At 65.6% G+C, this 109687-nt stretch carries 118 protein-coding genes, 2 tRNA genes and 2 other RNA genes (2 of these 122 running past the window's edge); 57 read left to right on the top strand and 65 right to left on the bottom strand.

Translation table 11 applies throughout. The features are described from left to right. Positions 1 to 1186, top strand: partial view of an FAD-binding oxidoreductase gene (locus tag ACNI3R_RS05480; protein WP_426180621.1) — the 3' portion only. Its footprint begins 272 nt before the window's first position; the window shows 1186 of its 1458 coding nt (coding positions 273-1458); its start codon lies beyond the left edge, outside the window; the stop codon is at positions 1184 to 1186. Positions 1187 to 1259: 73 nt separating this feature from the next. Continuing rightward, positions 1260 to 2036, top strand: a complete 777-nt coding sequence (locus tag ACNI3R_RS05475) for a SapC family protein (protein WP_426180619.1) — start codon at positions 1260 to 1262, stop codon at positions 2034 to 2036. A 218-nt stretch (positions 2037 to 2254) separates the two neighbouring features. On the opposite strand, the gene ACNI3R_RS05470 is transcribed toward ACNI3R_RS05475, so the two are convergent. Further along, on the bottom strand, positions 2255 to 3115 hold the full coding sequence (locus tag ACNI3R_RS05470) for an N-formylglutamate amidohydrolase (protein ID WP_426180618.1): 861 nt from the start codon (positions 3113 to 3115) through the stop codon (positions 2255 to 2257). Positions 3116 to 3273: 158 nt separating this feature from the next. On the opposite strand from ACNI3R_RS05470, the gene cpdR reads away from it, so the two are divergent. The 3 genes from cpdR (at position 3274) to ACNI3R_RS05455 (ending at position 4495) form a co-directional block, all read left to right on the top strand. Continuing rightward, positions 3274 to 3648, top strand: a complete 375-nt coding sequence (gene cpdR, locus ACNI3R_RS05465; protein ID WP_426180616.1) for a cell cycle two-component system response regulator CpdR — start codon at positions 3274 to 3276, stop codon at positions 3646 to 3648. A gap of 59 nt (positions 3649 to 3707) precedes the next feature. Beyond that, positions 3708 to 3782: transfer RNA gene (locus ACNI3R_RS05460), tRNA-Val, on the top strand. 155 nt (positions 3783 to 3937) lie between these two features. After that, a complete protein-coding gene (locus ACNI3R_RS05455; RefSeq protein WP_426180614.1) occupies positions 3938 to 4495 on the top strand; it encodes a fasciclin domain-containing protein in 558 nt (185 codons plus the stop codon). Between the two features lie 46 nt (positions 4496 to 4541). Here ACNI3R_RS05455 and tgt read toward each other — a convergent pair whose 3' ends face one another. Continuing rightward, the gene (gene tgt / locus ACNI3R_RS05450) at positions 4542 to 5675 is read right to left on the bottom strand and encodes a tRNA guanosine(34) transglycosylase Tgt (protein WP_426180613.1); all 1134 of its coding nucleotides are present in this window, start codon (positions 5673 to 5675) and stop codon (positions 4542 to 4544) included. Between the two features lie 75 nt (positions 5676 to 5750). Here tgt and ACNI3R_RS05445 point away from each other — a divergent pair, with 75 nt between their 5' ends. From ACNI3R_RS05445 to ACNI3R_RS05425, 5 genes are all read left to right on the top strand, one after another. Then, positions 5751 to 6506, top strand: coding sequence for a TSUP family transporter (locus ACNI3R_RS05445; protein WP_426180611.1), 756 nt, complete (start codon positions 5751 to 5753; stop codon positions 6504 to 6506). 126 nt (positions 6507 to 6632) lie between these two features. Further along, complete coding sequence (locus ACNI3R_RS05440) at positions 6633 to 6809, top strand: hypothetical protein (protein ID WP_426180610.1); 177 nt, start codon at positions 6633 to 6635, stop codon at positions 6807 to 6809. Between the two features lie 44 nt (positions 6810 to 6853). Continuing rightward, the gene (locus ACNI3R_RS05435) at positions 6854 to 7255 is read left to right on the top strand and encodes a DUF488 domain-containing protein (protein WP_426180608.1); all 402 of its coding nucleotides are present in this window, start codon (positions 6854 to 6856) and stop codon (positions 7253 to 7255) included. Positions 7256 to 7322: 67 nt separating this feature from the next. Beyond that, on the top strand, positions 7323 to 7709 hold the full coding sequence (locus ACNI3R_RS05430; RefSeq protein WP_426180607.1) for a limonene-1,2-epoxide hydrolase family protein: 387 nt from the start codon (positions 7323 to 7325) through the stop codon (positions 7707 to 7709). 189 nt (positions 7710 to 7898) lie between these two features. After that, the gene (locus ACNI3R_RS05425) at positions 7899 to 8504 is read left to right on the top strand and encodes a DUF4142 domain-containing protein (protein WP_426180605.1); all 606 of its coding nucleotides are present in this window, start codon (positions 7899 to 7901) and stop codon (positions 8502 to 8504) included. A 34-nt stretch (positions 8505 to 8538) separates the two neighbouring features. Here the strand turns inward: ACNI3R_RS05425 and ACNI3R_RS05420 are convergent, their stop codons facing one another. Then, positions 8539 to 9534 (bottom strand): NAD(P)H-quinone oxidoreductase, encoded by a 996-nt coding sequence (locus tag ACNI3R_RS05420; protein WP_426180604.1) that lies wholly within the window; start codon positions 9532 to 9534, stop codon positions 8539 to 8541. A gap of 83 nt (positions 9535 to 9617) precedes the next feature. Here ACNI3R_RS05420 and ACNI3R_RS05415 point away from each other — a divergent pair, with 83 nt between their 5' ends. The 5 genes from ACNI3R_RS05415 to ACNI3R_RS05395 all read left to right on the top strand — a co-directional run bounded on the left by ACNI3R_RS05415 (position 9618) and on the right by ACNI3R_RS05395 (position 17172). Continuing rightward, positions 9618 to 9815, top strand: a complete 198-nt coding sequence (locus ACNI3R_RS05415; protein ID WP_426180602.1) for a DUF1192 domain-containing protein — start codon at positions 9618 to 9620, stop codon at positions 9813 to 9815. Positions 9816 to 9943: 128 nt separating this feature from the next. Continuing rightward, positions 9944 to 12259, top strand: a complete 2316-nt coding sequence (clpA, locus tag ACNI3R_RS05410; protein ID WP_426180600.1) for an ATP-dependent Clp protease ATP-binding subunit ClpA — start codon at positions 9944 to 9946, stop codon at positions 12257 to 12259. Between the two features lie 164 nt (positions 12260 to 12423). Next, entirely contained in the window at positions 12424 to 13893 is a 1470-nt protein-coding gene (gene sthA, locus ACNI3R_RS05405; RefSeq protein ID WP_426180598.1) for a Si-specific NAD(P)(+) transhydrogenase, read from the top strand. Between the two features lie 100 nt (positions 13894 to 13993). Next, positions 13994 to 14680 (top strand): ABC transporter ATP-binding protein, encoded by a 687-nt coding sequence (locus tag ACNI3R_RS05400; RefSeq protein ID WP_426180596.1) that lies wholly within the window; start codon positions 13994 to 13996, stop codon positions 14678 to 14680. Continuing rightward, entirely contained in the window at positions 14677 to 17172 is a 2496-nt protein-coding gene (locus ACNI3R_RS05395) for an ABC transporter permease (RefSeq protein ID WP_426180594.1), read from the top strand. Before ACNI3R_RS05400 ends, ACNI3R_RS05395 begins: the two co-directional genes overlap by 4 nt. A 17-nt stretch (positions 17173 to 17189) precedes the next feature. On the opposite strand, the gene ACNI3R_RS05390 is transcribed toward ACNI3R_RS05395, so the two are convergent. Both ACNI3R_RS05390 and ACNI3R_RS05385 read right to left on the bottom strand, forming a co-directional pair. Next, positions 17190 to 17765: a nucleotidyltransferase family protein gene (locus ACNI3R_RS05390; RefSeq protein ID WP_426180592.1), complete on the bottom strand. Its 576-nt coding sequence runs from the start codon at positions 17763 to 17765 to the stop codon at positions 17190 to 17192. Then, positions 17762 to 18703 (bottom strand): XdhC family protein, encoded by a 942-nt coding sequence (locus ACNI3R_RS05385; protein WP_426180590.1) that lies wholly within the window; start codon positions 18701 to 18703, stop codon positions 17762 to 17764. Before ACNI3R_RS05385 ends, ACNI3R_RS05390 begins: the two co-directional genes overlap by 4 nt. Positions 18704 to 18793: 90 nt before the next feature. On the opposite strand from ACNI3R_RS05385, the gene ACNI3R_RS05380 reads away from it, so the two are divergent. After that, positions 18794 to 19780, top strand: a complete 987-nt coding sequence (locus ACNI3R_RS05380; protein WP_426180588.1) for an adenosine kinase — start codon at positions 18794 to 18796, stop codon at positions 19778 to 19780. An 84-nt stretch (positions 19781 to 19864) separates the two neighbouring features. Here the strand turns inward: ACNI3R_RS05380 and ACNI3R_RS05375 are convergent, their stop codons facing one another. From ACNI3R_RS05375 to ACNI3R_RS05360, 4 genes are all read right to left on the bottom strand, one after another. After that, positions 19865 to 20293, bottom strand: a complete 429-nt coding sequence (locus ACNI3R_RS05375) for an ExbD/TolR family protein (RefSeq protein WP_296624491.1) — start codon at positions 20291 to 20293, stop codon at positions 19865 to 19867. 24 nt (positions 20294 to 20317) lie between these two features. After that, positions 20318 to 20800 (bottom strand): ExbD/TolR family protein, encoded by a 483-nt coding sequence (locus ACNI3R_RS05370; protein WP_296624492.1) that lies wholly within the window; start codon positions 20798 to 20800, stop codon positions 20318 to 20320. Between the two features lie 122 nt (positions 20801 to 20922). After that, positions 20923 to 21648, bottom strand: coding sequence for a MotA/TolQ/ExbB proton channel family protein (locus ACNI3R_RS05365; protein WP_426180586.1), 726 nt, complete (start codon positions 21646 to 21648; stop codon positions 20923 to 20925). 82 nt (positions 21649 to 21730) lie between these two features. Then, positions 21731 to 22378: an energy transducer TonB gene (locus ACNI3R_RS05360; protein ID WP_426181454.1), complete on the bottom strand. Its 648-nt coding sequence runs from the start codon at positions 22376 to 22378 to the stop codon at positions 21731 to 21733. A 250-nt stretch (positions 22379 to 22628) separates the two neighbouring features. On the opposite strand from ACNI3R_RS05360, the gene ACNI3R_RS05355 reads away from it, so the two are divergent. Then, positions 22629 to 23516 carry a hypothetical protein gene (locus tag ACNI3R_RS05355; RefSeq protein ID WP_426180584.1) on the top strand — a complete coding sequence of 296 codons (888 nt, stop codon included), beginning with the start codon at positions 22629 to 22631 and terminating at the stop codon, positions 23514 to 23516. A gap of 7 nt (positions 23517 to 23523) precedes the next feature. On the opposite strand, the gene ACNI3R_RS05350 is transcribed toward ACNI3R_RS05355, so the two are convergent. The 3 genes from ACNI3R_RS05350 to ACNI3R_RS05340 all read right to left on the bottom strand — a co-directional run bounded on the left by ACNI3R_RS05350 (position 23524) and on the right by ACNI3R_RS05340 (position 25417). Continuing rightward, positions 23524 to 23922 (bottom strand): dihydroneopterin aldolase, encoded by a 399-nt coding sequence (locus tag ACNI3R_RS05350; protein ID WP_426180583.1) that lies wholly within the window; start codon positions 23920 to 23922, stop codon positions 23524 to 23526. After that, on the bottom strand, positions 23922 to 24692 hold the full coding sequence (locus tag ACNI3R_RS05345) for an SDR family oxidoreductase (RefSeq protein WP_426180581.1): 771 nt from the start codon (positions 24690 to 24692) through the stop codon (positions 23922 to 23924). Before ACNI3R_RS05345 ends, ACNI3R_RS05350 begins: the two co-directional genes overlap by 1 nt. Positions 24693 to 24781: 89 nt before the next feature. After that, positions 24782 to 25417 carry a glutathione S-transferase family protein gene (locus ACNI3R_RS05340; RefSeq protein WP_426180580.1) on the bottom strand — a complete coding sequence of 212 codons (636 nt, stop codon included), beginning with the start codon at positions 25415 to 25417 and terminating at the stop codon, positions 24782 to 24784. 83 nt (positions 25418 to 25500) lie between these two features. Between ACNI3R_RS05340 and ACNI3R_RS05335 the strand changes: the two genes are divergently transcribed. The 4 genes from ACNI3R_RS05335 to ACNI3R_RS05320 are packed head-to-tail and all read left to right on the top strand — an operon-like array spanning position 25501 to position 28483. Continuing rightward, the gene (locus tag ACNI3R_RS05335) at positions 25501 to 26046 is read left to right on the top strand and encodes a GNAT family N-acetyltransferase (RefSeq protein ID WP_426180578.1); all 546 of its coding nucleotides are present in this window, start codon (positions 25501 to 25503) and stop codon (positions 26044 to 26046) included. A 60-nt stretch (positions 26047 to 26106) separates the two neighbouring features. After that, entirely contained in the window at positions 26107 to 26673 is a 567-nt protein-coding gene (locus tag ACNI3R_RS05330; protein WP_426180576.1) for a DUF1285 domain-containing protein, read from the top strand. Further along, positions 26670 to 27281 carry a CoA pyrophosphatase gene (locus ACNI3R_RS05325; protein WP_426180575.1) on the top strand — a complete coding sequence of 204 codons (612 nt, stop codon included), beginning with the start codon at positions 26670 to 26672 and terminating at the stop codon, positions 27279 to 27281. Before ACNI3R_RS05330 ends, ACNI3R_RS05325 begins: the two co-directional genes overlap by 4 nt. Next, positions 27278 to 28483, top strand: a complete 1206-nt coding sequence (locus ACNI3R_RS05320) for a CCA tRNA nucleotidyltransferase (RefSeq protein WP_426180574.1) — start codon at positions 27278 to 27280, stop codon at positions 28481 to 28483. The genes ACNI3R_RS05325 and ACNI3R_RS05320 overlap by 4 nt, the downstream gene beginning before the upstream one ends. Here ACNI3R_RS05320 and ACNI3R_RS05315 read toward each other — a convergent pair. Both ACNI3R_RS05315 and parC read right to left on the bottom strand, forming a co-directional pair. After that, on the bottom strand, positions 28459 to 30243 hold the full coding sequence (locus tag ACNI3R_RS05315) for a putative bifunctional diguanylate cyclase/phosphodiesterase (protein ID WP_426180573.1): 1785 nt from the start codon (positions 30241 to 30243) through the stop codon (positions 28459 to 28461). The two genes, ACNI3R_RS05320 and ACNI3R_RS05315, sit on opposite strands and share 25 nt — an antisense overlap. 66 nt (positions 30244 to 30309) lie before the next feature. Beyond that, the gene (parC, locus tag ACNI3R_RS05310) at positions 30310 to 32562 is read right to left on the bottom strand and encodes a DNA topoisomerase IV subunit A (RefSeq protein WP_426180571.1); all 2253 of its coding nucleotides are present in this window, start codon (positions 32560 to 32562) and stop codon (positions 30310 to 30312) included. Between the two features lie 186 nt (positions 32563 to 32748). On the opposite strand from parC, the gene ACNI3R_RS05305 reads away from it, so the two are divergent. Both ACNI3R_RS05305 and ACNI3R_RS05300 read left to right on the top strand, forming a co-directional pair. After that, positions 32749 to 34677 (top strand): M61 family metallopeptidase, encoded by a 1929-nt coding sequence (locus tag ACNI3R_RS05305; protein ID WP_426180569.1) that lies wholly within the window; start codon positions 32749 to 32751, stop codon positions 34675 to 34677. A 119-nt stretch (positions 34678 to 34796) separates the two neighbouring features. After that, on the top strand, positions 34797 to 35051 hold the full coding sequence (locus tag ACNI3R_RS05300) for a hypothetical protein (protein ID WP_426180567.1): 255 nt from the start codon (positions 34797 to 34799) through the stop codon (positions 35049 to 35051). A 51-nt stretch (positions 35052 to 35102) separates the two neighbouring features. Here ACNI3R_RS05300 and ACNI3R_RS05295 read toward each other — a convergent pair whose 3' ends face one another. The 3 genes from ACNI3R_RS05295 to purC form a co-directional block, all read right to left on the bottom strand. Then, positions 35103 to 35912 carry a ferredoxin--NADP reductase gene (locus ACNI3R_RS05295; protein ID WP_426180565.1) on the bottom strand — a complete coding sequence of 270 codons (810 nt, stop codon included), beginning with the start codon at positions 35910 to 35912 and terminating at the stop codon, positions 35103 to 35105. 216 nt (positions 35913 to 36128) lie between these two features. Next, positions 36129 to 36800: an RBBP9/YdeN family alpha/beta hydrolase gene (locus tag ACNI3R_RS05290; protein WP_426180564.1), complete on the bottom strand. Its 672-nt coding sequence runs from the start codon at positions 36798 to 36800 to the stop codon at positions 36129 to 36131. 143 nt (positions 36801 to 36943) lie between these two features. Next, a complete protein-coding gene (gene purC, locus ACNI3R_RS05285) occupies positions 36944 to 37720 on the bottom strand; it encodes a phosphoribosylaminoimidazolesuccinocarboxamide synthase (RefSeq protein WP_426180563.1) in 777 nt (258 codons plus the stop codon). 202 nt (positions 37721 to 37922) lie between these two features. On the opposite strand from purC, the gene ACNI3R_RS05280 reads away from it, so the two are divergent. The 7 genes from ACNI3R_RS05280 to argC all read left to right on the top strand — a co-directional run bounded on the left by ACNI3R_RS05280 (position 37923) and on the right by argC (position 44407). Beyond that, entirely contained in the window at positions 37923 to 39869 is a 1947-nt protein-coding gene (locus tag ACNI3R_RS05280) for a potassium transporter Kup (RefSeq protein ID WP_426180562.1), read from the top strand. A gap of 49 nt (positions 39870 to 39918) precedes the next feature. Next, positions 39919 to 40338, top strand: a complete 420-nt coding sequence (locus tag ACNI3R_RS05275) for a PaaI family thioesterase (RefSeq protein ID WP_426180561.1) — start codon at positions 39919 to 39921, stop codon at positions 40336 to 40338. Then, positions 40338 to 40721, top strand: coding sequence for a PaaI family thioesterase (locus ACNI3R_RS05270; protein WP_426180559.1), 384 nt, complete (start codon positions 40338 to 40340; stop codon positions 40719 to 40721). The genes ACNI3R_RS05275 and ACNI3R_RS05270 overlap by 1 nt, the downstream gene beginning before the upstream one ends. 8 nt (positions 40722 to 40729) lie before the next feature. Then, a complete protein-coding gene (locus tag ACNI3R_RS05265; protein WP_426180558.1) occupies positions 40730 to 42118 on the top strand; it encodes a leucyl aminopeptidase family protein in 1389 nt (462 codons plus the stop codon). Between the two features lie 132 nt (positions 42119 to 42250). After that, positions 42251 to 42580: a MarR family winged helix-turn-helix transcriptional regulator gene (locus ACNI3R_RS05260; RefSeq protein WP_296624721.1), complete on the top strand. Its 330-nt coding sequence runs from the start codon at positions 42251 to 42253 to the stop codon at positions 42578 to 42580. Further along, a complete protein-coding gene (locus ACNI3R_RS05255; RefSeq protein ID WP_426180556.1) occupies positions 42537 to 43469 on the top strand; it encodes a C40 family peptidase in 933 nt (310 codons plus the stop codon). Before ACNI3R_RS05260 ends, ACNI3R_RS05255 begins: the two co-directional genes overlap by 44 nt. Then, positions 43466 to 44407 (top strand): N-acetyl-gamma-glutamyl-phosphate reductase, encoded by a 942-nt coding sequence (gene argC / locus ACNI3R_RS05250; RefSeq protein WP_426180554.1) that lies wholly within the window; start codon positions 43466 to 43468, stop codon positions 44405 to 44407. The genes ACNI3R_RS05255 and argC overlap by 4 nt, the downstream gene beginning before the upstream one ends. Before the next feature lie 119 nt (positions 44408 to 44526). On the opposite strand, the gene ACNI3R_RS05245 is transcribed toward argC, so the two are convergent. The 7 genes from ACNI3R_RS05245 to ACNI3R_RS05215 all read right to left on the bottom strand — a co-directional run bounded on the left by ACNI3R_RS05245 (position 44527) and on the right by ACNI3R_RS05215 (position 51225). Then, complete coding sequence (locus ACNI3R_RS05245; protein ID WP_426180552.1) at positions 44527 to 45717, bottom strand: calcium-binding protein; 1191 nt, start codon at positions 45715 to 45717, stop codon at positions 44527 to 44529. 188 nt (positions 45718 to 45905) lie between these two features. Beyond that, positions 45906 to 46901 carry an endolytic transglycosylase MltG gene (gene mltG, locus ACNI3R_RS05240; RefSeq protein WP_426180551.1) on the bottom strand — a complete coding sequence of 332 codons (996 nt, stop codon included), beginning with the start codon at positions 46899 to 46901 and terminating at the stop codon, positions 45906 to 45908. A gap of 7 nt (positions 46902 to 46908) precedes the next feature. Then, positions 46909 to 48174 carry a beta-ketoacyl-ACP synthase II gene (gene fabF, locus ACNI3R_RS05235; RefSeq protein WP_426180549.1) on the bottom strand — a complete coding sequence of 422 codons (1266 nt, stop codon included), beginning with the start codon at positions 48172 to 48174 and terminating at the stop codon, positions 46909 to 46911. Between the two features lie 135 nt (positions 48175 to 48309). Then, the gene (locus ACNI3R_RS05230; RefSeq protein WP_296624717.1) at positions 48310 to 48546 is read right to left on the bottom strand and encodes an acyl carrier protein; all 237 of its coding nucleotides are present in this window, start codon (positions 48544 to 48546) and stop codon (positions 48310 to 48312) included. Between the two features lie 113 nt (positions 48547 to 48659). Beyond that, complete coding sequence (gene fabG, locus ACNI3R_RS05225) at positions 48660 to 49400, bottom strand: 3-oxoacyl-[acyl-carrier-protein] reductase (RefSeq protein WP_426180547.1); 741 nt, start codon at positions 49398 to 49400, stop codon at positions 48660 to 48662. Positions 49401 to 49523: 123 nt separating this feature from the next. After that, entirely contained in the window at positions 49524 to 50459 is a 936-nt protein-coding gene (gene fabD, locus ACNI3R_RS05220; RefSeq protein WP_426180545.1) for an ACP S-malonyltransferase, read from the bottom strand. 73 nt (positions 50460 to 50532) lie between these two features. After that, positions 50533 to 51225 carry a hypothetical protein gene (locus ACNI3R_RS05215; RefSeq protein WP_426180544.1) on the bottom strand — a complete coding sequence of 231 codons (693 nt, stop codon included), beginning with the start codon at positions 51223 to 51225 and terminating at the stop codon, positions 50533 to 50535. 214 nt (positions 51226 to 51439) lie between these two features. Here ACNI3R_RS05215 and rpsF point away from each other — a divergent pair, with 214 nt between their 5' ends. From rpsF to rplI, 3 genes are read left to right on the top strand one after another with little or no spacing between them, the layout of a single operon-like run. After that, a complete protein-coding gene (rpsF, locus tag ACNI3R_RS05210) occupies positions 51440 to 51847 on the top strand; it encodes a 30S ribosomal protein S6 (protein ID WP_296624713.1) in 408 nt (135 codons plus the stop codon). Positions 51848 to 51862: 15 nt separating this feature from the next. Next, entirely contained in the window at positions 51863 to 52087 is a 225-nt protein-coding gene (gene rpsR / locus ACNI3R_RS05205) for a 30S ribosomal protein S18 (RefSeq protein ID WP_165321330.1), read from the top strand. A gap of 15 nt (positions 52088 to 52102) precedes the next feature. Then, positions 52103 to 52705: a 50S ribosomal protein L9 gene (rplI, locus tag ACNI3R_RS05200; protein WP_426180542.1), complete on the top strand. Its 603-nt coding sequence runs from the start codon at positions 52103 to 52105 to the stop codon at positions 52703 to 52705. A gap of 90 nt (positions 52706 to 52795) precedes the next feature. On the opposite strand, the gene ACNI3R_RS05195 is transcribed toward rplI, so the two are convergent. Both ACNI3R_RS05195 and ACNI3R_RS05190 read right to left on the bottom strand, forming a co-directional pair. Beyond that, entirely contained in the window at positions 52796 to 53074 is a 279-nt protein-coding gene (locus tag ACNI3R_RS05195; RefSeq protein WP_426180540.1) for a hypothetical protein, read from the bottom strand. Between the two features lie 153 nt (positions 53075 to 53227). Then, complete coding sequence (locus tag ACNI3R_RS05190; protein ID WP_426180538.1) at positions 53228 to 53668, bottom strand: globin domain-containing protein; 441 nt, start codon at positions 53666 to 53668, stop codon at positions 53228 to 53230. 95 nt (positions 53669 to 53763) lie between these two features. Between ACNI3R_RS05190 and ACNI3R_RS05185 the strand changes: the two genes are divergently transcribed. Then, positions 53764 to 54207 carry an Rrf2 family transcriptional regulator gene (locus ACNI3R_RS05185; protein ID WP_426180536.1) on the top strand — a complete coding sequence of 148 codons (444 nt, stop codon included), beginning with the start codon at positions 53764 to 53766 and terminating at the stop codon, positions 54205 to 54207. 15 nt (positions 54208 to 54222) lie between these two features. Here ACNI3R_RS05185 and thiD read toward each other — a convergent pair whose 3' ends face one another. The 5 genes from thiD to ACNI3R_RS05160 all read right to left on the bottom strand — a co-directional run bounded on the left by thiD (position 54223) and on the right by ACNI3R_RS05160 (position 60989). Beyond that, entirely contained in the window at positions 54223 to 55026 is an 804-nt protein-coding gene (gene thiD / locus ACNI3R_RS05180; protein WP_426180534.1) for a bifunctional hydroxymethylpyrimidine kinase/phosphomethylpyrimidine kinase, read from the bottom strand. A gap of 5 nt (positions 55027 to 55031) precedes the next feature. After that, the gene (glmM, locus tag ACNI3R_RS05175) at positions 55032 to 56369 is read right to left on the bottom strand and encodes a phosphoglucosamine mutase (RefSeq protein ID WP_426180532.1); all 1338 of its coding nucleotides are present in this window, start codon (positions 56367 to 56369) and stop codon (positions 55032 to 55034) included. A gap of 123 nt (positions 56370 to 56492) precedes the next feature. Further along, entirely contained in the window at positions 56493 to 57806 is a 1314-nt protein-coding gene (locus ACNI3R_RS05170; RefSeq protein WP_426180531.1) for an amidohydrolase family protein, read from the bottom strand. Then, positions 57803 to 59188 (bottom strand): amidohydrolase, encoded by a 1386-nt coding sequence (locus ACNI3R_RS05165; RefSeq protein WP_426181452.1) that lies wholly within the window; start codon positions 59186 to 59188, stop codon positions 57803 to 57805. Before ACNI3R_RS05165 ends, ACNI3R_RS05170 begins: the two co-directional genes overlap by 4 nt. 19 nt (positions 59189 to 59207) lie before the next feature. Beyond that, the gene (locus tag ACNI3R_RS05160; RefSeq protein WP_426180529.1) at positions 59208 to 60989 is read right to left on the bottom strand and encodes a peptide MFS transporter; all 1782 of its coding nucleotides are present in this window, start codon (positions 60987 to 60989) and stop codon (positions 59208 to 59210) included. Between the two features lie 272 nt (positions 60990 to 61261). Here ACNI3R_RS05160 and ACNI3R_RS05155 point away from each other — a divergent pair, with 272 nt between their 5' ends. The 3 genes from ACNI3R_RS05155 to ACNI3R_RS05145 are packed head-to-tail and all read left to right on the top strand — an operon-like array spanning position 61262 to position 63223. Further along, complete coding sequence (locus ACNI3R_RS05155) at positions 61262 to 61843, top strand: nitroreductase family protein (protein WP_426180527.1); 582 nt, start codon at positions 61262 to 61264, stop codon at positions 61841 to 61843. 42 nt (positions 61844 to 61885) lie between these two features. Continuing rightward, entirely contained in the window at positions 61886 to 62233 is a 348-nt protein-coding gene (locus tag ACNI3R_RS05150) for a GntR family transcriptional regulator (RefSeq protein ID WP_426180525.1), read from the top strand. Positions 62234 to 62284: 51 nt separating this feature from the next. Then, on the top strand, positions 62285 to 63223 hold the full coding sequence (locus tag ACNI3R_RS05145; RefSeq protein WP_426180523.1) for an L-threonylcarbamoyladenylate synthase: 939 nt from the start codon (positions 62285 to 62287) through the stop codon (positions 63221 to 63223). Positions 63224 to 63232: 9 nt separating this feature from the next. Here ACNI3R_RS05145 and msrA read toward each other — a convergent pair whose 3' ends face one another. After that, positions 63233 to 63778, bottom strand: a complete 546-nt coding sequence (gene msrA, locus ACNI3R_RS05140; protein WP_426180521.1) for a peptide-methionine (S)-S-oxide reductase MsrA — start codon at positions 63776 to 63778, stop codon at positions 63233 to 63235. A gap of 132 nt (positions 63779 to 63910) precedes the next feature. Between msrA and ACNI3R_RS05135 the strand changes: the two genes are divergently transcribed. Beyond that, a complete protein-coding gene (locus tag ACNI3R_RS05135; RefSeq protein WP_426180519.1) occupies positions 63911 to 64150 on the top strand; it encodes a hypothetical protein in 240 nt (79 codons plus the stop codon). On the opposite strand, the gene ACNI3R_RS05130 is transcribed toward ACNI3R_RS05135, so the two are convergent. The 12 genes from ACNI3R_RS05130 to ACNI3R_RS05075 form a co-directional block, all read right to left on the bottom strand. Further along, complete coding sequence (locus tag ACNI3R_RS05130) at positions 64110 to 65774, bottom strand: M20/M25/M40 family metallo-hydrolase (protein WP_426180517.1); 1665 nt, start codon at positions 65772 to 65774, stop codon at positions 64110 to 64112. The two genes, ACNI3R_RS05135 and ACNI3R_RS05130, sit on opposite strands and share 41 nt — an antisense overlap. A 42-nt stretch (positions 65775 to 65816) precedes the next feature. Beyond that, positions 65817 to 66188: RNase P RNA component class A (gene rnpB / locus ACNI3R_RS05125), an RNA gene on the bottom strand. A gap of 61 nt (positions 66189 to 66249) precedes the next feature. Further along, the gene (locus tag ACNI3R_RS05120) at positions 66250 to 66483 is read right to left on the bottom strand and encodes a hypothetical protein (RefSeq protein WP_426180516.1); all 234 of its coding nucleotides are present in this window, start codon (positions 66481 to 66483) and stop codon (positions 66250 to 66252) included. A 67-nt stretch (positions 66484 to 66550) separates the two neighbouring features. Beyond that, on the bottom strand, positions 66551 to 67240 hold the full coding sequence (locus ACNI3R_RS05115; protein ID WP_426180515.1) for an N-acetylmuramoyl-L-alanine amidase: 690 nt from the start codon (positions 67238 to 67240) through the stop codon (positions 66551 to 66553). A gap of 59 nt (positions 67241 to 67299) precedes the next feature. Further along, the gene (locus ACNI3R_RS05110; protein ID WP_426180513.1) at positions 67300 to 68151 is read right to left on the bottom strand and encodes a CheR family methyltransferase; all 852 of its coding nucleotides are present in this window, start codon (positions 68149 to 68151) and stop codon (positions 67300 to 67302) included. Next, the gene (gene cheB, locus ACNI3R_RS05105) at positions 68142 to 69284 is read right to left on the bottom strand and encodes a chemotaxis-specific protein-glutamate methyltransferase CheB (protein ID WP_426180511.1); all 1143 of its coding nucleotides are present in this window, start codon (positions 69282 to 69284) and stop codon (positions 68142 to 68144) included. The genes ACNI3R_RS05110 and cheB overlap by 10 nt, the downstream gene beginning before the upstream one ends. Before the next feature lie 3 nt (positions 69285 to 69287). Beyond that, entirely contained in the window at positions 69288 to 69656 is a 369-nt protein-coding gene (locus ACNI3R_RS05100) for a response regulator (RefSeq protein WP_426180509.1), read from the bottom strand. A 74-nt stretch (positions 69657 to 69730) separates the two neighbouring features. Further along, positions 69731 to 70162 (bottom strand): chemotaxis protein CheW, encoded by a 432-nt coding sequence (locus ACNI3R_RS05095; protein WP_426180508.1) that lies wholly within the window; start codon positions 70160 to 70162, stop codon positions 69731 to 69733. Positions 70163 to 70164: 2 nt separating this feature from the next. After that, entirely contained in the window at positions 70165 to 72594 is a 2430-nt protein-coding gene (locus ACNI3R_RS05090; protein WP_426180507.1) for a chemotaxis protein CheA, read from the bottom strand. A 77-nt stretch (positions 72595 to 72671) separates the two neighbouring features. Beyond that, positions 72672 to 73100 (bottom strand): ferritin family protein, encoded by a 429-nt coding sequence (locus ACNI3R_RS05085; RefSeq protein WP_426180506.1) that lies wholly within the window; start codon positions 73098 to 73100, stop codon positions 72672 to 72674. A 208-nt stretch (positions 73101 to 73308) separates the two neighbouring features. Further along, a complete protein-coding gene (locus ACNI3R_RS05080) occupies positions 73309 to 73935 on the bottom strand; it encodes a histidine phosphotransferase family protein (RefSeq protein ID WP_426180505.1) in 627 nt (208 codons plus the stop codon). 74 nt (positions 73936 to 74009) lie between these two features. Then, positions 74010 to 74399 carry a M67 family metallopeptidase gene (locus ACNI3R_RS05075; RefSeq protein ID WP_426181449.1) on the bottom strand — a complete coding sequence of 130 codons (390 nt, stop codon included), beginning with the start codon at positions 74397 to 74399 and terminating at the stop codon, positions 74010 to 74012. Between the two features lie 17 nt (positions 74400 to 74416). Here ACNI3R_RS05075 and ACNI3R_RS05070 point away from each other — a divergent pair, with 17 nt between their 5' ends. Next, the gene (locus ACNI3R_RS05070; RefSeq protein ID WP_426180504.1) at positions 74417 to 75373 is read left to right on the top strand and encodes an RluA family pseudouridine synthase; all 957 of its coding nucleotides are present in this window, start codon (positions 74417 to 74419) and stop codon (positions 75371 to 75373) included. 99 nt (positions 75374 to 75472) lie between these two features. Continuing rightward, on the top strand, positions 75473 to 76378 hold the full coding sequence (gene rpoH / locus ACNI3R_RS05065) for an RNA polymerase sigma factor RpoH (protein WP_426180502.1): 906 nt from the start codon (positions 75473 to 75475) through the stop codon (positions 76376 to 76378). Between the two features lie 48 nt (positions 76379 to 76426). Here rpoH and ACNI3R_RS05060 read toward each other — a convergent pair whose 3' ends face one another. Beyond that, positions 76427 to 77221 carry a transporter gene (locus ACNI3R_RS05060; protein ID WP_426180501.1) on the bottom strand — a complete coding sequence of 265 codons (795 nt, stop codon included), beginning with the start codon at positions 77219 to 77221 and terminating at the stop codon, positions 76427 to 76429. Between the two features lie 129 nt (positions 77222 to 77350). Here ACNI3R_RS05060 and ACNI3R_RS05055 point away from each other — a divergent pair, with 129 nt between their 5' ends. After that, positions 77351 to 78784 (top strand): hypothetical protein, encoded by a 1434-nt coding sequence (locus ACNI3R_RS05055; RefSeq protein ID WP_426180499.1) that lies wholly within the window; start codon positions 77351 to 77353, stop codon positions 78782 to 78784. 13 nt (positions 78785 to 78797) lie between these two features. Then, positions 78798 to 79493, top strand: coding sequence for a monofunctional biosynthetic peptidoglycan transglycosylase (gene mtgA, locus ACNI3R_RS05050; protein WP_426180498.1), 696 nt, complete (start codon positions 78798 to 78800; stop codon positions 79491 to 79493). Positions 79494 to 79567: 74 nt separating this feature from the next. Here the strand turns inward: mtgA and ACNI3R_RS05045 are convergent, their stop codons facing one another. From ACNI3R_RS05045 to ACNI3R_RS05020, 6 genes are all read right to left on the bottom strand, one after another. After that, positions 79568 to 79906 (bottom strand): YbaB/EbfC family nucleoid-associated protein, encoded by a 339-nt coding sequence (locus ACNI3R_RS05045; RefSeq protein ID WP_426180496.1) that lies wholly within the window; start codon positions 79904 to 79906, stop codon positions 79568 to 79570. Beyond that, the gene (locus ACNI3R_RS05040) at positions 79903 to 81630 is read right to left on the bottom strand and encodes a DNA polymerase III subunit gamma/tau (RefSeq protein ID WP_426180495.1); all 1728 of its coding nucleotides are present in this window, start codon (positions 81628 to 81630) and stop codon (positions 79903 to 79905) included. Before ACNI3R_RS05040 ends, ACNI3R_RS05045 begins: the two co-directional genes overlap by 4 nt. A gap of 56 nt (positions 81631 to 81686) precedes the next feature. Beyond that, positions 81687 to 81784: signal recognition particle sRNA small type (gene ffs / locus ACNI3R_RS05035), an RNA gene on the bottom strand. A gap of 72 nt (positions 81785 to 81856) precedes the next feature. After that, a complete protein-coding gene (locus ACNI3R_RS05030) occupies positions 81857 to 82192 on the bottom strand; it encodes a 2Fe-2S iron-sulfur cluster-binding protein (RefSeq protein ID WP_426180493.1) in 336 nt (111 codons plus the stop codon). Continuing rightward, positions 82189 to 83274 (bottom strand): cysteine desulfurase family protein, encoded by a 1086-nt coding sequence (locus tag ACNI3R_RS05025; RefSeq protein WP_426180492.1) that lies wholly within the window; start codon positions 83272 to 83274, stop codon positions 82189 to 82191. Before ACNI3R_RS05025 ends, ACNI3R_RS05030 begins: the two co-directional genes overlap by 4 nt. Continuing rightward, complete coding sequence (locus ACNI3R_RS05020) at positions 83271 to 84329, bottom strand: cysteine desulfurase family protein (RefSeq protein ID WP_426180490.1); 1059 nt, start codon at positions 84327 to 84329, stop codon at positions 83271 to 83273. The genes ACNI3R_RS05025 and ACNI3R_RS05020 overlap by 4 nt, the downstream gene beginning before the upstream one ends. A 112-nt stretch (positions 84330 to 84441) precedes the next feature. Between ACNI3R_RS05020 and ACNI3R_RS05015 the strand changes: the two genes are divergently transcribed. After that, on the top strand, positions 84442 to 85089 hold the full coding sequence (locus ACNI3R_RS05015; protein WP_165321298.1) for an alpha/beta hydrolase: 648 nt from the start codon (positions 84442 to 84444) through the stop codon (positions 85087 to 85089). A gap of 50 nt (positions 85090 to 85139) precedes the next feature. On the opposite strand, the gene ACNI3R_RS05010 is transcribed toward ACNI3R_RS05015, so the two are convergent. Then, complete coding sequence (locus ACNI3R_RS05010) at positions 85140 to 85316, bottom strand: hypothetical protein (RefSeq protein ID WP_296624667.1); 177 nt, start codon at positions 85314 to 85316, stop codon at positions 85140 to 85142. Positions 85317 to 85443: 127 nt separating this feature from the next. Between ACNI3R_RS05010 and ACNI3R_RS05005 the strand changes: the two genes are divergently transcribed. After that, on the top strand, positions 85444 to 86250 hold the full coding sequence (locus tag ACNI3R_RS05005) for a phosphotransferase family protein (RefSeq protein WP_426180489.1): 807 nt from the start codon (positions 85444 to 85446) through the stop codon (positions 86248 to 86250). A 164-nt stretch (positions 86251 to 86414) separates the two neighbouring features. On the opposite strand, the gene ACNI3R_RS05000 is transcribed toward ACNI3R_RS05005, so the two are convergent. The 6 genes from ACNI3R_RS05000 to aspS all read right to left on the bottom strand — a co-directional run bounded on the left by ACNI3R_RS05000 (position 86415) and on the right by aspS (position 91543). Beyond that, on the bottom strand, positions 86415 to 86903 hold the full coding sequence (locus ACNI3R_RS05000) for an addiction module antidote protein (RefSeq protein WP_426180487.1): 489 nt from the start codon (positions 86901 to 86903) through the stop codon (positions 86415 to 86417). Between the two features lie 143 nt (positions 86904 to 87046). After that, a complete protein-coding gene (locus ACNI3R_RS04995; RefSeq protein ID WP_426180485.1) occupies positions 87047 to 87412 on the bottom strand; it encodes a response regulator in 366 nt (121 codons plus the stop codon). 766 nt (positions 87413 to 88178) lie between these two features. After that, a tRNA-Val gene (locus tag ACNI3R_RS04990) sits at positions 88179 to 88253 on the bottom strand. Positions 88254 to 88410: 157 nt separating this feature from the next. Beyond that, positions 88411 to 88683, bottom strand: a complete 273-nt coding sequence (locus ACNI3R_RS04985; protein ID WP_296624673.1) for an HU family DNA-binding protein — start codon at positions 88681 to 88683, stop codon at positions 88411 to 88413. A gap of 142 nt (positions 88684 to 88825) precedes the next feature. Beyond that, positions 88826 to 89611: a polyphosphate kinase 2 family protein gene (locus ACNI3R_RS04980; RefSeq protein WP_426180483.1), complete on the bottom strand. Its 786-nt coding sequence runs from the start codon at positions 89609 to 89611 to the stop codon at positions 88826 to 88828. 153 nt (positions 89612 to 89764) lie between these two features. Further along, positions 89765 to 91543 (bottom strand): aspartate--tRNA ligase, encoded by a 1779-nt coding sequence (gene aspS / locus ACNI3R_RS04975; protein ID WP_426180481.1) that lies wholly within the window; start codon positions 91541 to 91543, stop codon positions 89765 to 89767. A gap of 95 nt (positions 91544 to 91638) precedes the next feature. Between aspS and rnd the strand changes: the two genes are divergently transcribed. After that, complete coding sequence (gene rnd / locus ACNI3R_RS04970; RefSeq protein WP_426180480.1) at positions 91639 to 92817, top strand: ribonuclease D; 1179 nt, start codon at positions 91639 to 91641, stop codon at positions 92815 to 92817. Between the two features lie 37 nt (positions 92818 to 92854). Here the strand turns inward: rnd and ACNI3R_RS04965 are convergent, their stop codons facing one another. Next, positions 92855 to 94354, bottom strand: a complete 1500-nt coding sequence (locus ACNI3R_RS04965; RefSeq protein WP_426180479.1) for a Ppx/GppA phosphatase family protein — start codon at positions 94352 to 94354, stop codon at positions 92855 to 92857. Between the two features lie 105 nt (positions 94355 to 94459). Here ACNI3R_RS04965 and ACNI3R_RS04960 point away from each other — a divergent pair, with 105 nt between their 5' ends. Next, positions 94460 to 95068 (top strand): phosphatase PAP2 family protein, encoded by a 609-nt coding sequence (locus tag ACNI3R_RS04960; RefSeq protein ID WP_426180478.1) that lies wholly within the window; start codon positions 94460 to 94462, stop codon positions 95066 to 95068. A 6-nt stretch (positions 95069 to 95074) separates the two neighbouring features. On the opposite strand, the gene ACNI3R_RS04955 is transcribed toward ACNI3R_RS04960, so the two are convergent. The 3 genes from ACNI3R_RS04955 to ACNI3R_RS04945 are packed head-to-tail and all read right to left on the bottom strand — an operon-like array spanning position 95075 to position 99087. Further along, positions 95075 to 97246 (bottom strand): RNA degradosome polyphosphate kinase, encoded by a 2172-nt coding sequence (locus tag ACNI3R_RS04955; RefSeq protein ID WP_426180476.1) that lies wholly within the window; start codon positions 97244 to 97246, stop codon positions 95075 to 95077. A gap of 9 nt (positions 97247 to 97255) precedes the next feature. Beyond that, positions 97256 to 97879, bottom strand: coding sequence for an HdaA/DnaA family protein (locus ACNI3R_RS04950; protein WP_426180474.1), 624 nt, complete (start codon positions 97877 to 97879; stop codon positions 97256 to 97258). Beyond that, positions 97876 to 99087, bottom strand: a complete 1212-nt coding sequence (locus ACNI3R_RS04945) for a heavy-metal-associated domain-containing protein (RefSeq protein WP_426180472.1) — start codon at positions 99085 to 99087, stop codon at positions 97876 to 97878. The genes ACNI3R_RS04950 and ACNI3R_RS04945 overlap by 4 nt, the downstream gene beginning before the upstream one ends. 62 nt (positions 99088 to 99149) lie before the next feature. Here ACNI3R_RS04945 and purM point away from each other — a divergent pair, with 62 nt between their 5' ends. The 4 genes from purM to ACNI3R_RS04925 all read left to right on the top strand — a co-directional run bounded on the left by purM (position 99150) and on the right by ACNI3R_RS04925 (position 102034). After that, the gene (purM, locus tag ACNI3R_RS04940; protein ID WP_426180470.1) at positions 99150 to 100250 is read left to right on the top strand and encodes a phosphoribosylformylglycinamidine cyclo-ligase; all 1101 of its coding nucleotides are present in this window, start codon (positions 99150 to 99152) and stop codon (positions 100248 to 100250) included. A gap of 65 nt (positions 100251 to 100315) precedes the next feature. Next, complete coding sequence (purN, locus tag ACNI3R_RS04935; protein ID WP_426180468.1) at positions 100316 to 100894, top strand: phosphoribosylglycinamide formyltransferase; 579 nt, start codon at positions 100316 to 100318, stop codon at positions 100892 to 100894. Then, a complete protein-coding gene (locus tag ACNI3R_RS04930) occupies positions 100887 to 101510 on the top strand; it encodes a hypothetical protein (RefSeq protein WP_426180466.1) in 624 nt (207 codons plus the stop codon). The genes purN and ACNI3R_RS04930 overlap by 8 nt, the downstream gene beginning before the upstream one ends. Before the next feature lie 98 nt (positions 101511 to 101608). Beyond that, the gene (locus ACNI3R_RS04925; protein ID WP_426180464.1) at positions 101609 to 102034 is read left to right on the top strand and encodes a hypothetical protein; all 426 of its coding nucleotides are present in this window, start codon (positions 101609 to 101611) and stop codon (positions 102032 to 102034) included. Between the two features lie 146 nt (positions 102035 to 102180). Here the strand turns inward: ACNI3R_RS04925 and ACNI3R_RS04920 are convergent, their stop codons facing one another. After that, positions 102181 to 102606, bottom strand: coding sequence for a hypothetical protein (locus tag ACNI3R_RS04920; protein WP_426180462.1), 426 nt, complete (start codon positions 102604 to 102606; stop codon positions 102181 to 102183). 48 nt (positions 102607 to 102654) lie between these two features. Here ACNI3R_RS04920 and ACNI3R_RS04915 point away from each other — a divergent pair, with 48 nt between their 5' ends. Then, on the top strand, positions 102655 to 102792 hold the full coding sequence (locus ACNI3R_RS04915; protein WP_426180461.1) for a hypothetical protein: 138 nt from the start codon (positions 102655 to 102657) through the stop codon (positions 102790 to 102792). Positions 102793 to 103402: 610 nt separating this feature from the next. Here the strand turns inward: ACNI3R_RS04915 and ACNI3R_RS04910 are convergent. Both ACNI3R_RS04910 and ndk read right to left on the bottom strand, forming a co-directional pair. Next, complete coding sequence (locus tag ACNI3R_RS04910; protein WP_426180460.1) at positions 103403 to 103924, bottom strand: GNAT family N-acetyltransferase; 522 nt, start codon at positions 103922 to 103924, stop codon at positions 103403 to 103405. Between the two features lie 2 nt (positions 103925 to 103926). Beyond that, complete coding sequence (gene ndk / locus ACNI3R_RS04905; RefSeq protein WP_426180458.1) at positions 103927 to 104349, bottom strand: nucleoside-diphosphate kinase; 423 nt, start codon at positions 104347 to 104349, stop codon at positions 103927 to 103929. A 166-nt stretch (positions 104350 to 104515) separates the two neighbouring features. Between ndk and ACNI3R_RS04900 the strand changes: the two genes are divergently transcribed. The 6 genes from ACNI3R_RS04900 to ACNI3R_RS04875 all read left to right on the top strand — a co-directional run. Next, entirely contained in the window at positions 104516 to 105361 is an 846-nt protein-coding gene (locus ACNI3R_RS04900) for a TIGR00266 family protein (RefSeq protein WP_426180457.1), read from the top strand. A gap of 63 nt (positions 105362 to 105424) precedes the next feature. Continuing rightward, the gene (locus ACNI3R_RS04895) at positions 105425 to 107074 is read left to right on the top strand and encodes a M28 family metallopeptidase (protein ID WP_426180455.1); all 1650 of its coding nucleotides are present in this window, start codon (positions 105425 to 105427) and stop codon (positions 107072 to 107074) included. 283 nt (positions 107075 to 107357) lie between these two features. Next, positions 107358 to 107891, top strand: a complete 534-nt coding sequence (locus ACNI3R_RS04890; protein ID WP_426180453.1) for a DUF4402 domain-containing protein — start codon at positions 107358 to 107360, stop codon at positions 107889 to 107891. A 61-nt stretch (positions 107892 to 107952) separates the two neighbouring features. After that, positions 107953 to 108537: a DUF4402 domain-containing protein gene (locus ACNI3R_RS04885; protein WP_426180451.1), complete on the top strand. Its 585-nt coding sequence runs from the start codon at positions 107953 to 107955 to the stop codon at positions 108535 to 108537. Positions 108538 to 108641: 104 nt separating this feature from the next. Then, positions 108642 to 109508 (top strand): fimbrial biogenesis chaperone, encoded by an 867-nt coding sequence (locus ACNI3R_RS04880; RefSeq protein ID WP_426180450.1) that lies wholly within the window; start codon positions 108642 to 108644, stop codon positions 109506 to 109508. Positions 109509 to 109540: 32 nt separating this feature from the next. Beyond that, positions 109541 to 109687, top strand: partial view of an MSCRAMM family protein gene (locus ACNI3R_RS04875; RefSeq protein WP_426180448.1) — the start only. The gene runs 2538 nt beyond the window's last position; 147 of the gene's 2685 nt are visible here — the first part of the coding sequence; the start codon lies at positions 109541 to 109543; its stop codon lies beyond the right edge, outside the window.

Here is a 109687-nt window from a genome sequence, read left to right as displayed (position 1 = left end):
CTCCGCGCTGCTCCTGTCGATGCGACGGATGAACCGGATCCGCTCAGCTTCGGCGACCGACAATGCGGTCATCGCGGAAGCCGGCGTGATCCTGTCCGATCTGCATGCGGCTGCGGCGGCGATCGGGCGGCGCTTTCCCTTGTCGCTCGCCGCCAAGGGCTCGGCGACGGTGGGCGGGCTGATTTCGACCAATGCGGGCGGCACGCAGGTGCTGCGCTTCGGCCCGATGCGCTCGCTGGTGCTCGGGCTGGAGGCCGTGCTGCCCGATGGCGCGCTGTTCGAGGGATTGGCGACCCTGCGCAAGGACAATCGCGGCTATGATCTGCGCCAGCTGCTGACCGGCGCCGAGGGCACACTGGGCATCGTCACTGCGGCGGCGCTGCGGCTCGTACCTGCGGTGGGCGCGCGCGCCGTCGCCTGGGTGGGGCTCGACAGTCCCACCAACGCCCTGCGCCTGCTGCGCAGGCTCGAAGAGCGCTCGCCGGAGAGCATCGAGAGCTTCGAACTGATCCCGGCCGACGCGCTGGCGCTCGTTGTGGAAACAATGCCCGGCATGCGCGCGCCGCTTGCCTCCCCCTGCCCCTGGAATGTGCTGATCGAAGCGGTGGGAAACCGTGACGATGCTCCGCCAGCCGCCCTGCTGGAATCCGCGCTGGCCGACGCCATGGAGCAGGACCTGATCCTCGACGCCACCATCGCCGCGAGCGAAGCCCAGGCCGAAGCGCTCTGGGCCCTGCGCGAGTCCATCTCTGAGGCCGAAAAGCGTGACGGTCCTTCGCTCAAGCATGATATCTCGGTCCCCGTCTCGGAGATGCCGATCTTCCTGGAGCGCGAAGGGCCCCGCATCGAGGCCAGATTTCCAGGGTCCCGGATCATCGCCTTCGGCCATCTGGGCGACGGCAACATTCACTTCAATCTGCTCCCCCCGGCCGATGCCGATCGCGAAAGCTGGATCGCCGCGCACGGACGCGAGGCGACCGCCATGGTGCACGATCTCGTCGCGGCGGCCGGCGGCTCGCTGTCGGCCGAGCATGGCATCGGGCAGGCCAAGCTTGCCGAGTTTGCGCGCCTCGGTGATCCGGTGCGGCTCGCCATGCTGCGCGCCATAAAGCAAGCGATCGATCCGCTCGGTATCATGAACCCCGGCAAGCTTGTTCCGCTTGCGCCAGAGGCCAAGGATCAATAGACGGCGGCACGATCGTCCGGGTCCGCAACCCGCGAAATCATCCACCTCTCAACCGGTTTTCAGGAGATTGTCGATGGCGACTGCCCCGGCCAACGCCCTGCCCCTCTTCTATAATGAATTGCAGCCGCTCTCGAGCCAGCTTCACGCCAACTGGAAGGCGCGCACGCTGGAGTCCGCCGAATTCTTCGCTACCGCCCATGCGGTGCCGCTGACGGTCGAGGAGTTCATCTCCGCACAGCGCTACTATCCGATCGTCTTCTCGGCAGGTCCGGAACCCGTGCCGCTGGCGCTGTTCGGACTCAATGACGGCGTCAACGTGTTCGTCGACGAGAAGGGCATGCCCACCCGCGACATCTACATCCCGGCCTATGTCCGCCGCTATCCGTTCATGCTCGCCCGGCTGCGCCCGGACAGCGACGACCTGTCGCTGTGCTTCGACGGCACCTCTGGCGTGATCGGCGAGTTCGAGGACGGCATGCCGCTGTTCGACGGCGAGGAACCGGCCGAGGCGACTAAGAACGCCCTCGCCTTCTGCGAGCAGTTCGAGCAGGCCGGCATGCGAACCGGCATGTTCATGCAGGAGCTGATCCAGAACAAGCTGCTGATCGACGGCGAAGTCACGATCGAGCCGGAAGGTGGCCAGCCCTTCGTGTATCGCGGCTTCCAGATCATCTCGGAGGACAAGCTCAAGGAGCTTCGCGGGGACGTGCTGCGCAAGATGGTCCAGAGCGGTCTGCTGCCGCTGATTTACGCCCACCTCTTTTCCCTGTCGCTGATTCGCGACGTATTCGGGATGCAGGCGCAGCAGGGCAAGGCACCGCCGGTGACCCCGGTCGAGGCGCAGGCCTGAGGCGAAACGGGGGGAAAGTGCTGCGGAACTAAGGAATTTCCCCAAAATGGGTCGAACTGTTCTTGAAAGATCGGGGCAGTCGACCTATCTTGCGGATGTGCGGTGGTCGTGCCCCCCTTTCGCGGCCCCGTACGACGCATCCCCCGGGATGCGTTCCTCCCTGAACCTTGGCCACCTCGTGCGAAAGCACGAGGTGGTTCTTTTATCGGGGCCTTCCCTTATTCCGCAGCGATCTGCGCTTCGGGCCTGAACAGGCTCTCCAGCCGGCTCGCGATCGTCGCCAGCAGGCGGCCACACCCCTCCATATTGGGTCCGGGACGATCCAGCGCTGCATCGAGGTAGAGCGACCGGTCATATTCGATCTGGATCGCGTGCACGTTGCGCCGGGGCCGGCCATGGCGGTCGATCGTATAGCCCCCCGCATAAGGATGGTTCCGCGCCGCGACCAGGCCGACACTCTCGATCACCGCCATCACCAGATCGACCGCAGCGATCGAAGCCCCCGCGCCGAAGCGATCCCCCACCACGATCCGCACCGGACCGTCCGGCTGCCGGATAGGCAGTGGTGGCATCGAATGGCAGTCGATCAGGATCGCCGCCCCGAAACGCTGCCGGGTCAGTTCCAGCCGCTGTGCTATCGCTGCGTGATAAGGTGCGTGGATCTCGGCGATTCGGCTCCGCACAGCATCCTGGGTCAGCCGCCGCCGCCACAGCTCACCGCAGGACGGGAGGCGCCGCGGAAACAGGCCCAGCCCCGCGCGCACCTTTCCGCTCAGCAATAGATCTTCGGCCGCGAGCACCCCTTCGACCATCGCCGGATCGATCTCGCGCGGGTCACGGTTGAGGTCTATGGTCGCCCGCGCCACGCTGGCGACGATGGCGGTTGCCCCTTGCGCGATGGCCGGTCCGATCAAGTCGTCGGCATAGCGGTCCTCGAGCGCCCGCAGCCGCTCCACGGGAACCCGCGCCGCCTCGATCACCGACGGCGGATAGTCGCGCCCGGCATGCGGCACCGTCAGCAGGATCGGCGACGCGGGCAGCGCCGGGCCGATCAGGGTAAAGGGAGCGGCGGAAACCATGGCCTCACGCTAGAGTCGGGGGCATGGCCGCGCAACAGCTGCCGCTACGAAAGGTTAAGCGGGAATCGCTTTTTTCGGCAGCATCTGGAAATTGTTAAGCGGTTCGCGCATAAGTGGACGGCAGACCGGCACGAGGCCGGCATGCAGGATGTGACGCGATGATCCGTATTTTGCTGGCCGAGGACGACGACTCGATGCGCGAATATCTCGCGCGGGCACTCGAGCGTTCGGGCTATGCCGTCACCAGCGTCGACCGCGGTACCGCCGCACTCCCGCTGCTGGAACGCGAGAGCTTCGATCTGCTGCTGACCGACATCGTCATGCCGGAAATGGACGGGATCGAGCTTGCCCAGCGCGCCAATGTGATCGCGCCGAACATGCGCGTCATGTTCATCACCGGCTTTGCCGCCGTGACGCTCAAGGCCGGTGCGACGCCGCCCGATGCCAAGGTGTTGTCGAAGCCTTTCCACCTGCGTGAGCTGGTGATGGAGGTCGACCGCATGTTCCAGGTCGGCAGCGCGACAGGCCTGTAAAAAAGAAACATCATGGGGGGTTGCGCGCCCCCCGAGCCTCCGCTAGGGAGCCCCGCATTGGGCGTGTAGCTCAGTGGTAGAGCACTGTGTTGACATCGCAGGGGTCGCAAGTTCAATCCTTGCCACGCCCACCATAAACCCCGTCAATCCTCTGGATTGGCGGGGTTTTTGTTGTCGGTTGCAGATCTGACGGCACTGCCCTTTGGGGAAGCGCCGCATCCGCGACGACCTTTCTCACGTTCCTTCAATGCACTTCCTCCTCCCGAAGTGTTCAAGAAGGATGCAGACGATGAAAATCACGTCCGAAAAGCTCTTCCGCGCGATCGCCGGCGCGGCGCTGATGGCGTCTACCGCCATCCCCTTCGCAGCCGTGCAGGCCGCCGATCATCACGGCGCGCATCAGGGCACCGTCGTCGACGGCGCGGTCGCCTCGCCCGATCACACCACGCTGGTTGCGGCGGTCAAGGCGGCCGGCCTCGTCGAGACGCTGTCGGGCTCCGGCCCCTTCACGGTGTTCGCGCCGACCAACGCCGCTTTCGCCAAGCTGCCGGCCGGCACCGTCGACACGCTGCTGAAGCCCGAGAACAAGGCGACGCTGACCTCGATCCTCACTTATCATGTCGTGCCCGGCAAGCTGATGGCGGCCGACATCGCCGCCAATGCCGCTGCGCATGGTGGCAAGGCGATGGTCAAGACGGTTCAGGGCGAGACGCTGACCGGCTGGAAGGATTCGGCCGGCGGGTGGTGGCTGACCGATGCCAAGGGCGGCAAGGTGAAGATCATTGCGGCGGACATGGCCAAGTCGAATGGCGTGATCCACGTCATCGACGGCGTGCTGATGCCCTGAGGCAGAGCCGGGTTGGGGAGCGCCATGGCGCTCCCCGTTTCCGGTATCAGCCGGTCCGGTAATAGGCCGCGCGGAAACCATCGGCGAAGGCCTTGAGCCGGCCTTCCGCAATCGCCGCGCGCAGGTCCGCCATCAGGGCCTGATAGAAGCTCAGATTATGCTCGGTCATGAGCATCGCGCCGAGGATTTCCCCCGCGCGGATCAGATGGTGGATATACGCCCGACTGAACTGGCCGCAGACGGGGCAGCTGCAGGCGGGATCGAGAGGCCCCTGATCCTCGCCGAAGCGCGCATTGCGCAGGTTGATCGGACCCTCCCGCGTGAACGCTTGTCCATTGCGCCCGGAGCGGGTCGGCAGCACGCAATCGAACATGTCGATGCCGCGCTCGACCGCACCGACGATGTCGTCGGGCTTGCCCACCCCCATCAGATAGCGGGGCTTGGCCTCGTCCAGCTGACCGGGGGCGAAATCGAGCGTGGCGAACATCGCTTCCTGCCCCTCACCCACAGCCAGACCGCCGACCGCATAGCCATCGAACCCGATGTCGAGCAGCGCGTCGGCCGACAGCTTGCGCAGCCGCTCGTCCAGCGCACCCTGCTGAATGCCGAACACCGCCGCGCGCTCCGCATGCTCGCCTCCGGCATCGAACGCGGCGCGTGAACGGCGCGCCCAGCGCATCGACCGGAGCATCGCCTCTTCCTGCTCCTTCGCCGTTGTGGTCGTCGGCACGAGCTCGTCGAACGCCATGATGATGTCGGAATCGAGCAGGCGCTGAATTTCGATCGACCGCTCGGGCGACAGCATGTGCGACGAGCCGTCGAGATGGCTCTTGAAGGACACGCCTTCTTCGCTCCGCTTGGTCAGCGCCGACAGGCTCATCACCTGATAGCCGCCGCTGTCGGTGAGGATCGGCCGTTCCCAGCGCATGAATTCGTGCAGACCGCCGAGCCGGGCAACCCGTTCTGCTCCGGGGCGCAGCATCAGATGATAGGTGTTGCCGAGAATGATGTCGGCGCCGGTCGCGCGCACATCTGTCGGCTTCATCGCCTTGACCGTGGCCGCCGTGCCCACCGGCATGAAGGCGGGGGTGCGGATCTCGCCCCGCTTCATGCTTATGGTGCCGGTGCGGGCCTTGCCGTCGACGGCTTGGATGGCGAATTCGAAACGCGGATTGTCCATGGGCGGCCCATAAGCCGGGCGGCCTCGCCTGCCAAGGCTTGCGCCGGTTGGGTTGGTCGGGCAGGTCGTTACGCCATGGACCTCGGCCTCGACACCTATGCCATCCTCACCATGGTCGCCTTCGTGGCGGGCTTCATCGATGCGATCGCGGGCGGCGGTGGCCTCCTCACCATCCCCGCCATGCTCTGGACCGGCATTCCGCCGATCGCGGCGCTTGCCACGAACAAGCTGCAGAGCAGTTTCGGATCGGGCACCGCCTGCTGGAATTTCAGCCGGAAGCGGATGATCGACTGGCGCACCTATGGGCCGACGGTTGCCATCATCGCGGCCCTCTCGGCGGTGGGCTCGATCATCGTTCAGGCGATCGGCAATGACGCGCTGAATCTGATCGTGCCCGTGCTTCTGCTGGCGGTGGCCGCCTATATCGTCCTGTCGCCGCGCATGCATGACGAGGATGCGCATCAGCGGTTGAGCGTGAAAGCCTATGTGCCGGTCGGCGGTGCGATCGGATTTTACGACGGCTTCTTCGGCCCGGGCACCGGCAGCTTCTTCGCGACCACCCTGGTGTCGCTACGCGGCATGGGGCTCACCCGCGCCACCGCCCACACCAAGGCTTTCAACTTCGCGAGCAATATCGGCAGCCTGATCGTCTTTCTGTCCGCCGGGCACATTTTGTTCCTGCTCGGCCTGTGCATGGCGGTCGGAACGACGGCGGGCGCCCTTGCGGGCTCGCATATGGCGATGCGTTTCGGTGCGCGCGTCATCAGGCCGCTGCTGGTGACCATCTCGCTCGCCATGACGGCACGGCTTCTATGGAACGCGCTGGCCTGACGGCCAGCTTCGACAGAGCCCGCACAGAGCCCGCTTCGGCACGGACCGCCGCCCTGACCCAACGAAGCGCTTGCCTTGGCCCCGCCTTGGATTCCATAGCAGAGGCATAGATCAGGAGAGTTGGCGTTGGACGAAGACAACATCCCCACCACTGACGCGCAGCCGGCAGAGTCGCCTACCAAGACGAAGTCGGCGCCCAAGATAACCAAGAAGACGGCCGTGATCGGCGCAGCCGTCGGCATCGGGTCGGCAGCGATCGTCGCCGCCCTGCTCTACGCCAATCGCGGTAACGGCAAGTCCTGAGCCGGCCCTCACCCTCCCGGATCTTCACGATCGGCTATGAGGGCGTGACGCAGCAGGAGTTCGTCGACTGCCTGCGCCAGGCCGGAGTCGAGGTCTTGGCCGATGTCCGCGCCGTGCCCCTATCGCGGCGCCCCGGCTTCTCCAAGAATATCCTGGCCGCAGGGCTCCGCGAGGCCGGCATCGACTATAGTGGCTTCAAGGCGCTGGGCACGCCCGCCGAGGGGCGAGCCGCAGCGCGGCGCAACGACCTCACCACCCTCTCGCGCATCTATGCTGACCAGCTCGACATGCCGGACGCCATTGCGCAATCCGTCATGCTGCAGGATCTCGCCCGGCAGCGGCGCACCGCCCTGCTCTGCTTCGAACGCGCACCAGCCTGCTGTCACCGCTCGCTTCTGGCCCAGGCCTTGTTCGCGGGCGCCGAAATCATCGACCTGTTTCCGTAGCGGCCGCGGCCATTGCCCGCACAGTGATCGGGCGTTAGCCTTGGGCCGAAACAAGGAGGGGATATCCATGACCGACGCCATCGCCACGACCGAGGCCTTTCTCGCCGAATGGGCCAAGGGTCGCGACGCCATCCGCCAGGCCGTGCGCGACTATTTCACGCCCACCACGACCTGGGAAAATGTCGGCATGTCGCTGACGACTGGTCCGGACGAAGCACTGGCGGCCCTCGACGGGTTCGAGGCGAACCTCGGCATGGTCGCAATGACCGTCGACATGCATTCGATCGTGGCGCTTGGCGACAAGGTGCTGACCGAGCGCGTCGACCATATCCTGACGGCAGACGGCTCGGTCGCGGCCTCGATCCGGATCATGGGCATCATCGAAACCAGCGGCGGCAAGATCACCGCCTGGCGCGACTATTTCGATACGGCCGGCCTCCTCGGCGGCGGCTGACCGGATCCGCAGCGCGACTGGCCGTTTCCAGCGGTTGGTCGGCGGACCATTTTCCTCGCCGCAGACCGCGCGAAAAAGCGCCGGTCGGAACCGATCCGTAACGGAAAATCCCGACCTCTCTATAGGTTGAAGCGGAACAGGCTTTTCCGCCGGATCGTTTCAGGGGCTTCCAAAGAAGGAATGCCCATCATGAAACGCTCCATTCCCATCCTGTCAGCCGCTGTGCTGGTGCTGGCCCTTTCGGGCTGCGGCGACAAGACGAAGGCGGATGCCGATGCAGCCGCCAATCAGGCCGAGCAGGCGCTCGACAGCGCCGGCGCCATGGCGTCGAACGTGGCGCTGGACGCGCAACAGGCCCTGTCGCCTACCCCGGCCGGACAGGAATTCATCGACCGTCTGGCGAAATCCGATGCCTATGAAATCGCCGCGGCCAAGCTCGCGGCAACCAACGCATCGTCGCAGGCCGTGAAAGACTTCGCGGCCGGGATGATCAAGGCGCACACCGACTCGAGCGCCCAGATCAAGGCAGCGGCGGCCATGGCCACCCCCGCGCTGATGCCCAATGCGGAACTGACCGCCGATCAGCGGGACGACCTTGCGGACCTCGGCAAGAAGAAGGGGGCCGAGTTCGACAAGGACTATATCGACGATCAGGTCGACGCCCATGAGGACGCGGTCGTGCTGCTCCGCGACTATTCGGCCAAGGGCGACACCCCCGCCCTGCGTGACGCGGCGGGCGAGTTGCTCCCCACCGTGCAGGGCCATCTCGACCACGCACGCCGTCTGGACAAGTAACGGACAGAGCTTCCGCTGCCGGCCGGCTCCCGCCTCAGATGGTGAGTACCACCTTGCCGATATGGTCTTCGTCGAGGCGCCGATGCGCCTCGGCGGCGGCGGCCAGCGGGAAGGTGGTGTCGATCACCGGCTTGAGCCGGCCTTCTTCGACATGCGGCCAGACCACCGAGGCGATCTCGTCGGCGACACCCGTCTTGAAGCTCAGGTCGCGCGGGCGGAGCGTAGAGCCGGTCAGGGTCAGCCGCTTCTGCATGATCTTCCAGATCGGAATCTCGGCTTTGCCGCCTTGCTGAACCGCGATCGACACATGGCGCCCATCGTCCGCCAGGCAGTCGATGTTCCGCGGCAGATAGTCGCCGCCCACCATGTCGAGCACCACGTCGACCCCGCGTCCGTCGGTAAGCCGGGCGACCTCCACCACGAAGTCCTGCGTGCGATAATTGATCGCTGCGCTCGCCCCCAGCTTCACCGCTGCCGCGCATTTCTCGTCCGATCCGGCTGTCACGATCGTGCGCAGCTGGAAAATGCGGCCAAGCAGGATCGTCATCGTGCCGATGCCGCTGGTGCCGCCGTGGACGAGCACAGTATCGCCGTCGGCCGCATAAGCGCGCTCGAAGACGTTGCTCCACACCGTGAACAGCGTTTCCGGAATGGCCGCCGCCTCGATCATCGACAGCGTGTTGGGGATGGACAGGCACAGCCCGGCTTCGGCCACGGCATATTCGGCATAGCCGCCCCCGGCGACCAGCGCACAGACCGCCTGCCCGAGCAGCTCGGGCATAACCCCGTCTCCGCAGACGACGATCTCGCCGGCAATCTCCAGCCCCAGAATCGACGGCGCCCCCGGCGGCGGCGGATAACGGCCCGTCCGCTGCGCGACATCGGGCCGATTGACCCCGGCGGCTGCGACTCGGATGAGGACCTGTCCCGGTCCCGGCATAGGCACGGGCCGCTTGACGGGGACCAATATCTCCGGTCCGCCCGGCCCATCCGGGTCGATCGCCCACATCATCTCAGCAAATTCGACCATCTTGCCCCCGATCAAGGCGCTGCCGACGCCCGATTCACCATCGGTTTATTGACATGCGCCCCGTCAGGGTCAACTTTGAGGCCATGGAGCCTGACGATCTTTTCGCGAAAAAGGCCGCAGATCCGCTGAGCCAGCTGGTTCGGCAGGATCTCGACCCGCTGTCGGTCGAAGAGCTGGAGCTGCGGATATCCGCACTTACGGCTGAGATCGACCGCTGCCGCGATCGGATGGCCAAGGCCGTTAACCATCGCGCAACAGCCGAAGGCCTATTCAAGCGATGACGGCGCGACTGCCGGAAAGCGACGCTCTCGCCCCCCGGCAGAAGGGTGGTTCTTGATGAACGGCCCTCGGCACCCGACATATGGTTTAGCGGCATGGCTCGGCCCATGCCGAATGGAGTAGAACGACCATGCCATCCTTCGCCCGCGAACTCGAACAGACGCTGCACAACGCGCTGAGCGCAGCCAGCAGCCGGCGCCACGAATATGCGACTCTGGAGCATCTGCTTCTGGCGCTGATCGCGGACGAACATGCGTCGAAAGTGATGACTGCCTGCGGCGTCGACCTGTCGGAGCTGCGCAACGCGGTCACCAACTATCTCGATACCGAGCTCGATGCGCTCAAGGTCGAGGGGGAGACTGATCCCTCGCCGACCAGCGGCTTCCAGCGGGTCGTCCAGCGCGCAATTCTCCATGTCCAGTCTTCGGGTCGCGAGGAAGTGACGGGCGCGAATGTCCTCGTCGCGCTGTTCAGCGAGCGTGAAAGCTATGCTGTCTTCTTCCTGCAGCAGCAGGACATGAGCCGCCTCGATGCCGTCAGCTATATCAGCCATGGCGTCGGCAAGGCCGGCCAGCCGACCGAGCAGCGAGAGGTCAAGGGCGCCGAGGAGGAGAAGGCGCAGGCCAAGACCGACGGCAAGAAGGGCGAGAGCGCGCTCAAGCAGTTCTGCGTCAACCTCAATGACAAGGCCAAGTCGGGCAAGGTCGATCCGCTGATCGGCCGCTCGGCCGAAGTCGACCGCACCGTGCAGATCCTGTGCCGCCGCTCGAAGAACAATCCGCTTTATGTAGGCGACCCCGGCGTCGGCAAGACAGCCATCGCCGAGGGCCTGGCGCGCAAGATCGTCGAGGGCGACGTTCCCGAGGTGCTGCTGCCGGCCGTCATCTACTCGCTCGACATGGGCTCGCTGCTGGCGGGCACCCGCTATCGCGGCGATTTCGAGGAGCGGCTGAAGCAGGTCGTGACGGAGCTCGAAAAGCTGCCCCACGCGGTGCTGTTCATCGACGAGATCCACACCGTGATCGGTGCGGGTGCGACGTCGGGCGGCGCGATGGATGCGTCCAACCTGCTCAAGCCGGCGCTGTCGGGCGGTTCGATCCGCTGCATCGGCTCGACCACCTACAAGGAATTCCGCAACCACTTCGAAAAGGACCGCGCGCTGCTGCGGCGTTTCCAGAAGATCGACGTCAACGAGCCCACGATCGAGGACACGATCAAGATCGTCTCCGGTCTGCGGTCGGCCTTCGAAGAGCATCACAACGTCAAATATACGCCCGACGCGATCAAGGCGGCGGTGGAACTGTCGTCGCGCTACATCAGCGACCGCAAGCAGCCCGACAAGGCGATCGACGTGATCGACGAGGTCGGCGCCTCGCAGATGCTGGTGCCCCCGGCCAAGCGCAAGAAGGTGATCACGCCCAAGGAGATCGAGGCCGTCATCGCGACGATGGCGCGCGTCCCTCCGAAGACGGTGTCGACCGACGACAAGAAGGCACTCGGCACGCTCGAAACCGATCTGAAGCGCGTCGTCTTCGGACAGGACAAGGCCATCGAAGTGCTGAGTTCGGCGATCAAGCTCAGCCGCGCCGGCCTGCGCGATCCGGACAAGCCGATAGGCAACTATCTCTTCTCCGGCCCGACCGGCGTCGGCAAGACCGAGGTTGCGCGCCAGCTGGCATCGATCCTGGGCATACCGCTCCAGCGTTTCGACATGTCCGAATATATGGAGCGGCACTCGGTCAGCCGGCTGATCGGCGCGCCTCCCGGCTATGTCGGCTATGATCAGGGCGGCCTGCTGACCGACGCGGTCGACCAGCATCCGCACAGCGTGCTGCTGCTCGACGAGATCGAGAAAGCGCATCCGGACCTGTTCAACATCCTGCTGCAGGTGATGGACAACGGCAAGCTGACCGATCACCACGGCAAGACGGTCGACTTCCGCAACACCATCCTGATCATGACGACCAACGCCGGCGCGTCCGACATGGCGCGCGAGACGCTGGGCTTCGGGTCGCTGTCCCGCGAGGGCGAGGACGAGGAAGCGGTGAAGAAGCTCTTCACGCCCGAATTCCGCAACCGCCTCGATGCGATCGTGCCGTTCGGCTATCTGCCGGCCGAGGTCGTCTCGCGCGTGGTCGAAAAGTTCATCCTGCAGCTCGAACTCCAGCTGGCCGACCGCGAGGTGCACATCAGCCTCGACGACGAGGCCAAGCAGTGGCTGACCGCCAAGGGCTACGACAAGCTCTATGGCGCCCGCCCGATGGGCCGCCTGATCCAGGAAAAGATCAAGCAGCCGCTGGCCGAGGAACTGCTGTTCGGCAAGCTGGTCCATGGCGGCGAGGTCAAGGTGAAGATGAAGGACGAGGCCCTCTCGTTCGAAATCGTGCCGGCCGCGCCGAAGCGCTCGAAAAAGGGCGGCGGCGCCAAGGCCAAGGTCAAAGCCTGAACTTTTGAACGACTGAAACAGGACAAGGCCCGTCTCGCAAGAGGCGGGCCTTTCTCTTGCCGACGTTCTCTAGCGGCCGGAAAATCGCGATTAACCTTATCTTGCGACCTTTGGATGCAGGATCGCTGTTTGGCCGTCCTGCGACGTGCCGAGGGGGCGATGACATGCGCTACGAACTGATCGTTATCGGCAGCGGGCCGGCCGGACGCCGGGCCGCAATCCAGGCCGCCAAGCTGGGCAAGTCGGTACTTGTCGTCGAGAATCGCTACCGGGTCGGCGGCGTGTCGGTGCACACCGGGACGATCCCCTCCAAGACGCTGCGCGAAACCGTGCTGAACCTGACCGGCTGGCGCGAGCGCGGCTTCTATGGCCGGGCCTACCGCGTCAAGAAGGACATCGAGGGCAAGGATCTCAACGCCCGGCTGCAGATGACGCTCGACCATGAGATCGACGTGCTGGAGCATCAGTTCACCCGCAACGGTGTGCGCACCATGGAGGGCACCGCCCGCTTCATCGGGTCGCACCAGATCGAGGTTACCGGTCCCAAGGGCGAGATCCACCCAATCGAAGGCGAGAAGATCCTGATCGCGGTCGGCACGATGCCCTTCCGCCCGGCCTCGATACCGTTCAATGCCACCAATATCCTCGACAGCGACGACCTGATCACCGAGCCGGCCATCCCGCGCAGCCTGACGGTGATCGGGGCAGGCGTGATCGGCATCGAATATGCCACGATCTTCTCGGCCCTGGACGTACCCGTAACCCTGATCGAACCACGCGACAGCTTCCTCGACTTTGTCGACCGGGAGATCATCGACGACTTCGTCCACCAGCTCCGCGACCGCGGCATGGCGATCCGGCTGGGGGCGAAACTCGACCATGTCGAGGTCGATGCCAAGGGCTGGGCCGTATCGGTTCTGGAAGATGGCCGCCGCATCCGGTCGGAAATGCTCCTCTACGCAGCCGGTCGCATCGGCGCCACCGCGGCGCTGCAACTCGATCGCTGTGGGCTGGAAGCGGACGATCGCGGCCGGCTTAAGGTCGACCCGGTATCGCTGCAGACCAGCGTCCCGCACATCTACGCCGCGGGCGACGTGATCGGCTTTCCCAGCCTGGCGTCGACATCGATGGAGCAGGGCCGCATCGCGGCCTGCCATGCCTTCGGCGCACCGATGCCCCCGGCCCCCGCTTACTTCCCCTATGGCATCTACGCCGTCCCCGAAATCTCCACCGTCGGCCTGACCGAGCAGGAGGTTCGCGACCGCGGTATCCCCTATGAATGCGGCGTTGCGCGCTTTCGGGAAACATCGCGCGGCCACATCATGGGCAGCCAGTCGGGCATGATGAAGATGATCTTCGCGCTGGAAAGCCGAAAGCTGCTCGGCGTTCATATCATCGGCGAAAGCGCGACCGAGTTGATCCACATCGGTCAGGCCGTGCTCAACCTTGGCGGCACGATCGACTATTTCGTTGAGAACACCTTCAACTATCCGACCCTCGCCGAGGCCTACAAGATCGCCGCGCTCGACGCCTGGAACCGGATGCCGCGCTGCGACGACCATATGCAGAGCGCCCTCGAACGCGCCCTGCCCGAGCTGCAGCGGATAGCCGTCCAGGGGCCCCGCGCAGCCTGAACAGCGGACACACTTAAGGGCATTTTTTGTCAGCGCCATTGATCTGCGGCGGGGCGGGCCACATGTTGCGTCGGACAGTGTCCGAGGAACCTACAGCCGCATGACATCCGCCATCATCGACGCCAGCGGCGTCACTCTCGCGCTGGGCAAGCCTCCGGCACGCGTCGAGATATTGCGGCAGATCGACATCAGCATCGACCGGGGCGACACCGTGGCCCTGCTCGGGCCGTCGGGATCGGGCAAATCCTCGCTCATGTCGGTGCTGTCCGGCCTCGAACGGGCGGACTCGGGCCGAGTGCTGGTCGACGGCCTCGATTTCGGCATGCTCGACGAGGACGCGCTCGCAGCCGCCCGGCGCGGACGGATCGGTATCATCCTCCAGGCCTTTCATCTGTTGCCGACGATGACCGCGATCGAGAATGTGGCGGTTCCGCTCGAGCTGGCCGGAGCCCCCGACGCGATCGAGCGGGCGCGAGACGAACTGACGGCGGTCGGCCTCGGCCATCGGCTCGACCATTATCCGGCGCAGCTGTCGGGCGGCGAGCAGCAGCGCGTCGCCATCGCGCGTGCGATCGCGCCCCGCCCTGCCCTTCTCTTCGCCGACGAACCGACCGGCAATCTCGACGCCGCGACCGGAGAGGCGATCATGGACCTTCTCTTCGCCCGGCAGCGCGATACCGGCACCACATTGCTCGTCATCACGCATGATCCCGCGCTTGCCGCCCGCTGCGCGCGGGTGATCGAGATGCGCGACGGCGCGATCGTCACCGACCGTCGCGCCGCATGAGGACCGCATGGCGGCTGGCGCTGCGCGACATGCGCGGCGGCCTCAAGGGGCTGCGCCTCCTCATCGTCTGCCTGTTTCTGGGCGTAGCGGGTCTTGCCGGCGTCGGCAGCCTTGCATCGGCGATCACAGCCGAGCTTGACGGGCGCGGCCGCGAGATATTGGGCGGCGACATCGAGATGCGCGTTGCCCAACGCGAAGCCGATGCGCAGGAACGCGCTGCCTTCGAAGGCTATGGCCGCACGTCGGAATCGATCCGCCTGCGCGCGATGGCCTCGCGTCAGGATGCGACTGCCTCGGTTCTGGCCGAACTCAAGAGCGTCGACGCGCTCTGGCCGCTCTATGGCCGCTTCACGACGCAGGCCGGTGCGCTGGCGCCGCGCCCGACCGGACTGAACGCGATCGTGGCTCCGGCGCTCGCCGAGCGGCTGTCGTTGCGCATCGGCGATCGGATCCGCGTCGGCGAGACCAGCCTGCGCGTGGCCGGCCTGATCGACCAGGAACCCGACAGGGTCGGCGAAGGCTTCGCCTTCGGTCCGACGATCCTGCTTTCACGCGAGGCGCTCGACGCCTCCCGCCTGCTCCAGCCCGGCAGCCTGTTCACCGCCCGCTATCGCATCCGCCTCGACGGCGATCGGGACGTGCGCGCCCTGTCGGAGCAACTGGACAGCCGCTACCGCCAGACCAACTGGGAAGTGAGCGACCGGACCAACGCGGCGCGCGGCCTGCGGCGATTCGTCGATCAGCTCGGCCAGTTCCTGACGCTGGTGGGCCTGACCGCACTGATCGTCGCCGGGATCGGGGTCGGCAATGGCGTCGCCTCCTGGCTCGACCAGCGGCGAAGCTCGATCGCGACGCTCAAGATCGTCGGCGCCTCCTCTGGGCTGATCGTCCGCCTCTATCTGCTGCAGGTCGCTGTCGTATCGATCGGGGCGGTGATCGCCGGCCTCGCGGTGGGCGCCGCCGTGCCAGTGATCGTCGGCTGGCTGGCTGGCGATGCGCTGCCCGTCGCTCCAAAGATCGCGCTCTACCCTGTACCGCTCGCGATCAGCGCCGCCTATGGCATGCTCGCAGCGCTGCTGTTCAGCCTCGCTCCGCTGAGTCGGGCCGGCCGCGTCAGCCCGGCTGAAATCTTTCGTGCACGGATAGAGCCCTTCGGTCTGCCGGGCTGGGGCGTGCTCGTGCTGATGACCGGGGCAGGCACCGCCATCGCCGCCATCGCCATCGCGACCGCACGGCAGCCGGCATTGAGCGCAGGCTTCCTTGCCGGCGCGCTGGGGCTGTTCGGGGCGCTCTGGGCCGTGGGTCGTCTGGTTCGCCTGATAGCGCGCGCCCTGCCCCGCTCGCGCAACACGCTGGCGCGCCTGGCGATCGGCAATCTGCACCGACCGGCGGCGCAGACCGACCGCCTCGTCGTGGCGCTCGGCCTTGGCCTCACGCTGTTCGCGATGATGGCGATCATCCAGTCGAACCTGACGCACCAGATCGAAAAGACCGTCCCGCAGACCGCACCCAATTTCTTCGCGCTCGACATCGGCACCGACGAACTGGATCGCTTCCGCTCGACCGTCGACCGGCAGGCCCCCGGAGCGACCATTGTCTCGGTGCCTTCGCTGCGCGGCACCGTCACGACGGTGCGCGGAACACCTGTTACCGCGTTGAAGCCGCTGCCCAAAGGCGCGTGGATATTGAACGGCGATCGGGGCCTGACCTATGCGGCCACCCTGCCCGAGGGCAACGAAATCGTCGCCGGTCGCTGGTGGCCTGCCAATTATGCAGGACCTCCGCTGGTCTCGATCGACGAACAGGCCGCCAAGGCGCTCGATCTGAAACCCGGCGACAAGCTCGGCTTCTCGGTTCTGGGGGTCGAGATGGAGGCCGAGATCGCGTCGATCCGCCGGATCAACTGGGAGCGGATGGGCTTCAACTTCGGCATCGTCTTCGCGCCGGGCGCGCTTGAGGGTGCACCGCACAGCTACATGGCGACGATCGCCCTGCCCGACACGCGCGAAGCCGCCGTCAACCGCGCGATCGTCAGCAATTTTCCCGCCGTATCGCTGATCCGCGTGAAGGATGTCGCCGGCCAGATCGGCGAGATCTTCGGCCAGCTGGCGACCGCGATCCGCGCTGCCGCAGCCGTGACGCTCGCAGCGGGCATCGCGGTTCTGATCGGCGCGATCGCTGCCTCGCGACGGGCGCGGCTCTACGACGCCGTGCTGCTCAAGCTGCTCGGCGGCAGCCGCGCGCAGATCTTGCTGGCGCAGGCGATCGAATATGCTCTGCTCGCCTCGGTCATCGCTCTGCTCGCGCTGGCTGCCGGCAGCGCAGCCGGCTGGTATGTCGTGACGCAGATCTTCGAGCTGGCCTGGGCGCCCGACTGGGGGCTCGTCGCCGTGACGCTGCTCGTCGGCGCGGTCGGGACTTTGGGCATCGGGCTGGCGGGATCGCTGCCGATTCTCAACGCCCGCCCGGCACAGGCGCTGCGCTCGCTCTGACCGGCCGGACGTTCGCCTCAGGGCTGCAGCCGGGCGCGGGCCTCGGCAAGCGCTTCTGGCGTATCGACGTCGAACAGGACGCCCGGATCGTCGCAATCGACGAAGGTCGGTTCACGGTCGCGTAAAAGCGAGCGTCCCCCTTCGTCGCCGCGCAGACCGGCCAAGGCCGCGAAGTAGGACCGGCCCCAAAGCACGGGATTGCCGGGCCGCCCCGCATGGCGTGGACGGACGATAGCATCGCGGGTGGCGAGCCCGATCAGGCGGTCGATGGTTTCGATCCGTACAAACGGCATGTCGCCGAGCGCCACGACCACCGCATCCCAATGCGCCGGGATGCAAGCCGCTGCGGTGGCCAGCGAGCGACCCATGCCTTCCTCATGATCGGCGACTTCGACGAGCACGGCATGTGCCGCGAGATGCTGCGTCAGTGGCGATCCGGGCGGGACCGCCGCCAGAACGCCGTCGAGTGCCGCACCGCGCAGGCTTTGCAGGGCATGCACCACGAGCGGCATTCCTCCAAGATCCATACCCAGCTTGTCGTCGCCCATCCGGCGGGCGCTGCCGGCTGCCAGCAGGATCGCGCCGACGATCACGTCTTGCGCAGGGCCGCCGTCGCGCCCGCGAGGATCGACAGCGCGATCTCGGCCGGTGTCGCCGCGCCGATGGCGATGCCGGCGGGCCCGTCGATCCGCGCCAGCGCTTCGGCGCTCCAGCCCTTGGCTGTCAGTCGCTCGATCCGCTTGGCGTGGGTCCGGCGCGAGCCGAGCGCGGCCACGTAGAAGGCCTCGCTGCGCAGCGCAGCCTCGAGCGCGGGATCGTCGATCTTGGGATCATGGCTAAGCGTCACGATCGCCGTCGCGCTGTCGGGCTTCCACTCCTCGAACGCCTCGTCGGGCCAGCGTCTATCGACATCGATCCCGACGAAGCGATCGGCGGCGGCGAAGCTGTCGCGCGGATCGACGACATGCACCCGGTAGCCGAGCTGGCGCGCCAGCGGCACGAGCTGCTGGCTGACATGCACGGCGCCGACGATCAGCATGCGCAGTGGCGGCGTATAGGCGTTGACGAACTCGTCCTCGCGCGGCTCGGGTGCAGGATCCACGATCATCGAAGCGCCGGAAGACAGATCGGTCGCGACCGCCACCGCACGGCCGGCCCGGCGCTCTTCGCGCAAGGTCGACAGGAGCGCAGGCGGGAAATGGACGTCATCGACCGTCTGGATCGCAATCTCTATGCTGCCCCCGCAGGCCAGGCCGAAGGTCCAGGCATTTTCGTCCTGAACCCCATAATCCCGGCGCGCGAAACCGCCGCCTGCGTCGAGCAGCCCTTGCGCGGTCACGAGGACGTCGCCCTCGACGCAGCCGCCGCTCACCGAACCTTCGAAAAGACCATCGTCGCGGATGACGGCGTGCGATCCCCGGCGGCGGGGCGCCGAACCCCAGGTCTGGACGACGGTCGCGATCGCCACGCCATGGCCCTGATCGCGCCAGTCGAGCGCCTTGGTCAAAAGTTCATCAAGTTCGTCTAGCATGGGTCCATCGGGGGGTTGCTCGCAGCGGGGCTGCGGGGCATGGAAACCCCCTCTCATCACGCAGGCCCCTGCCCAAAGCAAGGATATTGAATGACGGACGCCACCCTCGATGTCGTCGGCATCGGCAATGCCATTATCGACCTGTTGGCCCATGCCGACGACAGCTTCCTCAGCGAACAGAAGCTCGCCAAGGGCGCGATGACCCTGGTCGATGAAGACACCGCCGAGCGGCTCTATGCCGCCATGGGCCCGGTCACCCGCGCCTCGGGCGGATCGGCCGGCAACACCATCGCGGGCCTCGGTTCGCTGGGCGCGAAGTGCGGCTATATCGGCAAGCTCAAGCAGGACGAACTGGGTGCAGCCTACCGGCATGACCTGCTCGCTGCCGGCGTCCGATTCAACACCCCGATGGCCGTCGACGGTCCGTCGACCGCGCGCTGCATGATCTTCGTGACGTCGGACGCCGAGCGTACGATGAACACCTATCTGGGCGCCTGCGTGAACCTGAAGGCCGATGACATCGACGCCGATATGGTCGCGGCTGCCAAGATCACCTATCTTGAGGGCTATCTCTATGACGAGCCCCACGCGAAGGAGGCCTTTCACCGGGCGTCCGACATCGCCCATGGCGCAGGCCGCAAGGTCGCCCTGTCGCTGTCAGACGCCTTCTGCGTCGAGCGCCACCGGGCCGACTTCCTCGACCTGATCGCCAACCGGATCGACATCCTTTTCGCCAATGAAAGCGAGTTGCTCGCTCTGTTCCAGACCGAGGATTTCGATGCGGCCGTGGAGCGGCTCAAGCCGATGGTCGAGATTGCCGCGATCACGCGCAGCGCCCAGGGGTCGGTCGCGGTCCGTGGCGATGAGCGGGTCGAGAGCCCGGCCGCGCATGTCGAGCGGGTCGTCGACACGACCGGCGCAGGCGACCTCTACGCAGCAGGATTCCTTTATGGGCTGACCCAGGATCTTCCGCTGGCCGAATGCGGGCGCATCGCCGGGCTCGCAGCCGCCGAGGTGATCTCGCACTTCGGAGCACGACCGGAAACGCCGCTGCGCGAATATGCCGGGCTCGATTGAGCCCGGCTTCGGTCACCGACGGAAGGCAACAAAAAAGGGCGGCCGCGAGGCCGCCCTTATTCGTATCGAGAGAGGAAGCTACGCTTAGAACGCGTTGCCGTACTTCTCATTGCCGACGAAGCCCATCTTCTCGACCTGGGCCCGCTTGGTGACCGCGAGGACGCGATCAACCAGATCGTAGCGAGCCTGGGCGTCCGGCTCCAGGTGGAGCTCGGGGACCGGGTTCATCGTCTGGGTGATGTCGAGATACTGGCGCAGGCGCACCAGATCGATCGGCGAACCATTCCAGAGAACCTCGCCCGTCGGGGTGATCACGACCTTGTTCTTGATCGGATCGACCGGCGGCGGGGTGTTCGGCCCGCTGTCGACCGGAAGGTCGAGCTTCACCGCATGGGTCTGGATCGGAATGGTGATGATGAACATGATCAGGAGCACCAGCATCACGTCGATCAACGGCGTGGTGTTGATGTCCATCATCGGTTCGCCTTCGGCAGTTCCCGCTGACATTGCCATGATGACTACTCCTTGTAAGCGGGCTTAGAGGCGCGGACTGGCGAAGCCAGCCGGCGGTTCCGAGATGAAGCCCACGCGGGTGAACCCGGCGCGCTGCATCGCGAACACCGTACCGCCGATGCAGCGATAGGGCGTGTTCACGTCACCGCGGATATGCACTTCCGGAAGCTCGAGGCCGGGAGCGTTGGGGCCACCCTGCTTGTCGATTTCCTTGCGCAGCTTGACCACGGCACGGTCGATCAGTTCCGAGGAGTTCACCTTGGTGAGACCCCAATAGACTTCGCAGGAGCCATCAGCCGCCGCACGCACCGAGAGCGCGACGTTCTCGGGCTTGGTCGTGGTGGGTTCGAACACGACGCTCGGAAGCTTGACGGGCACCGTTTGAATGACGACCGGAACCGTGATGAGGAAGATGATCAGAAGCACCAGCATGACGTCGACGAGCGGCGTCGTGTTGATGTCCGACATAGGGGCGCCGTCTTCGGCGGGGCCGGCACTCATGGCCATCGGCACTAATCCTATCTACTTGCTCGACCCGATGAAGGTCCGGCTCTTTCGCCGTTCCCTGGGCCAGACGTCCTTCGAGACGCGGGCGGGAGCACAAGGCCCCCGCCCTGTACGTCGGTCGATTACTTCTTGACGGCCGGGGCCGGAGCGGCCTTGACCGTGGTCGCCGGCTTAACGGCGCCGGCCGAAACCATGTAGCCGTGCAGATCGGTCGAGAACGCCGACAGCTGCTCGGCAACGACCTTGTTGCGACGGATCAGCCAGTTGTAACCGAGCACGGCGGGAACGGCCACGGCCAGACCCAGCGCGGTCATGATCAGAGCTTCACCGACCGGGCCGGCGACGGCGTCGATCGAGGCCTGACCGGCAGCGCCGATCTTGATGAGCGCGCGATAGATGCCGATAACGGTACCGAACAGACCGACGAACGGAGCGGTCGAACCGACGGTGGCGAGCACCGCGAGACCGTTGCCGAGCTTCGAGTTGATCAGGCCCTGGCTGCGCATCAGCGAACCGGTGAGCCACTCATGCTGGTCGACCGGGTCGGTCAGCTTGGTGTGCTGCTCCTGGGCGAGGAGGCCGTCGTCGACGATCTGACGATAGGCCGAGTTCTTCTCGAGCTTCGCCTGGCCGTCCTTCAGGCTCGGAGCCGACCAGAAAGAAGCACGTGCCTTCTTGCCCTGGTTGAGGATCTTCTGCTGCTCGAGCAGCTTGGTGAACATGATGTACCAGGACGCCGCCGACATGACGACGAGGATGAGGAACGTCGCCCAAGCAATCGTGCCACCCTGCTCCAGAGCGGCCATCAGGCCATACGGGTTCGAACCTTCGGCTGCGGGACTAGCCATAAACTGAATTTCCTTCTCTGAAACTGTCTGTTGTATCCGGTCATAGAAGCCGGGCGGACCGCCGGGTCAGCCCGACACAAGCTCAGTCCTTCGGGATCTGCCAGCGAACGCGATTGCGATAAGTGAACGGCATGGGCTGACTGTTGCCATCGAGCTGGGGCTTGAAACGCGCCCGGCGCAACAACATCTGACAAGCCTTCTGATCGAGCGACGGGAAGCCGCTCGAACTCGTAACCGAGCAATTGGTCGCTTTGCCATCAGGACCCACAGCCAGCTCGAAGCCGGTCGTGCCCTGATTTTCGGCGCGGAGATCGGCGGAAGGGTAATCCTCCGGCGTAACCCACTCGCCCGGGGTGCCACGCGGTTCACCCCGACGCGAAACCGCCGGAGGCGGAGGCGCGGGCGGAGCGGCCGGCGTGATCTGCGGCGGCGGAGCCACCGGAACCGACACGATCGGCGGAGCGACACTCGGAGCCACCTGAACGATCGGAGGCGGCGCCACAACGGGCGGCGGCTCGATATTCGTCTCCGGCGGCGGAGGCGGCGGCTGATCCGGAGGCGGAGGCGCCTCTTCTACGACGTCGAACGTCTTGAGGTCGCGAGCGACCTTCTTGACGACGTTATACGCAAGCCCGGTGACGAAGGCATATCCGATCACTGCATGGAGCAGGACCACCAGCCCAATCGACACCACCTTGCGGGTGCTAAGGGTTTGATCGCCATAAGCCATTAAGGAACGACACTCCCTCCAATCCAAAGCCAGCATTTGTACCGGCACGCACCAATGGGAGTGCCATTAGCGCCCGGCCCTTCACCCGCCAGACATAGTTATAATATTTAGCGGAGGTGTGTCCTTATCGCGACAGTTCGACGGAAGCAATAAGCGAAACGGCGCATTGGATGCCCGTTTCGGGCGTGACGCGACCCCTATGACGACGCTATCCACAGCGCGAACACCCGCTGGAACCCTGGAGCGAGCCATGCGTATGGACCGGATGAACGCCAACACTTTTCATACTGGCATGATGCTTGCTTTCTTGGCAATGACATCTTTGCCCGCATCGCTCGATGCGCAGCCCGCCTCACCCGCGTCGATGGCCTCTCCGGGTCCCGGAATCCCGCAACTTTCCTATGCCGATCTTGCCGATATCGCCCTCTCCGCCCAGGTGGTTGCCGGCGTAACGGTCACCAAGGCGGAGCGACTCAAAGGCGAGCTCGCGCCCGGATTGCAGGCAGGGAATGCCCGATTTTTGATCGAAGCGCAGACGGCCATGTTGTTGCGCAGCGCGGAAGGATTGCCGGGTTCGGTCACCTACATCGTCGACGTCCCACTCGATGCACGCGGCAAGGCACCCTCGCTTAAAAAAAATCGCCTGATCATTTTCGGAAATCGGGTTCCGCAAAAGCCCCAGGAATTGCGCCTCACTTCGCCGTACTCACAGGTCGGCTGGGCGCAGAACACCGAATCACTGCTGCGTGCGATTCTCACCGAAGCGACCGCCGCGACGGCCCCACCGGTCGTGACCGGCGTCGGCAACGCCTTCCACGTACCGGGCGCGATTCCCGGCGAAAGCGAATCCCAGATCTTCCTGACCACCCCGAATAATCGGCCAATCTCCCTCACGATCCTGCGCCGGCCCGGCGAGCAGCCGCAATGGGCGGTCGCCCTCGGCGAGATGGTCGACGACAGCGCCTCGGCTCCCGCCCGCGACACGCTGCTCTGGTATCGCCTTGCCTGCTTCCTGCCGGCGACGATGCCCGAGAAGAGCACCGCTTCGCTCGGCGCGTCCGACGCACAGGCGGTTCGCGACGATTATGCCTTCGTACTGAAGCAACTCGGCCCCTGCGGACGAACCATCGCCCGCTGAGGCGGCGTCAGAAGGACGAAAGCTCGACGCCGACCGACGCGCAGTCCGGATAGACATCCGGCTTGCTGGTCGAGATGCGGAGCCCCTTCACGCCCGCGCGCGCGGCAACGAGCGCATATATGCCCCGTGCCAGCGTCTCCTGCAGATTATAGCGGCGGGCTTTGGCGAGCGACAGGATCTCGGTGCGCAGGAAGTCGTAGTCCCAGGCGCAGTCGACCTCGTCGCGCGAGGCGAAACTGGCTTCGTCGAGCCAGACCTCGACCGTGACGAATACGCGTTGCGGATTGCCGACCTCGAAATCGTGGAAACCGATGTCGATCGGCACCGCGAAATCGCGCAGGACGATCCGCCGCGTGCGCGGCGCGAGAGCCTCGGGCACGAGACCGTCGAGCTGGGAAAAATCCATCAAACCTCCTGGTCGAGATATTGGACGTCGCGCGACAGGCCCAGAAAGCGTTGGCCGCCATCGAGCGTGATCGTCTGCCCGGTAATCGTGGGGACGGCGATCAGAAAGCGCAGCGCCTCGACGATCTGGCCGACCTCAACCCCCCTCCCCAGCGCGTTGAGCGCATGGACCTTCTCGAAATTCTCGCGGCTCTGCGGCCCGGAGACGAGCGTTACCGAAGGCGCGATCGCGTTGACCCTGATCCCGCGCCCCGCCAGCAAGCGGGCGAGCAGTTCGTGAACGCCGGCAAAGGCGATCTTCGATATCGTATAGGTGAAGAAGTCGGGGTTCAGCTGCGACAGCTTGGCGTCGAGGATATTCACCACCATTGCGCCGGCCCCTTTCGGCACCGCCTGGGCGAAGGCGCGCGACAGCAAGGCAGGGCCGCGTGCGTTGGCGGCCATATGCATGTCCCAGGCCTCGATCGAGAAATCGTCGAAACCGTCATAGACGAACGCCGATGCACTGTTCACCAGCAGCCCCGCTGGCGGCATGCCGTCGAGCGCGGCGATCACCTGTTCTGGCCCGCCCGGATCGGCCAGATCGGCCTGCACGATCCGCGCACCTGGGCAGCCTGCCGCCAGCGCGAGGGCCTCGTCCGCGCTGTGGCGATAATGAATCAGGCACGTCCACCCGTCCGCCGAGAGTGCCTTGACCAATTCGGCCCCGATACGCTTGGCGCCGCCGGTTACAATCGCGGTTCTGCTGCTTCCGAATTCGGCATTCATCATTGGTCCCCTATGCCCGGTCGGGGCAACGTGGCGGACCCTATGGCCGATTCACAGCCTTTCCCCAACTTGTCCACAAGGTCATCCACGGCTCACGCCTTGGCCGAGGGGCGGCTCGATACATCGTCATGCCAGCGTTTCAGTGCGGGCCGGCCATCGAATGGGTCGGGCAGGCGCGTGGCAAGGCCGAAGTCGATCGCGACCAGCAGCGCGATGTCGGCCATGCTGAAAGCGTCGACGGCGATATAGGAACGTCCGGCCAGTCGGCGCTCCAGCACATCGGCAAAGGCCGACCACATGAGCCTGCCTCGCTCGACCAGCGCTTCAATCTGCTCGATCCGTGGCCATTCCCCGCCGACCGCGCGGCCGTCGAATACCGAAACCCGATTGCGAAAGGCGATCGCCACAGCCTGAAAACAGTCATGCTCGACCCGACGCAGCCAGGCTTCGATCAGCCCGATCTCGACCGGGGTTACCCCGAATAGGCATGGTTCCGGGTGCAGGGCCTCGAAATAGCGACAGATTCCGAGCGAGTCGTCGAGCAGCGTCCCGTCGTCGAGCAGCAGCGCGGGCGTCTGCCGCTGCGGATTGACCGCCAGATAGGCGGGTGCAAGCTGATCGCCCGTCTTGAGGTCGACCTGAACCCGCTCGACCTGGATTGCCTTTTCCGCGAGGAAAATGCGAACGCGCCGGGGGCTTGGTGCCCAATCCGAGTCGAACAGCTTCATGAAATCATCATCCGATTCTGCTTCACATTCGGTCGCAAGACGGTAAAGGCGCCGCTCCATCCGAACAAGGATTCCCAACCGCATTGATCAGCCTCGTGCCCATCGCCTCGGTCCCAGCCTCGTCCGTCGAGCAATTGCTCGATCTGGCCTTCGGTGCCGACCGGCATGGCCGCACCGCCTATCGGCTGCGTGCAGGCATGGGCGCGATCCCGACGTTGAGCTTCGCGGCAGTGGACGAGGAAGGGCATCTGCTGGGCAGCATCCAGTGCTGGCCGATCGAGATCGCGGCCTCGTCAGGCGAGGTCGCCCCCCTGATTCTCGTCGGGCCGGTCGCGGTCCTTCCTGATCGGCAGCGCGATGGTCTGGGCCGCAAGCTGGTCGAAGCCGCCCTGGCGGTGGCAGACGACTCACGCGCGGAGCCGATGATGCTGATCGGCGACGCAGATTATTATGGCCGTTTCTTCGGCTTCACGGCCGACGCGACCGGCGGCTGGCAACTGCCTGGCCCGGTCGACCGCGATCGCCTGCTCGTTCGCCTGCGCCCCGGCCAGCGGGTGATGGTCGAGGGCCTCCTTCGTCCGCGCACCCTTGCTTCCAAGACCGACGATCGGCAGTTGCGCCCGGCCTGATTCCCGGTCAGGTGGAAGCCGCCCCTTGTATGGCGGCGGCTTAAGGGGCACATCGCCGCCATGCCCGAAAGCAACCCAGCCCCGGACTTCGCCGCGACTTCGCTTCAGGACATTGCCCGCTACGCGGCCGAGAACCGCCGCCCCCCCGTCGAGGCCTGGAACCCGCCGCATTGCGGCGACAGCATGATGCGTATCGCACGCGACGGCACCTGGTATCATGAAGGCTCGCCGATCGGCCGCCCGGCGATGGTGCGCCTCTTCTCGACGATCCTGCGCCGCGAAGATGACGGCAGCTATGTGCTGGTGACGCCGGCCGAGAAGCTGACCATCGCGGTCGACGACGCCCCATTCTTAGCCGTCGAACTGAAGAGCGAAGGCGAAGGTCGAGACAGACGCCTGGCCTTTCGCCTCAACACCGACGACATCATCGTCGCCGGCCCGGAGCATGTGCTGGAGATCCGCAACGACGCCGATGGTCCCCACCCCTATCTCGAGGTGCGACGCGGGCTGAAGGCGCTGGTCAGTCGGCCGGTCTATTATGAGCTGGTCGAACTCGCGCTGGCCGAGGAGAATTCGCCCGTCGGCCTGTGGAGCGAAGGTCTCTTCTTACCCCTGGGGGACGAATGAGCGCGCTCGCGCACCGGCTTCGCCAGAGCCTCGCCAACGCGCCGGAAAGTCAGAACACGCCGATCATCGAGCAGGAAGGTCTCGTCGGCGACGTGCGAAAGCTGGTGCCTGCGGCAGTGCTGATGCCGATCATCGAGGCGCCCCGCCCTCGCGTCCTGTTCACCGTGCGTCATGCCGGATTGCGCGCCCATGCCGGGCAGGTCGCCTTTCCGGGCGGACGGCTCGATCCCGATGATGACGGCCCGGTCGGCGGCGCGCTGCGCGAAGCCTGGGAGGAGGTGTCGCTGCCGCCCGAACAGGTCGATGTCGTCGGCACGGCGCGACCCTATGCGACCGGGTCGGGCTATCTGATCACGCCGGTCATCGGGGTGATCCCCGACGGCCTGGACCTGCGTCCGCACGAAGCCGAAGTGGCGGGTCTGTTCGAGGTCCCGCTCGACCATCTTTTGTCCGACGCGCATCATCTGCGGAAGACCGGAACGCTGCGCGGGATCGAACGGCATTATTTCGAGATCGACTGGCCGAGCGAGCGCATCTGGGGGGTCACCGCCGGGCTGATCGTGACGATCGCCCCCCGCCTGCGCGCTGCCCTGGAATTGCCCGCATGACCCGCCTGCCCGACAGCAGCTGGCGGCGGGCCGAAGGCATGGACCGTCTGATGGCGGCACTTGGCGCCGACAAGGGCATGATCCGCTTCGTCGGCGGCGCGGTGCGCGACAGCCTGCTCGGCCTGCCGGTGAAGGATGTCGACTGTGCCACCCGCTGGCGCCCGGAGCAAAGCAGCGAGCACATCGTGGCGGCCGGCTTCAAGGCCATCCCCACCGGCATTGCCCATGGCACGGTCACCGCGCTGCTCCCGAGCGGCCCGGTCGAGGTGACGACGCTGCGCCGCGACCTGTCGACCGACGGCCGCCACGCCACCGTCGCCTTCACCGACGAATGGCGCGAGGACGCCGCCCGGCGCGACTTCACCATCAATGCGCTGTCCGCCGATCCGGTCACCGGCGACCTGTTCGACTATTTCGATGGCCTCGACGATCTGCACGCCGGCCGCGTCCGCTTCATCGGCGACGCACTGCAGCGGATCGCCGAGGATCATTTGCGGATCATGCGCTTCTTCCGCTTCCATGAACGGTTCGGACGCGGAGACCCGGACCCAGACGCCCTGGCTGCCTGCGTGGCACGGGCCAACGACCTGATGGCGCTGTCCCGCGAGCGGATCGCCGACGAACTGCTCAAGCTGCTCGGTGGCGCCAATCCAGCCCCGACCATTCGGCTGATGTTCGACAACGGCATCTTCCGCCCGATCATTCCGGAAATCGATTCCAGCGGAGTCGATCGCCTCACCCGACTTGTCGTGCGTGAAGGTCTTGGCGCTGTGCGGCCCGATGGTCTGCGCCGCCTCGGCGCGCTTCTGCCCGAGTCAGCCGAAACGGCGGTCTCCATCGCCCGGCGGCTGAAGTTGTCGAAGGCGGCGACGCGCCGGCTCGAACTCTCGGCGGGCGGAGACAGCGGCCCCGCCCATGCGCTCGCCTATCGTTTCGGGAATGAGGTCGCGACCGACCTGCTGCTTCGCGGAGACGGCGATATCGAAGGCCTCGATCTGGAGGCGCTGGCTGTCTGGCAGCGTCCCCGCCTGTCGCTGGGTGGAGGCGAACTCATCGCCATGGGGTTGCGGCCCGGCCCCATAGTTGCCGCAACACTCCAGCAGGTCGAGCGTCAGTGGGTCGAAGAGGGTTTTCCCGACAGCGCACGCGTGTCGGTGCTGGCACGTGAGGCGGTCGATCAGGCCCTGCGCTCGCGCCAATAGGCATAGGCCTGGTCCGACGGAAGCGGTCGTGCAAAGTAGAAGCCCTGCGCGACATCGCAACCGAGACCGATCAGCGTTTCGACCAATGGCTCGGATTCGACGCCCTCGGCCGTCGTGGTCATGCCGAGCGCAGACGCCAGGCCCAGAATCGCCCGGACGATGGCGACCGAATCCCGGTCGACCAGCATCGGCGCGATGAAGCTGCGATCGATCTTGAGCACATCGATCGGCAGCTTCTGCAGATAGGCCAGGCTCGAATAGCCTGTGCCGAAATCATCCATCGCGATCATGACGTCGAGGTCGTGGATCGCGCGCAGCACCTTGGCCATGCCCGAAGGATCGCTGACGATGCAGCTTTCGGTCAGTTCGATCTTGAGCCGGCTGCCCGAAATCCCGCTCTCGGCGAGTGCCGCCTGCACCGCGGACACCACATCGTCCCGCTGGAACTGAACCGCCGAGACGTTGACCGCCATGTGAACGGGCAGCGGCGAGCCAGCCATCCGGTCCCATTCGGCCAGCGTGCGCGTCGCAGCGCGCAGGGCCCAGCGGCCGAGCTGAACGATCAGGCCGGACTCTTCGGCGACGGGAATGAACTCGGCGGGAGAAATCGGACCCTTTTCAGGGTGATCCCAGCGGGCCAGCGCCTCGTACCCTACGACCTTCCCGGTCGCGAGATCGATCAGCGGCTGGAAGGCCAGCGTCAGCTGGTCGCGCTCGATCGCGCGCCGCAGCTCGGTCTCGAGGCTGAAACGCTGGCGCGCGGCGGTGCTGTCGCAGGCCTGGTAGAGTTCGGCATGGCCCGATCCCTTGGCGCGCTTCATCGCGAATTGCGCGTTGCGGATCAGGTCCTCGGCATCGTCGACAGCGGGCGCCATCATCGCGACGCCCACGGCACAATCGATCTTGATCTCAAGTTCGCCGAGCCGGATCGGGGTCGCGAGCGAAGCCTGGATACGGCGCGCGGCACGCATTGCCTCGGACGGATCATCCGCGACGCTCAGCAATACGGCGAACTCGTCTCCGACAAGCCGGGCCAGCACGTCGCCGGCCCGCAAGGTCGAGACCAGACGGCGTGCCACAGTGATGATCAGTTCGTCGCCGGCAAGCGAGCCGACCCCTTCATTGACCCGGCTGAAGCGGGTCAGGTCTATCAGCAGGACCGCGAACTGACGCCCTTCGGTCTCGAAGTTCAGCATCGCATTCTCGACCTGCTCGACGAATGCCGCGCGGTTCGGCAAGCCGGTCAGGCTGTCGCGCAGCATCTGCGTGCGCAGCGAACGCTCGCCTTCCACCTGCTGGGTGCGGTCGATCAGCGAAAGGATACAGCGCGGCACAGGCGACTCGCCGCCGTTCAGGCGGACCAGACGGACGGCGAAATGACGCCCGCTGATGCCGTCGCCTTCCTGCATGTCGAACGCGCGCTCATGCTCGTCGGACGCCAGGAAGTCGCGGATCTCGGGAACCAGCGCCAGGCCGATGCCGGGGCAGATCTCTCTGGCGCCGTCCGTCGGCGGCGGACTGGCTCGACGCCCGGCAAGTTCGAGAAATGCGCGGTTTCGCGCAAGAATGCTCGGCTTGCCTTCGGTGAGGCACAGCAACGCTATCGCAATCGGAAGCGTGTCGATGAACTCCTGCTGCGCTGCCGTGCGCGGCGTATCCAGCAGTTCCTGCAGCGCAGCCGGAAACATCGCTCCGGAAGGAGCGGCGTCGCCCTCGGCGGCCTTCGCCGCTTGTTCGCTATGGGTTTTTGCCGCCCGCATGATGGATCGGAATTAGCAGCGCAGGGTTAATGCTCTGTTTCCGAGCCCTTAAACCTTTGTCTACCCTTAGGGGCGGAAGCGATTGTCGCGCGGGAAGCCGACCGGCGGCATGCGGCCGGCGGCACCACGCGCCGCGCGCCAAGGCGTCAGGTCGCTCTCGGTCCGGGTCCGGCCGGTGTCACCGCCCATCGCCCAGCTGAGCCCCTCGTCCAGGCGGAAGCTGATCGCGTCGGACAACCCACCATCCTTGTAGCGCTGGATCGCAACCCCCTGCCCACGCCCCATGCGCGGCAGTTCGGACAGCGGGAAGACGACCATCTTCCGGTTGTCGCCGATCGCCGCGACATAGTCGTCGGTCGGTGCGATCGGGTGGATCACCTTGAGCCGCCCGCCCTCGCGCAGGTTGACGACCTGTTTCCCCTTGCGGGTCTCGGCGGTGACGTCGGCCATGTCGACCACGAAGCCCTTGCCGTCCGCCGATGCCAGCAACAGTTCGGCGCCCGGGCGGGCTGCGAGCAGCGCGATGATCCGCGCATCGGCGTCGATGTCGGCGAACAGCCGCACCGGCTCCCCGAAGCCGCGACCGCCGGGAAGCTTGTCGGCCGGAAGCGTGTGGAAGCGTCCCTGGTCGGTCGCCAGCAATATACGGTCGGTCGTCTGCGCACGGATGGCATGGTCGGGGCCGTCGCCCTCCTTGAACTTGACCGCCGCCGCCGCCGCGTCGTCGAGATGGCCCTTCATCGCGCGGATCCAGCCGCGCTGCGACAGGATCACGGTGACCGGCTCGCGCTCGATCATCGCCTCCAGCGGAATTTCGCGCGCCGGCGCCGCTTCGGACACCGATGTCCGCCGCGCGCCCAGCTTGGTCTCAGGGCCGTAGCGATCCCGCAATGCGGCCAGGTCGCGCTTCATGCGCGTGCGCTGGCGCGCGGGGCTGGCGATCAGCGCTTCCAGATCCTTGCCCTCGGCATCGAGCGTGTTGCGCTCGCGCCGTATCTCCATCTCCTCCAGCTTGCGCAGGCTGCGCAGCCGCATGTTGAGGATCGCCTCGGCCTGGCGGTCGTTGAGGCCGAATTCCTCCATCATCACCGCCTTGGGCTCATCCTCCTCGCGGATGATCTGGATGACCCGGTCGAGGTTGAGATAGACGATCAGATAGCCGTCGAGCAGTTCGATCCGGTCGGCGATCTTGGCGAGGCGGTGCTGCGACCGCCGCACGAGCACTTCGAACTGGTGCTTGAGCCAGGCCGACAGGGCCTGCTTCAGGCTCATCACCATCGGCGTGCGATGTTCGTCGAGCACGTTGAGATTGAGCGAGACGCGGACCTCCAGCTCGGTCAGCCGGAACAGGCTTTCCATCAGCATGTCCGCGTCGACCGTGCGGCTGCGCGGTTCGAGGACGATGCGGATGTCCTCATCGCTCTCGTCACGGACGTCGGCGAGGATCGGAAGCTTCTTCTCGTTGATCAGTTCGGCGATCTGCTCGATCAGCTTCGACTTCTGAACCTGATAGGGAATTTCACTGACGACAAGGTGCCAGCCGCCGCCCTTCTCGTCGATCCGGTCGATCCGGGCGCGCACCCGGAAAGCCCCGCGTCCGGTCGAATAGGCCTCGGTGATCGAGGCCGCGCTGTCGACCAGTACGCCCCCGGTCGGGAAGTCCGGCCCCTGCACGAACTGCATGAGCTCTGGCGTCTCCGCTTCGGGCCGGTCGATCAGGTGGACGCAGGCATCGACCAGCTCGGCCACATTGTGCGGGGGAATGGAAGTCGCCATGCCGACCGCAATGCCGCTCGCGCCGTTCGCGAGCAGGTTGGGAAACAGGCCGGGGAAGATTTCGGGTTCTTCCTCCTCACCATTATAAGTCGGGCGGAACTCGACCGTCCCCTCGTCGAGGCCGGCCATGAGTTCGCCGGCCGCCGCCGTCAGCCGCGCTTCGGTGTAGCGCATCGCCGCCGCATTATCGCCGTCGACATTGCCGAAATTGCCCTGCCCGTCGACCAGCGGGTAGCGGAGCGAGAAGGTCTGCGCGAGGCGGACCATCGCGTCATAGACCGACTGGTCGCCATGGGGGTGATATTTGCCGATGACATCGCCGACGACGCGCGCGCATTTCTTGTAGCCCGCAGTGGGGTCGAGCCGCAGCAACCGCATCGCCCAGAGGAGCCGCCGATGGACCGGCTTCAGACCATCGCGAACGTCCGGAAGCGATCGGGCCGTGATGGTCGAGAGCGCGTAGACGAGGTAGCGGTCGGACAGCGCGCTGTCGAACGGCGTGTTGCGGATGTTGTCGTCGGGAAGCTCGGCGATATCGGTCATGCCAATGCTGTAGCGGCTAAGGGGCAGGCGGGGAAAGAGGCTTGCCGCCTGCGCCTGCCTTCGCGGCGTCGCAGGCGCTCGCCTACCACCGGATTATTTTATGTGTCCGTCCCCTTACGGGGGGTGACGCGGCAAGGCGCCGACGCCATCATGCGGTCGACAACGAGAAGATGGACCTCTGCCGCGATGCGTTTCTACCGCCCGATTGCCCTGTTCGGTCTTGGCTGCCTCGCCGCAACCGCCGCCCCCGCCATCGAGAACAGCCGTCCACAACCCCTGCCGATCGAGCGGCACCTGCCTGCCGCACGCGACGTCCCCTATCCCGGTACGCTCCGCCTGGAGGTCGACGCAACCGATGTCGCGCGCGGCGTCTTCACGGTGCGACAGAGCATTCCGGTCGCGCAGTCCGGCACGCTCTATCTGCTCTATCCGCAATGGCTGCCCGGCAATCATGCGCCGCGCGGGCCGATCGACGATGTCGCCGATCTGCGGATCAGCGCCGGGGGCAAGCCGCTCAGCTGGAAACGCGATCCTGTCGACGTCTATGCCATCGCGGTCGACGTGCCGGCCGGCGCCTCGAGCATCGAGCTTAGCTTCGACTATGTCTCGCCGGTCAGCAGCAGCCAGGGGCGCGTCGTGATGACTCGCGAGATGCTGAGCCTGCAGTGGAATCTCGTCGCCTTCTATCCGGCCGGCCATTTCACGCGTGGCATAACAGTCGCAGCCTCGGCAAAGCTGCCGGCGAACTGGGGCTATGGCACCGCCTTGTCGACCGATGCCAGCGACACCGACGGCACCGTCCGCTTCAAACCCGTCGATTTCGAAACCCTCGTCGACAGTCCGATGCTCGCGGGCATCAACTTCCAGCAGATCGCGCTGAGCCCGAAGGTCCGGCTGAACATCGCTGCGGACAGCGCCGCCGAACTGCGCGCGACCGACGAGCAGATCGCGCTCCACCGCAACCTGGTCGATCAGGCGGTCAAGTTGTTCGGCGCCGAACATTATGACCATTACGAGTTCCTGCTGTCGATCAGCGACCGGCTCGGCGGCATCGGCCTCGAACATCAGCGTTCGAGCGAAAATGGCGTGGCCACCGGCTATTTCACCCGGTGGGACGAACAGACCGCCCGGCGCAATCTGCTGCCGCACGAATATGCGCACAGCTGGAACGGCAAATATCGCCGGGGCGCCGATCTGTTCACCCCCGATTACAGCACGCCGATGCGCAACTCACTGCTGTGGGTCTATGAGGGGCAGACCCAATATTGGGGCTATATCCTCCAGGCGCGTTCGGGCCTCGTCTCCGCCGACGACACGCTCGCCGCCATGGCGATGATTGCTGCACAACTCGACAACCGGCCGGGCCGGCGCTGGCGGCCGCTGATCGACACGACCAGCGATCCGGTCATCGCCGCCCGCCGGCCGCAGCCCTGGACCAGCCTGCAACGGTCCGAGGATTATTATGCCGAAGGCATGCTCATCTGGCTCGATGCCGACATGCAGATCCGGGCGCTGACCAAGGGCAGGAAATCGCTCGACGACTTTGCCCGCGCCTTCTTCGGGATGCGCGACGGCGACTGGGGCACCCTGCCCTATACGCTCGATGAGATCGTGGCGACGCTGAACGCCGTCGCGCCCTATGACTGGCGCGACTTCCTTGTCAGCCGCGTCGACCGCACGCAGGACCGCGCACCGCTCGGCTGGATCGAGCGTGGCGGATATCGACTGGTCTATGACCGCAAACCGACCAGCTACTGGCGAACCGAGGAGCGACGCCGCAAGGTCGCGGATTACAGCTATTCGCTCGGCCTCGTGGTCGACGCTGCAGACCGCAGCATCGAGCAGGTGATCTGGGACAGCCCGGCCTTCGCGGCAGGCCTCACCAACAACGACAATATCGTCGCGGTCGAAGGCGAGGCGTTTGACGGCGGCCGCATGACGGCGTTGATCGATGCGGCGGCCACGTCGAAAAAGCCGATCGAAATGATCGTCCGGCGGGGCGATCAATATCGCGTCGTCAGCATCCCCTATTTTGGCGGCAACCGCTTTCCACGCCTCGAACGGGCCGGATCGCGCAGCGGCTGGCTCGACGAGCTGCTCGCGCCAAAGGGCTGAGATTGCAGTTGGGGGCATGAAAGCGGGAGATGCTTTCGTGCCTGTCCGCCGAAGCAGGCAATGCTTGCAAAATCAGCGGTGCGACAATGGTCTAATTGGAATGCGCTCGCACCGCGCCTATGCCGCCCCTCTTGTTGTGGAACGGGCGTGGCGTCGACGTGATCATATTGGAAAATGCCGACGACGGCGAATATCTGCGCTGGCGCTATTGGGAAGCGGTCAACGCGGCGCGCCATGCCGTCTCGATCGAGAACCGCACGCGGCATATGCGGGTCGCCGAAAGCTACCGGATGCAATCGCGCCAGGCGGGCCTCGATCTGCCCGCGCTCGATACGTTCGACCTGCCGACGCTGCCACCGGTACGGAACGTCTGAACCGACCACCGGACATCCGCCGCCACCGGCGGCGGAGCCCGTCTGTCTCGATCAGCCTACGAAGGCCTTTTCGATCACATAGTCGGCCGGCTTGGCGTTCGATCCTTCCTCGAAACCGAGCCGTTCAAGGATCGCCGAGCAGTCGCGGATCATGTCCATGCTGCCACACATCATGACGCGATCGGTCGTGGGATCGAGGCGGGGTTCGCCGTCGACACCATCGAACAGGCCGCCATTCTCCATCAGCGTGGTGATGCGCTGCTGGCGGGGGAAGGGTTCGCGGGTGACGATCGGAACGTAACGGAACTTGGCCGCGGCCTCTTCCTCGACCAGCGGATCGCCGGCCAGGCGGCTCTCGAGCACGTCGCGGAAGGCGAGATCGCTGAGATGGCGGACGCTGTGCACGATCACGACCTGCTCGTAGCGCTCATAGATGTCGGGGTCGCGCATGATCGACAGGAAAGGTGCGAGCCCGGTGCCGGTCGCCAGCAGGAACAGGCGTTTGCCCGGCGTCAGCGCATCGGCGACGAGCGTGCCCGTTGTCTTGCGCGCGACATAGATCTCGTCGCCCGGAATGATGTGCCGCAGGCGCGAAGTCAGCGGACCGTCCTCGACCGCGATCGAGAGAAATTCGATCTCGTCGGAATAGGACGGGCTGGCGATCGAATAGGCGCGCAGCAGCGGCCGCGCCTCGGTCGGCAGGCCGATCATCACGAACTCGCCCGAGCGGAAGCGCAGCGAGGCGGGCCGGTCGACCGCGAAACTGAAGAGATGCTCGTTCCAATGCTTCACCCAGAGCACGGTCTGGATGTTGAAGGCGTCGTTCGGGGCGATCTTCACCGCTTCCGTACGGCTGCTCATTAGCTCGTTCCTTTCAAACCCGCTGGTCGCCGATCCTTGGCGCAGGAGGCGTCCCATAGAGCCCAAGGGCCGCGCTTGCCACACCCGTTTTCGTTGGGCGTGGTACAGCTAATCTTGTCACGGGTCAGTATTGCTGTCGCAACGCCTCGCCCACTTCTCCGGAGCTGGAAATGGGCGAGGCGAGACGCCGCCCCGGGTCGAGCCGCCGGCTTCGACTCAGGGGCGAATTGCGGACCGCCGGTCGAGCCACGGCGGCGGTGCGCAAGAGCGTTCGAGAAGGGCGGCAGGATAAGGATCGCGCGGCGCGCCGGGCCCGATCAGGCCCAGAAAGCGGTCGAGCAGCTCCTCCCCCTGCACCCAGCGGCCAATGCCGTCGATCGGGCGGAAATGTCCGCAGCCGGGCATGAGCGCAAAGCCGCATCCCCATTGCCGGGCGAGGCTGAAGCCTCGATCGGCAGTGAGATGCGGATCATCGTCGCTAGCGACGACCAGCGCGGGGAAAGGAAAAATGCTTTGTGGCAGCGGCAGGAAATCGGCGAGGCGACGATCTTCGGCAAGGTTTGGATCGTTCGGCGCGACCAGCAGCGCCCCGACGATCGCCGCCTCGCTCTCAATGCTCATCAGGCTGGACCAGGCCGCCAGGCCGAGCGCCCCTACCCCATGGCCGACAAGGAACACCGGCCCCGGAACGCTGCGAACATTGCGATCGATCCAGGAGACCAGTGCATTGCGCCGCGGCACGTGCGCATGGCCGAGGTCGACTTTGCGACAGTCGAGCCGCCGCTGTGCCCATTGGTCCTGCCAATAGTCCCCCGGCCCGAAATCGAAATCGGGCAGCAGCAGAACGGTAGGCTCCAACGCGGCATATTCGAAACGGTCGGCGGACATGGGCGCCTCCACGACTCGCTCTGCGGTGCAGAGCTTCCGTAGCGGCATGGTATGTCTATCGATAGAGTTGTAAATCGGGCTGCGACCAGCCGCGCCCGGCGTGCGCCGAAGCGGGTCGGATCCCGCTTCGGCGCAGGCACAGCTTATTTGCCGCGGTTCTTCCGGTGGCTCTCGAGATCGAGAATCATGTTCTCGCCCTCGGGCATCAGGCCCAGCCGACGCGCAATCTCCTGATAGGCCTCGACCTCTCCGCCAAGGTCCTGACGGAAGCGATCCTTGTCGAGCTTCTCGCCGGTCGTCATGTCCCACAGGCGGCAGCCGTCCGGGCTGATCTCGTCGGCCAGGATGACGCGGCTGTAGTCATTATCCCAGAAGCGACCGAATTCGAGCTTGAAGTCGACCAGACGGATACCGATGCCGGCAAACAGGCCGCACATGAAATCGTTCACGCGGATCGCCATGTCGGCGATGTCGTGCATCTCTTCCTGGCTCGCCCAGCCGAAGCAGGCGATATGCTCGTCCGCCACCATCGGATCGCCGAGGGCATCGTCCTTGTAATAATATTCGATGATCGTGCGGGGAAGCTGGGTTCCCTCCTCGATGCCGAGCCGCTTGGTCAACGATCCCGCCGCGACGTTACGGACGACCACCTCGATCGGAACGATCTCGACCTGCCGGATCAGCTGCTCGCGCATGTTCAGGCGGCGGATGAAGTGGGTCGGGACGCCGATCGTGCCGAGCAGCGTGAAAATATGCTCGGAAATGCGGTTGTTGAGGACACCCTTGCCGTTGATCGTCCCCTTCTTCTGGGCGTTGAAGGCGGTGGCGTCGTCCTTGAAATACTGGATCAGCGTGCCGGGTTCGGGGCCTTCATACAGAATCTTGGCCTTGCCTTCGTAGATTTGGCGGCGGCGGGTCATAGATTTGGGCCTCCGGGGGCACGGGAAAACAGAGAAGCCCCGGAGACAACGTCGATTCGGACGCGCCGCCGAGGCAGTTCTTCCGACCCTTTACAGCCATTGCCGCAGACAGGCAATCAATGCGTCGCGCGTCGAAGAATCTGCGTGCATTCGGCGATGCAGGCTCCTAATCCGCCCGAAATCGCCGCTTTGGGGCATGGACATGCGAAATGACGTCGCCAGGGTCGATGAGGCCTCCGGAGACAGCCGACAGCGTAGGAACGACAAGGCCGCACTGACGCTCGGCGCGCTCGGTGTCGTGTTCGGCGATATCGGCACCAGCCCGATCTACGCCTTCCGCGAAGCGCTCGCACAGGCCGCCAATGACGGCATCGTCGCAGGCGAGATCCTGGGCGTGCTGAGCCTTGCTCTGTGGGCACTCATCCTCGTCGTCACCTGCAAATATGTCCTGTTCCTGATGCGCGCCGACAATAATGGCGAGGGCGGAGTTCTGGCGCTGATGGCGCTGGCCCAGCGATCGACGCGCAAGCGCCGCAACGTCGTGCTGGCGCTCGGTGCGATCGGGGCTGCGCTGTTCTACGGCGACGGCGCGATCACGCCGGCCCTGTCGGTGCTGTCGGCGGTCGAGGGCCTTAAGACGATCCCCGGCTTCGAGCATGCCATCTCGCGTGGCCTGATCATCGTGATCACCTGCTCGATCCTGATCGCTCTGTTCCTGATCCAGTCGCGTGGTACGGCAATCGTGGGGCGCCTCTTCGGTCCGGTCTGCCTGATCTGGTTCGTCACCATCGGTGCGGTCGGCCTGCTGCACATCGCCGACGAGCCAGGCATCCTGCTCGCTCTGTCGCCCCACAATGGCGTATTGTTCATGGCCAATCACGGCACGACCGGCCTTTTCGTGATCGGTGCGGTCTTCCTGACCGTGACCGGCGCGGAGGCGCTGACCGCCGACATGGGGCATTTCGGCGTTCAGCCGATCCGTACCGGCTGGCTGTTCATCGTCTTCCCGGCGCTCGCCCTGAACTATCTCGGCCAGGGCGCCTTCGCATTGAACGCGCTGGAAGAAGCCGCCCGGCGCGGAACCGAATTCACCAACCAGGACTGGTTCTTCCTGATGGCCCCGGGCGCGGCACGTATTCCGCTGGTGCTGCTCGCTACCTGCGCGACGGTCATCGCCAGTCAGGCGGTGATCACCGGCGCCTATTCGCTGACCCGTCAGGCGATCCAGTTGGGCCTGCTCCCCCGCCTGAAGATCAGCCAGACATCCGCCACCGATGCCGGCCAGATCTACCTGCCCGCGATCAATAATTTCCTGCTGGCCGGCGTGCTGATCCTGGTGCTCGGCTTCGGCTCCTCCTCGGCGATGGCCGCTGCCTACGGGATCTCGGTCTCTGGCACGATGGTGGTCACCACTTGCCTGGGCTTCCTTGTCGTGCGGCGGACCTGGGGGTGGAGCCTGCCGCTGACGCTGGGCGTGATCGTGCCGCTGCTGCTGCTCGACATCTTCTTCTTTGGCGCCAACATCCTGCGCGTCTATGAAGGCGGCTGGGCTCCGCTGATCATCGCGCTGGGCGTCGTCACGCTGATCGCCACCTGGGTGCGTGGGCGGAAGCTGCTGCTGTCGATCGACCAGAGCCAGTCGATCGAACTGGACGAGCTGGCCCGGATGCTGCGCGCCCGGCCGCCAGAGCGCGTGCCCGGCATGGCGATCTTCCTGTCGTCGGACATGGAGGCGGCGCCGAGCGCGCTGCTCCACAATCTCAAGCACAACAAGATCCTGCACGAGCGCAACCTCGCGCTGACGATCAACACGGTGAACAGCCCGACAGTCTCGCCGGCCAAGCGGCTGGACATGACCAATATCGACGAGAATTTCACCCGCGCAGTGCTCAGCTACGGCTTCATGGAAAGCCCGGACATTCCGCGCGACCTCGCTTTCGCACTCCGCCATGGCGACAACAAGCTCGAGCCGATGCAGACCAGCTATTTCATCGGTCGCTCGACGCTGCGCCCGTCGAAGCACAGCGGCATGCCCTTCTGGCAGGATCTGCTTTTCATCTTCCTCTACCGCAATGCATCGGACCCCACCGACTTCTTCCGCATTCCGGCGAACCGCGTCGTCGAACTGGGCTCGCAGACGACGATCTGATCGAAGGCGGGGATTGCGTCGCACAGCCAAGGCCCTATGCCATTGCCACATGTCTGACACTCTCGATCTCAGCCGGTTCGAGCGCATGATGGCGGGCCACGCCGGCCAGCTCGGTCTGCGCTACGTCGCCCATGGCGACGACTGGGCGGAACTCGGCTTCGACTATAAGCCGTCGCTCGCGATGAACGCCGAAAATGGCGTGCTCGCCTCGGGCCCGATCATCTCGCTGATCGACAGCGCCTGCGGCTTCTCGATCGCGGCCAAGATCAAGCGCGTCCGGCCGATGGCGACGCTCGACCTGCGCATCGACTATGTCCGCGCCGCGCCGCCGGGGCGGGCGATCACCGCAAGGGCGACCTGTTACCGCGTCGCGCGCAACGTCGCCTTCGTCCGCTGCCTGGCCCATGACGGCGATCCCGAGGATCCCGTCGCTCACGCGCTAGCCACCTTCTTCTTCACGGGCGACTGATGAGCTTCACCTCCCCTTACGCCAACATGATCGGCGCGCGGCGCAACACGGCGACCGGCGAACCGATCATCACCATCGGCTGGCACGAAGAGATAGAGGGGCGCCCCGGCTTTCTCCACGGCGGCGTGATCGCGGGCCTGCTGGAAATGGCCTGTTACGAGGCGCTGAGCCAGGAATTGCGCGATCAGGAGGCTATGCCCCGGCTGAAGCCGATCAACATCGCGGTGGATTATCTGCGCGGCGGACTGATGACCGACACCCACGCGGTCGCGCAGGTGGTCCGGGTCGGCAAGCGGGTCGCCAATGCCAGCGCCGTCTGCTGGCAGGACGACCGCTCCAAGCCGATCGCGACCGCGCGCATGCACATATTGCTCGACCGCTAGGAGAGCCCATGACCGACTTTACCGCGCTGCTCCAGCCCGACCGGGGGCAGAAGGCCCATGGCCTAATCCCCGTGGCCGCCGACAGCCTCGACGCCTGGCTCCTCCAGCAAACCCCCGCCGCTCGCGCCCTCTGCGCGGCCGCGCAGTTCCGTGCGAAGCCCGGCGAGATCGTCGTTCTGCCCGGCAAGAAGGACGATGACTGGTCGGTCGCTTATGGCCTCGCCAAGGCCCCCGGCCCCTGGGACATCGCGGCGGTTGCGGCGAAGCTGCCGGCCGGCGCCTACCGGATCGAAGGCGATGGCCCCGGCGCTGGCGCACTTGGCTGGCTGCTCGCCCAGCACCGCTTCGACCGCTATCTGTCGAAACCCGATCCCTTGCCCGCACGCATCCTGCTGACCCGCGACGTCAAGGCCATGACCGAGACGCTGGCGCTGGCCGAGGCGGTCGCACTGGTCCGCGACCTGGTCGACACGCCCGCACAGGACATGGGGCCGGCCGAACTGGCCGAGGCCGCCGAGCGCATCGCCCAGCGCCATGGCGCCGAATTCCGGGTGACGCAGGGCGATGTGCTCGATCGCGACTATCCGATGATCGCGGCGGTCGGCCGCGCGGCGAGCCGCGATCGCGCGCCCCGGCTGATCGAGTGCGAATGGGGCAATCCTGCCCATCCCCGCATCGCCATCGTCGGCAAAGGTGTCTGTTTCGATTCGGGCGGGCTCGATCTCAAGCCCTCGTCGGCGATGCTGCTGATGAAGAAGGACATGGGCGGAGCGGCACATGCGCTCGCCCTCGCCCAGCTCGTCATGGAGGCCCGGCTACCGGTCCGCCTTCATCTGCTGATCCCCGCCGTCGAAAATGCCGTCGCCGGCAACGCCTTCCGTCCCGGTGACGTGCTGCGGACCCGCAAGGGGCTGTCGGTCGAGATCGGCAACACCGATGCCGAGGGGCGTCTCGTCCTCGGCGACGCGCTGACCCGCGCGGGCGAGGACAAGCCGGTGCTGATGCTCGACTTCGCGACCCTCACCGGTGCGGCGCGTGTGGCGCTCGGTCCGGACCTGCCGGCGCTGTTCTGCAACGACGAGGCGCTGGCCGCCGATCTTGCCACCGCCGCCTCCACGTCCGCCGACCCGCACTGGCGCCTGCCGCTCTGGGCCGACTATGCCGACATGCTCAAATCGAACGTGGCGGACATCAACAATGCCGGAGAAGGCGGGATGGCCGGGGCGGTGACTGCCGCTCTCTTCCTGCAGCGCTTCGTACCCGATGGGCTGCCCTGGGCCCATTTCGATACCTTCGCCTGGCGCCCATCCCCCAAGGCCGGTCGTCCGAAGGGCGGCGATGCCCTGGGGCTTCGCTGCGCATTCAGCCTTCTGAAAGCGCGATTTAGTCCAGACTGAGGCGAAACGAACTTCTCCGGCGACGAAAGCGCCGGTCTCCCACTTCGGCAGTGAAACGAAACGGTCACGGACGCGTTCTCACCAACGGGTCCATGCCCGATCCTGCATCTGTGGAACGAGACGAGCAACATTATGTCCGACAATCAGCTTTCCCAATGGATGCGCGCGCTGGTCGCTTATGTCCGTTCGGGGCAGCCCGACCTGACCAATCGGCAGATGGCCCTTCTGCTCATCAGCTACATCACCCCCGGCCCCCACACGGTGCGCGGCCTCGCCCAGCAATTGGGCGTGTCGAAGCCGGTCATAACGCGCGCCTTGAATACATTGGGGTCGCTCGGCTATCTGCGCCGGGAACGCGACGATAATGATCGACGCAACATCTTTGTCGCCAAGACGGAAAAAGGGGCTGCCTTCCTCGATGCCTTCGGAAAATCCATCGACATCGAGAAGCTGGGGGGCTGACGGCCCACTCAGCCAGACTCCGCCCGTCTCGACCTTCAACCTCGACGGCCCGACGCGCGCGATCGACAAAAGAATACACGCCTTCAGGCCGGACATTGCGGACGTCGCGCTGGCCGGCACCTTGTTCGCCCCCCATTATGCCGCGCCCATGCCGCGCGCCGCTCTTGCGACGGCGTTCATGCGCAGCGCTCCGTCGGCATCGGCCGAGGCCGTGTCGCAACTGCTGCCGGGCGAAGGTTTTGCCGCGCTGGAAATTGCCGCCGGCTGGGCCTGGGGCTATTCGCTCCACGACCATTATGTCGGCTATGTCGAGGTCGCGCATCTCGGTGAGCCGATCACGCCTACGCACCGGGTATCGGTGCGCGCAGCGCTGGTCTTTGCCGACGCCTCGATCAAGGCGCCGCTGGTCGCGACGCTGCCGACCGGATCTCGCGTGAGCGGCACGGTCGAAGGCAGCTTCCTCAAGACCGATCTCGGCCATGTCCATATGCGCCATCTCATGGGCATAGAGGAGCTTGCCGCCGATCCGGTCGCGGTGGCAGAACTCTGCCTCGGCATGCCCTATCTCTGGGGTGGGCGCGGGGGCGATGGAATCGACTGTTCGGGCCTCGTCCAGATCGCGCTCGCGGCAGCAGGACACAGCGCACCGCGCGATACCGACATGCAGCGCCACGACATCGGCGTCGAACTTGCGGACGACGAGCCGCTGCGCCGTGGCGACATCGTCAGCTTTCCCGGCCATGTCGGCCTGATGGTCGACGCGGACCGGCTGATCCACGCCAACGCGCATTGGATGGCCGTCGTCGTCGAGCCGCTGGCCGACGTGGTCGCCCGCCTTCAACCCAATCATGACCGGCCGATCCTGAGCCGGCGGAGACTGACAGCATGACCGCACAGGTCTTCATCGACGGCGCCGCCGGCACCACCGGGCTCGAGATCGCGGAACGGCTCGCCGGCCGTCCCGACATCGAGATCGTCACGATCGCCGAGGCACGCCGCAAGGACCCCGCCGCGCGCGCGGAGGCGCTGAACGGCGCAGATGCCGTCGTGCTGTGCCTGCCCGACGATGCCGCGCGCGAGGCGGTCTCGCTCATCTCCAATCCCGACGTGCGGGTGGTCGACGCCTCGACCGCGCATCGCACCGCCGAAGGCTGGGCCTATGGCTTTGCCGAGCTCGATCCGGGCCAGCGCGAGAGGCTGGCCGAGGCACGGCGCATCTCCAATCCCGGCTGCTATCCGACCGGATTCCTGGCGCTCGTACGCCCGCTGGTCCGCGCCGGCCTGCTGCCCGCCTCCACCCCGCTGTCGGTCAACGCCGCCTCGGGCTATTCGGGCGGCGGCAAGGCGATGATCGCGATGTATGAGGATGCGGCCTCGGCCGACGCCACCGACAGCGCCTTCCGCGCCTATGCGCTCGGCCTCGGCCACAAGCATGTGCCCGAAATGCAGCGCCACGCCGGGCTCGATCACCCGCCGATCTTCTTCCCCTCGGTCGCGCGCACCTATCGCGGCATGCTGGTCGAAGTGCCGCTCCACCTGCACCTCCTCCCCGGCCGCCCGAGCGGCGCCGCGCTCCACGACGCGCTGGCGGCCGCCTATGACGGCAGCCAGATCGTCCGCGTCCACGAGGACCGCCCGTCGGCACTGCTGATCGAACAGGCCGCCAGCACCGACCGCCTGGACCTCTACGTCTATGCCGACGAAACAGCCGGCCAGGCCCGCCTCGTCGCGCTACTCGACAATCTCGGCAAGGGCGCCGCCGGCGCCGCCGTCCAAAACCTCAACATCGCACTCGGCCTGCCCGAGGTAACAGGGCTGCGGCTGTAGCCCAGCCCGGGATCACAGAGGAATCAGGCGGCCCGTGCCTGATGCGAGTTTGGGGCGCGCTCCGTCATTTTGTGCGGATCAACTCCGCCGCTTATGACGCCCAATTCAATTTCTCGGGCCTATAAAAAATTGTCCGAAGTAATCAAATAAGAAGAATTATAGGGATCAAACGTATTATCGATAAAGACGGCAGAATCGACGAATCCGCCACCCGTGGAGGACCAAAGCATAATTGTGCTTGAAGAATAATGCACAAAAGCAACTTCATTATCGCCGAGATTGCTATCGAACAAATTTTGAGCGTAAGCTCTTGCGTCTTCCGGGCTCGTAACTACCAAATTTCTTCCACTGAAGAAAATATCTTCGGGAATAAATCCAAGAGAAAATTGATCACTACGGGAGTCAAAATATAATATTCTATCCAAATCCCGCATAGTCGCGCCTATCAGGCTAGTTTCGGGACCGAATACAAAAGTATCTGAGCCACCATCAGTGCTCGCAAGTCCGTCACCGTCCAGAACGTCAACACCACGGTCACCAATCAATATATCGTCGCCATTGCCGCCTACGATTGTATCATTTCCCTGGCCACCCCGAAGAAGATCATTTCCATCGTCCCCGTCTATTTCATCATCATCACGATTGCCGTTAACGGTGTCATTGCCTGTTCCCGCGCTAATTCTATCCCGTCCCTGGCCGCCATAGAGTCTATCCGACCCCTCATCACCCCTTAGATCGTCGTTCCCGGCATTTCCGTGGATATAATCGGAACCGGCGCCACCGGCTAAATCGTCTGCGTCCTCGCCACCACCATTGGGTGAATGCCCATAGATATGATCATTACCGCTACCGCTATTGATAAGATCGCGTCCTGGTCCGCCGACGAGAATATTGTGTCCGGAATAATCCAGAATAATATCATCACCCATGGTACCCTGTATTTGATCATTTCCGGGCAATAACGCTACCAGAGGATGAACCCTGACATTTCCCGACGAAATATCGGTCAGGATATCAAAGAATTCAGCAGCAGAGGCCTGCAAGCCACTTAGTCTGGTGACATGACCTTCTGCATCGGCGATTTCGACGCCCGTTATAATACCGGCGATCGGCTCACCAACTTCGTTATACTGCACACCAGTGCCTGAGAAGGAGAAGGTTCCCAAACCGACTCCCCCACCAACAATTACGTTCAACGTGCTCAACACCAGCTCGGTGCTCGTCCGCAAAAGAACCTCTGGCTCCCGCACCAAATTAATGAAGTCAGCATCCATTCTGATCGGCGAATTGCCGACGCCCGCCACTGGCATAACGCACTCCCGGTCTCGGGAGCGAGGAACCATGGGATAAGCACGAGGTCAATGCGAGATAGATCGGATGTGGCCGCATCTCGTAGCGAGAGGCCGACGCATTCTTCTTAACCGCAACTAGATCTCTTGCGAATTGTAGCTCTAGCCATGTTGCAGCCTCCATGGATGCACCCGGCGCCTGCCCCCGCTCACATCTCGCCGCGCGCTCTCCGGATCGCGTAGTAGCGTTGCACGTTCGCGTTGTGCTCGGCGAGCGTGTTCGCGAAGATGTGGCCGCCCTTGCCGTCCGCGACGAAATAGAGCGCGCTGCTCTTGGCCGGGTCGAGCACCGCTTCGATCGCGGCCTGGCTCGGGTTGGCGATCGGGCCTTCGGGCAGGCCCGGCGACGCATAGGTGTTGTAGCCGTTGACAGCGCGCAGTTCGGACTGGCGGATGCGGCGGCCGAGGGGCTTGCCCTTGGTGATCGGGTAGATGACCGTCGGATCGGCCTGCAGCTTCATCCCCTGCCGCAGCCGGTTGGAATAGACCGAGGCGACCATCGGCCGTTCGGAAGCGACGCCGGTTTCCTTCTCGACGATCGAGGCGAGAATCACCGCGTCGCGCTTGTTCGTGACCGCCGTGGTCGGCTTGCGGCCCTCCCAGGCTTCGTCGATCGCCTTGCGCATCGCCATCTGCATCCGGGCGAGGACCGCCGCGCGCGGCTCACCCGCCTCGAACGCATAGCTGTCGGGCAGCACCGAGCCTTCGGCCGGCACGTCGATGGTGCCGGTCAGCAGCGGTTCGGCCAGCAGCCTCTCGCGCACCAGGATCGAGGGCATGCCCTCGGGGATGGTGACGAGATGCTGCACGGGGGTGCCGTGCTGGAGGATATCGAGGATCTGGAGCCCGCTGGCGCCCGCCGGAATGGTGAACTCGCCCGCGCGGACCGGCTCGTCCGAGCCGAAGCGTCGGGCGAAGCGCAGGAAATTGGTGGTCGAGCGGATTGCCCCCGCCTTTTCCAAGGCCCGTGCTGCGGCCGCCAGCGTATCGCCTTTACGGACGACGACGCTGGCTTCCTTGGTCAGAGGCCCCTGCCCCCACCAATCGCGAGAGATCCACGCCGCAGCCCCGCCCGCCAGCAAGGCCAGGACCACGACCAGCACGAGGAGCCGGCCGACGATCGAAGGCTTGCGGCGGCGGGCCACGACCGGGTCAGTCCTCGATGGCGCGCATGATCAGGCTGGCGTTGGTGCCGCCAAAGCCGAAGCTGTTGTTCAGCACGGCCTTCACCTTGCGCTTCTTCGCCTTGAGCGGAACCAGGTCGAAATCCTCGAGGCCGTCGCTCGGATTTTCGAGGTTCAGCGTCGGCGGCACGATCTGGTCGCGCATCGCGAGGATGCAGAAGATCGATTCGACCGCGCCGGCACCGCCCAGAAGATGGCCGATTGCCGACTTGGTCGAGCTCATCGACACCGTCTTGAGCGCATCGCCGAACAGGCGGCGGACCGCGCCCGCCTCAAGCTCGTCGCCGAGCGGGGTCGAGGTGCCGTGGGCGTTGATATAGTCGATGTCCGACGGCTGCAGACCCGACTTCTTCAGCGCCATCGCCATCGAGCGATAGGCGCCAGAGCCTTCCGGGTGCGGCGCGGTGACATGATAGGCGTCGCCCGACAGGCCATAGCCGATCACCTCGGCATAGATCTTCGCGCCGCGCGCCTTGGCATGCTCATATTCCTCGAGCACGACGATGCCGGCGCCCTCGCCCATGACGAAGCCGTCGCGGCCCTTGTCATAGGGACGCGAGGCCTTTTCGGGCGTGTCGTTATAGGCGGTCGACAGCGCGCGCGCCTGGGCGAAGCCGGCGATCCCGAGCGGGCAGATCGCGCCTTCGGCGCCGCCTGCGACCATGATGTCGGCATCGTCCATCGCGATCATCCGCGCGGCGTCGCCGATCGCATGCGCGCCGGTCGAGCAGGCGGTGACGACCGCATGGTTGGGGCCACGCAGGCCATATTTGATCGAGACCTGACCGGAGATCAGGTTGATCAGGCGGCCATGCACGAAGTGCGGGCTGACGCGGCGCGGACCCTTTTCATAGAGGACGATCGACTCGCTCTCTATGCCGGGAAGGCCACCGATACCCGAACCTATCGACAGACCGGCGCGGTAGCTCAGCTCCTCGCTCATGTCGGTCAGGCCGGCATCTTCGAGCGCCTGGCCGGCGGCGTCGATGCCATAGACGATGAACGGATCGACCTGCCGCTGCACCTTGTGGTCGACGCGCTTGCTTGCGTCGAAGCCATAAGGATGGTCGGCGGGCTTGACCTCGCACGCGATGGTGCACGCCTGATCGCTCGGATCGAAGCGGGTGATGCGGGCAGCGCCCGACTTGCCGGCGATGATGTTGCTCCAGGCTGTCTCGACGTCCGCGCCGAGCGGCGTGACAAGACCCAGACCGGTTACGACCACGCGACGCATGGCAATCTCCTGCATATCCTCTTGAACGGCAAAGCGGCTCCCCGTCCCATCGGTTGGCCCGGGGTCGGGGAGCCGCCGAAAGCTCTCGGCTCGATCACCTGCCCCGGACGATCAAACGACCGGCGGGCGGGTGGATCAGCCCTTGTGGCTGTCGATATAGCTGATCGCGTCCTTGACGGTCGCAATCTTCTCAGCCGCGTCGTCGGGGATCTCGACGCTGAACTCTTCCTCGAACGCCATGACCAGCTCGACGATGTCGAGGCTGTCCGCGCCCAGATCGTCGATGAAGCTGGCCTCTTCGGTCACCTTCTCGGCTTCGACGCCAAGATGTTCGACAACGATCTTCTTAACGCGCTCAGCGGTCTCGCTCATATTCCAAACCTTCCTTAGGGTTTCTGTCGCCTGCCCTAACGGGGGGCGACTTTGCTTGCAAGCATGCATTGACGACGCCGGGCCGCAATCGGCCCGCCATCGGCCTATGCTGCTCAGATCATGGCCATCCCGCCGTTGACGTGAAGGGTCTGGCCGGTGACGTAGGACGCCTCGCTGCTGGCAAGATAGACAACGGCGGCGGCGATGTCGTCTCCGTCGCCCAGCTTGCCGGCCGGGATCTTGGTCAGCAGCGCGTCCTTCTGAGCGTCGGGCAGGACGTCGGTCATCGCCGAGGCGATGAAGCCGGGCGCGACGCAATTGACGGTGATGTTGCGGCTGGCCAGTTCCTGAGCCAGCGCCTTCGACATGCCGACGAGACCGGCCTTCGACGCGGCATAGTTCGCCTGGCCGGGGTTGCCGGTGGTACCGACGACCGAGGTGATCGTGATGACGCGACCGTGGCGCGCCTTCATCATCGGCTTGGCCGCCGCGCGGATCAGGCGGAAGGCAGCTTCGAGATTGACCGAGATCACCTGATCCCACTCCTCGTCCTTCATCCGCATGACCAGATTGTCGCGGGTAACCCCGGCATTGTTGACGAGGATATCGAGCTTGCCGCCGAGCGCTTCGACCGCACGCGGGACGAGGCCATCGACCGCTTCGGCATCGCCGAGATTGCACGGCAGAACGACAGTGTCCCCACCGATCTCGGCGGCGACGGCGTTCAGCGCCTCCTCGCGCGTACCGGACAGCGCGACACGCGCGCCCTGCGCCGCGAGCGCCTTGGCAATGGCCGAGCCGATGCCGCCACTCGCGCCCGTAACAAGTGCCGTGCGGCCCGAAAGATCGAACATGTGGATCGCCCTTCTCTTCTCTTTAGCTAATGCGGAATGCCGCGAGATGACCGAAGCGTGGTGGTCGCGCAGGCTTGCTCTACCCCTGCCCGAGGGCGAGAGGCAAGCGGCCTGCGCCCCGGCTCAGAGGCCTGCGGCCAGAGCCTCGATGTCCGCCATGGTTACGACGCTGGTCGCCGCCGCCTTGTCGGTGATGTCCTTGACCATCGGCCCGACGACCTTGCCGCCGAACTCGATGAACTGCTCGACACCCGCATCGGCCATGGCAGCGACGCTCTCGCGCCAGCGCACCGTGCCGGTCACCTGCTCGACCAGCAGGCGGACGATCTCCACCGGGTCGGACACCGGCGCGGCGAGGACATTGGCATAGACGGGGACGAGCGGCGCCTGCACGGCGGTCTTGCCGAGCGCCTCGGCCATGGCGTCGGCAGCGGGCTGCATCAGCGCGCAGTGGAAGGGGGCCGAAACAGGCAGCAGCATCGCCCGGCGCGCGCCCTTCGCCTTCGCGATCTCGATCGCGCGCTCGACCGCATCCTTGTGACCCGACACGACGACCTGACGGTTGCTGTTATCATTGGCGGCCTGACAGACTTCGCCCTGCGCCGCCTCGTCTGCGACGGCCTTGGCGCCTTCGAAGTCGAGGCCGAGGAACACCGCCATCGCGCCGACGCCGACCGGCACCGCCGCCTGCATCGACTGGCCGCGCAGCTTGAGCAGCCGGGCCGTGGTCGACAGGTCGATCGCCTCGGCGGCGCACAGCGCGCTATATTCGCCCAGGCTGTGACCGGCGACGAAGGCCGCCTTGTCGGCCAGGCTGATACCGCCCTCCTTCTGAACGACGCGCAGCGTCGCGATAGCGTTGGCCATGATCGCCGGCTGGGCGTTTTCGGTGAGGGTCAGCTCGTCGGCGGGGCCTTCGACCATCAGCCTGAACAGATTCTGCCCGAGCGCGTCGTCGACTTCCTGAAACACCTCGCGCGCGACCGCGCTGGCATCGGCGAGCGCCTTGCCCATGCCGACGGCCTGGCTGCCCTGTCCCGGAAAGATGAATGCGCGCATGAACGGCTCCCTCGCTAAGGCCGCCGCCACTAGGAAAGCTTTACCGCGCTGGCAAGCGCAAAGCCTTGCGCGATCAGCTCGACAATCGGCCGAAAGGCAGCAGCTCGCGCGCCATCTTTTGGGTCGCACTATCGTCGCCAGCTTTCAGCGGCACCAATATTGCGATGGCGGCATTGCGGAAGATGCGGTCGAGCGGCGCGCTTACGGTGGCGACACTCGCGGCTTCGGCCAGTTGCCGGCCGCGCGCATCGTCGGGATCGATGGCCAGGCGAAGCAGCGCCGCCAGCCCCGGATAGAGCGCGCGACCGCCACCGAGGGCGACGGCGCGGTCCATCAGCCCGAAGCCGATCGCCTTCTTCGCCCCGATCGCGAGGCCGGCCATCATCGCACCGAGATCGACCACCGAGTCCAGATGCCAGGTCCCGACCGACGCAATCGCCTCGGCGTCGCGCGGATTGGCTGCGGCCAGCGCCTCGAACGACTTCCGCGCTGACAGGGCATCGCTGCGGCTGCGGGTCAGCTTCGCGCGGTACCCGACGGCCATAGCCCGGATCAGCCGGGCATCCTCATCGCCCGGCCTCGCCAGTATCTGCTTGCCTGCGAGCGACTCCGCCTCCGCTATGCGGTCTAGCGCGACCGTCTTGTCGCGGGTCTTGAAGGCGGCCTCGACCAGCAGATCGCGCGCGGTGGCGGCACTGACGGGAGCGGCGGCAAGCGCCGCTACCACGATCGCGACGCACGACAGTCGATGTGATAAGAATGCCATCCGTCCCCCTATGAACCAGCGCGACTCCGTGAACCGGCAGAGCATAGACTGGTTCCGCCAAGCGCCCTTGCCTTTTGTGGGCCTTTCCTCCATAGGCCGGGCTAACCGGGGCGGGAGCCTGTCTCTCCGCCCCTGTTGCTTTTGGAAGACAGCCGGAGGGGCGTTCGTGATGGGCACGGCGTCAGCGATCGGCCAAAGGAAGGAAGTCGCGAACATGGCTCTGTACGAGCATGTGTTTCTCGCGCGTCAGGACCTGGCACAAGCCCAGGTCGACGCGCTGGCGGAAGCCGCCACCAAGATCGTCGAGGACAATCAGGGCAAGGTCGTCAAGACCGAGACCTGGGGCCTCCGCAGCCTCGCCTACCGCATCGCGAAGAACCGCAAGGCGCATTATGTGATGCTTCACATCGATGCCCCCGCCGGCGTCGTCGCCGAGCTGGAGCGCCAGACCGCGATCAACGAAGACGTGATCCGCTACATGACGATCCGCGTCGACGAGCTCGAGCAGGGTCCGTCCGCGATGATGCGTCGTGGCGAGCGTGAAGGCCGTCGTGGCGACCGCGAAGGTGGTCGTGGCGAGCGCGGTGACCGCCCGCGTCGCGAAGACCGCGAAGTCGCGTAAGGAGGGATAGAAACCATGGCACGCGCATTTTTCCGCCGCCGCAAGAGCTGCCCCTTCTCCGCGAAGGACGCTCCCCGGATCGATTACAAGGACGTTCGTCTGCTGCAGGGCTTCGTTTCGGAGCGCGGCAAGATCGTCCCGAGCCGCATCACTGCGGTTTCCGCCAAGAAGCAGCGTGAACTCGCCAAGGCGATCAAGCGCGCCCGTCATCTCGGGCTGCTTCCCTACATCGTCAAGTAAGAAGGGACCGCCAACATGGACGTGATCCTGCTCGAGCGTGTCGAGAAGCTGGGCCAGATCGGTGACGTCGTCACCGTAAAGGCGGGCTTCGCGCGCAACTATCTCCTGCCCCGCAAGAAGGCGCTCCGCGCCAACGAAGCGAACAAGAAGGTCTTCGAAGCCAACCGCGCGCAGATCGAGGCCGACAACGCCAAGCGCCGCGAACATGCGGAAACCGAAGCGAAGACCCTCGACGACAAGTCGGTGACCCTGATCCGTCAGGCGTCGAACACCGGCCAGCTTTATGGTTCGGTTTCGGCCCGTGACATCGTCGAGGCTCTGGCCGAAGACGGCGTCAAGGTCGCCAAGTCGGGTGTCGTGCTCAGCCGTCCGATCAAGACGATCGGTCTGCACGAGGTGAAGATCTCGCTGCACGCGGAAGTCGCGCGCATCGTCAAGGTCAACGTTGCCCGCTCGCCCGAAGAGGCCGAGCTGCAGTCGCAGGGCGTCGACGTCATGGCCTCGATGTTCGAGCGTGACGAAGCCGGCTTCACCGAAGCTTACGACCCCAACGCCGAACCCGGCGAGATCGCTGCCGACCTGGTCGAGCAGCCCGCCGAGGATTCGGCCGAGGCCTGATCGCTTCGCCGAACAGAGAAAGGGCCGTCCGGAGCGATCCGGGCGGCCCTTTTCTTATGACGATTACCCGTCAGATCGGGTCGCAGACATTCAGTTTGCCGGGACGCAGCGGTATTCCCGAGCATAGTTGACTTTCTTAAGGCCCCCGATGGCTTTAGCGCATTCCTCGTAATCATCAGCATAGCCAAAGATCAGTCCGGTTCTCTCCCATTCCCCCGCGATATTCTTCACCTCGATCCACTGATCGGTGTCGGCGCCAACTCGCTTTGCAGAAACCTGATCTACCAGCGCATCGTAGCTGGCAGCCCCCGGATCATAGCCGCAAGCAGCAAGCAAAAGAGGCGGCAGCACTAAGATGCCAACTCTCATTTCAGGGCCTCCCGCAACGGCTTGTGGTCAGCAACCATTGCGTGGTTTCTACGCCACAGCAAGTCTCGCGGTCGGCGAATGTCGGAGAAGACTCTTGGGGGTCGGTTGCAGCGTGACGGCGGCGGACGCCAGCCAACGTCCGCCGCCGGGCGATCAGGCCGCCTGGTAGAGCTGTTTCTCGCGGCCGATCAGGATGTCGGCGAGGACCCAATAGGCCTCGCCCCAGGCTTCGAGGGTCTTGTCGTCCACCGCGTCTCCGAGGACGTCCTTGATCGCCGGCAGCAACGCGGCGGCGACGGCCGGATAATGTTCGGGCTTCACGCCGGTCTCGAAATGGCGCTCGGCCATGCGCTCGACGGCCTGGCCGAGTACGCCCAGATTATCGACATTCTTGGCATAAGCGAGGATCGCCGCTGCGAGGCGCTTGGGCTGCTCGCCCGATGCCTGGGCGGCCTCGTCGAACAGCGCCTTTACCTCGGGATCGACGAACAGCCGTTCATACATGCGGGTCGTGATCGCCACGCCGTGCTGCTGGAGCGCAGGCGCGGTGGCTTTGACGATGGCGATGGTTTCGGGAGAAAGCGTGGCGGTCATGACGGTCCCTTTATAAGGTGCAATGTAAATGCATCTATAACGGACCCTATAAAGATGCAATTTGAATCTATCTTTAACAGCCGGTAAGAAGAGCCATGCGCCTCTCGCTCCACACCGACTATGCCCTGCGGACGCTGATCCACCTTGCGACGCATGACGACCGGCTCAGCTCGATCGCCGAAATCGCGCGCGCTTATGCGATTTCCGAGAATCATCTGATGAAGGTGGTCAACATGCTCGCGCGCGCCGGACTGGTCCGTGCGACGCGGGGGCGTGGCGGCGGGCTCGCGCTGGCACGGCCGGCAGGCGAGATCCGCGTCGGCGAAGTGGTCCGGCATGGCGAGAAGGACCTGCCGCTGGTCGACTGCGCGTCCTGCCGGATCGCCCCGGCCTGTGGCCTGTCGGGGGCGCTGGGCGAGGCGTTCGGCGCGTTCATGGCGGTGCTCGACCGCTACACCATCGCCGACGTCGCGAGCCGGCGGGGCGACCTTGCGCAGCTCCTGTCGCTGGTATCGCCGGAGCCTGCAGTCGACGCCTGACGCGCCACCGCCGGTTCAGGCCAGCGCGCGCTGCCCCATCGGACCATGTCCGCCGCCGAGGCCCGGCGCATTTTCGAGCGCGACCCGGACGAAGCGCCGCGCCCGCTCGATCGCGGCTTCGAGGGGCATACCCTGCCCCAGCCCCGTGGCGACCGCGCTGGCGAGCGTACAGCCGGTGCCGTGATCGTGGATCGTGTCGATCCGCCGCGCGCTCCAGCGACGCCGCGCGTCCGGCCCCGTCCGGTCGAACAGTAGATCGGTGAGTTCGCCCGGTTGCAGTTCGGCGCCGGTCGCGAGGATCGCGCCACAGCCAAGGCGATCGATGAGGCCACCGGCAGCGGAAGCTATCGATGCCTCGTCGCCCAAAGCGTCGCCCGCCAGCGCGCCCAGTTCGTCCAGATTGGGGGTCGACAGCGCCGCCCTACGCATCAGTTCCCCGAATACCGCGATCGTCTCCGCGCTCGCGAGCCGGCTGCCGCTGGTCGCGATCATCACGGGATCGAAGACTACGGGCACGTCCACCAGGTCGGCGCGCGAAAGGCGCTCGGCGACGCGCGCGGCCGTATCTGGCGATCCGATCATGCCGATCTTGACCGCGTCGACGCCGATATCCGACGCCACCGCATCGATCTGCGCGATCACGCTGTCGGCAGGGATCGCATGGACGTCGGTGACGCCCAGCGTGTTCTGCGCGGTGATCGCAGTGATCGCCGTCATCGCATGGCCGCCGAGCAGGGTGACCGTCTTGAGGTCGGCCTGAATCCCGGCGCCGCCGCCCGAATCGGATCCGGCGATGATCAGGATGCGCGCGACGGACATTCCGGTCAGGCGGCCTTGCGGACCGCATCGCAGATCTGGTCGACCATCGCCTCGACGAGCGTGCTGTCCTCGCCCTCGGCCATGACGCGGATCAGCGGCTCGGTTCCCGACTTGCGGATGACCAAGCGCCCGGTCCCGTCCAGCTTCGCTTCGGCATCGGCGATCGCGGCCTTGACCTTCTCGTCCTTGAGCGGCTCGCCGCCGGCGAAGCGGACATTCTTGAGCAGCTGGGGCAGCGGATCGAACAGGTGCAGCAGGTCGCTCGCGGGCTTGCCGCTCTCCACCAGTTCGGCCAGCACCTGCAACGCCGCCACGAGCCCGTCGCCGGTGGTCGCGTGGTCGGACATGATGATATGGCCCGACTGCTCGCCTCCGACATTGAAGCCTTCGGCGCGCATCGCCTCGACGACATAACGGTCGCCAACCTTGGTCCGGTGCAGCGCCAGGCCCTGCGCCTGCAGGAAACGCTCCAGGCCCAGGTTCGACATCACCGTCGCGACGAGCCCGCCGCCGCGCAGCTGGCCGCGCCGGTGCGCACCGCTCGCGATCAGCGCCATCAACTGGTCGCCGTCGACGACGCGGCCGAGATTGTCGACCACGATGAGCCGGTCGGCGTCGCCGTCGAGCGCGATGCCGAGGTCGGCGCGGGTTTCCGCCACCTTGTCCTGCAGCGCCTTGGTGTCGGTCGAGCCGCATTTGTCGTTGATGTTGGTGCCGTTGGGGCTGACCCCCATCGAGATGACGTCGGCGCCCAGTTCCCACAGGGCGAGCGGGGCGACCTCATAGGCGGCGCCATTGGCGCAGTCGACGACGATGCGCAGCCCCTCGAGACGGAGATGCTCGGGGAAGCTCGACTTCACCGCATGGACATAGCGGCCTCGGGCGTCCTCGACGCGGCGGGCCCGGCCGATCTCGCCGGGCGCAGCGAGCTTGACCGGCGTGTCGAGCAGCCCCTCGATCGCGATCTCGTCGGCGTCGGACAGCTTGTAACCGTCGGGGCCGAACAGCTTGATGCCATTGTCGGCGAACATATTGTGGCTGGCGGAGATCATCACGCCCAGATCGGCGCGCATCGACCGGGTCAGCATAGCGACCGCCGGGGTCGGCAGGGGGCCGAGCAGGACGACATCCATGCCGACACTGGTGAAGCCGGCGACCAGCGCGGATTCCATCATATAGCCCGACAGACGAGTATCCTTGCCGATGACGACGCGGTGGCGATGTTCGCCCCGGACGAAATGGGCGCCGGCCGCCTGCCCCACGCGCATGGCGATCTCGGCGGTCATCGGGCTTTCATTGGTCCGCCCGCGAATGCCGTCGGTCCCGAAATATCTACGCACCATGCAACAACCCCCAAGTCCAAGCCGCCGCTAGATGCGCCGATTCCGACAGCGTCTCAAGCCCCCTGCGCGACGAGCGGCCGGCCATGGCTGTACCATGACCGGCCCTTCCCATCTCCTCAGGCCTCAGCGCTCATAGGCCTTGGGCAGTGCCTTCTCGACCGGGTCGAGATAGCGGTCGCGCAGGCGCGTCTGGCGGCTGACGGTCGGCTGCGCGACGCCATCGATGAAGATGGCGGTCGGACGCGACGACAGTTCGAGCGGATCGCCACTCCAGACGACCACATCGGCGCGACGGCCGGCGCGGAGAGAGCCGATCTCCCCGTCCATCCCGATCGCCGCCGCCGGCTTCGACGTGATCGCGGCGAGCGCCGCGCCCCAGTCGAGCCCCTGCGCACCGGGGACCTTGGTCAGCGCGACCAGATTGCCGGCATATTGCGGCAGGAAGGACTCATAGGGGCCTTCGGATATGTCGGCGTTCGATATGGCGACGGTGACCCCCGCCTTGGCGAGCCGCCCGACATTCGACTGGGTCGCGGCGATCGACTCGAACTTTTCGGGCAGGTCGATCAGCGCGGCGGCGATAACGGGAACGCGGGCGGCCGCAATCTCGTTGGCGACCATCCAGCCCTCGGTTGCGCCGACCAGCACCAGCTTGAGCGCCGGATATGGCTTCTTGAGGGCCAGCACCGAGCGGATGTCGGAGGCGCGTTCGACATGGACGAGCAGCGGCTGCGTGCCCCGTAGCACCGGCACCAGCGCCTCGGCATCCTGGCGCGTGATCAGCGCGTCCTTGCTGACGAAGTCCGCGCTGGCCGGATTGGCCGCTGCCGAAAGCGCCGCCTTCAGAAGGGCATAGGCCGCCGGACGGCTGCCGCCCGCGGCCGACATGCCCTCCTCGCCCAGCTCTATATATTGAAAGGCGCGCGGACGCGTCACCGGATCGGGATCAGTGCCGAGATCGATCACCGCCCCCTGCCCCGCGAACATCGTGTTGCCGGTCCCGGGCATGACGAAGGCGCGCGTGATACCGGCCGAACGCTCGGTGCCGATACGCTGGCCGTTCGGATTGACCGCCGTCGAGATGTCGAGCGCGGCAGAGAAGGGCGACTTGCCGGCGCTGAGGTCGTTGACCTCCGACATGCCATAGCCCTCCATCACGCCGAGCGTGCTGACGCCCGCGACGATGCCGGGGGACACCCATTTGCCGGTGGCGTCGATCACGGTGGCGCTGGGCGGCACGGCCACGCCGGCGCCTGCCGCGACGATGCGGCCATTGGCGATGACGACCGTGCCATTCTCGATCGGCTGCGAGCCATCGCCGATCGCGACGGTGCCGCCGGTGATCGCGATCGTCTCGGCGGCGGCCGGGAGGGCTACTGTCGCAAGCGCAGCGCAAAGGGCGCCGCCGAGCCCGCGGAGGAGCGTGGACCGGGTCATTTCACATCTCCCTCGCCGGGCTGGCCCAGCTCGAAATCGCTCACCGGGCGGAGCTTGGGATCATAGGCATCGTACAGCATCGCGCCGTCGACCCAGACCTTCTCGGGCCGGGTATAGACGCTCAGCGGATTGCCGTTCCACAGCACGACGTCGCCCATCTTGCCGGGCTTGAGGCTACCGGTCTTGTCAGCAATACCGAGCGCCTTGGCGGGCGCGATGGCGAGCCAGGTCCAGGCCTGCTCGTCGCTGATCTGGAAGCCGGCGCGCCGGCCCGAGGCGAGCGCCTTGGCGACCTCCTGGTTGAGCCGCTGGATGCCGTTCTGGTCGTCCGAATGGATCATCACGCAGGCGCCCGCATTGTGCAGGATGGCGAGATTTTCCGGGATGCCGTCATAGCTTTCCATCTTGAAGCCATACCAGTTGGCCCAGACGGCGGCGCAGGTGCCGTTCGCCTTCAGGAGATCGGCGATCTTGTAGGCTTCGACGGCATGGTGGAAGGCGGTCACCTTGTAACCGAACTCCTTGGCCATATCGAGGACGATGCCCATCTCGTCGGCGCGGTAGCAGTGGTTGTGGACGAGGATCTCGCCGTCGAGGACGCCGCGCAGCGTGTCCATGGCGATGTCGCGGGCGGGCGGCTCGCCGCCCTTCTCCTCATATTTGTCCCATTTGCGCTTATATTCGGTCGCCTTGATCCAGGTCTGGCGATCGACCGCGACATTGCCCATGCGGGTCGAGGGCTCGCGCCCCTTGCCGCCATAGACGCGCTTGGGGTTCTCGCCGCAGGCCATCTTCAGCCCATAGGGCGCGCCGGGGAATTTCATCCCCTGCACCGTGCGCGCATAGACATTTTTCAGCGTCACCGAGCGGCCGCCGAACAGATTGGCCGAGCCCGGCAGGATCTGCAGCGTGGTCACGCCGCCATTGGCGAGCGCGCGGCTGAAGCCGGGGTCCTGCGGCCAGACGCTATGCTCGGCCCAGACCTGGGCGGTCACCGGTGCCGTCGCTTCATTGCCGTCGGAGTTCGCCTCGACCCCAGGCGACGGATAGTCGCCGAGATGGCTGTGCACGTCGATGATGCCGGGTGTTACCCATTTGCCCTTGCCTTCGATCAGCTTCGCGCCCGCCGGGATGGCGAGATCGGGGCCGCCCACGCCGACGACCTTGCCATCGGCGAGCAGGACGGTGCCATTGTCGATGCGGCCGCCCTCGCCGTCATAGACGGTCGCATGGACGATCGCGGTCGGCACGCCCGGATAGGGCTTGTAGGTCGACGGGAAGGGATCGTGATCGAACGCCTTGCCCTTGCCCGGCGGGGGCGCGTCGGACGAGGCGGACTTGGGCGCGGCGCCGCCCGAACAGGCGGTCAACGCCAGCGCCATCGCGGCGCCGTAGAGGAACTTATTGGACACCGTGCATCCACTTCTTGATGACCGGGGAGAGAAGGAACAGCACCACGCCGATGCCGATCGAGACGAGGCCGATGGTCTGGAAGACGCCCGCATAGGTGTCGAGGCTGACCTTGAGGTTGGTCACCTGACCGCCGACCGTTTCCACGCTGGCGACCTGCGCAACCATGCCGGCGACATATTGCGCGCAGCTGATCGACAGGAACCACAGCCCCATCATCAGACCGACCACACGCGCGATCGACAGCTTGGTGATCATCGAGAGGCCGACCGGCGAGATGCACAGCTCGGCCATCGAATGGATCAGATAGAGCAGCGCCAGCCACCAGACCGACACCTTGAAGTCGGGTCCGGCATAGGCCGTGCCCCACACCAAAGCGAGGAAGCCGAGCCCTACGCCCGCAAGCGCGATGGCGAACTTGACGGGGATCGACGGTTCGATCCCGCGCCGGCCGAGTGCATTCCACAGGATCGAGGTCAGCGGCGCCAGCAGGACGATGAAGAAGGCGTTGAAGAACTGGGTCTGCCCCGCCGACATGGTGAAGATGCCGAAGATCGAGAGGTCGGTGTTGCGGTCGGCGAATAGCGTCAGCGACGACCCCGCCTGCTCGAAGAGCGTCCAGAAGACAACGTTGAAGACGATCAGCACGATCGCCGCGACCATCATCTGGAACTCGACCTTGTTGCCGGCCTTGAGCGCCCACAGCGGGATCAGGACGACCGAGGCGAGGAACGACGCGAACAGCACCTTGCCCATGATCGGCAGGCCGAGCAGATAGCCGATCATGCCGCTGCCGGCGGGAGTCGCGGTGCTGTTCATCAGGTTGACGAACAGGAACCAGCCGACCGGTACCGCCGCGATCGCACCGATATAGATCAGCAGCGACCGGTCCTTGTCCTGTCCCGGAGGCGGATCGCCATAGCCGTCGAGCTTGTCGCCCGCGAACTGGATCAGCGCCCAGCTGATCATCATGCCGATCGCGGCGAGGCCGAAGCCCGCCCACCAGCCGAGCGCGACCGCGAGGAAGGGGCACAATATCTGCGAGAAGAGCGAGCCGAGGTTGATGCCCATGTAGAAGATGGTGAAGCCCGCATCGCGGCGGCGGTCGCCCTGCTCGTAGAGCGCGCCGACGATCGTCGAGATGTTGGGCTTGAAGAAGCCGTTGCCGACGGTGACCATGGTCAGCGCGACCAGCATCAGCATCGTGTAGAAATTGTCGCGATCGGCATCGGCCTTGAAGCCGCCCTTGGCGACGGTGCGCGCGACGCTACCGTCGGGCGCGACCAGGTCGACACTGCCGTCCTCGCGGCCCTTGATCGCCAGCTGGCGATTGCCGTCGACGACGAACTGCTGCTTGGCGTCGTCGATCACCACCTCGTAGCGGGCATTGTCGATCATCGCATAGGGCTTGGCGGTCGGGCCGCCGAAGCAGAGCGTCAGATAGCCGATCGACATCAGGATGGCGCCGAACTTCACCGACTTCTTCGAACCGAGATAGCGGTCGGCGAGCAGGCCGCCGACGAGCGGGGTCAGATAGACCAGCGCGGTGAAGCCGCCATAGAGGCCGTTGGTGGTCTGGTCGTTGAACAGGAAATGCTGCGCCAGATAGAGCGTCAGCAGCGCCCGCATGCCGTAGAAGCCGAAGCGTTCCATTGCCTCGGTGGAAAAGAGCCTGGCCAGCTGCCTGGGGTGGCCGAACCAGGTTTCGCCGTCCGAGCGGCTCACCTGACGGGATGCCGGCTCGGTCGTCGCGTCTGCGTCGGGATTGACCATGAAGTGCTTTCTGTTCTCGGCCCCAAGGGCCTTGCGTTATCGGCGCACGGCGCTTCACTCTCCCTCTCGCCACAGGCCCCTTGCCTGCCACGCCTATTCTCTTCCCATCGGTGACGGGTCGGACAGGCGCCTGATGCGGGGAGCTTTTCGCTCGCCACCGGGCGATCAGGCCGTCCAGCGCTGCGCGGCCTTCATGAGTGTCAACAGTAACGGGGAATCCCGCCCTGTGAAGCCGATTGTTGCAATCGACACCAGCTGTTAGATGGCGCACCATGTTCAACGACCTGTCTTCGCCCGCCGCCCTCCTCGCCACGCGCCGCTCGGGAAAGCCGCGCGACATGGTGGCGCCTGGCCCCGATGCAGCCCAGCTTTCCGCCATATTGAGCGCTGCGATGCGCGTGCCCGACCATGGCAAGCTGGCACCCTGGCGCTTCGTGATCGTCGAGGCTGCGGATCGCGAAAGCTTCGCCGATATGCTCAAGGCCGCCTATCTGGCCGACAAGCCCGGAGCCGGCCGGCTCGAACTCGAGGCGATGGAGCAGTTTGCGCGTCAGGCGCCGACGCTGGTGGCCGTCCTTTCGACACCGGTCGAGAGCAGCAAGATTCCGCTGTGGGAGCAGGAGCTGTCGGCGGGCGCTGTCTGCATGAACCTGCTGGCCGCCACCCACGCCGCCGGCTTCGTCGGAAGCTGGCTCACCGGCTGGCCGGCCTACAGCGCGGACGTGCTGCAGAGCCTGGGCGGCCGCGAAGGCGACCGGATCGCAGGCTTTCTCTTTCTCGGCACGCCGGGGCGCGAGCTGGAAGAACGTCCGCGCCCGGCCTATGAAGCTGTCGTTTCGACGTGGAAAGCCTGATTGCCATTGACGCGCCATGCTGTGTTAGCACAGTGTGACGCTATGAGCAGCCAGGACCGTCCCGTCTATCTCCGCCTTCGCGACATCATCGCCGAATCCATCCTCGACGGCACATTTGGCGACGGCGACGCCCTCCCCTCTGTCCGGGTCTTTGCTGCGCAGCATGGTGCCAATCCCCTGACAGCCGCCAAGGCCTATCAGGGTTTTCAGGATGAAGGCTTCGTGACCGTCAAGCGCGGTGTCGGCATGTTCGTCGCCGAGGGCGCCACCGCCCGGCTGCGCGAAGAAGCGCGCGCCGCCTTCCTGCGCGACGAATGGCCGCGCGTCGTCCGCACGATGCGGCGCCTGCACCTCGACGCTGCCGACCTGCTCGACCGCGTCGAAGGCTGAACCGTTGCGGGGGCTTGCCCGCTCCCGTTCATCGCGATAGCGCCGCGGGTCATGGACACCCGGATCATCCCTGCCGACGAAGCCGGTATCGCCGCCGCTGCGGAAGCAATCGGGCGCGGCCTGCCGGTCGCGGTTCCGACCGAGACCGTTTACGGGCTGGCGGGGGATGCCACCAGCGGCGCTGCCGTCGCCGCGATCTATGCCGCCAAGGGCCGACCCAGCTTCAATCCGCTGATCGTCCATGTCGACGGCATGGCCATGGCCGAGACCGTTGCCATCTTCTCGCCGCTGGCGCGTCGGCTGGCCGACGCCTTCTGGCCGGGTCCTCTGACGCTCGTGCTCCCGCTCGCCGAAGCTGCACCGGTCGCGCGGCTGACGACGGCGGGCCTGTCGACGGTCGCAGTCCGCATGCCTGCGCATCCCGTCATGCGTGCGCTGATCGCCCGCTGTGGCCGACCGCTTGCGGCGCCCTCTGCCAATGCCAGCGGGTCGATCAGCGCCACCCGCGCCGAACATGTGGCGCAGTCGCTCGCCGGTCGGATCGAACTGGTGCTCGACGGAGGGCCCACCGAGGTCGGGATCGAATCGACGATCGTCGCGGTCGAAGATGAGCGCTTACGCCTGCTGCGGCCGGGAAGCGTGACGCCCGAGATGCTTACAGAGGCGAGCGGCGTGCCCTTGTCGCTGCACGACAACGGGACGATCGAGGCCCCGGGCCAGATGCTCAGCCATTATGCGCCATCGAAACCAGTGCGCCTCGACGTCGCAGAGCGCCGGGATCACGAATATCTGATCGGTTATGCCGGGATCGAAGGTGATGCCTCGCTGTCGCGGTCCGGCGACCTCGCCGAAGCGGCAGCGCGGTTGTTCGATCTGCTGCACGCGGCCGATGCAGCGGCCGCGCCGGCCATTGCCGTGGCGCCGATCCCGGACGTCGGGCTCGGCATCGCGATCAACGACCGGTTGCGGCGCGCGGCGGCACCGCGCTGACGCCGGGGTTCAGACCTTCGCGCTATCCTTGAGACGCGCGGCATAGCTCTTGCGGAACTTGGCCAGCTTGGGCGCGACGACCATTACGCAATAGCCGTTGCCGGCTCCCTCGCGCGCAAAATACTCCTGATGATAATCCTCGGCGACATACCAGGGCGCGTCAGGCTCGATCCGCGTCACGATCTGGCCGGGCCAGTCGGCCTGCGCGCGCGTGATAGCGGCCTTGGCCTCGGCTTCCTGCTCGGGCGAATGCGGGAAGATGGCCGAGCGATATTGCGTCCCTACATCATTGCCCTGGCGGTTCAGCTGGGTCGGATCATGGACGTGGAAGAAAATGTCGAGCAGCTCGCCATAGCTGATGACGTCGGAATCGAAGGCGACGCGGATCGCCTCGGCATGGCCGGTGTCGCCATTGCAGACCTGCTTGTAGGTCGGATTGGGAACATGCCCCCCGATATAGCCGCTCTCGACCGACTCGACGCCGATGATGTCGTCGAACACTGCCTCGACGCACCAGAAACAGCCTCCGGCCAGCGTCGCGATTTCCTTCGCCATATTTGATCTCCGTATCTGTCCACAGAGATAGGGCATCGGAGCGCACTTGCAACGACCGGCCCGCGCGCGGCGAAGCGCAACCAGGAAGGGATCGGCCGAGGAACCGCTGTCCTGCCTCCTCATTGGTCGGGCATGGACACTCTACCGATCGGCCATCTGGCCCTGCCGCCCGCGCTCGCCGCGCTGGCGGCGGATGTCATCGTGCTCGCCATGGTCCAGCCGGCGCTGCTGACCTTCATCGCGCAGGAGATGCCCGACGCCTTCCCCCTCGCAGGCCATTGCCCCCCGGCACACTCCACATTCGTTCGACCAACGACCGGTATGTCGGCGACTAGCGACGGAGCGCTTCGCTCGCCTCCCGCACTGCCTTGAACTCGGATCCGACCTTCCAGCCCGGCCAGCGGCGCGACCGCGCCAGCTCGTCGCCGATGATCGCCATCGCTTCGATATCCTGCACCGCGCCGTCGAGATTCCAGTCCGGACCCCAGGCATCGCAGGCCTGATGATAGCAATCGCCCGTGTAGCGATCGATCCAGGCCTGGCCTGCTGCAGGACCGCCCTGCTCCAGATCGGACGCGCCCGCGATGCCCATCATCAGAAGAACCGGCACGCCGCGCTTCGCGAATGGGAAATGGTCGGCGCGATAGAAGAGCCCGCGCTCGGGCAGGCTCTCGGGCGTCACGCGGCGGCCCTGGGTCGCGGCGACGCGGGCGAGGTCGTCCTCGAGCGTCCCCTGCCCCTTGCCGACAAGCACCACGTCGCGCGCACGGCCCGCCGTCTGAAGGATGTCGATGTCGAGGGTCGCGACGGTCTTTTCGAGCGGGTGGATCGGATTGGCCGCATAATATTCGGACCCGAGCAGGCCGCGCTCCTCGGCCGTCCAGGCGGCGAAGATCACCGATCGATCGGGGCGCGGTCCCGCCGTCATGCCGCGCGCGATCTCAAGCAACGCCGCCACTCCCAGCGCGTCGTCATTCGCCCCGGCGCGGTAGATCCGCCCCTGTGCATCGGCCTTGCCCGCGCCATAAGCATCCCAATGCGCGCCGTACATTACCGCCTCGTCGGGGCGGATGGCGCCCGGCAGGCGGGCGAGGACGTTGTGGCTCACCACCTCCTCATGCGCGACGGGCACGTCCGCGTCGAAACGCACGGCTTTCAACTCCACCGGCCTGAAGCTGGACGAGCGCGCTGCCAGCGACAATTTCGCGAGATCGAGACCGGCTGCCGCAAACAGAGATTCCGCCGCCGGCGCGGCGAGCCAGCCCTGCAGCGCGACGCTGGTCAGTTGCTCGGGCTTGCGGACGATATCGTAATTCTCGCCGCCCGCGCTGATTGCGACGTTCCAGCCATAGCCCGCGCCGGCAGTGTCATGGACGATCAGCGCGCCGATCGCGCCCTGCCGGGCCGCTTCCTCGAACTTGTAGGTCCAGCGGCCATAATAGGTCATCGTCTTGCCGCCGAATTTGCCCGCAACCGGCTCCTTCGCGCCGGCCGCGAAGTCGGGGTCGTTGACGAGAAAGACCACGACCTTGCCCTTGAGGTCGACGCCCTTGAAATCGTCCCAGCCGCGCTCGGACGCCTTCACGCCATAGCCGACGAACACCACCGGCGAGGCGGCGATCTTCGCCACGTCGTCAGGCCGCACGGTCGACAGGTGGACATTGCCGCTTTGGGTGAGCGCGAGATCACCCTTCGGCGTGACGAAGCGGAGGACACGCGGCGCATCCAGCTTCGTGTGAAGGAGGGGCACCCGCTGCACCCACTGGCCGTCTGTTCCGCCCGGCTCCAGACCCAACGCCTCGAAGCGCGACACGAGATAGCCGATCGTCCGATCCTCCCCGCGCGTGCCAGGCGCGCGGCCCTCGAACAGGTCGGAGGCGAGCGTGCGGACGGTCTGCGTCAGGCGGCCCGTATCGATGTCCGGAGCGGCAATGGCGGTTTGCGGAATGGCGGCGACAAGCGCCGAGGCAGCGACGAGAGAATAAAATATGCGCATGAAGCGACTTTAGGCCGCAGCGGCTCCCGCGCAAGGGAGTGAGGTGCCAGAGGATCTGTAAGCCGGGTTCTGTCCACCGGCCGAGGCCGGATGGGCGATCATTCCTCTAGGACCGCGCTTGCACGCGGCCTCCAGCAATCAACCCGGACGACCGGGCGGAGTAGCCCATGTGCCGTCCCTATTCGATCTTGCTCCCGGTGGGGTTTACCATGCCGTTCCCGTTACCGGGCCCGCGGTGCGCTCTTACCGCACCCTTTCGACCTTGCCCGAAACCCTCGCGGGTCCGTCGGGTGGTTTGCTTTCTGTGGCACTGTCCCTGGGGTCGCCCCCGCCGGGCGTTACCCGGCACCGTCACTCCTTGGAGCCCGGACTTTCCTCCCCGCCTTGCGGCGCGGCGATCGCCCGATCCTCTGGCACGCGGCGTCCGATAGCGGGTTGCCGGTGCGGGCTCAAGCCGTTGCCTGCCGGCATATGATCACGGGTTGTTGCGCGTGTCGAACCGGGCTTCTCCCACCCGATCGATATTTCGCAGCAGATATAGCTGCAGAATGATCGTCGCAATGACCAGGGCCGCCAGAATCACGGCCAGCGCGACGTTCCAGAGCGTCTGCCCCGGCTCCTGGAACTCGGCCCATAGTGGTATCAGCACGACCAGCATGACGGCCGCTCCCGCCCCGAGCTTGCGTCGCTGATCGCTGGTGATGCTCAAGATGCTTCCCCCGAATGCCTGACGACAAACTCATATCCCGGGCGCTCTCTGCCCCAATCCCTCACGGCTACAACACCGGCTCCCGGTCAAGCAGCAATCGTAGCAGGATCGCGCGGCACTCGCCGTCGGCGATGCCGTCAATCGTCTCGGGGCGGAAGCGGCGCTGGAAGGCGGTGACGGCGGCGGGGCCGTCGCTGACGTCATAGCCGAAGCGTTCGAGCGCGAGCAGGAAGCCACCTGGCGTCCAGTGCGGGTCGGCGAGGCTCTTGCGGGGGCGCGGCAAGGCAAGGCCCAGCCGCGCCAGCGTCTCCCAGTCGAACAACTCGCCGGGATCCTGCTTTCGGGCCGGCGCGACGTCCGAATGGCCGACAACATTGGCCGGGTCGATCCCATATCGCGCGACGATATCGGCCACGAGCGGGACCAGCGCGTCCATCTGGCTGGCAGGAAAGGGACGATAGCCGAATTCATGGCCGGGATTGACGATCTCGATGCCGATGCTCGCCGAATTGACATCGCTGATCCCGCGCCACAGCGCCTTGCCTGCATGCCAGGCGCGACGGTCCTCAGCGACGAGGCGCATAACCTGTCCATCCTCGGCGACCAGATAATGGCTCGACACCTTGGCCTCGGCATCGGTCAGCCGCGCGATGGCCGAGGCCGCGTCCTGCATGCCGGTATAGTGCAGCACCAGCATCGCGACGGGCAGCGTGCGCTCGTCATGGTTCGGCGAGGGGCAGTCGATGATCGCGTTCATGGCACCGGATTAAGCGCAGCCGGGCCCGGCAGCAATGCCCGTCCAGAGCGCCGCGACCGTCAGGCGGCATCCGCCCTTGGCTGACCGCTGAACGCCGCGGGGCGGTAGACCATCTGCATGTCGGGATCGTGGACGAAGCGGCTCGAACAGCCGAGCGCCGTCTCCCCCGCCCCCAGCAGCAATGCGCCGTCAGGCGCGATCGCCAGCGACAGCCCGTCGAGCAGTTGGCGCCGCCTTTCGGGCGAGAAATAGAGCAGCGCGTTGCGGCAGAGGATGATGTCGAACCGGCCCCCGGCAGGGGGCGGCCCCAGCAGATTGTGCCGCCCGAAGGTCACCATCGAGGCAAGCTCGGCCTTCACCCGCCAGCCCTGATCGAGGACGGGATCGAACCAGGAAACCAGCTTCCGGATCGGCAGGCCGCGCTGGACCTCGAACTGCGAATAGAGCCCGCTGCGGGCCTGCTGGATCGCCGCGCGCGAAATGTCGCTGCCGAATATCTCGATCCGCCAGCCGGCCCAGGCGTCGGCCTGCTCGGCGACCAGCATCGCCAGCGAATAGGCCTCCTGACCTGTCGAGCAGGCCGCCGACCAGATCCGGATCCGCCGCTCGGCCGCACGCGCAATTCTCAGACGCGGCAGCAGGCTGTCGGCGATCTGTCCGAACGCCCCGGTATCGCGAAAGAAACTGGTCTCGTTGTTGAGCAGCGCATCGATCATGTCGAGCGACAGCTCCGGGTCGGAACCGCGATCGATGAGACAGGCGAGCTGATCGATGCTGCACAGCCCCCGGTCGCGGCAGAAGGGCGACAGCGTGGTGCCGATCCGCCAGAAGCGCTCGGGCGCGAGGCTTTGTCCCGTCGCCTGTTCGAACCGGCCCGCGATGACCTGCGCGGCGCGCAGGCTTACTTCCATGCCGCACCCGCTTCACGGGCGCAGACATGGCGGGCCAGTTCCTCGGGCGGCAGGACAAGCGAGGCAAGCCCAGCCTGCGCCACCGAGCCGGGCATGCCCCAGACGACCGAACTGCCGGAATCCTGAGCCAATATCTCTCCGCCCGCGCGGACGATCGCCTCTGCGCCGATCGTGCCATCGCGGCCCATGCCGGTCAGGACCACGCCGACGCCATCGTCGCCGAACATCTGGGCAACCGCCTCGAACATCGGATCGACCGAGGGCATGCAACGGCTCGGTGCGGGCGCCGTGTCGATCTGGATGACGATGCGGGAGGCCTTGCGGGCCAGCCGGATGTGCCCCTCGCCCGGTGCCACCAATATTTCGCCCGCAACGAGGGGAGCGCCATCGGTGGCGACCGAGGTCGGTCGGCCGGCGATGTCGCGCAGCTGTGCGGCGAAATAGGGCATGAAGGGCGGCGGCAGATGCTGGGTGACCAGGATCGGTGCACGAAAATCGGGGGCAAGGCCGCGCAGGAAGGCGGATAGCGCGTGCAGCCCGCCGGTCGAGGCGCCGATGGCCAGACAGGAGACATGACCGGTCCGCACCTGACGCAACGGCAAGATCGGCGCCGACGCCACGGGCCGCTGCGCATTTTCGCGCACACGCCCCTCTCCCCGGCCCGGCCGCGCAGCGGCGTGACCGATCCGGGTCAGGGCATCAACGAACTTCTGCGCGAATTCGCCGGCGAAATTGCCCGCCGTGGGCTTCAGCAGCGTGTCGGCAGCACCCAGCGTCAGCGCACGGACCGTCGCAGAGGCGCCGGCTTCGGCGGCCGACGACACGATGAGGACGCGCGCGCCGTCGCTCGCTGCCAATATTTCGGGAAGCGCAGTGAGTCCGTCCTTGCCGGGCATTTCGACGTCGAGCACGACGATGTCGATATCCTGCCCCCCCAGGAACTTGATCGCATGATCGGCAGTCGGCGATGCGCCCGCTATCTCGAACTCCGGGTAACCTTCGAGCAACCGCGCGAGCACCGTACGCGCCACCAGCGAATCGTCGACGAGGAGTACCCGGATCGGGCGCGAGGGCGACGCCCCCGGCTCCGGAGGCCCCGAACGAACGCTACCGGTCAGCCCAGCGCGGACCATGGATCAGGCGACGCCCACCAGCTGCAGCTTGCTTTCGAGAGTCTCGCGATCGAACGGCTTCATCATATATTCGTCCGCGCCCGCCTCGATCGCCGCCTTGATATGGGCGAGGTCGTTCTCGGTCGTACAGAACACCACTTTCGGCCGCGACGGCAGGTCGGCCGCGCCGAGCGAGCGGAGGAATTCCATCCCGCTCATCACCGGCATGTTCCAGTCGAGCAGGATCACGTCGGGCAAAGTGCCAGCGCTGCAACGGTCGAGCGCCTCCCGGCCGTCTCCCGCTTCCTCGACGGTGAAATGCAGCGCTTCCAGAATGTGACGGGCGACCTTCCGTATCACCTTGGAGTCGTCAACCACGAGGCAGGTCTTCATGTACCGTCTTCCATAATGGGCAGTCTTGCACCGCAGCTTAGGATGATCGGGGTAAGCGTCTCGTTAACGCCGGATCAGGCGGCCAGATCGAGCGGGCCGCCGACGACCCGATCGACGTCGATCAGCAGCAGCGGTTCGCCATCCAGCTCCAGCGCGCCACGGATGTGCGACGACCAGCCGGGGGTCAGCAGCGCGCGTGGCGCGGCCGGTGCCCCGTCGATGACCACCACATCGTCGACATCATCGACCAGCATTGCATAAAGATGGCCATCGACATGAACGATCACAGCCTGGTCGCCATGGTCCGATGCCCGCTCCTCGCCGAGCGCAGGCAATGGATCGATGACCGTCAGCACCCGGCTCCGCAGCGCGAACAGTCCCCGGACATGCGGGGGGGCGCAGGGAACGGCGGTGATCTCGTCGACCTCGACGACCGATTCGACGCAGGCCGCCGGGAGCAGCGCGCGCTGACCGCCGATCACGATGCTCAAATAGAGATTGTCCATGATCAGGCGCTCCGTCGATTCCAGTGCCGACGCAGCTGCGCCGCCAGCCCTACCCGATCATAGCGCCAAAGACTGTCGGGCGAGGCGCCGCGATCATCGGCCATCGGCCGCAGCTTGAGCACGGGCGCATCGCTGGTAACCGGTGCCGGCGCGCCATCGGGCAGGATGATCAGATCGGCCTTGCCATGCGCGGCGGCGCGGTCGAACACGACAGTGTAGCCGGCCCCCTCGACGAGCGGCGCCAACACCTGCCGCGTCCATGGATCATCGTCGGACAGCAGGCAGACCGGCCGCTCTTCGGGCATCGGCTCCGCACCCAGACCCTGCGAGAAGAGCCAGAAGGCATCGATGAACTCGACCGGTTGGTCTTCGATCAGCATGACCCCGGCAACCGGCCCCGGAACAGCGCTGGGCTGAAGGTCGATCGCCACCGGCACGATGTCGATCACCGTGTCGATTGCATAAGCCAGTTCCTCGGCACCGTCGCGCATCCGCAGAACGCGGAATTTCGCTTCGACGATCGGCGCGCCACAGGACAGCGTGGGAATCAGTCGCCCGTCCATGTTGAGCCGCATCCGTCCCGCGCTGTTGCTGACCGATGAGGTGAAGCAGTCCTCGATCCGCTCGACCAAAGCCAGCGGAATGCCACGCTGCACTCCGTCGAGGTCGCGGAAGAGCAGCACCGGCACCATACCGCTGTCCTGCGCGTCCTCTTCGGGCTCCTCGGTCGCAAGTTCGGTGACGGCGGCGCCGTCCTGAAGCACGCCGGCCCGTTCCGCAATGCCGGCGACGTCGAGCAGCAGCATCGGCCGGCTATTGTCTGGCAGGGTCGTACCACCATAGACCCCGCACGCCATGACGACGGGCGCGGCCGGCTTGACCACAAGCTCCTCATGGTCGTGGACTGCCTCGACCGCCAACGCATAGCGCGCGCCGCCGGACAGTTTGAGCACGACCAGATTGGCGGGTTCTCCGCGCGGCGACAGGCCGAGTACCGTGCCGAGCGAGACGACGGGCAGGCGCTGGCCGCGAATATGGACGATGTCCGCCCCGCCGAGCTTGCCCATGCGGACGGCCTGGCCGCCGATGCGCACGATCTCGTCGATCGCGGAGCGGGGAATGGCGAAATGCTGCCCGCCGCTGCTGATGGTCAGCGCCGGAATGATGGTCAGCGTCAACGGCACGCGCAACGTTAACCGGACGCCAAGACCCGGCCGGCTGTCGACCTCGACCAGCCCGCCGATCTTCTCGACATTGGCCCGGACCACATCCATCCCGACACCACGCCCGGAAATGGCCGTGACCGCATGGGCGGTCGTCAGGCCCGGCTCGAAGATCAGGTCGAGCTTGCGCTCCCAGCTCAGCGCCGCAGCCTTCTCCGCCGGCAACAGGCCAAGGCTCACGGCTTTCTCGGCCAGCCGATCGCCGTCGATGCCGCGGCCGTCGTCGATCACCTCGATCAATATCTGGTTGCCCGACTGGCGGGCGCTGACGTGCAGCCGCCCGGCCAAGGGCTTGCCCGCCGAGACGCGCAGCTCCGAGGGCTCGATCCCATGGTCGATCGCGTTGCGGACGATATGGGTCAGCGGATCGCGGATCACCTCGATCATCTCGCGATCGAGTTCGACATCGCCGCCGTCTATCTCCAGTTGCACCTGCTTGCCGAGTTCCGCCGACACGTCGCGCACCATGCGCGGCAGCGCAGAAAACAGCGTCTCCACCCGCGCCATGCGGGTACGCGTGATCGCGTCGCGCATCTCCGCGATGCAGAGCGACAGCCGCTCGAAAGCGACTTCGGTGGCGGATTCAGCCTGGCTATCGCGCAGCCGACGGGCGAGCTCGTTGCGCGCAAGCACCATGTCGGAAACGCCCGCCATCATCCGGTCGAGCAGATCGACCGGCAGGCGGATGGTGCGCGCCACGCTGCGCAATTGGGGTGGCGCAGAACCGCGATAGGGGCGATCCGGCTCCAGCGCCGGAGAGGGAGTCGGCGCGACCGCATCGACAATTTCGATCTGCTCGACCGGTTCGATCTCGATCTCGTCCTTGCCAAAAGCGTCACCGGTCACCGGGTTGAGCGCCGCGATCAGCGCCTCGTCGTCGGCGTTTGAAATCTCGACGCCGCTTTCGAGCGCGTCGGTGAGTTCGACGATCCGGTCGATGACGGCCAGCACCGCGCTGACCAGTGCCGGATCCGGTCGGCGCCGTTCCGCGCGGCAGTCGGCCAGAACGTCTTCCGCCGCATGGCTAAGCCGTTCGAGCCGAGGGAGATTCAGAAAGCCGCAGCTGCCCTTGACGGTGTGAACGAAGCGGAAAATCTCATCGAGCCGCGCACGGTCGTCCGGCGCCTTTTCCCAGGCGACGATCTCGCCCGACAATGCCTGCAGCGTATCGCGGGTTTCCGCGACGAATTCGCCGAGCAGATCGTCCATGCCACCCTTCCCGAACAGATAATCGTTCGGGGTCATGCAGTAATAGGGTTAAGGCGAGGTTTACGGTATCTGATCGTTCAACGGACGATGAAAGCAGCACTCCCGGGCGCGCTCCGCATCATTTCAAGCCGGCACAGTTCTTCGTGGAGGTAGCGCAGGATCGAGTGAAGCTCGCGGCGAATGTCCTCCGGCACATGTTCGGCCTCGGCGAGGAGCCGGATGCTCTCGATAAGGCGGCGCTCCTCGCGCGCCAGATGCCGGATGACCAGTTGCTCATTATCGAGCATGCGGCTGGCCAGCTGGAGCGAGATACGGCGCATCACGCCGCGCACGCTGCCACGGTCGCAGGCCCGGCCTCCGAGTCGAGCGACGATCTCGTCGAGACGCTGGATGATCGTGCGGCGCATGTCGACGTCGCGACCGAATTCGGCATAGCTGGCAAAGGAATGGGACTGGCACGCGGCCAGGTCGAGTTCGCGGACCGTATCGTCAAGCGCGATACGCAATCGATTGAGTGATCTCAGCAGTCCATTCGCCACACTTTTTTCCCCGCGCATTCCATGGGAGTTCCCGGCGCTCCCCTTCGGAGCGTCATGGCCTGACAAGGACCAAGGGATCTCTCGATCATGCTGCGCCTATTGGCGCATTTCGGAGGCCCAACAATATGGGGGATTTACCTTAGGGAGAGCCGCAGATGCGTTGGAACGGCCGCGATCAGGCGGGCAGGCGCGCCCCGATCATCAGCAGTCCTTCCGATGGCGTGGACAACTGAACCTCGCCGCCGGCCTCGGCGACGAGGATATGGACGAGCCAGGCGGCGGCGGCGCGCGCAGACAAAAGATCGGGGTCAGCCTCACCGAGGACCGCATTGCGCAATTCCGCGTCGAGCACCACGCGCGGCCCTTCGGCGCGGATCACGACCTCGCCATGTTCCGCCGCGATGTCAAGTTGCCCACCCCGAACCAGCGCATCGCCGGCGAGCAGCGCCAGATTGAGAAGGATCTTGGTCGAATCCTTTGGCAGGCTCGGTACTTCGACCATCCAGCCAAGCTTGACCTTGCCATTGCCGTGAAGGCCCTCGATCGCGATGCGCGCTTCCCGGGTGTCGATCGCTTCACCGAAACCTCCGGCGGCACCAAAGGCAAGACGGTAGAATTTCAGGCGATTGGCGGTGGCTGCCGCGCTCTCGGCGAGCAGTTCCATACAGCGTTCGCGCATCTCGGGATCGGTCTCGTCCGCCAGCAGTTCGAGACCATTGTTAAGCGCGCCAACCGGCGACAGCAGATCGTGGCACAACCGCGAGCAGAGCAGGCTGGCGAAATCGGCCGACCGGTTGACCATAGAAGCGTTCCTCGAGAAAGGCTGATAGGCCGCGTCTTCTGCCTTGCGCGCGCGGGCAAGGCAATCGCGGAAGTTCATTCCACGACGAGTTCGACCGGCACAAAGTCTCCGTTCGACGCGGCCCGCCACGCAGTCACTTCGCGGCCCGCGACGATGATCCAGAGACGTCCCGGTTCAGCCGCCGCGCGATCGCGGTCTGACGGCGCAGCTATCCCGTTGGGGTGGGAGTGATAATGGCCGAGCAGGCATGGCCCGCCGGTTCGCGCGGCGCGATGCGCAGCGATCAGCGCGGCGGGATCGACCTCGAAACCGATATGCGGGTCGAAGGCGACGTTGCCGCAATGATCGACCCGCTCGACGGTCTCGCCCTGGCCCAGCAACAACCCGCACACCTCGAGGGCAGGGCTCGCCGCCGCCCGGCTGACGATCGCGTCCAGCAACACTCTTGATATCCGCACCGGCATCGCCACATGCCTAGCCGATGACTGGGGGGAAATCGACGCTGACGGCCATGGTGCCCGACGATGCGGCCGGCTGGCGGCTCGATCGCGCGCTGGCGGCCGCCCTACCCACCCATTCGCGCGAACGCCTGAAGGCGCTGATATCCTCGGGCCAGGTTTCGACGCCCGACGGATCGCTCGTCCGCGATCCGGCGGCCAAGGTAGCCCCGGGCGCGACATTCGAGGTGCGCGTGCCGGATCCCACTCCCGCGCACAACGAAGCGCAGGACATTCCGCTGACCGTGGTGTTCGAAGACGAACATCTGATCGTGATCGACAAACCCGCAGGGCTGGTGGTCCATCCGGCAGCGGGCAATCTCGACGGGACGCTGGTCAATGCGCTGCTACACCACTGCCGGGGCAGCCTGTCCGGGATCGGCGGGGTCGAGCGCCCCGGCATCGTTCACCGGATCGACAAAGACACGTCGGGGCTGATGATAGCGGCCAAGACCGATCCGGCGCATGTCGGCCTCGCCGCGCAGTTCGCCCGGCACAGCATCGACCGGCGTTACAAGGCGATCGTCGCAGGGCGGCCCCGGCCCGCAGAGGGTACGGTCGACGCCCCCCTCGCCCGCTCGGCCGCCAATCGCAAGAAGATCGCCATCGTCGGCGAAGGCCACGGCAAGCGCGCGGTCACCCATTTCTCGACGATCGAACCGCTGCGCGCAGCCGCATTGGTCGAATGCAGGCTGGAAACGGGGCGCACCCACCAGGTCCGCGTCCACATGGCTTCGCTCGGTCATCCGCTGCTCGGCGACCCCGTTTATGGCCGCAGTCGGCCGGAACATCGCGAGTTGCTCAACCGTTTGCAATTCAAGCGACAGGCGCTGCACGCGGCCCGGCTGGGCTTCGTTCACCCGATCACAAGCGCGGCTTTATCGTTCGATAGTGAAATTCCGGCCGACATGCAGCTTTTGTTCAGCGATTTGCGTTTATAGATGCTATGGATGTTACAGAACGGTACGGAGTGATTCTCCGTATCGACACCAAGGTCAAACGGGCCGCATCTCCGGGCCCGCGAAGGGAGTAAGTCGATCATGGCAAGCGGTAAGAACGTGCCCGCCACGATTCCCGCACTGGGCGGTGAGCAGAGCCTCAATCGCTATCTGGCCGAGATCAGGAAATTTCCCCTGCTCACGGCAGAGGAAGAATATATGCTCGCCAAACGCTTTCACGAGCATGGCGACCCTGAAGCCGCGACCCGGCTGGTGACGTCGCACCTGCGGCTCGTCGCCAAGATCGCGATGGGCTATCGTGGCTACGGCCTGCCGGCGAGCGAACTCATCTCCGAAGGCAATATCGGCCTGATGCAGGGCGTGAAGAAGTTCGAGCCCGATCGGGGCTTCCGCCTTGCCACTTATGCGATGTGGTGGATCAAGGCCTCTATCCAGGAATATATCCTGCGCTCGTGGAGCCTGGTGAAGATGGGCACCACTGCCGCGCAGAAGAAGTTGTTCTTCAACTTGCGGCGGATGAAGTCGAAGCTCGACGCGTTCGAGGACGGCGATCTCAAGCCCGAGGATCTCGCCAAGATCGCAACCGATCTGGGGGTCTCCGAGGAGGAGGTCACCCAGATGAACCGTCGCATGTCGATGGGCGGCGATGCCTCGCTCAACGTCTCGATGCGCGAGGACGGCGAAGGCGAATGGCAGGACATGCTGGTCGACCAGGGGCAATTGCAGGACGAGCGCCTGGCCGAAGTCGAGGAGAAGGCCGTGCGGCATAATATGCTGCAGGAAGCCATGGCGGCACTCAACGACCGCGAGAAGCATATCCTGGTGGAGCGCCGGCTGGTCGACGAGCCCAAGACGCTCGAGGAGCTCAGCCAGGTCTATGGCGTCAGCCGTGAGCGCGTGCGTCAGATCGAGGTGCGTGCTTTCGACAAGCTGCAGAAAGCGATGATGCGGATCGCCGGTGAAAAGCGCCTGCTGCCGGCGAGTTGATTTCGGCGGGGCTCGCCCCCCGCCCCGCCCCATCTAAGGTCGGGCCGTTCAAAAGCGGCGCGATATCCCTGCATAGAGTTCGACATCGGTGGCCGCGTGGTTGAGACCGGCGTTCACGCCGATGTCGAACTGCAGATCATCAGCCGGCTGCAGCCCCATCGACAGGCCCGCCATGTGAAAGGTCTGGTGGCCCGACGGATCGAGATCGCGCTCCAGTTGATATTCGATCGTCGCGCTGATCCGATCCGACAATTTATCGGTCAGCCCGATGACATTGGCATAGGCCAGATGCCGTCCCGACCGATCTTCGTCGACCGCTGCCTCGACCGACGGCATCAGCGCGAAGGAGAGATGGTCGTTCAGTTCGAACGACAACGGCACTTCCAACCCCGCCGACCAGTCCCCCGCACCAGCAGCGGCGCCGCCGGTCGGAAGCGTGCCCTTGACCATCACCGCCAGCGACGTGCCGCTGCCATCGGGATTCTTGAGGTTACGCCGAAGAGCAAGGACGACATCTCCGACTCCGTTCTGCGACGTGGCGCCGCGCCCGACATGCCGGCCGAAGCTCGTCCAGCCGATCTGCACCTCGGCATGATCGGCGATCCCCCTGCGTATGAGCAGGTCGCCAAGCAGCAGGTCGGTGGTGCGTCCGCCCCCGCTTGGGCTGTCGCGCGCCCAGTCCGCCAGCCCGACCTCGACCGAGGTCGCTCCGACATCCATCGTGCAGGTCGGGTTGCCGATGCCGGGGCGGTCAGGACAATAGTCTCTCGGTTCGGCCCAGACCGTCGATCCGGCCCCGGCCAGCGCCATCGACAGGCTCGCAATGATGACCCGGCGAACCATGAACTTTCCTTGTCGCTGTGACCTGTCCCACTGACATATGCCATGGCACATGTTACTGGCGCGTTCATGACGGGGGAAGAAAACACGCCGCGGCGGGCGAGGCGCGGTGATCGGGCTTTGGGGCTGTCGATGGCGATCATCGTCGGCTGTCTGCTGGCCTCTGCGCTCGTCGACGGCACCTCTTTCGACGACCTCTGGACTCTCTATCTTGCCGATGTCGACAAGCCCATCGAGACGCTAGCCCATCTTCGCTGGTCGCTCGACATCCGTCCGCCGGTGTTTGATGGCTGGGCATCGCTCCTGTCGCGGCTGGGGCTCGACATGGTTGCCGTCGCAAGGCTCGTCTCGCACGCCCCGGTGCTGTTGTTCCTGCTTCTCGCCGGACGCAGCTTCATGCGCCGTCTGCCCGAGGAACGGCAGTTTCACGCGGTGTTCCTGCTGCTGATGCTGTCGGCTCCGGCGACGATACACGCCATCGGCCTCTATCGTGGCGACTTCTGGCAGCTGTCGGCATTCGCGATCCAGATCATGCTCGCCCGCCACATCCTTTATGTGCAGGAGGACTATCGCAGCCGCAAGGACGGACGGATCGCGCTGTTCGGGCTGCTGGCGACCATCGCTGCGATTACGCTCGACTACGGCGGCGCGCTGTTCGGCGGCGTTCTCGCCATGGCGACGATCCTCGCCGCGATGGCGCGCGGTCTGCGGCGCTGGGCCCGGTCGCTGATCCTGGCGCTCGCCCTCTCGGTCGCCGCGGTGGTTGCCGCCATTTCCTGGCAGGCCCCGTCCTGGAGCCGCCATTTCGACCTGTACCAGAACTGGATCGACCTGGAAGCTACCTCGGCTTTCGCGGTAATGACGGGACTGCTGATCGGCACGATAGCGCATAACCCCATAGCGGTTGCCGGCGCCTATGTCGGTCGTGAGAAATGGACGCAGCACGACAGCGGCTTCGCCGCCCTGCTCGGCATTTCGCTTATCGCGGCGCTGGTGGCGATCTTGCAGATCGATGCCCAGCGCCGGCTGGTGACCAGCTCGAACAGCGCCGACCTGGCAGTCCTCGTCGCCGCACTGATGGCGACGGCAGGCACGAAGCTCCTCGACAGCCGGCTCTGGAGGACAGCCCTGTGCGCGGTGGCGGCACTGTCGGCACTTGTTTCGATGGCAGTGGGCGGTCTTGGCGGCGCCTGGCAGAATGGCGCGAAGAAGATCGCTCGCATCGTCGAGCAATGCCCGCAGACCCAGGTCTATGCAGCCTCGGGTTGGCGGATCGACGATGGCAGCACGTCGCGCGCCGCGCGCCGGGAGGAGCCGGTCTTCGCGCTCGGCTATCAACGGCTGGCGAAGCTGCACGGCTTCCCCGTCACGCTGTTGCGCGAAGGCCAGCCGGTCATGACCCGCCCCCATCAATGCCCCGTGCTGCTGTGGATCGAGCAGGTTCCTCCCTTCGTCCGGCCGAAGCCGGACAGGATCATCCGGCAAAGCGGCCTGCAGGGGCTGGAGGCCGCGCGCCTGTCGCTGATCCGGACGGATAGCGGGCTTATCCTGCGCGCCGACCGGTGATATCCGGGCCATCATGGCAAAGTCTTCCCGCGCCCGTACAGCGCTCCGCATTCTCGGTCGGGGCACAATCTATTTCGTGATCGGCTCGGTCCTGTGGGTCGCGCTCTACCGCTTCGTCCCGCCGCCGGTTACCGCGACGATGCTGGTCAACGCGGTCGACGGGCGCGGCATCACCAAGGACTGGATGTCGCTCGACGACATGTCGTCGAACATGCCGGTTGCCGCGATCGCTGCAGAGGACGGCAATTTCTGTCGCCATTTCGGCTTCGATTTCAAGGCGATGTACAACGCACTGGAGAATAATATCGAAGGCCGGCGCAAGATTCGCGGTGGGTCGACGATCAGCCAGCAGACCGCCAAGAACGCCTTTCTGTGGCAGAATGGCGGCTATGTGCGGAAGGCGCTGGAGGCCTGGTTCACGCTGCTGATCGAACTGCTCTGGTCGAAGAAGCGGATAATGGAGGTCTATCTCAACCTCGCCGAGACCGGGATCGGCACCTATGGCGCCAATGCCGGATCGATGCGCTATTTCCGCCACGATGCCTCACGGCTCAGCCGGGCCGAAGCCGCCCGCATCGCCGCCGTCTTGCCACTGCCCAAGAAGCGGGCCGCCATTGCGCCCACCGGTTACACCCGCCGCTATGGCGACCGCATCGCGCGCCGCATGGGCCAGGTTCAGCGCTTCGGGCTCGACGCCTGCCTGAAATGAGAAACGGCGCGAAGCGGTCATCCCGCGTCGCGCCGTCTCATCAAAGCGATCCGCCGCTGCAGCGACGGCCGGCCTCAGCCGAAGGGCATCTTGAAGCCCGGCGGGATCGGCAGCCCCTGGGTCAGCTTCGCCATCTCGGCGTTGGACGCGGCATCCGCCTTGGTCCGACAGTCGTTGATCGCGGCGACGATCAGGTCCTCGAGCATCTGCTTGTCCGCCGGCACCATCAGCGAATCATCGATCGCAACGCCGATGATGCGGCCCTTCGCGCTTGCGCGGATCTTGACCAGGCCGCCGCCCGAGGCACCTTCGACCTCGATCGTGTCGAGCACGGTCTGGGCCTGCTCCATCTGGGTCTGGATCGTCTGCGCCGCATTCTGCGCGGCGGCGATCATTTCTTCGAGGCTTTTCATGATGCGAGACTCCGTGGTTCGGGGGCGCTGTAATCGATCAGCTCCGCTTCGGGAAAGGCGGCGAAGGCAGCTCTGACGAGGGGCGAATCGAGGACGGCGGTGCGGACAGCCTCCTCCTGTGCCTTAGCCTGGGCGAGCAGCGACGGTTCACCCGCCTCCGACGCCATGGCGATGGACCAGGTCACCCCGGTCACCTTGCCCAGCAGCTTGCCCAGATCGCCCGCAAAGCTGGCAGGAAGGCGCGGGTGACGCGCGATCACCAGTTCCTCGCGCTCAAGCCGCACGATCGAGGCATAGTCATGGAAAAGCTGCGCCAGCAGCGCATTTTCATGCAGCAGCAACGCATGCAGCGCCTCGGCCGATGCTGGCAGATCCGGCAGAGCGGCCGGGTGTGCTGGAACAGGCTCGACCGCGACGGGTGCTGGGGTCGCCTCGACCGGGGGCGCAACAGGCGGCGCAGAATGAACGGCCGGAGGAGGAGCCTGCTCTGCGGCCTGAACCGGTGCGAGCGCCGCAACAGGGGCAGAGGGCGCCGGTGCCGGAGCCGCAGATACCACCAGGCCGCCTTCACCGCTCGCCAGCTTGCGGGCGAGTTCGCCCGGATCGGGCAACTGGCTGGCATGGACGACCCGCAGCAACGCCATTTCGGCGGCCTCGATCGGCATGGCGGCGGTCTGGACCTCGGCGTGGCCCTTCAGCAGCAGCTGCCAGAGCCGGTGAAGCGTCGCGAAGCCGAGCCGCGATCCCCATTGCGCCAGCGCCTCGCGCTCCTCGACCGACAGCGCCGGATCGTCGGTGCCGGCAACCTTGGCCCGGGTCACGCCGTGGCACGTCTCGAGCAGTCCGTGCAGCAGCGCTACCGGCTCGACGCCCAGATCATATTGCGCCCGCACTGCCTCCAGCACCGCTCCGGCATCGCCCGACAGCAACGCGCCGAACAGGCGGCGGACGGCGCCGCGGTCGCTGAGGCCCAGCATGTCGCGCACCTGCGCCGCCTCGACCTGGCCCGAGCCATGGGCGATCGCCTGATCGAGGATCGAGAGACCGTCGCGCGCCGACCCTTCGGCCGCGCGCGCGATCAGCGCCAGCGCCTCGGGTTCCGCCTCCACGCCCTCTGCCGAAACGACATGGGCGAAATGGGCCGCGAGCTTGTCGGCCGGAATGCGGCGCAGGTCGAAGCGCTGGCAGCGCGACAATACGGTGATCGGGACCTTGTTCACCTCGGTCGTGGCGAACAGGAATTTGACGTGTGCCGGCGGCTCCTCGAGCGTCTTCAGCAGGCCGTTGAAGGCCGACTTGGACAGCATGTGCACTTCGTCGATGATGTACATCTTGTAGCGCGCCGACACCGACGCATAGCGCACTGCTTCGATAATCTCGCGGACGTCGTCGATGCCGGTGTGGCTGGCTGCGTCCATTTCGACCACGTCGATATGGCGGCCCTCCGCGATCGCCACGCAGGGTTCGCAGACCCCGCAGGGATCGATCGTGGGCCCGCCCTGCCCGTCCGGGCCGACGCAGTTGAGCGCCTTGGCGATCAGCCGCGCGGTCGATGTCTTGCCGACGCCGCGAACCCCGGTCAGCAGGAAGGCATGGGCCAGCCGTTCGCGCCGGATCGCATTGGCCAGCGTCGTGACCATCGCATCCTGGCCGATGAGTTCACGGAAATTCCGCGGCCGATATTTGCGCGCGAGAACGCGATATGGCGTCGAAGAGTCGGACATGCCGAGACCTTAGCCAGCCGGGGCCGGATTGTCCCCGTGATATTTGCCGATGTGAACGAGGTGGGAGCCGGAACGACCCGATACGAAATCGTTGCGGCTGCTTCCTTCCGGACCTGACCGGGTTGGCGACGGCACCGTCCGCCCGACTCCCGCGGCGCATATGGGGGAGAAGTGGGCGCGATGCAAGCCGCCTGAAACAGCCCTGCCCGGTTGGCCAGATGCGCGCTCAGCGCCCTTGCATATTGCGCGACGCGGGCGGCATCCGCACGGTCAGGCTGTCGAGCGCGTCGGTCAGGTGGATCTGGCAGGCGAGGCGGGAATAGCGGGTGACATGGCTGGCGAGGTCGAGCAGATCCTCCTCCATCTCGGACGCGCGCGGCAGTTTCGGAAAGTCCGCCGGATCGACGATCACATGGCAGGTCGAGCACGCCATCTGCCCTTCGCACGTCCCTTCGAGCGGCTGCCCATCGGCCTGCGCCACTTCCAGCAAGCGCAGCCCCGGCGCGCCGTCGACCTCGCTGCGCTGTTCGCCATCGGCCGACAGGAAAACGACCTTCGTCATGCGCTTTCTACCCCCTGGCGGCCCGCCGCCTCCGCAATCATGTCCATCGCGCGCCGCACCTCCTCTGGGGAGGTGTAGCGCCCGAAACCCAGCCTTACGCTCGACCGCGCCTCGCGATCCGTCAGGCCGATAGCCTTGAGCACATGGCTCGGTCTACCCGAGCCGCTGGCGCAGGCAGAGCCCGCCGAGAAGGCAAGGTCACGCAGGTTGGACATCAGGCGGCCGGCGTCGAGCCCTTCTTTTCGCAGGTTGAGATTGCCATGCCAGCGCGTCTCGGCCGACCCGTTGAGCGTCCAGCCTTCGCCCAGCGCAGCCATAGCCGCATCCCACAGCGCACGCGCATGACGCATATCCGCCTCGCAATGTTCTGCCATCAGAGCCGCCGCGACGCCGAACCCTGCGCAGAGCATCGGCGCCTGGGTGCCCGAACGTCCGGCCGCCTCCTGCCGCCCGCCATGAAGCAGCGGCTCGACCTCCACCCCGTCACGCAGCCAGAGCGCGCCGATGCCCTTCGGCCCATGAATCTTGTGTGCGGACACCGCCACCAGATCGCATCCTTCGGGAATATCGATCCGGCCATAGCCTTGCACCGCGTCGCACAGCATCAGCGCCCCAGCCCGTTTCGCGAGCGCGGCGATCTCGGCCACCGGCTGGATCACGCCGATCTCGTTGTTCACCAGCATCGCTGCGACCAGTCCGACCCCGGGACGGATCGCCGCCTCGGCTGCCGCGAGATCGACCAGGCCATCCGCATCGACCGGCAGCTCGGTCAGCGGGCGTCCCGTCGCTCGGGCCGTATCGAGCACCGCTGCATGCTCGGTCGCCACGGTAACGATCGGGCCGCTACTGCCCTTGATCGCCCAGTTGAGCGCTTCGGTCGCGCCGCTGGTGAACGCCACCTGCCCGCCCGGCGGCATCAGCGCGGCCACCCGATCACGCGCTACCGCCACCGCAGCGGCAGCCTCGCGGCCCGGCTTGTGCGGCGAATGCGGATTGGCGAAGCGTTCGTCGAGATATGGGAGCATCGCCGCGCGCACCTCGGGCGCCAGCGGCGTCGTGGCCTGATAGTCGAGATAGATCATGCGGCGCGGCTGTTGGCCGAGGAGGCGATACGGCGCCACTCCGTCAGGAAGCGATCGATGTCCGCCTCGCCGGTGTCGGGACCGAAGCTCACGCGGACGGTCTCGCGCGCCTCCTGCTCGCTCCAGCCCATCGCCGCCAGCACATGGCTCGGCTTCAGGCTGCCCGACGAACAGGCGCTGCCGGCCGAAACGGAAATGCCCGCCATATCGAAGCGGATCAGTTGCGCAGTCGCGGCGACTCCGGGCATGCGATAGCTGGCGATGGCAGGCGAGCGGACCGCTTCGTCGGCGACGACGGTTCCGCCCTCCGCCCGGATCGCGGCATCGAGCATGTCGCGCAGCCGGGAAGCCTCTTCCATCCAGCCCGCCCCCTGCTCCAGTGCGGCGGCGAAGGCCATGATCGCCGGGACATTTTCGGTGCCGCCGCGATAGCCCTGTTCCTGCCCTCCACTGGGTTCGAGCAGCGCGAGGTCGCGGACCAGCAAGGCCCCGATGCCGGGTGGCCCGCCCAGCTTGTGCGCGGACAGGCTGATGAAATCGGCCGTAGGCAGCGGCATCTTGCCCGCCGCCTGCGCCGCATCCATCAGCAGCAGCCCGCCCTGACCGGCGATCCGCTCGTGCAAAGCCTCGATCGGCTGAACGACGCCGGTCTCGTTGTTGACCAGCTGGATCGCGTACAGCGCGCCCTCCGCTCCGATCGCATCCGCATCGACGCGGCCGAGCCGATCGACCGGCAGCGTGCCGGCATCGCGCGCCATACGGCGGACGGCGTCATGCTCGACAGCCGACACAAGCCGACCGCTCGCCTTGCTGCGCCGCAAGGCGATCTCGATCGCCTCGCTCGCCCCGCTGGTGAAGATCAGCGCGCCTTCATGCCCCAGGCCCCGCGTGATCCGGACCCGCGCGTCCTCGACCGCCGCGCGCGCTGCGCGCCCCTCGGCATGAGGCGAAGACGGGTTCGCCCAGCGCTCCATCGCCTCGATCATCGCCGCCTTGGCGGCGGGGAGCATCGGGGTCGTTGCGGCATGGTCGAGATAGAGTCTGGGAGGCGACACGCGCGAAGATGCTCCAATTGATTGCGCGAGAAGCGCCCAAGCCTATATAGGCCTTCGTTCGGCGGCGCGCCATCCGGTGCACCCGGCTCAATCCATGTCCCGAAGGATATCGATGCCAGAAGTCATTTTCCCAGGACCCGAAGGGCGCCTCGAAGGGCGTTTCAACCCCGGCCCGCGCCCGCGCGCACCCGTCGCCCTGATCCTGCACCCGCACCCGCAGGGCGGCGGCACGATGAACAACCGCATCGTCCAGTCGCTCTACCAGACCTTCGTGCGTCGCGGCTTCGCCACCCTCCGCTTCAATTTCCGTGGGGTGGGCAAGAGCCAGGGCACCTTCGACAATGGCGTGGGCGAGCTCAGCGACGCCGCCTCGGCGCTCGACTGGGTGCAATCGATCCACCCCGAGGCGCAGACGACCTGGATCGCCGGCTTCAGCTTCGGCGCCTGGATCGGCATGCAGTTGCTGATGCGCCGGCCGGAGATCAAGGGGTTCATCTCGATCGCGCCACCGGCGAACATGTACGACTTCACCTTCCTGGCGCCCTGCCCCTCATCGGGCATCATCATCCAGGGCGACAGCGACGAAGTCGTGACCCCCGGCGCAGTGCAGAAGCTGGTCGACAAGCTGCGCACCCAGCGCCACATCACGATCCATCACGACGTGATCCCCGGCGCCAACCACTTCTTCGCCGACGAAATGCCGCAGCTGATGCAGTCGGTCGACGGCTATCTGGACATGCGCCTTTCCGGCGATCGTTGAGACGAACGGCGGCCGGCCGCATGACGGGACGCCCGCTAACGGGCGCTGCGTCACGCGGTCGGCAGCGTCCAGATGGCGACGTTCAGGAACATCACCGTTCCGGCGACGATCATCAGCCAGCCGCGCTTGTAGTCCTTGCGCTTGAGGATCAGCCAGATACCGCCCCCGCCCAGCAGAAATCCTGCAAGCATCAGGATAGAAAGCGTAAAAGCGGCCGGGCCGTTCATCTTGGGTCCACCTTGGTGCGAACAATAGCCGCCCGATGGACCGCATCGCGGGAGCATGTCAATCAGGCAGGCCCGACCGATTCACGAGCAGGAGCCGATTCCGGCGCGCCGACAAGGGGGTGGTGACATGATCGTTCCGCATCTCGTCGCGCTGGTCGGCGCCGGTGCCAGCGCCGAAGTCTTCCGGATCAGCGGGGGACGGGTTCTGAAACTCTATCGCGAAGGGCTCGACCCCGGCGTGGTCGAACGCGAGCATGACGGCGTCCGCTATGCTCAGGACCAGGGGCTTCACGTCCCGCGTACCTTCGGCATGCACGAGTGCGGCAACCGCCGCGGTATCATCCTCGAGGAAGTGCCCGGAACCACCCTGCTCCGGACGCTGCCGCTGCGCGTCCCGCAATGGCGGCCACTCCTGCGGCGTTTTGCCGATTACCACGCCATGATCCACCGGTGCAGCGGCGAAGGCCTCCGCCATGCCCAGCACGACATCGTACGCGTGAGAATCGAACAAGCCGCCGTCAGCGAGCGCGTTCGGCGCGAAGCGCTCGAGCGATTGGAGGCGTTACCGCGCGGCGACCGCCTGTGCCATGGCGATTTCCATCCCGGCAACGCGCTGCTGACCCGGCACGGGATCGCGGCGATCGACTGGTCCAACGGCTGCTCGGGAGATCCGGCCGGCGACGTGGCCCGGACCGAGCTGCTGTTCCGCTATTCGGGCTTCGGCCGCCTGCTCAGGACCTGGCCAACTCTCAATCTGCTGCGGCCGATGGCGGCATCCTTCTATCTCGCCGAATATATGCGCCGTACCGCGACCGACGAAGCGCGGGTCGCGGCCTGGCGCATTCCGATCGCCGTCGCCGCGCTGGTCCCCGATAGCCGCGTGCACCGGCCATCGGTGCTGCAGGCGCTGGAAAGGCTCGGCGTAAGCGCCTGATCCGGCAGGCCGATGGTCGCGGTCATCGGTGACAGCCACGGTACGCCAATTGCCGACGACCTTTCCGACGCACCGCGCGTCAACGGCATGGGGGCGATGCCCGATGGCAGATGAAGAGGGTGAAGCGCTCCACACCACGATGATCATCTCGGTCGGCGTGGGACTCAACGGCTCGTGCCGATGGTCGTCCCACTACTCCTCGACCGTCCGCTGAGGTGCAGACGGCACTCGGCCGTAGCGATGATGACGGCTGGCTGCGTCGCGCTATCCGCCTTTGACGGGCTCTTGGACATCGAACGGCGATCGGGCCGGGACCGTGCGGGCGGACAATGTTCAATCGCTGAATCCACCGCAGCGCGGCTGTGGGCGAGCGCGCCTTCGACATGTGCGGCGCGAACGGAGAGGCGAAGTTCGAGAGCGTCAAGCAACCGCGAAAGCGTATCCAGGGTCGGATTGCCCTGATCGCCCAATGCCTTGTAGATCGCTTCACGCGTCAACCCTGTCTCGCGCGCCAAAACGCTGACGCCATGCGCCCGCGCCACATGTTTCAGAGCACGCCGGATTTCGGCGGGATCGCCTCGCTCGAACACCGGTTCGAGGCTGCTGGCAAGACTATCGGGCTGCTCCGGCGGATATGGAGGCCGTGATCTCATGATATTCAGTTCAAGCCTCCTCTCATCTCAAAATACCGATTTCCGTAACGTCAAAAGAATCATTCGCGCGGTCCGAGCAGATGGCGAGTAATGATCGGCAGGCCCTAAAAATCGATTGCGTATTTGCATCGCAGTGGGCCCGATCAGGCTTGGAAAACCATAGCCCGCCTGCGTCCTCCGGCGACCTCCGCGATCGCCTTTTCTAGATCGGCCAATGTGCAGGGCTTGCGTAACACGGTTCCGGGGACCGCTATGTCAGCGTTGCCCGTAAGAAAGATCGCATCCACATCAGGATGCAACTCCCGGATCTTACGAACGACCGTAATACCCGACATTCTCGGCATATGTATGTCCGCTATAATTAGGTCGATGTCGAAAACTTTATTCTGAGAATACAGAATCGCCTCGCAGGGATCCGACATCATCTCGACCTGGTACCCAATACCCGACAGCATCTCCCCGACAACACCGAGGAGCATCCTATCATCGTCAATAAATAATATCTTCATACGTAAAACCACGGAGCCTATGGATTAAGAATCCATCCAGATGTTACAATTGGTAACAATTTATAATTCATAAATATTCATCGCAAGCCTTTTTGCAACGAATTTCTCGATTTTAATTTCATAAAACACCGCGCTATACCGCTTCACTCTTGAACCGAATGACATCTATTTCGTGTTAACTATAGTTATCACCTGCCGATATTTATATTCGCCAACTATAGTCTACATGTGATTGCGCGAGGTGAATGAATTGACCAATTCATTATTCGCTGAGGAAATGGACCAAACGGCCGGCGATCTGATCCTGCGCGAACCAGCGCGGCGGGAAGCAGAATTCCAGGCGCTGCATAAGCCAGGTCGCCTCGCCACCTTGCTTCGGACTCTCGAACCCAGGCGATCAGAACCCTCTGTCGACTGGGAACAGGCCGATCGCCGGGAGGCTGGGCAACATAGTTTTCCGGATCCTGCGGGTGGCCGCAGGGACCGAAGCGTCGCGACGTCTCATGTCCTTAGACTGCCCGTCGCCTGTGTAGGACGGACGACCGGGATGCACCCGGTGCTGCTCATGACAGCCCGACAACGCCATACCCGCAAAATGGTTCGACTAATCGTCCGCTGGGTGCTGCTCACGATCGTGCTGGTCGGCACCGTTATGACGATGGCCTTACCTTGAGCCGCCGGGAAACCAGGCCTCCGTTGCGACGTGAGGGCAGCTGCGGCGAACAGCCGCAGTCTGAACTTGAGGAGGAGATAAGAGGTTGCAGAGTGGTGGGCGCAGCAGGGTTTGAACCTGCGACCCCTGCGGTGTGAACACAGTGCTCTACCACTGAGCTATGCGCCCACTCTGCAAGGTCGGGCGGGACATGCCCGCCGACGGCGATGCGGATAGGGTGGGACGGTCGCGCTGTCCAGCCCAAAAAGCGAAGGCCGCACGCGTGGCGAATGCCCGCGGCGGCCTTGCCCCCCGGCACGCGACCGATGGTCGCGCGCAATATCGTTCAGTTCACGGCGTCCTTCAGGCCCTTGCCGGGCTTGAACTTAGGCTGGCTCGACGCTTCGATCTGCATCGGCTCGCCAGTGCGCGGATTGCGGCCGGTCGATGCCTTGCGCTTGGTGACGGAGAAGGTTCCGAAACCGACCAGGCGGACTTCATCACCGTTCTTGAGCTGTGCCGTAATCGAGTCGAACACCGCTTCGACCGCCTTGGTGGCATCGTTCTTGGTCATGCCGGTGGCCTCGGCAACTGTGCCGATAAGCTCCTGTTTATTCATGCCTTCGTCCCCTACCTGTCTCTCTTTGATGCCAAGGCGATCCCCCGCCCCGGCGGCGGCGCCCGGCTCGACTCCGCAATTCGGATGCTGCAACAATGGCGACATATCCGCAAGAGCCTGAAATCGCGGCAAGCTTGGCCTTTCAGGGCTTCGGTTCACGCCCCAGTTGCGCGCGCGCATAGCGCTCGAAATCGGCATCGAGCAGCGGTGGTTCGAGCGGGACGATCCTCTCCAGCCCGTCTGCGATATGCGTCAGCACGGCGATGCGCGCCGCCTTCTTGTCGTTACCGTCGAACACGCTCCACGGCGCCCAGCGCGTATCGGTTTCCCGAAACATGTCCCACATCGCGGCGAGATAATCGGCGCGCCGCGCCCGGTTGCGAAAATCGTCGGGCGTCACTTTCCAGCGCTTCCACGGATGATCGAGCCGGTCGGCGAGCCGCCGGTCTTGTTCCTCCTGCGTGACGTGCAGGAATATCTTGATGATGTTCACCCCGTCGGTTTGCTGCTGCGCCTCGAACTCGTTGATCTCGTCATAGGCACGACGCCAGGCGCGTTCGTCGGCGTAAGCCTCGACGCGCTCGACCAGCACCCGGCCATACCAGCTGCGGTCGAAGATCGCGATGCGGCCTTTGCCCGGCAGCTTCTGCCAGAAGCGCCACAGGAAATGGCGCTCGCGTTCTTCATCGGTCGGCGCGGAGATCGGCCAGACGCGGAAATGGCGCGGGTCCCAGCCGCTGGTCAGGCGCTGGACCGCGCCCCCCTTGCCGGCGGCGTCCCAGCCTTCGAACAGGATCATCGTCCGCAAACTGCAGACCACGTGCGCGACATGCAGCCGACTGAGGCGCTTCTGCACCTCCGCCAGCGCGGCATCATAATCGCCGTCGAAGGGCCGGCCCTTCTCATAATCTGCAAGATCGACTGCCAAGCGCCACCACTCCACCCGGTCCGATCCCATGATCGCCGGGAAAGGATGGTTTAATCGCAGGAGTCGGTAAACAGTTTCCCTACCGTCCAGCTATGGGACAGATCACAGGCATGTCGATGCGAGGGAGAGCATAGCGCCCTCCCCCGGCAATCGTCAGGACTTTTGCGGCTCGACCACGCGGATGTTGAGCTCGCGCAGCTGCTTCAGGCTGACCTGCGACGGCGCCCCCATCATCAGGTCCTCGGCCTTCTGGTTCATCGGGAAGAGCACGACCTCGCGGATGTTCGGCTCGTCGGCCAGCAGCATCACGATACGGTCGATACCCGGAGCGGAGCCGCCATGCGGCGGCGCGCCGAACTTGAACGCGTTGAGCATGCCGGAGAAATTCTCCTCGACCTGCTCCTGGGTGTAGCCGGCGATCTCGAAGGCCTTGTACATGATCTCGGGGCGGTGGTTCCGGATCGCGCCCGACGACAGTTCGACGCCGTTGCAGACGATGTCATATTGGTAGGCGAGGATGTCGAGGGGATCCATCGTCTCCAGCGCGTCCATCTCGCCCTGCGGCATCGAGAAGGGATTGTGGCTGAAGTCGATCTTCTTGTTCTCCTCGTCATATTCGAACATCGGGAAGTCGACGACCCAGCAGAATTTGAAGACGCCCTGCTCGATCAGGCCCAGCTCCTCGCCCACGCGGGTGCGCGCCGCGCCTGCAAGCTTGGCGGTCGGCAGTTCCTTGCCCGCCGCGAAGAACACGCCGTCGTCCGGCCCCAGACCCAGTGCCGCGATCAGCTTCGCGGTCGCTTCCTCGCCATGGTTCTTGGCGATCGGGCCACCGGCCTCGCCGCCCTTGATGTTGATGTAGCCGAGGCCGGCATGGCCCTGCGAACGGGCCCAGTCGTTCATGTCGTCGAAGAATTTGCGGCTCTTGGCGCCCGCGCCCGGCGCCGGGATCGCGCGGACGACACCACCGCCCTCGACGATGCGCGCGAACAGACCGAAGCCCGAGCCCACGAAATGCTCCGTCACGTCGGTGATCTCGAGCGGGTTGCGCAGGTCGGGCTTGTCCGAACCATAGCGCAGCATCGCGTCACGATAGGCGATGCGCGGGAACGGCGCCGGGGTCACCGCGCGGCCATTGGCGAATTCCTCGAACACGCCGTGCAGCACCGGCTCGATCGCGGCGAACACGTCTTCCTGGGTGACGAAGCTCATCTCGAAATCGAGCTGGTAGAACTCGCCCGGCGACCGGTCGGCGCGCGCGTCCTCGTCACGGAAGCAGGGGGCGATCTGGAAATAGCGGTCGAAGCCGGCGACCATGAGCAGTTGCTTGAACATCTGCGGCGCCTGCGGCAGCGCATAGAATTTGCCGGGATGGATGCGGCTGGGCACGAGGAAGTCACGCGCCCCCTCGGGCGACGAGGCCGTCAGGATGGGCGTCTGATATTCGGTGAAGCCCTGGTCGATCATGCGGCGGCGGATCGATGCGATCACGTTCGAGCGCAGGACGATGTTCGAGTGAATCCGGTCGCGGCGCAGATCGAGGAAGCGGTAGCGCAGGCGGATATCCTCGGGATAGTCGGCCTCGCCCGCCACCGGCAGCGGCAGTTCCTGCGCAACCGACTGCACCGCGACGTCGCGCGCACGGACCTCGATCGCGCCGGTCGCGAGGTTCGGGTTCACCGCCTCGGGCGCACGGGCGACGACGTCGCCGGTGATCGTCACGACCGACTCGACGCGCAGCCGCTCGAGTTGCTTGAATGCCTCCGACTCGATGTCGGTGACGATCTGGGTCAGGCCATAATGGTCGCGCAGGTCGACGAAGAGCAGATTGCCATGGTCACGCTTGCGGTGCACCCAGCCGGAGATACGGACCTGGGTTCCGACGTGCTCGGAGCGGAGCTGGCCGCAGCTGTGCGTGCGATAGGCGTGCATGGGTAGGTTCAACTTTCCGGTGAAATTGCGAGCGGAGCGCTTCGCGCGGGCGCGCGGTGCTTGTCAAGCGTTGTAACCCGGCTATGCACGTCGCCATGCACATTCACCCGCTCATTACCGACAGCGCCACCCTCGCCAATCTCTGCACCCGGCTCTCCCAGTCGCCCTTCGTGACGGTCGACACCGAGTTCATGCGCGAGAGCACCTATTGGCCCGACCTCTGCCTGATCCAGATCGCCAACAGCGAAGAGGCCGCCGCGATCGACCCCAAGGCCAGGGACATCGACCTGACGCCGTTGCTCGATCTGCTCGTGGACAATCCCGATGTGCTCAAGGTCTTCCATGCCGGCGGGCAGGACCTGGAAATCGTTCATAATCTGACAGGCAAGACGCCGCACCCGATGTTCGATACGCAAATCGCCGCCATGGCGATGGGGATGGGCGAACAGATCGGCTACTCGAATCTGGTCGAGAGCCTGTTGGGCATCAAGCTCGACAAGGGCGCCCGCTTTACCGACTGGGCCCGGCGTCCGCTCGACAAGCGGCAGATCGACTATGCGATCGGCGACGTGACCTATCTGGCCGAGCTGTTCCCGCGGATGCTCGACAAGTTGCGCAAGACCGGACGCGGCGGCTGGCTCGACAATGAAATGGAGCGGCTGTGCGATCCGGCCAGCTATGCCAATGAACCCGACCTCGCCTGGACACGCATCCGGCTGCCAAGCCGCAAGGCCGAAGTGCTCGGCCGGCTCAAGGCGATCGCCGCCTGGCGCGAGCGCGAGGCGCGCTCGAAGAATCTGCCGCGCGGCCGCATCGCCAAGGACGAGACGCTGGCCGACCTCGCCTCCCATCCGCCCAAGACCCAGTCCGATCTGTCGCGCGTGCGCGGCCTGTCGCCCAGCTGGGCGCAGAATGACATCGGCGCGCGCCTGATGGCCGCGATCGCCGACTCCCGCCCGCTGCCCGACCACGAAATGCCGCCGCGTGAGGACCGCAAGCCGGGTCTCGGCAAGGAGGGCGCGCTGATCGCCGACCTGCTCAAGCTGCTTCTGAAGGTACGCTCGCGCGATGCCGACGTCGCCGCCCGGCTGATCGCCCGATCGGAAGAACTCGAACTGCTGGCGGCCGGCGTGCGCGACCTGCCGATGCTCAAGGGCTGGCGCCACGATGTCTTCGGCAAGGATGCGCTGGCTCTCGTCGAGGGACGGCTCGCCTTCAGCGTGCGCAACGGCCGGATGGTGATGTCCGCACTTGAGGGTAACGGCGCGGAGTGAAAACCGGGGCGGCACACCGCCAGCCCGCCCGTCTTCCTCAGTCCAGTATAAGGCGCGCTTCCAGCCCGAACGAGGCGGCGAGCGTGCGATGGCGCCGCTCGACGGTCTCGCCGTGAAGCAGGGCATTGTCCTTGTCGACGCGCAGTTCGAGCGCGCCTGGCGCCAGTGACAGCCGGCTCCCCGTCAGCGCATCGGCGACGCCGCCCGAGAAGCGCTGCCCCAGGCGCAGCGCCAGTCCCCATCGCTCCGCCGTGACGATCTCCGATGGCGAGCAGATGCTGCTGATGACGGGTACCATCCCGTTGCCGCCGAAGCTGGTCCACAGCGCATGCGCCATCATGCCCCGGCCGCGGGAGTCGATCCCCACCCAATTGCCATGGAGCGCGGTCTCGACACCACGCTCGGCGCGAAACTCGGGGTGCGCGCGCCAGCCCACATCGGCCAGCAGGCAGGTCGCGTGGCGAACGCGCGCATCCTCGCGGCTTTCGCCCTCGAACAGCGGCGCGATCCAGCGTTCGAGCAGATCACCATGTTCGGGAAAGCGACCCTGACGCGCGCCCTCTTCACGGGTCGAGGCAATCAGCGGATCCTGCGCGCGCTGATAGGGCGACAATTCCTCGTAGAGCAGCCCCTCGCGGAGGCCATAAGCCGAGACGATCAGCTCGCTCGACCCAAGTTCGCGCACGACATGGGTCAGCAGCGAAGCGGCGTGCGACAGCGTGGGAATGCGCGCGCCCGACAGGCCGATGACCTCGCGCAGGCGCTTGCGATCGAGATGCGCCAGCACGCGCACCAGATGCTGGGCATTTTCGGGCGGCATCCAGTAATGGTGAACGATCGGCAGCGGATAATCGGTCAGATACATGTCGAGGCGCGCCAGCGACCGCCACGAACCGCCGACCATGTAGAAGGGCAGACCAGCCCCCTTCCCTTTCCACCCGGCCTTGCCGAGCGTCTTGTCGACCAGTGCGCGCAATGCGCGTGGTCCGTTCGCCTTGACCGCATCGATGCGCAGGACGCCCAGCGGAAAGGAGCTGGTTTCACGCACTTCGCCGTCGACCACGCGGGCCAGTTCGAGACTGCCGCCCCCCAGATCGCCGACGATGCCATTGGCTTCGGGGATTGAGGCGATCACGCCAAGCCCGGCGATTCGCCCTTCATCGTCGCCCGAAAGTATCTCGACCGGCAGGCCGAGTTCGAGCACCCGATCGATGAAGAGCTTGCCATTGCTGGCGTCGCGGACCGCCGCCGTCGCCACCGTGCGCGGATGCGGCACCCCCATTTGTTCGGCGAGGCGCTTGAACCGTGACAGGGCGTGGAGCGCGCGCTCCATGGCGTCGCGATCGAGCGCGCCCGTGCGGGCAAGCCCCTTGCCCAGCCCGGCCATCACCTTCTCGTTGAACAGCGCCGCCGGAACCCGGGCCGGGCCGTCATAGATGACGAGACGAATCGAGTTGGAGCCGATGTCGATGATTCCGACACGGGTATGGCCCGGCGCCGGATGCTTGGCCCGACGGAACATCGAAATCGCTGGCATAGGTCTCCGCTCTAACGCACATCCGCCGTCGACCGGAAGCGGTAAGTTGCACTTTGGTTCCACCCACGCCTTGCAAGGCACAGGGAGGGCGTGGCAGGCGAAGCCATGAACCCGTTCCTCAGACCCGCCATGGCCTGGCCGCTTCTCGGCATATTTCTGGTGGCGGCGGGGATGACGCTATGGCTCTGCCTTCCCGCGATGGACGGCCATTGGCTGACGATCTTCCGCCTCGATCCGTCATCGTCCCTGATCCCGGCGACGACCCTGCTGACCAACGCCGGCGGATTCAGCACGCTCGGGCCCGTCGCTATGGCGACGGTTTTTGTCCTGGCGCTCAAGGGACGGAAGGCCGAGGCCCTGTGGCTTTTCCTGTCGATCGGATCGGGTCGCCTGTTCGTCGAGGCCGCCAAGGGCATCCTCGCGCGCCCACGCCCGCCGCTCGTCGGCCGGCTGGATGAGGTCACGAGCCTGAGCTTTCCCAGCTCGCACGCCGCCGGATCGATGCTGACGATGCTGGCCCTAGCGCTGCTGTTCGGACGCGACCGGCCGTGGCTGACACCGATGCTCGCAGCCTTCGCGCTGGGGGTGGGCTGGAGCCGCCTGGCGCTCGGCGTCCACTGGCCCAGCGACGTCCTCGCCGGCTGGGGCCTCGCGCTGATCTGGATCGGCATCGCCAGTCGCTGGCTGCCAATCGCGCCTCGCCGAGCGATCTGACCCCGATCAGTTCCGGCGGAGCGACAGCTTCGGGACCGAGCCGTCCTTGCGGGAAGCGGCACCGCGGCCCGAAAGCGACGGGTTGGTCATGAAATAGCGGTGGAGGTTGAACGGCCGCTTGCCCGGCGTCACCCGCTCATACTTGCCGTCGGGCATCAGCTGCCAGCTCTGCTCGTCATCGATCAGATTGGCGACCATCACCTGATCGAGGATCTGCGCATGAACCGTCGGATTCTCGATCGGCAGCAGATATTCGACCCGCCGATCGAAGTTGCGCGGCATCCAGTCGGCCGAACTGATCAGCACCTTCGCCTTGCGGTTGGGCAGCGCCGCGCCGTTGCCGAAGCAGACGATGCGGCTGTGCTCAAGGAAGCGCCCCACCACCGATTTGACCCGGATATTGTCCGACAGACCGGGCACACCCGGCCGCAGACAGCATATGCCGCGGATGACGAGATCGATCTGCACCCCGGCGGCGCTGGCGCGGTACAGTTTCTCGATGATCGCAGGGTCGACCAGCGAGTTCATCTTTGCCCAGATCGCGGCAGGACGGCCGGCGCGCGCATGATCGATTTCGGCGTCGATCAGCCGCGCCAGTTCGTCGCGCATGCCGTGCGGCGAGATGGTCAGCAGGTTGAGGTCGACCGGTTCGACATAGCCGGTGATGTAGTTGAACAGCTGCGCCGCATCGCGCCCCAGCCGGGGATCGGCGGTGAAGAAGCTGAGATCGGTATAGATGCGCGCGGTGATCGGGTGATAATTGCCCGTGCCGAAATGGCAGTAGGTCTTGTGCCCGTCGGCCTCGCGGCGGACGACCATCGACACCTTGGCGTGGGTCTTCCAGTCGATGAAGCCATAGACCACCTGCACGCCCGCGCGCTCCAGCTGCGACGCCCAGAGGAGATTCTGCTCCTCGTCGAAGCGCGCCTTGAGCTCGACCACCGCCGTGACCGACTTGCCCGCCTCGGCCGCATCGACCAGCGCGCGGATCACTGCCGACTGCTTGCCCGCGCGATAGAGCGTCTGCTTGATCGCGACGACATCGGGGTCCTGCGCCGCCTGCCGCAGGAAGGCGAGCACGACGTCGAACGTCTCATAGGGATGGTGGACGACGATGTCCTTCGCCCGGATCGCCGCGAAACAATCGCCGCCATGCTCGCGGATGCGTTCGGGAAAGCGCGGGCTGAACGGCGTGAACTTCAGGTCGGGCCGATCCTCCTCGACCAGCTGCGCGAGATCGGCGATGCCCAGGAAGCTGCCCGATTCGGTGACGAAACTGTCCGCGCCGCCGATCTGATCCTTCCACAACGGTTCGAGCGACGCCGACATGCCGCCTTCGAGCTCGATCCGGATCACCCGGCCGCGCCGCCGCCTTTTGATGGCGGTACGGAAGTACAAGACGAGATCCTCCGCTTCTTCCTCGACCTCGATGTCGCTGTCGCGGATGATGCGAAGCGCGCCATGGCCGCGCACCTCGTAACCGGGAAAAAGCAGATTGGTGAAGCGCCGGACCAATGTCTCGATCGCGACATAACGGGCGCTGCCGCGCGGCAGGCGGATGAAACGCGGAAGCGTTGCCGGCACCATCAGCAGTTCGAAAACCTGCTCGCCGTCGGACAGCCGGGTCAGGTCGAACAACAGGCTGAAGCCCTTGTTCGGGATGAACGGGAAAGGATGGGCCGGGTCGAGCGCCTGCGGCGTCAGCACCGGGAAGATCTGCTCGCTGAAATAGCGCTCCAGCCATTCGGCATCGTCGCCTTCGATCTCGCCCTCTTCGAGCACGACGATCCCGGCATTGGCTAGGTCGTCGCGCAGCCGGTCCCAGACGCGTTGCTGGTCGGTCATCAACTGGTCGGCGCGGTCGCTGGCGCCGTCGAGCTGCTGGGCGACGGTCAGTCCGTCGGGCGACAGGCTGTCGACGCCCTCCAGCAATTGCGCCTTGAGGCCGGCAAAGCGGACCATGAAGAATTCGTCGAGATTATTGCCGGAAATCGACAGGAAGCGAAGGCGTTCGAGCAGCGGATGCGCGGGGTTGGACGCCTCGTCCATTACGCGCTGGTTGAACGCCAGCCAGCTCGCCTCGCGGTTGAAATAACGCTCCCGCAGCGGCACCGGCTCGGGCGGGATCGGGCTCCCGATCAGGTCTGCGTCATGCGATTGGGGTTCGATCGAGTCCATGGCCGTCCACTATAGCAGCCTATATGTATCTTCCGTGACTCCGATCGTCGCAAGCGCTTCCTTGGCGACGGCCAAAGTGATCGGCCGTCGCCGCGCCAGCGCGGCTTCGTCGAGCGCATCGACCAGCCGGCCGAGCGCGACATAGCTGCGCTCGATCCGGGGCACGACATAGCGCACCACCTCCGGACGCGCCTCCAGCCCGCGACTGTTGATCAGCTTCTCGACCAGCGCGGTCATCAGCGCGGAATCGGGCTCCTCGATCGCCACATGCTGGCTGGCGAGCAGCCGCGAGCGCAGGTCGGGAAGCTTGATCTTCCACCGCGCGGGTGGTTCGTCGGCGGCCAGCAGCAGCGGCTTGCGCTCGGACTGCGCCGCGTTCCACGCGTGGAACAGCCGCTCCTCGTCCTGGCTCTCGGCATTGTCGACGAAGCGCCCGCCGGTCTTCGCCGCGAAGATCCGCCCGAGCAGGCTCCGCCCCGACTTGCGCGGTCCGGTGAGCACGCTAGCCATGACCGGCCAGAGCGACCAATGTTCGAGATGCCGGACCGCCGTCCGGTTGGCGTCGCCGACGATGAAATCGCGCTCATTCGCTTCCGCCGGCCACTGGAAGGGCAGCGCGATCTGATCGGTCATGGCGCCGGAGCGGCCGCGCGCCTGATGCGGAGGCCGCCGCCAGCATCCTCGACCTGCCAGCCGCGCGCGACCAGCGCCTCGCGCAGCGCGCTGACCGGGCCGGAAAAGGCCACGCGCAGGCTGCTCGTGCCGCCGAAAGCGAGACTGCCGGTCTGCACGGCGGTGACGCCGGTCAGCGCCCTGAGCTGCGCTTCCTGTGCGCGCAGAGCGGCGGCATCGGGCGTGTCGATCTGGACGGTGACACTGGTGGTCGCAGCAGCCGCCATCTGGTCGAGCACATCGTCGATCGGGACTTCCTCCGCCGGAGTCTCGATCACGAGCGAGCGATCTCCGCGCAGCCCGCCTTCCTGCAGCGCGCGCGTATAGGTGGTGTCGATCCGCTGCACCGCCCGGTCGAGCATCGCCGGCAGCGCATCGCCCGTGTCGGCGGTCAGCGTGAACTGGTCGACCACGGTCGCATCGGGACCGTAGCGCGCGACGAAGCGGCCGATCACCGGACCGCCGGGCCATTGGCGGAACAGCGTCGCCTCGGGCACGACGATATTGGCCGCGCCATATTGGTCGAGCAGCATACGCCACCAGCTGCGCCCCGGCCGACGCGCCTGCGCCGCGTTGAGCAGGACCGGATCGGCGCCGGTTCCCGACACCCGCACATAGTCGATCGGACTGTTCCCCGCGCGGAAGCGCGCCCAGGCCTTCTGCCATTCGCTGCGGCGCTCGAAGCTGATCGGGGTGGCGCCGCTCCATTCGACCGGAATGACGAGCATCGGCGCCGAACGGCGGACCGCACCCTTCACGCCGAGCAACTCGCCGGCCCGCGCGCGATCGAACAGCACGCCCAGCGTGGCGACATAACGGTTCGGGCCGGCCTGCTCACGCTCGACGACGATGCCGCCGCTGATCGAATCGAGCGTCGAATCGGGCAGGCCGGGCGCATTCTCGACCGGCTTGCCGTTGACCCGCGCCCACAGCATCTTCCAGCCCTTGCGCTGCGCCTCGCGCCAGCCGCCATAGCGCGCCTGATCGGCGGTGCGGGCGGCGACATCGACCTTGATGCCGCTCACTTCATAGCTGCCGGATCCGTCGATCGGCGGGACCCCGCGCTCGTCCGCCCGCTCCAGCTGCGCAAAGGCGAGCGCCCCCAGCAGCGCACCGGCGCCGAGGATGGACAGCGGAATGGGACGGAAAAAGCGTTTGGCGAGGGTCACGCAGTGCCTTTTGGCGACTTGGCCGTGGAAATCCAAGCACGATATGTCTAGGGGCCTGCAACATGAGCAGCAACGATCAAGAATCCTACACCTATGCCAAGGCCGGCGTGTCGATCGCGGCGGGCAATGCCCTGGTCAAGGCGATCGCGCCCCTCGCGCGGGCCACGCGCCGTCCGGGCGCCGATGCCGATCTCGGCGGCTTCGGCGGCTTCTTCGACCTGAAGGCGGCCGGCTATAGCGATCCGCTGCTGGTTGCGGCGAATGACGGCGTCGGCACCAAGCTGAAGCTGGCGATCGACAGCGGGCGCCATGACGGCGTCGGCATCGACCTCGTCGCGATGTGCGCCAATGATCTGATCGTCCAGGGCGCCGAGCCGCTCTTCTTCCTCGACTATTTCGCGACCGGCCGCCTCGACAATGGCGTCGCCGAGCGCGTCATCGCGGGCATCGCCGAAGGCTGCAAGATCGCCGGCTGCGCGCTGATCGGCGGCGAGACCGCCGAGATGCCGGGCATGTATGCCGACGGCGATTACGACCTTGCCGGCTTCTGCGTCGGTGCGGTCGAGCGCGACCAGGCGCTTACCGGCAACCGCGTGGCGGCCGGCGACATCATCCTCGGCCTCGCCTCCTCGGGGGTCCATTCCAACGGCTTCTCGCTCGTGCGCCGCCTGGCCGCCGACAAGGGGTGGAAGCTCGACCGCCCCGCCCTGTTCGATCAGGACGTGCTGCTGATCGAGGCGCTGATGGCGCCGACCCGCATCTATGTCCGCTCGCTGCTGCCGGTCGTCCGCGCGGGCAAGGTCCGCGCGATGGCGCACATCACCGGCGGCGGCCTGCTCGAAAATATCCCGCGCGTCCTGCCCGACGGGCTCCACGCCCATATCGATGCGGACGCCTGGGAGCAGCCGCGCCTGATGGCGTTCCTGCAGGCGCAGGGCAATATCGAGCCGGGCGAGATGGCGCGCACATTCAACTGCGGCGTCGGCATGGCGGTGATCGTCTCGGCCGACGATGTCGACGCGGTGACGGCGGAACTGACCGCAGCGGGCGAGACCGTCTTCCGGATCGGCCATATCGCCGAGGGCGAGAAGGGCTGCACCGTGAAGGGCAGCGACGAGAGCTGGAGCGCGCGCGCCGCCTGGTCGGCCACGCATCTCGGCTGAACGGCGCCCTCGCCGCTTCCCGCCGCTGATCGCCCGGACACGGGCATCGACGAGGTTCTGAACGCGTGACCGACAAGACGCCGATCGCCATCCTGATCTCGGGCCGGGGCAGCAACATGGCCGCGCTGATCGAGGCGTCGCAGGCGGCCGACTGCCCCTATGCCGTTGTCCTCGTCGCGTCCAACGATCCGGCGGCGGCCGGTCTCGACCATGCCCGCGCGGCCGGCATCGCCACCTTCGCGCACAGCCACAAGGGCCTCAAGCGCGCCGAGTTCGATGCGATCGTGGACGTCGCACTGCGCAAGGCCGGCGTCCGCTTCATCGCGCTGGCCGGCTATATGCGGATCCTGAGCGAGGGTTTCATCGGGGGCTGGGAAGGCCGGATCGTCAATATCCATCCCTCGCTGCTACCGAAGTACAAGGGCCTCGACACGCACCAGCGCGCGATCGAGGCGGGCGACGCGGAGGCCGGCTGTTCGGTCCATGTCGTGACGCCCGAACTCGACGATGGCGAGGTCATCGCCCAGGCGCGCGTGCCGATCCTGCCGGGCGATACGCCCGAGACGCTCGCCGATCGCGTGCTGATCGAGGAACACCGCCTTTATCCCGAGGCTCTGGCTGCCTATATCCGGAGCCATGGCTGAAGAGACCTCTGCGGCGGAAGCCCGCCGGCGCCGGCTGCGCTGGATCACGCTGGGCGAGGCGCTGGGCGTGGCCGCGCTCGTCGTGTCGGTGCTGACCCTCTGGAACAATTACAGCGAACGCCGCCATAACGAGGAGGAGAAGGTCGCCCAGGACCGAGCCGCCGGCACGAAGGCGCGCATCCTCGTCCTGCGTGCCCAGGTCGAGAAGAAGGGCGACCGTCTCGCGCTGCAGCCGACCGGGGAACAGGTCATCCAGGGCCAGACCATCGCCTTCCCCAAAGCGCTGGACCTTGATCCCGTCGACAGCACCGACCCGCGCATCGAGGCCGACTGGCTGTCCGACGGCCTGCGCAAGGCCCGCCGCGATGCCGGCGAGCAGGAACGCCCACGCGGCGACGCCCGCCTGCCCGTCGCGATCACGACCCGCTTCACCGTCGGCGGCGACGTCGCCGAGGACGTCACCCTCTATGACGTCGGCTATGCGATCGAGGGCGGCTTCCTCGGCGGCAGCGAAGTCCGCCTGCGCGGCCTATCGATGATCGGCCGCACGACGGCGGCCGCAGCCCAGAAGCGCCTCGACCAGATATGGGCGAGCCGCCACCGGAAGAAGGGATAAACTTCATCTTTCGACGTTGCTATGCTGTATGCTCACGACAACAGTCTGTAGGAATCGCTAGCCTTGCGGACATGCGGGCTAAAAGTCATGCTTACGGAATGAAGCGTCTTGATCTTGTCGCATACAGTGCTGCCTTAGCGGCCACCACAGTGTATGCCGCCCCTTCTGCGATTGATACGATCGCCTTTTACGCACGGCCCGCAGTAAACATAGTCTGCCTTTGGTTTCTATGGCTTGTGGCAACGCTGGCGCCACTTGCCCTCTCCGCTATCGCATGGATGATCGCTCAAAAATATACACTGCGATGGTTTCCACATCTCATATTTGTTCCGGTCGCGATCATAGTTTATCCACAAGGCATGTCGCTGTTCTTGCGGGTGTCGGGCCTCGCAGTCCATGACGGGCTGGCAGGGGATGCCTCCGAGTTGGGCAGTCTGTATTTGCTTGTGACCCTGCTGGTTCACCTCCTCGCATTTACAACGGCGGCAATAGCGAGCGTGAAAGGTCAGACATACGTCCGCTGACCACCCCTTTTCGGGCTTTCAGGCCATAGGCCGAAAGCGGCCGCCCCTGTAGATTTTACGGCCTACAGATCCAGCCCGAAGATCAGGTCGTCGAACACCGCGTCGCCAGCCTGTTAAAAGTCGCCCCTTTAGCAGCCAGCCCGTGACTACAAATCTGTGTGCGGAAAAGCTGCAAACCGCCAGAAAATCCAAGCCATCACTGTTACGATTGGCGCCCCGACGATGATGAAAAAAATCCATCCGCCATTCCTCAGCGTCATCTCGGCGAAGGGCGAATTATCGTTCGGCATCGGCGGCGGCGGTGAACCTTCGACGATGGTTGAGATTGCGATCAACGCGACCAGAGCGAGCAGGAACGCCAACAGATAGCTCGCAAAATCCGTTCGATTAAACTGCCGAAGCATCAGGTGGATTGGAATAGCTGCGATCAAAATACCGTAGCTGGCCGCGAACGCGATCCCAAGGCTGATGGCAACATCAACCCAGCCAAGGCTAGGCCTCGTAATCAAAAGAGCTACGATGGCGAAGATCGGCGCCGCAGCCACCACCAGACTTCTTATGATGGCACCCATTTCCTTATCGTAGTTTGATGGGCCAGTTTAGCAATACCACTTACTGTGATGCGCCGTTTCACCGTCGTCGGCGGCGTCACCTTTAATGATGTGGGCTATATAACTGAGCGCGGCTTCCTCGGCGGCAGCGAAGTCCGCCTGCGTGGCCTGTCGATGATCGACGATACCACTGCGGCCGCAGCTTAGAAGCGCCTCGACGACATCTGGACGAGCCGCCAGCGGAAGGGGGTAATGCCCGGCCTCCGCTTTTGTTAGCTCGTCCATTTGTAAAGGTTGCAGGGTCGGAAGCGGCCCCGGAGTGGACCATTAGCCTTGCCGAACCTCTTCTTCAGTCCACCAGCGCAAATCGCGAACGTCTTTGTCTTCTCGCAGAATACGTTCGACCGCATCCGCAAGTCGCTCGACAGGTTGCTCCGTCGGTATACGCTTGAGCCACTTTCGAACATACGGCTTGGATGGCTCGATAAAGCATAAGAAGCCGTCTTCATATTCCGGATAAAAGCCACAGCCGATCCAGAGTGGGAACGGATCATGGCGCAATCGCACCGACCATCCCCAGTCTTCCGAGATTAGGTCTTCGACCTCGAACCCGGCGCTCGGCAACATAGACTTTAAGTGGTCCGCAACCTTCTTGGCTTGCGAAAAATCTGGGTTACCATGAGCATCAAGTAGCCCGTGAGATCTGAATTCTAGGTGCGTTCGCATAGCGGTAAGCTAAATAGCTTTCCGGCAGAAATACATCCCATCTCGATTGTTCTAGCCATGTGTCGATAGCAGGCGTCGATGGATTTTTTGCTTACAGATCCAGCCCGAAGATCAGATCGTCGAACACCGCGTCGCCGACCTGGAAGCGGCGCGATCCCACCAGTTCGCAACCGAGGCGGCGGTAGAAGCCGATCGCCGCGTCATTGCCCGAATAGACCCCGATCAGCAGGCGCTGCATCCCGCGTTCTCGCGCATGGGCGGTCGCTTCGTCGACCAGGCGCCGTCCGAGTCTGTGCCCGTGCCATTTGCCCATGACATAGATGCGCCGCAGCTCGATGTCGGTCGGGCCGGTCTCGATCGGCAGGTCTGGCGGGGTCAGCAGCGCGAAGCCGATCGGCGCGCGGGTCTGGGGGATTTCGGCGATCCAGGCGGCACCGGCGGGATCGCTCGTGAAGGCGCGCCAGGCGTCGGCGCTGTTCTTGCCTTCGAAGTGCTGCAGCATGTCGGGCAGGCCGATGATGTGCGCATAGGTTTCGAGGAAGGTCGCCGCGCCGACCAAAGCCAGCGCGGCGGCATCCTCGCAAACGGCCCGCCTGATGACGGGGTCCGTCATGATCAGCCGACGATTTCTTCCGGCTTGAAGAAATAGTCGATCTCGATCTTGGCGTTCTCGAGGCTGTCCGAACCATGGACCGAGTTGGCTTCGATCGATTCCGCGAAGGTCTTGCGGATCGTGCCCTCGTCGGCGTTCGCCGGGTTGGTGGCGCCCATCACTTCACGGTTGCGCGCGACGGCGTTCTCGCCCTCGAGCACCTGGACCACGACCGGGCCCGAGATCATGAAGCTGACGAGGTCGCCGAAGAAGGGACGCTCGCGGTGCACGCCATAGAAACCCTCGGCCTGTTCCTGGGTCATGTGGATGCGCTTGGAAGCGACGACGCGCAGGCCGGCCTCCTCGAGCTTGGCGGTGATCGCGCCCGTCAGGTTGCGACGCGTCGCATCGGGCTTGATGATCGAAAAGGTACGTTCGGTCGCCATCGGCGAGCGGCTCCATGTCTGTCTGGGTGGAAGATGGCGCGCCTTTAGTGGTTGCGCGGGCCGATGGCAAGGCAAGGCTGGCACCGCTGCCGCTCCATGATTCGCGCCATTGGCCGGGCGCCGCCGCATGGTAGAAGCAGGCCATCCATTTAGCGCGGAGTTTTCAATGTCTTTCGATAGCCCCTGGGGCCAGCCACAGTCGCACCATCGCAGCGCGAGCGTTGCCGACGATATCGATTTCGAGATCAAGGGTCAGGAACTGCAGTTCGTCGAGATCGAGCTCGATCCCGGCGAGAGCGCGGTGGCCGAGGCGGGCGCGCTCGTCTGGAAGGACGGCAGCATCAGCATGACGACGGTCTTCGGCGACGGCAGCGGCGGCGCCAACGAAGGCTTCATGGGCAAGCTGCTCGGCGCGGGCAAGCGCCTCGTCACCGGCGAAAGCCTGTTCACCACCGTCTTCACCCACCAGGGCCAGGGCAAGGCGCGCGTCGCCTTCGCCTCGCCGACGCCGGGCGCCATCCTGCCGATCCGGCTGGCCGATTATGGCGGCCGGCTGATCTGCCAGAAGGACAGCTTCCTCGCCGCCGCGCGCGGCGTGTCGATCGGCGTTCACTTCCAGAAGCGCGTGATGACCGGGCTGTTCGGCGGCGAAGGCTTCATCATGCAGAAGCTCGAAGGCGACGGCTGGGTGTTCGTCCAGATGGGCGGCACCGTGGTCGAGCGCGAACTGGCGGCGGGCGAGGAAATCCATGTCGACACCGGCTGCATCGCCGCCTTCACCCCCAGCGTCGATTTCGACCTGATCACGGCGGGCGGGGTCAAGAGCATCTTCTTCGGCGGCGAAGGCCTGTTCTTCGCGCGCCTGCGCGGACCCGGCAAGGTCTGGATCCAGTCGCTCCCCTTCTCGCGCCTCGCCGGCCGGATGATGGCCGCCGCGATGGGCACCGGGCAGAATCGCGGCGAGGGCTCGGTGCTGGGCGGGATCGGCGACCTGATCGGCGGCAATCGCTGAGGGCGGGCTCTTCCCCGCTTAATGTATAGACAAATAATTTCCCCAGACAGGATGCCCCCGCTCATGCGCACGATGCTCACCGCCCTCGCCTGCTCGATCTCGCTCGTGCCGGCCCTTGCGATTGCGGCCCAGCCCGCTCCCGGCTTCGACCTGCAGCGATATGCGCAGGATGTGAAGACGCTCGCCGACGACAGCTATGAGGGCCGCGCCCCCGCGACGGCGGGCGAGAAGAAGACGATCGACTATATCACCGCCCAGATGAAGGCCGCTGGGCTGCAGCCGGGCGGCACCGGCGGCGGCTGGACGCAGGACGTGCCGCTGCTCAAGTCCGACATCGTTGGCTCGCCGAAGCTGAGCCTGCGCATCGGCGACGCTGCGCCCCGCGCGCTGACGCAGGGCGAGGAGATCGCGGTGCGTGCCGCCATGACCGGGCAGAGCGAGGTCAAGCTGGCCGGCGCGCCGCTGGTGTTCGTCGGCTATGGCGTGAAGGCGCCCGAGCGCGGCTGGGACGATTTCAAGGGCACCGACCTCAAGGGCAAGATCATGGTCGTCCTGGTCAACGATCCGGACTTCGAGGGCGGCGAAGGCGATTTCGGCGGCAAGACCATGACCTATTATGGCCGCTGGACTTACAAGTATGAGGAAGGCGCGCGGCAGGGCGCGGCCGGCGTGCTCGTCATCCACGAGACCGCCCCCGCCTCCTATGGCTGGGCCACGGTCAAGAACTCGAACACCAACACGATGTTCGACATCGTCCGCCAGGATCCGGCCTCGGCGCACAGCCCGATGGAGGGGTGGATCCAGCGCGACCTCGCCGTCGACCTGTTCAAGGCCTCGGGCCTCGACTTCGAGGCGATGAAGGCAGCTGCCCGACGCAAGGACTTCAAGCCAGTACCGCTGAAGGCGACGCTCGACGCCGACTATGCGGTGAAGCCGGAGAAGATCGTCAGCTATAATGTGCTCGGGCGCCTGCCCGGCAAGGGCCATCCCGGCGAGACGGTGATCTATTCGGGCCATTGGGACCATCTCGGCGTCGGCCTGCCCGACGCGCGCGGCGACCGCATCTATAACGGCGCCCGCGACAATGCGACCGGCATCGCCGCGCTGCTCGAACTGGCGCGGACCTTCGCCAGGGCGCCGCGCACCGACCGCTCGATCGTCTTTCTTGCCGTGACCGCTGAGGAGAAGGGCCTGCTGGGCTCGACCTATTATGCCGCGAATCCGGTCTATCCCGCGGGCAAGACCGCAGGCGTCATCAACATGGACAGCATCGTCGGCGGCGGTCAGGCGCGCGACTTCTCCATCTCGGGCGTCGCCAAGCTCGGTCTGCTCGACATGCTGGTCACGCAGGGCAAGGCGATGGGCCGGACCTTCGTTCCCGATCCCAATACGCAGACGGGCGCCTTCTTCCGATCGGATCACTTCCCCATGGCGAAGGCAGGCATTCCGGCCGTCTCTTTCGAGCCCGGCATCGACCTGCTCAACGGCGGCGCGGCGCGGGGCAATGCGCTGTCGGAGGCCTATGTGAAGGACCGCTATCACCAGCCGGCCGACGAATGGAGCGACGATTGGGACCTGTCCAACGTCGCGCCTGACCTCACCCTGCTCTACGCGACGGGCCGCACGCTCGCCGACAGCCGGGAATGGCCGGAATGGAGCGCGGACTCCGAGTTCCGCGCGAAGCGCGACGAAAGCGCGGCGCTGCGCAAATAGGCAGGATCACGACCGTTCCCGGCCGTTGCGCAGGTCAGCGACGGTCGCGCCTTGCAGCACCGAGAATCCATTCATCGGCCTCTGGGACCGGATCATCGTTAGAATCCCGTATCGAAAGCGATAAAGTTAGTGTAACGATAACCGTGGTTGACGCGATGGAAGGGCTGTAGCCCGACACTGCGTCAAGTCGGGAATTTCCGAAGGGAGAAGGGCCACATTCGGGCGGGGGCTCCGACCTTCTCTCCCAAAGGGTTGTAGTTGCATCGTTTATTCGGGGGTTATCATGAAGACCATATCGAAGCTGTTGAGTGCGGTAGTCCTGGCGACGACGGTCGGTGGCACCGCTTTTGCTCAGGCAAGTGATTCGGAATCGACCACGAGTTCGGTTCGCATCATCCAGCCGATTGCCCTCACCAAGGTCAACAATCTTGCCTTCGGCACGGTTGTCCGCCCCGCTTCGGGCAGCAGCACGATCACCATTTCGACCTCGTCTGACACGCCGACGGTGGACAGCGGCACCGCCGTCCTGATCTCGGGCGGCACCCGGACGCGCGCGTCCTACACCGTCACCGGCGAAGGCGCGCAGACGGTGGCCATCACCGTTCCAGCCTCGGTCGTGATGACCGACGGGACCAACAACATCACGGTCACGCTGACCCCTGAAGCCACCACCGACACGCTGTCGGGCACGCTCGGCACGACCGGCGGCTTCTCGGGCGACGGAACGCTCTATGTCGGCGGCAGCTTCACGGTGACCAATACGACCGTCAGCGCAAACTACAGCGGTACCTTCTCGACCACCGTCGCCTATAACTGACGGACCGCCGCCCCGGCCCGTGCGATACCCGCCGGGCCGTGGGGACCGGCACCGAGGAGCAATGATGATCCGCTCGGGGACGACCTTCGCGGCGATGCTGCTCCTGTCCGCGGGGCTGACTCCATCAGCGTCGGGGCAGGGACAGTCCACTGCGTCCACCGACGCCGGAGTAACGATCACTCAGCCGAGCGGCGTCACCACCGAACAGGCGGTCGTCATCGGCGCGGTGACGGTGCCCCTTCTGACCAATATCGGGACCAGCGTGGGATCGACCTCCCTCCCCCTTCCAACGGGCTTTTCTGCCGCGCCGCGACTCAGCGTGGGAACCGAAGCTGCCGAGCAGATCGCCCAGGGAATAAGCCCCGGATTATCGAGCCAGGCAAGCTTCACCCTGCTCGGCAATCCCGATCAGGTTGTGTCGATCAGCGTGCCGCAAACCGTCTCGCTGCTGCGCCTCAACGGTCAGGGTGAAGTGGAATTCAGCACCACCACCAACATCACGGGTGGCGGCGGCACCCGGCTGGTCGCCTTCGGCAAGGACAGCGGCGCGCTCGCCTTCGACGTGGGCGGGGCACTTCAACCCAATGCCTCTGCGGAAGCGGGAAATTATGCCGGCGTCTTGGTGGTTGCGGTCCAATATAACTAGTATAAACCAAGCTTAGGGTTGGGCTACGGGCAGCGGGGATGCAGTTGGACAGGATGCAGGCCAGGCGACGGACAAAGGTGTCGCACCCGATCGCAGCCCTGTTGATGTCGGCCTGTCTCCTTCAGTCCGCTCCATCCTTCAGTCAGGCTGCCGAACCTGCGATCTCCGCTGGCGTGGCCAGCGTCAATCTCAATCCGAAGCGCGTGACCTTCGACCGTCTGGGCAAATCCGCAACGATCTCGGTGGCGAGCAGCAGCGGCACGGGGTCCTTCGATGTCGAGCTGATCGACCGCGTTATGCTGCCCGACGGACAGATCGTTCCTGCGAGCGACGCCGCCGGCAAGCCCGAATTCGAACGGCTCAAATCGGCCAGGGCCTATCTGGTCGCGACGCCACGTCGGATCAGGGTGGCGCAAGGGACCGGCCAGACGATCCGCATTCGCGCCGCATCGACGAGCGAGGTTCCGCCGGGCGAGTATCGCACGCATCTGACGGTAACCGGCATCCCGCCCGCCGACAGCGGGCTGACCGCCGAAGAGGCAGCCGGACGCAAGGAGGGCGAACTCTCCTTCCGGATCAATTCGGTGCTCGCTTTGTCGATCCCCGTCATCGTGCGCGTCGGCCCGGTCGATATCCGCGCCGCGATCGAGAAAGCGGCGATCAGCTTCGAGAATGTCTCGCCCGACGGGCAGGCGCCGGCGGTCCGCACCGCCATTTTGACACTGGATCTCGTGAGGCAGGGGGCCAATTCGCTGTACGGCGATATCGAGATAAAAGGGAGCAAGAAGCAGGGGGAGGAGCCGATCGGCGCAGTGCGCGGGATCGGCGTTTATCCGGAGATCGAGCGACGATATGTCCGGGTCCAGCTGACGCGCCTTCCAGCGCCAGGCGAGCGGATCGACATTGAGTTTCGCGATGACGATACGTCGCCGGGTAAAGTCCTCAGCAAGGCTTCCGTCGCCGCTCCGTGAGGCGACCGCCGACCACGGCGTGCTTGTCCCTGATGGCTGTCTCGTTGCTCGCTCCCGTGCCTGGGGAAGCGCAACCTGCCGGCTCAGCCACGCTCGTCGACTATATCGAGCCTGCCGGAAACCCGCTCGACGAGAATGACCTGCTGCTGGTCGAAGTCGTGCTCGATCGGCTCAACATC

Source organism: Rhizorhabdus antheiae (assembly GCF_049889055.1).
Classification (GTDB): Bacteria; Pseudomonadota; Alphaproteobacteria; order Sphingomonadales; family Sphingomonadaceae; genus Rhizorhabdus.
This window is presented reverse-complemented; position numbering and strand designations above follow the sequence as displayed.

Coding starts and splice junctions, on each gene's coding strand:
- ACNI3R_RS05280 (WP_426180562.1), top strand. CDS start 37,923: ATGCGAAATGACGTCGCCAGGGTCGATGAGGCCTCCGGAGACAGCCGA.
- ACNI3R_RS05400 (WP_426180596.1), top strand. CDS start 13,994: ATGACATCCGCCATCATCGACGCCAGCGGCGTCACTCTCGCGCTGGGC.
- ACNI3R_RS05265 (WP_426180558.1), top strand. CDS start 40,730: ATGACCGACTTTACCGCGCTGCTCCAGCCCGACCGGGGGCAGAAGGCC.
- ACNI3R_RS05115 (WP_426180515.1), bottom strand. CDS start 67,240: ATGAACGCGATCATCGACTGCCCCTCGCCGAACCATGACGAGCGCACG.
- ACNI3R_RS05130 (WP_426180517.1), bottom strand. CDS start 65,774: ATGCGCATATTTTATTCTCTCGTCGCTGCCTCGGCGCTTGTCGCCGCC.
- ACNI3R_RS04895 (WP_426180455.1), top strand. CDS start 105,425: ATGCGCACGATGCTCACCGCCCTCGCCTGCTCGATCTCGCTCGTGCCG.
- rnd (WP_426180480.1), top strand. CDS start 91,639: ATGCACATTCACCCGCTCATTACCGACAGCGCCACCCTCGCCAATCTC.
- thiD (WP_426180534.1), bottom strand. CDS start 55,026: ATGTCCGTCGCGCGCATCCTGATCATCGCCGGATCCGATTCGGGCGGC.
- ACNI3R_RS05445 (WP_426180611.1), top strand. CDS start 5,751: ATGGACCTCGGCCTCGACACCTATGCCATCCTCACCATGGTCGCCTTC.
- ACNI3R_RS04955 (WP_426180476.1), bottom strand. CDS start 97,246: ATGGACTCGATCGAACCCCAATCGCATGACGCAGACCTGATCGGGAGC.
- ACNI3R_RS05215 (WP_426180544.1), bottom strand. CDS start 51,225: ATGGCATTCTTATCACATCGACTGTCGTGCGTCGCGATCGTGGTAGCG.
- ACNI3R_RS05355 (WP_426180584.1), top strand. CDS start 22,629: ATGCGTATGGACCGGATGAACGCCAACACTTTTCATACTGGCATGATG.
- ACNI3R_RS05170 (WP_426180531.1), bottom strand. CDS start 57,806: ATGACCCGGTCCACGCTCCTCCGCGGGCTCGGCGGCGCCCTTTGCGCT.
- ACNI3R_RS05230 (WP_296624717.1), bottom strand. CDS start 48,546: ATGAGCGAGACCGCTGAGCGCGTTAAGAAGATCGTTGTCGAACATCTT.
- ACNI3R_RS05325 (WP_426180575.1), top strand. CDS start 26,670: ATGAGCGCGCTCGCGCACCGGCTTCGCCAGAGCCTCGCCAACGCGCCG.
- ndk (WP_426180458.1), bottom strand. CDS start 104,349: ATGGCGACCGAACGTACCTTTTCGATCATCAAGCCCGATGCGACGCGT.
- ACNI3R_RS04960 (WP_426180478.1), top strand. CDS start 94,460: ATGAACCCGTTCCTCAGACCCGCCATGGCCTGGCCGCTTCTCGGCATA.
- ACNI3R_RS05345 (WP_426180581.1), bottom strand. CDS start 24,692: ATGATGAATGCCGAATTCGGAAGCAGCAGAACCGCGATTGTAACCGGC.
- ACNI3R_RS04885 (WP_426180451.1), top strand. CDS start 107,953: ATGATGATCCGCTCGGGGACGACCTTCGCGGCGATGCTGCTCCTGTCC.
- ACNI3R_RS05245 (WP_426180552.1), bottom strand. CDS start 45,717: ATGCCAGTGGCGGGCGTCGGCAATTCGCCGATCAGAATGGATGCTGAC.
- ACNI3R_RS04925 (WP_426180464.1), top strand. CDS start 101,609: ATGAAGCGTCTTGATCTTGTCGCATACAGTGCTGCCTTAGCGGCCACC.
- ACNI3R_RS05185 (WP_426180536.1), top strand. CDS start 53,764: ATGCGCCTCTCGCTCCACACCGACTATGCCCTGCGGACGCTGATCCAC.
- ACNI3R_RS05430 (WP_426180607.1), top strand. CDS start 7,323: ATGACCGACGCCATCGCCACGACCGAGGCCTTTCTCGCCGAATGGGCC.
- ACNI3R_RS05455 (WP_426180614.1), top strand. CDS start 3,938: ATGAAAATCACGTCCGAAAAGCTCTTCCGCGCGATCGCCGGCGCGGCG.
- ACNI3R_RS04930 (WP_426180466.1), top strand. CDS start 100,887: ATGGCTGAAGAGACCTCTGCGGCGGAAGCCCGCCGGCGCCGGCTGCGC.
- ACNI3R_RS04880 (WP_426180450.1), top strand. CDS start 108,642: ATGTCGGCCTGTCTCCTTCAGTCCGCTCCATCCTTCAGTCAGGCTGCC.
- ACNI3R_RS05190 (WP_426180538.1), bottom strand. CDS start 53,668: ATGACCGCCACGCTTTCTCCCGAAACCATCGCCATCGTCAAAGCCACC.
- ACNI3R_RS05470 (WP_426180618.1), bottom strand. CDS start 3,115: ATGGTTTCCGCCGCTCCCTTTACCCTGATCGGCCCGGCGCTGCCCGCG.
- msrA (WP_426180521.1), bottom strand. CDS start 63,778: ATGGCGAAGGAAATCGCGACGCTGGCCGGAGGCTGTTTCTGGTGCGTC.
- rpsR (WP_165321330.1), top strand. CDS start 51,863: ATGGCACGCGCATTTTTCCGCCGCCGCAAGAGCTGCCCCTTCTCCGCG.
- ACNI3R_RS05010 (WP_296624667.1), bottom strand. CDS start 85,316: ATGAACGGCCCGGCCGCTTTTACGCTTTCTATCCTGATGCTTGCAGGA.
- cpdR (WP_426180616.1), top strand. CDS start 3,274: ATGATCCGTATTTTGCTGGCCGAGGACGACGACTCGATGCGCGAATAT.
- ACNI3R_RS05295 (WP_426180565.1), bottom strand. CDS start 35,912: ATGAGCAGCCGTACGGAAGCGGTGAAGATCGCCCCGAACGACGCCTTC.
- purM (WP_426180470.1), top strand. CDS start 99,150: ATGAGCAGCAACGATCAAGAATCCTACACCTATGCCAAGGCCGGCGTG.
- fabD (WP_426180545.1), bottom strand. CDS start 50,459: ATGCGCGCATTCATCTTTCCGGGACAGGGCAGCCAGGCCGTCGGCATG.
- tgt (WP_426180613.1), bottom strand. CDS start 5,675: ATGGACAATCCGCGTTTCGAATTCGCCATCCAAGCCGTCGACGGCAAG.
- ACNI3R_RS05275 (WP_426180561.1), top strand. CDS start 39,919: ATGTCTGACACTCTCGATCTCAGCCGGTTCGAGCGCATGATGGCGGGC.
- ACNI3R_RS05135 (WP_426180519.1), top strand. CDS start 63,911: ATGGACACTCTACCGATCGGCCATCTGGCCCTGCCGCCCGCGCTCGCC.
- rpoH (WP_426180502.1), top strand. CDS start 75,473: ATGGCAAGCGGTAAGAACGTGCCCGCCACGATTCCCGCACTGGGCGGT.
- glmM (WP_426180532.1), bottom strand. CDS start 56,369: ATGGTGCGTAGATATTTCGGGACCGACGGCATTCGCGGGCGGACCAAT.
- purC (WP_426180563.1), bottom strand. CDS start 37,720: ATGACCCGCCGCCGCCAAATCTACGAAGGCAAGGCCAAGATTCTGTAT.
- ACNI3R_RS05380 (WP_426180588.1), top strand. CDS start 18,794: ATGACGGACGCCACCCTCGATGTCGTCGGCATCGGCAATGCCATTATC.
- ACNI3R_RS04965 (WP_426180479.1), bottom strand. CDS start 94,354: ATGCCAGCGATTTCGATGTTCCGTCGGGCCAAGCATCCGGCGCCGGGC.
- ACNI3R_RS05375 (WP_296624491.1), bottom strand. CDS start 20,293: ATGGCAATGTCAGCGGGAACTGCCGAAGGCGAACCGATGATGGACATC.
- ACNI3R_RS05395 (WP_426180594.1), top strand. CDS start 14,677: ATGAGGACCGCATGGCGGCTGGCGCTGCGCGACATGCGCGGCGGCCTC.
- ACNI3R_RS05385 (WP_426180590.1), bottom strand. CDS start 18,703: ATGCTAGACGAACTTGATGAACTTTTGACCAAGGCGCTCGACTGGCGC.
- ACNI3R_RS05095 (WP_426180508.1), bottom strand. CDS start 70,162: ATGGACAATCTCTATTTGAGCATCGTGATCGGCGGTCAGCGCGCGCTG.
- ACNI3R_RS05415 (WP_426180602.1), top strand. CDS start 9,618: ATGGAGCCTGACGATCTTTTCGCGAAAAAGGCCGCAGATCCGCTGAGC.
- ACNI3R_RS05160 (WP_426180529.1), bottom strand. CDS start 60,989: ATGGTCAATCCCGACGCAGACGCGACGACCGAGCCGGCATCCCGTCAG.
- ACNI3R_RS04985 (WP_296624673.1), bottom strand. CDS start 88,683: ATGAATAAACAGGAGCTTATCGGCACAGTTGCCGAGGCCACCGGCATG.
- ACNI3R_RS05100 (WP_426180509.1), bottom strand. CDS start 69,656: ATGAAGACCTGCCTCGTGGTTGACGACTCCAAGGTGATACGGAAGGTC.
- ACNI3R_RS05370 (WP_296624492.1), bottom strand. CDS start 20,800: ATGGCCATGAGTGCCGGCCCCGCCGAAGACGGCGCCCCTATGTCGGAC.
- rpsF (WP_296624713.1), top strand. CDS start 51,440: ATGGCTCTGTACGAGCATGTGTTTCTCGCGCGTCAGGACCTGGCACAA.
- aspS (WP_426180481.1), bottom strand. CDS start 91,543: ATGCACGCCTATCGCACGCACAGCTGCGGCCAGCTCCGCTCCGAGCAC.
- ACNI3R_RS05425 (WP_426180605.1), top strand. CDS start 7,899: ATGAAACGCTCCATTCCCATCCTGTCAGCCGCTGTGCTGGTGCTGGCC.
- ACNI3R_RS05040 (WP_426180495.1), bottom strand. CDS start 81,630: ATGTCCGACTCTTCGACGCCATATCGCGTTCTCGCGCGCAAATATCGG.
- rplI (WP_426180542.1), top strand. CDS start 52,103: ATGGACGTGATCCTGCTCGAGCGTGTCGAGAAGCTGGGCCAGATCGGT.
- ACNI3R_RS04950 (WP_426180474.1), bottom strand. CDS start 97,879: ATGACCGATCAGATCGCGCTGCCCTTCCAGTGGCCGGCGGAAGCGAAT.
- ACNI3R_RS05330 (WP_426180576.1), top strand. CDS start 26,107: ATGCCCGAAAGCAACCCAGCCCCGGACTTCGCCGCGACTTCGCTTCAG.
- parC (WP_426180571.1), bottom strand. CDS start 32,562: ATGACCGATATCGCCGAGCTTCCCGACGACAACATCCGCAACACGCCG.
- fabG (WP_426180547.1), bottom strand. CDS start 49,400: ATGTTCGATCTTTCGGGCCGCACGGCACTTGTTACGGGCGCGAGTGGC.
- ACNI3R_RS05110 (WP_426180513.1), bottom strand. CDS start 68,151: ATGGAAGTAAGCCTGCGCGCCGCGCAGGTCATCGCGGGCCGGTTCGAA.
- ACNI3R_RS05315 (WP_426180573.1), bottom strand. CDS start 30,243: ATGCGGGCGGCAAAAACCCATAGCGAACAAGCGGCGAAGGCCGCCGAG.
- ACNI3R_RS05055 (WP_426180499.1), top strand. CDS start 77,351: ATGGCGATCATCGTCGGCTGTCTGCTGGCCTCTGCGCTCGTCGACGGC.
- ACNI3R_RS04915 (WP_426180461.1), top strand. CDS start 102,655: ATGCGCCGTTTCACCGTCGTCGGCGGCGTCACCTTTAATGATGTGGGC.
- ACNI3R_RS05475 (WP_426180619.1), top strand. CDS start 1,260: ATGGCGACTGCCCCGGCCAACGCCCTGCCCCTCTTCTATAATGAATTG.
- ACNI3R_RS05070 (WP_426180504.1), top strand. CDS start 74,417: ATGACTGGGGGGAAATCGACGCTGACGGCCATGGTGCCCGACGATGCG.
- ACNI3R_RS05260 (WP_296624721.1), top strand. CDS start 42,251: ATGTCCGACAATCAGCTTTCCCAATGGATGCGCGCGCTGGTCGCTTAT.
- clpA (WP_426180600.1), top strand. CDS start 9,944: ATGCCATCCTTCGCCCGCGAACTCGAACAGACGCTGCACAACGCGCTG.
- ACNI3R_RS05030 (WP_426180493.1), bottom strand. CDS start 82,192: ATGACGAAGGTCGTTTTCCTGTCGGCCGATGGCGAACAGCGCAGCGAG.
- argC (WP_426180554.1), top strand. CDS start 43,466: ATGACCGCACAGGTCTTCATCGACGGCGCCGCCGGCACCACCGGGCTC.
- ACNI3R_RS05320 (WP_426180574.1), top strand. CDS start 27,278: ATGACCCGCCTGCCCGACAGCAGCTGGCGGCGGGCCGAAGGCATGGAC.
- ACNI3R_RS05045 (WP_426180496.1), bottom strand. CDS start 79,906: ATGAAAAGCCTCGAAGAAATGATCGCCGCCGCGCAGAATGCGGCGCAG.
- ACNI3R_RS05150 (WP_426180525.1), top strand. CDS start 61,886: ATGAGCAGCCAGGACCGTCCCGTCTATCTCCGCCTTCGCGACATCATC.
- ACNI3R_RS05155 (WP_426180527.1), top strand. CDS start 61,262: ATGTTCAACGACCTGTCTTCGCCCGCCGCCCTCCTCGCCACGCGCCGC.
- ACNI3R_RS05365 (WP_426180586.1), bottom strand. CDS start 21,648: ATGGCTAGTCCCGCAGCCGAAGGTTCGAACCCGTATGGCCTGATGGCC.
- ACNI3R_RS05005 (WP_426180489.1), top strand. CDS start 85,444: ATGATCGTTCCGCATCTCGTCGCGCTGGTCGGCGCCGGTGCCAGCGCC.
- ACNI3R_RS05340 (WP_426180580.1), bottom strand. CDS start 25,417: ATGAAGCTGTTCGACTCGGATTGGGCACCAAGCCCCCGGCGCGTTCGC.
- ACNI3R_RS05075 (WP_426181449.1), bottom strand. CDS start 74,399: ATGCCGGTGCGGATATCAAGAGTGTTGCTGGACGCGATCGTCAGCCGG.
- ACNI3R_RS05145 (WP_426180523.1), top strand. CDS start 62,285: ATGGACACCCGGATCATCCCTGCCGACGAAGCCGGTATCGCCGCCGCT.
- ACNI3R_RS05195 (WP_426180540.1), bottom strand. CDS start 53,074: ATGAGAGTTGGCATCTTAGTGCTGCCGCCTCTTTTGCTTGCTGCTTGC.
- ACNI3R_RS04995 (WP_426180485.1), bottom strand. CDS start 87,412: ATGAAGATATTATTTATTGACGATGATAGGATGCTCCTCGGTGTTGTC.
- cheB (WP_426180511.1), bottom strand. CDS start 69,284: ATGGTCCGCGCTGGGCTGACCGGTAGCGTTCGTTCGGGGCCTCCGGAG.
- ACNI3R_RS05420 (WP_426180604.1), bottom strand. CDS start 9,534: ATGGTCGAATTTGCTGAGATGATGTGGGCGATCGACCCGGATGGGCCG.
- ACNI3R_RS04890 (WP_426180453.1), top strand. CDS start 107,358: ATGAAGACCATATCGAAGCTGTTGAGTGCGGTAGTCCTGGCGACGACG.
- ACNI3R_RS04920 (WP_426180462.1), bottom strand. CDS start 102,606: ATGGGTGCCATCATAAGAAGTCTGGTGGTGGCTGCGGCGCCGATCTTC.
- ACNI3R_RS05060 (WP_426180501.1), bottom strand. CDS start 77,221: ATGGTTCGCCGGGTCATCATTGCGAGCCTGTCGATGGCGCTGGCCGGG.
- fabF (WP_426180549.1), bottom strand. CDS start 48,174: ATGCGTCGCGTGGTCGTAACCGGTCTGGGTCTTGTCACGCCGCTCGGC.
- ACNI3R_RS05290 (WP_426180564.1), bottom strand. CDS start 36,800: ATGTCCGCCGACCGTTTCGAATATGCCGCGTTGGAGCCTACCGTTCTG.
- ACNI3R_RS05090 (WP_426180507.1), bottom strand. CDS start 72,594: ATGGACGATCTGCTCGGCGAATTCGTCGCGGAAACCCGCGATACGCTG.
- ACNI3R_RS05350 (WP_426180583.1), bottom strand. CDS start 23,922: ATGGATTTTTCCCAGCTCGACGGTCTCGTGCCCGAGGCTCTCGCGCCG.
- ACNI3R_RS05080 (WP_426180505.1), bottom strand. CDS start 73,935: ATGGTCAACCGGTCGGCCGATTTCGCCAGCCTGCTCTGCTCGCGGTTG.
- ACNI3R_RS05025 (WP_426180492.1), bottom strand. CDS start 83,274: ATGATCTATCTCGACTATCAGGCCACGACGCCGCTGGCGCCCGAGGTG.
- ACNI3R_RS05165 (WP_426181452.1), bottom strand. CDS start 59,188: ATGGCGCTGGCGTTGACCGCCTGTTCGGGCGGCGCCGCGCCCAAGTCC.
- ACNI3R_RS05360 (WP_426181454.1), bottom strand. CDS start 22,378: ATGGCTTATGGCGATCAAACCCTTAGCACCCGCAAGGTGGTGTCGATT.
- sthA (WP_426180598.1), top strand. CDS start 12,424: ATGCGCTACGAACTGATCGTTATCGGCAGCGGGCCGGCCGGACGCCGG.
- ACNI3R_RS04900 (WP_426180457.1), top strand. CDS start 104,516: ATGTCTTTCGATAGCCCCTGGGGCCAGCCACAGTCGCACCATCGCAGC.
- mtgA (WP_426180498.1), top strand. CDS start 78,798: ATGGCAAAGTCTTCCCGCGCCCGTACAGCGCTCCGCATTCTCGGTCGG.
- ACNI3R_RS05305 (WP_426180569.1), top strand. CDS start 32,749: ATGCGTTTCTACCGCCCGATTGCCCTGTTCGGTCTTGGCTGCCTCGCC.
- ACNI3R_RS05255 (WP_426180556.1), top strand. CDS start 42,537: ATGCCTTCGGAAAATCCATCGACATCGAGAAGCTGGGGGGCTGACGGC.
- ACNI3R_RS04910 (WP_426180460.1), bottom strand. CDS start 103,924: ATGACGGACCCCGTCATCAGGCGGGCCGTTTGCGAGGATGCCGCCGCG.
- ACNI3R_RS05270 (WP_426180559.1), top strand. CDS start 40,338: ATGAGCTTCACCTCCCCTTACGCCAACATGATCGGCGCGCGGCGCAAC.
- ACNI3R_RS05000 (WP_426180487.1), bottom strand. CDS start 86,903: ATGAGATCACGGCCTCCATATCCGCCGGAGCAGCCCGATAGTCTTGCC.
- ACNI3R_RS05015 (WP_165321298.1), top strand. CDS start 84,442: ATGCCAGAAGTCATTTTCCCAGGACCCGAAGGGCGCCTCGAAGGGCGT.
- ACNI3R_RS05300 (WP_426180567.1), top strand. CDS start 34,797: ATGCCGCCCCTCTTGTTGTGGAACGGGCGTGGCGTCGACGTGATCATA.